The 115094-nt window shown below is 59.7% G+C and carries 102 protein-coding genes (1 of these 102 running past the window's edge); 51 read left to right on the forward strand and 51 right to left on the reverse strand.

Annotation, left to right across the window (positions count from 1 at the left end):
* Positions 1-381: hypothetical protein (locus D8U60_RS15220; protein WP_206663313.1), on the forward strand; the 381-nt coding region annotated here is incomplete at its 5' end.
* 91 nt (positions 382-472) lie between these two features.
* Here D8U60_RS15220 and D8U60_RS15225 read toward each other — a convergent pair.
* Positions 473-2101 (reverse strand): HAMP domain-containing sensor histidine kinase, encoded by a 1629-nt coding sequence (locus D8U60_RS15225; RefSeq protein ID WP_130900406.1) that lies wholly within the window; start codon positions 2099-2101, stop codon positions 473-475.
* A 114-nt stretch (positions 2102-2215) separates the two neighbouring features.
* On the opposite strand from D8U60_RS15225, the gene D8U60_RS15230 reads away from it, so the two are divergent.
* The gene (locus tag D8U60_RS15230) at positions 2216-2818 is read left to right on the forward strand and encodes a response regulator transcription factor (protein WP_130900407.1); all 603 of its coding nucleotides are present in this window, start codon (positions 2216-2218) and stop codon (positions 2816-2818) included.
* Positions 2819-2825: 7 nt separating this feature from the next.
* On the opposite strand, the gene D8U60_RS15235 is transcribed toward D8U60_RS15230, so the two are convergent.
* Positions 2826-3824, reverse strand: coding sequence for a bile acid:sodium symporter family protein (locus D8U60_RS15235; RefSeq protein ID WP_130900408.1), 999 nt, complete (start codon positions 3822-3824; stop codon positions 2826-2828).
* An 82-nt stretch (positions 3825-3906) separates the two neighbouring features.
* Here D8U60_RS15235 and D8U60_RS15240 point away from each other — a divergent pair, with 82 nt between their 5' ends.
* Together D8U60_RS15240 and D8U60_RS15245 are read left to right on the forward strand one after the other, a co-directional pair.
* Complete coding sequence (locus D8U60_RS15240) at positions 3907-4695, forward strand: helix-turn-helix transcriptional regulator (RefSeq protein ID WP_130900409.1); 789 nt, start codon at positions 3907-3909, stop codon at positions 4693-4695.
* 259 nt (positions 4696-4954) lie between these two features.
* A complete protein-coding gene (locus tag D8U60_RS15245) occupies positions 4955-5929 on the forward strand; it encodes a TerC family protein (protein WP_123442265.1) in 975 nt (324 codons plus the stop codon).
* A gap of 124 nt (positions 5930-6053) precedes the next feature.
* Here D8U60_RS15245 and D8U60_RS15250 read toward each other — a convergent pair whose 3' ends face one another.
* Together D8U60_RS15250 and D8U60_RS15255 are read right to left on the reverse strand one after the other, a co-directional pair.
* Positions 6054-7154, reverse strand: a complete 1101-nt coding sequence (locus D8U60_RS15250) for a polyamine ABC transporter substrate-binding protein (RefSeq protein WP_016775035.1) — start codon at positions 7152-7154, stop codon at positions 6054-6056.
* A gap of 249 nt (positions 7155-7403) precedes the next feature.
* On the reverse strand, positions 7404-8810 hold the full coding sequence (locus D8U60_RS15255; protein WP_123442264.1) for a cytosine permease: 1407 nt from the start codon (positions 8808-8810) through the stop codon (positions 7404-7406).
* Between the two features lie 323 nt (positions 8811-9133).
* Between D8U60_RS15255 and D8U60_RS15260 the strand changes: the two genes are divergently transcribed.
* A complete protein-coding gene (locus D8U60_RS15260; RefSeq protein WP_123442263.1) occupies positions 9134-9619 on the forward strand; it encodes a flavin reductase family protein in 486 nt (161 codons plus the stop codon).
* 140 nt (positions 9620-9759) lie between these two features.
* Here D8U60_RS15260 and D8U60_RS15265 read toward each other — a convergent pair whose 3' ends face one another.
* Positions 9760-11706, reverse strand: a complete 1947-nt coding sequence (locus D8U60_RS15265) for a methyl-accepting chemotaxis protein (RefSeq protein ID WP_130900410.1) — start codon at positions 11704-11706, stop codon at positions 9760-9762.
* Positions 11707-11909: 203 nt separating this feature from the next.
* Between D8U60_RS15265 and D8U60_RS15270 the strand changes: the two genes are divergently transcribed.
* Positions 11910-12953, forward strand: coding sequence for an LLM class flavin-dependent oxidoreductase (locus D8U60_RS15270; RefSeq protein WP_122602394.1), 1044 nt, complete (start codon positions 11910-11912; stop codon positions 12951-12953).
* 92 nt (positions 12954-13045) lie between these two features.
* Here the strand turns inward: D8U60_RS15270 and D8U60_RS15275 are convergent, their stop codons facing one another.
* The 4 genes from D8U60_RS15275 to D8U60_RS15295 form a co-directional block, all read right to left on the reverse strand.
* Positions 13046-13393, reverse strand: coding sequence for a hypothetical protein (locus D8U60_RS15275; protein ID WP_130900411.1), 348 nt, complete (start codon positions 13391-13393; stop codon positions 13046-13048).
* A 226-nt stretch (positions 13394-13619) separates the two neighbouring features.
* Positions 13620-13874, reverse strand: a complete 255-nt coding sequence (locus D8U60_RS15280; protein WP_130900412.1) for a MafI family immunity protein — start codon at positions 13872-13874, stop codon at positions 13620-13622.
* A 5-nt stretch (positions 13875-13879) separates the two neighbouring features.
* Positions 13880-25654 (reverse strand): filamentous hemagglutinin N-terminal domain-containing protein, encoded by an 11775-nt coding sequence (locus D8U60_RS15290; protein WP_277751556.1) that lies wholly within the window; start codon positions 25652-25654, stop codon positions 13880-13882.
* A 24-nt stretch (positions 25655-25678) separates the two neighbouring features.
* The gene (locus D8U60_RS15295; RefSeq protein WP_130900413.1) at positions 25679-27385 is read right to left on the reverse strand and encodes a ShlB/FhaC/HecB family hemolysin secretion/activation protein; all 1707 of its coding nucleotides are present in this window, start codon (positions 27383-27385) and stop codon (positions 25679-25681) included.
* A gap of 223 nt (positions 27386-27608) precedes the next feature.
* Here D8U60_RS15295 and D8U60_RS15300 point away from each other — a divergent pair, with 223 nt between their 5' ends.
* Together D8U60_RS15300 and D8U60_RS15305 are read left to right on the forward strand one after the other, a co-directional pair.
* The gene (locus D8U60_RS15300) at positions 27609-28427 is read left to right on the forward strand and encodes an alpha/beta hydrolase (protein WP_024013222.1); all 819 of its coding nucleotides are present in this window, start codon (positions 27609-27611) and stop codon (positions 28425-28427) included.
* Positions 28428-28541: 114 nt separating this feature from the next.
* On the forward strand, positions 28542-29165 hold the full coding sequence (locus D8U60_RS15305; protein WP_130900414.1) for a glutathione S-transferase: 624 nt from the start codon (positions 28542-28544) through the stop codon (positions 29163-29165).
* A gap of 12 nt (positions 29166-29177) precedes the next feature.
* Here D8U60_RS15305 and D8U60_RS15310 read toward each other — a convergent pair whose 3' ends face one another.
* Positions 29178-30056: a LysR family transcriptional regulator gene (locus tag D8U60_RS15310; RefSeq protein ID WP_038862196.1), complete on the reverse strand. Its 879-nt coding sequence runs from the start codon at positions 30054-30056 to the stop codon at positions 29178-29180.
* A gap of 103 nt (positions 30057-30159) precedes the next feature.
* Between D8U60_RS15310 and D8U60_RS15315 the strand changes: the two genes are divergently transcribed.
* Positions 30160-31551 (forward strand): aldehyde dehydrogenase family protein, encoded by a 1392-nt coding sequence (locus tag D8U60_RS15315; protein ID WP_130900415.1) that lies wholly within the window; start codon positions 30160-30162, stop codon positions 31549-31551.
* A gap of 252 nt (positions 31552-31803) precedes the next feature.
* Here D8U60_RS15315 and D8U60_RS15320 read toward each other — a convergent pair whose 3' ends face one another.
* Positions 31804-32973: a DUF1624 domain-containing protein gene (locus D8U60_RS15320; RefSeq protein WP_130900416.1), complete on the reverse strand. Its 1170-nt coding sequence runs from the start codon at positions 32971-32973 to the stop codon at positions 31804-31806.
* A gap of 170 nt (positions 32974-33143) precedes the next feature.
* On the opposite strand from D8U60_RS15320, the gene D8U60_RS15325 reads away from it, so the two are divergent.
* A complete protein-coding gene (locus D8U60_RS15325) occupies positions 33144-33740 on the forward strand; it encodes a paraquat-inducible protein A (protein ID WP_122612500.1) in 597 nt (198 codons plus the stop codon).
* A complete protein-coding gene (locus tag D8U60_RS15330) occupies positions 33737-34423 on the forward strand; it encodes a paraquat-inducible protein A (RefSeq protein WP_110645621.1) in 687 nt (228 codons plus the stop codon). Before D8U60_RS15325 ends, D8U60_RS15330 begins: the two co-directional genes overlap by 4 nt.
* Here D8U60_RS15330 and D8U60_RS15335 read toward each other — a convergent pair.
* Positions 34356-37382 (reverse strand): FAD-binding and (Fe-S)-binding domain-containing protein, encoded by a 3027-nt coding sequence (locus tag D8U60_RS15335; RefSeq protein ID WP_130900417.1) that lies wholly within the window; start codon positions 37380-37382, stop codon positions 34356-34358. The genes D8U60_RS15330 and D8U60_RS15335 overlap by 68 nt on opposite strands.
* A gap of 157 nt (positions 37383-37539) precedes the next feature.
* On the opposite strand from D8U60_RS15335, the gene D8U60_RS15340 reads away from it, so the two are divergent.
* Positions 37540-38424, forward strand: a complete 885-nt coding sequence (locus D8U60_RS15340; protein WP_130900418.1) for a LysR substrate-binding domain-containing protein — start codon at positions 37540-37542, stop codon at positions 38422-38424.
* Positions 38425-38544: 120 nt separating this feature from the next.
* On the opposite strand, the gene D8U60_RS15345 is transcribed toward D8U60_RS15340, so the two are convergent.
* Positions 38545-39819 carry a glucarate dehydratase family protein gene (locus tag D8U60_RS15345; protein WP_130900419.1) on the reverse strand — a complete coding sequence of 425 codons (1275 nt, stop codon included), beginning with the start codon at positions 39817-39819 and terminating at the stop codon, positions 38545-38547.
* Positions 39820-39849: 30 nt separating this feature from the next.
* Complete coding sequence (locus D8U60_RS15350) at positions 39850-41217, reverse strand: MFS transporter (RefSeq protein WP_130900420.1); 1368 nt, start codon at positions 41215-41217, stop codon at positions 39850-39852.
* A 119-nt stretch (positions 41218-41336) separates the two neighbouring features.
* Between D8U60_RS15350 and D8U60_RS15355 the strand changes: the two genes are divergently transcribed.
* A complete protein-coding gene (locus D8U60_RS15355) occupies positions 41337-42236 on the forward strand; it encodes a LysR family transcriptional regulator (protein ID WP_016775066.1) in 900 nt (299 codons plus the stop codon).
* Positions 42237-42376: 140 nt separating this feature from the next.
* On the opposite strand, the gene D8U60_RS15360 is transcribed toward D8U60_RS15355, so the two are convergent.
* Both D8U60_RS15360 and D8U60_RS15365 read right to left on the reverse strand, forming a co-directional pair.
* Positions 42377-42982: a DUF6338 family protein gene (locus D8U60_RS15360; RefSeq protein WP_130900421.1), complete on the reverse strand. Its 606-nt coding sequence runs from the start codon at positions 42980-42982 to the stop codon at positions 42377-42379.
* 189 nt (positions 42983-43171) lie between these two features.
* Positions 43172-43507 carry a hypothetical protein gene (locus D8U60_RS15365; protein WP_024013232.1) on the reverse strand — a complete coding sequence of 112 codons (336 nt, stop codon included), beginning with the start codon at positions 43505-43507 and terminating at the stop codon, positions 43172-43174.
* 184 nt (positions 43508-43691) lie between these two features.
* On the opposite strand from D8U60_RS15365, the gene D8U60_RS15370 reads away from it, so the two are divergent.
* The gene (locus D8U60_RS15370) at positions 43692-43931 is read left to right on the forward strand and encodes a hypothetical protein (protein WP_051600740.1); all 240 of its coding nucleotides are present in this window, start codon (positions 43692-43694) and stop codon (positions 43929-43931) included.
* A 56-nt stretch (positions 43932-43987) separates the two neighbouring features.
* Here the strand turns inward: D8U60_RS15370 and D8U60_RS15375 are convergent, their stop codons facing one another.
* Positions 43988-44185: a hypothetical protein gene (locus D8U60_RS15375; RefSeq protein ID WP_024013234.1), complete on the reverse strand. Its 198-nt coding sequence runs from the start codon at positions 44183-44185 to the stop codon at positions 43988-43990.
* Between the two features lie 218 nt (positions 44186-44403).
* Here D8U60_RS15375 and D8U60_RS15380 point away from each other — a divergent pair, with 218 nt between their 5' ends.
* Positions 44404-44766, forward strand: coding sequence for an NUDIX hydrolase (locus tag D8U60_RS15380; RefSeq protein WP_051600742.1), 363 nt, complete (start codon positions 44404-44406; stop codon positions 44764-44766).
* A gap of 3 nt (positions 44767-44769) precedes the next feature.
* Here the strand turns inward: D8U60_RS15380 and D8U60_RS15385 are convergent, their stop codons facing one another.
* The gene (locus D8U60_RS15385) at positions 44770-45012 is read right to left on the reverse strand and encodes a DUF1652 domain-containing protein (protein WP_016775073.1); all 243 of its coding nucleotides are present in this window, start codon (positions 45010-45012) and stop codon (positions 44770-44772) included.
* A 104-nt stretch (positions 45013-45116) separates the two neighbouring features.
* On the reverse strand, positions 45117-46016 hold the full coding sequence (locus D8U60_RS15390) for a polysaccharide deacetylase family protein (protein ID WP_130900422.1): 900 nt from the start codon (positions 46014-46016) through the stop codon (positions 45117-45119).
* Between the two features lie 197 nt (positions 46017-46213).
* On the opposite strand from D8U60_RS15390, the gene D8U60_RS15395 reads away from it, so the two are divergent.
* Positions 46214-46894, forward strand: coding sequence for an SOS response-associated peptidase family protein (locus D8U60_RS15395; RefSeq protein WP_130900423.1), 681 nt, complete (start codon positions 46214-46216; stop codon positions 46892-46894).
* 263 nt (positions 46895-47157) lie between these two features.
* A complete protein-coding gene (locus D8U60_RS15400) occupies positions 47158-47430 on the forward strand; it encodes a hypothetical protein (protein ID WP_016775076.1) in 273 nt (90 codons plus the stop codon).
* Positions 47431-47474: 44 nt separating this feature from the next.
* On the opposite strand, the gene D8U60_RS27660 is transcribed toward D8U60_RS15400, so the two are convergent.
* Positions 47475-47618: a hypothetical protein gene (locus D8U60_RS27660; RefSeq protein ID WP_024013238.1), complete on the reverse strand. Its 144-nt coding sequence runs from the start codon at positions 47616-47618 to the stop codon at positions 47475-47477.
* Positions 47619-47746: 128 nt separating this feature from the next.
* On the opposite strand from D8U60_RS27660, the gene D8U60_RS15405 reads away from it, so the two are divergent.
* A complete protein-coding gene (locus D8U60_RS15405; RefSeq protein WP_024013239.1) occupies positions 47747-48133 on the forward strand; it encodes a DUF2784 domain-containing protein in 387 nt (128 codons plus the stop codon).
* Here the strand turns inward: D8U60_RS15405 and D8U60_RS15410 are convergent.
* Positions 48130-48657, reverse strand: coding sequence for a DUF3087 domain-containing protein (locus D8U60_RS15410; RefSeq protein ID WP_130900424.1), 528 nt, complete (start codon positions 48655-48657; stop codon positions 48130-48132). The two genes, D8U60_RS15405 and D8U60_RS15410, sit on opposite strands and share 4 nt — an antisense overlap.
* 222 nt (positions 48658-48879) lie before the next feature.
* On the opposite strand from D8U60_RS15410, the gene ppnN reads away from it, so the two are divergent.
* Positions 48880-50253: a nucleotide 5'-monophosphate nucleosidase PpnN gene (ppnN, locus tag D8U60_RS15415; RefSeq protein WP_073471165.1), complete on the forward strand. Its 1374-nt coding sequence runs from the start codon at positions 48880-48882 to the stop codon at positions 50251-50253.
* 201 nt (positions 50254-50454) lie between these two features.
* Here ppnN and D8U60_RS15425 read toward each other — a convergent pair whose 3' ends face one another.
* Both D8U60_RS15425 and D8U60_RS15430 read right to left on the reverse strand, forming a co-directional pair.
* Positions 50455-51858 carry an FAD/NAD(P)-binding protein gene (locus D8U60_RS15425; RefSeq protein WP_130900425.1) on the reverse strand — a complete coding sequence of 468 codons (1404 nt, stop codon included), beginning with the start codon at positions 51856-51858 and terminating at the stop codon, positions 50455-50457.
* Positions 51859-52422, reverse strand: coding sequence for an XRE family transcriptional regulator (locus D8U60_RS15430; RefSeq protein WP_024013243.1), 564 nt, complete (start codon positions 52420-52422; stop codon positions 51859-51861). It abuts the gene before it with no gap.
* 85 nt (positions 52423-52507) lie between these two features.
* Between D8U60_RS15430 and D8U60_RS15435 the strand changes: the two genes are divergently transcribed.
* The 7 genes from D8U60_RS15435 (at position 52508) to D8U60_RS15465 (ending at position 59671) form a co-directional block, all read left to right on the forward strand.
* Complete coding sequence (locus D8U60_RS15435; protein WP_130900426.1) at positions 52508-53443, forward strand: DMT family transporter; 936 nt, start codon at positions 52508-52510, stop codon at positions 53441-53443.
* Positions 53444-53613: 170 nt separating this feature from the next.
* On the forward strand, positions 53614-56532 hold the full coding sequence (locus tag D8U60_RS15440) for a monovalent cation/H+ antiporter subunit A (RefSeq protein ID WP_130900427.1): 2919 nt from the start codon (positions 53614-53616) through the stop codon (positions 56530-56532).
* Positions 56532-56876, forward strand: a complete 345-nt coding sequence (locus D8U60_RS15445; RefSeq protein ID WP_016775082.1) for a Na+/H+ antiporter subunit C — start codon at positions 56532-56534, stop codon at positions 56874-56876. The genes D8U60_RS15440 and D8U60_RS15445 overlap by 1 nt, the downstream gene beginning before the upstream one ends.
* The gene (locus tag D8U60_RS15450) at positions 56873-58552 is read left to right on the forward strand and encodes a monovalent cation/H+ antiporter subunit D (RefSeq protein ID WP_122612510.1); all 1680 of its coding nucleotides are present in this window, start codon (positions 56873-56875) and stop codon (positions 58550-58552) included. Before D8U60_RS15445 ends, D8U60_RS15450 begins: the two co-directional genes overlap by 4 nt.
* On the forward strand, positions 58549-59037 hold the full coding sequence (locus D8U60_RS15455) for a Na+/H+ antiporter subunit E (protein ID WP_123442242.1): 489 nt from the start codon (positions 58549-58551) through the stop codon (positions 59035-59037). Before D8U60_RS15450 ends, D8U60_RS15455 begins: the two co-directional genes overlap by 4 nt.
* On the forward strand, positions 59034-59312 hold the full coding sequence (locus D8U60_RS15460; protein ID WP_016775085.1) for a K+/H+ antiporter subunit F: 279 nt from the start codon (positions 59034-59036) through the stop codon (positions 59310-59312). The genes D8U60_RS15455 and D8U60_RS15460 overlap by 4 nt, the downstream gene beginning before the upstream one ends.
* Positions 59309-59671: a Na+/H+ antiporter subunit G gene (locus D8U60_RS15465; RefSeq protein ID WP_024013248.1), complete on the forward strand. Its 363-nt coding sequence runs from the start codon at positions 59309-59311 to the stop codon at positions 59669-59671. The genes D8U60_RS15460 and D8U60_RS15465 overlap by 4 nt, the downstream gene beginning before the upstream one ends.
* Before the next feature lie 115 nt (positions 59672-59786).
* On the opposite strand, the gene D8U60_RS15470 is transcribed toward D8U60_RS15465, so the two are convergent.
* The 4 genes from D8U60_RS15470 to D8U60_RS15485 all read right to left on the reverse strand — a co-directional run bounded on the left by D8U60_RS15470 (position 59787) and on the right by D8U60_RS15485 (position 62105).
* Positions 59787-60227 (reverse strand): DUF3995 domain-containing protein, encoded by a 441-nt coding sequence (locus D8U60_RS15470; protein WP_130900428.1) that lies wholly within the window; start codon positions 60225-60227, stop codon positions 59787-59789.
* 92 nt (positions 60228-60319) lie between these two features.
* Positions 60320-61336: an ABC transporter substrate-binding protein gene (locus D8U60_RS15475; protein WP_024013250.1), complete on the reverse strand. Its 1017-nt coding sequence runs from the start codon at positions 61334-61336 to the stop codon at positions 60320-60322.
* 125 nt (positions 61337-61461) lie between these two features.
* Positions 61462-61659 carry a hypothetical protein gene (locus D8U60_RS15480; protein WP_130900429.1) on the reverse strand — a complete coding sequence of 66 codons (198 nt, stop codon included), beginning with the start codon at positions 61657-61659 and terminating at the stop codon, positions 61462-61464.
* A complete protein-coding gene (locus tag D8U60_RS15485) occupies positions 61656-62105 on the reverse strand; it encodes a hypothetical protein (protein WP_177435477.1) in 450 nt (149 codons plus the stop codon). The genes D8U60_RS15480 and D8U60_RS15485 overlap by 4 nt, the downstream gene beginning before the upstream one ends.
* A 419-nt stretch (positions 62106-62524) precedes the next feature.
* Between D8U60_RS15485 and D8U60_RS15490 the strand changes: the two genes are divergently transcribed.
* Positions 62525-62797, forward strand: coding sequence for a hypothetical protein (locus D8U60_RS15490; RefSeq protein ID WP_024013253.1), 273 nt, complete (start codon positions 62525-62527; stop codon positions 62795-62797).
* Positions 62798-62847: 50 nt separating this feature from the next.
* A complete protein-coding gene (locus tag D8U60_RS15495; protein WP_016775092.1) occupies positions 62848-63087 on the forward strand; it encodes a DUF2789 family protein in 240 nt (79 codons plus the stop codon).
* Positions 63088-63093: 6 nt separating this feature from the next.
* On the opposite strand, the gene D8U60_RS15500 is transcribed toward D8U60_RS15495, so the two are convergent.
* The 3 genes from D8U60_RS15500 to D8U60_RS15510 all read right to left on the reverse strand — a co-directional run bounded on the left by D8U60_RS15500 (position 63094) and on the right by D8U60_RS15510 (position 65645).
* Complete coding sequence (locus D8U60_RS15500; protein WP_016775093.1) at positions 63094-63297, reverse strand: hypothetical protein; 204 nt, start codon at positions 63295-63297, stop codon at positions 63094-63096.
* A 109-nt stretch (positions 63298-63406) separates the two neighbouring features.
* Positions 63407-65011, reverse strand: coding sequence for a methyl-accepting chemotaxis protein (locus tag D8U60_RS15505; RefSeq protein WP_130900431.1), 1605 nt, complete (start codon positions 65009-65011; stop codon positions 63407-63409).
* A 229-nt stretch (positions 65012-65240) separates the two neighbouring features.
* Positions 65241-65645: a TraR/DksA family transcriptional regulator gene (locus D8U60_RS15510; RefSeq protein ID WP_016775095.1), complete on the reverse strand. Its 405-nt coding sequence runs from the start codon at positions 65643-65645 to the stop codon at positions 65241-65243.
* Positions 65646-66050: 405 nt separating this feature from the next.
* Here D8U60_RS15510 and D8U60_RS15515 point away from each other — a divergent pair, with 405 nt between their 5' ends.
* The 3 genes from D8U60_RS15515 (at position 66051) to D8U60_RS15525 (ending at position 68732) form a co-directional block, all read left to right on the forward strand.
* A complete protein-coding gene (locus D8U60_RS15515; RefSeq protein WP_130900432.1) occupies positions 66051-66959 on the forward strand; it encodes a MurR/RpiR family transcriptional regulator in 909 nt (302 codons plus the stop codon).
* 61 nt (positions 66960-67020) lie between these two features.
* On the forward strand, positions 67021-67626 hold the full coding sequence (locus D8U60_RS15520) for a glutathione S-transferase (protein WP_130900433.1): 606 nt from the start codon (positions 67021-67023) through the stop codon (positions 67624-67626).
* 2 nt (positions 67627-67628) lie between these two features.
* Entirely contained in the window at positions 67629-68732 is a 1104-nt protein-coding gene (locus D8U60_RS15525; RefSeq protein WP_122700345.1) for a DNA alkylation repair protein, read from the forward strand.
* Positions 68733-68838: 106 nt separating this feature from the next.
* Here the strand turns inward: D8U60_RS15525 and D8U60_RS15530 are convergent, their stop codons facing one another.
* The 3 genes from D8U60_RS15530 to D8U60_RS15540 form a co-directional block, all read right to left on the reverse strand.
* A complete protein-coding gene (locus D8U60_RS15530) occupies positions 68839-69495 on the reverse strand; it encodes a DUF2931 family protein (protein ID WP_122700346.1) in 657 nt (218 codons plus the stop codon).
* Positions 69495-71036, reverse strand: a complete 1542-nt coding sequence (locus D8U60_RS15535) for a DUF2235 domain-containing protein (RefSeq protein WP_130900434.1) — start codon at positions 71034-71036, stop codon at positions 69495-69497. Before D8U60_RS15535 ends, D8U60_RS15530 begins: the two co-directional genes overlap by 1 nt.
* 141 nt (positions 71037-71177) lie before the next feature.
* Positions 71178-72062, reverse strand: coding sequence for a LysR family transcriptional regulator (locus D8U60_RS15540; RefSeq protein WP_016775104.1), 885 nt, complete (start codon positions 72060-72062; stop codon positions 71178-71180).
* A gap of 133 nt (positions 72063-72195) precedes the next feature.
* Here D8U60_RS15540 and D8U60_RS15545 point away from each other — a divergent pair, with 133 nt between their 5' ends.
* Positions 72196-73842: a GMC family oxidoreductase N-terminal domain-containing protein gene (locus D8U60_RS15545; RefSeq protein ID WP_130900435.1), complete on the forward strand. Its 1647-nt coding sequence runs from the start codon at positions 72196-72198 to the stop codon at positions 73840-73842.
* A gap of 176 nt (positions 73843-74018) precedes the next feature.
* Complete coding sequence (locus D8U60_RS15550; RefSeq protein WP_122881399.1) at positions 74019-75641, forward strand: MFS transporter; 1623 nt, start codon at positions 74019-74021, stop codon at positions 75639-75641.
* 52 nt (positions 75642-75693) lie between these two features.
* Here D8U60_RS15550 and D8U60_RS15555 read toward each other — a convergent pair whose 3' ends face one another.
* Entirely contained in the window at positions 75694-76056 is a 363-nt protein-coding gene (locus D8U60_RS15555) for a DUF427 domain-containing protein (protein ID WP_110601039.1), read from the reverse strand.
* A 192-nt stretch (positions 76057-76248) separates the two neighbouring features.
* On the opposite strand from D8U60_RS15555, the gene D8U60_RS15560 reads away from it, so the two are divergent.
* Both D8U60_RS15560 and D8U60_RS15565 read left to right on the forward strand, forming a co-directional pair.
* Positions 76249-78192 carry a DNA topoisomerase III gene (locus D8U60_RS15560; RefSeq protein WP_130900436.1) on the forward strand — a complete coding sequence of 648 codons (1944 nt, stop codon included), beginning with the start codon at positions 76249-76251 and terminating at the stop codon, positions 78190-78192.
* A gap of 542 nt (positions 78193-78734) precedes the next feature.
* Positions 78735-79064 (forward strand): hypothetical protein, encoded by a 330-nt coding sequence (locus tag D8U60_RS15565; RefSeq protein ID WP_130900437.1) that lies wholly within the window; start codon positions 78735-78737, stop codon positions 79062-79064.
* A 172-nt stretch (positions 79065-79236) separates the two neighbouring features.
* Here the strand turns inward: D8U60_RS15565 and cynR are convergent, their stop codons facing one another.
* Positions 79237-80118, reverse strand: a complete 882-nt coding sequence (cynR, locus tag D8U60_RS15570; RefSeq protein WP_130900438.1) for a transcriptional regulator CynR — start codon at positions 80116-80118, stop codon at positions 79237-79239.
* Positions 80119-80240: 122 nt separating this feature from the next.
* On the opposite strand from cynR, the gene cynS reads away from it, so the two are divergent.
* Both cynS and D8U60_RS15580 read left to right on the forward strand, forming a co-directional pair.
* A complete protein-coding gene (gene cynS / locus D8U60_RS15575) occupies positions 80241-80708 on the forward strand; it encodes a cyanase (RefSeq protein ID WP_130900439.1) in 468 nt (155 codons plus the stop codon).
* A gap of 57 nt (positions 80709-80765) precedes the next feature.
* Positions 80766-81425: a carbonic anhydrase gene (locus tag D8U60_RS15580; protein WP_130900440.1), complete on the forward strand. Its 660-nt coding sequence runs from the start codon at positions 80766-80768 to the stop codon at positions 81423-81425.
* Between the two features lie 121 nt (positions 81426-81546).
* On the opposite strand, the gene D8U60_RS15585 is transcribed toward D8U60_RS15580, so the two are convergent.
* A complete protein-coding gene (locus D8U60_RS15585) occupies positions 81547-83049 on the reverse strand; it encodes an aldehyde dehydrogenase family protein (RefSeq protein ID WP_130900441.1) in 1503 nt (500 codons plus the stop codon).
* Between the two features lie 196 nt (positions 83050-83245).
* On the reverse strand, positions 83246-84154 hold the full coding sequence (glsB, locus tag D8U60_RS15590; protein WP_073471184.1) for a glutaminase B: 909 nt from the start codon (positions 84152-84154) through the stop codon (positions 83246-83248).
* A gap of 139 nt (positions 84155-84293) precedes the next feature.
* Here glsB and D8U60_RS15595 point away from each other — a divergent pair, with 139 nt between their 5' ends.
* Entirely contained in the window at positions 84294-84782 is a 489-nt protein-coding gene (locus D8U60_RS15595) for a GFA family protein (protein WP_130900442.1), read from the forward strand.
* A gap of 99 nt (positions 84783-84881) precedes the next feature.
* On the opposite strand, the gene D8U60_RS15600 is transcribed toward D8U60_RS15595, so the two are convergent.
* The 3 genes from D8U60_RS15600 to miaE form a co-directional block, all read right to left on the reverse strand.
* Complete coding sequence (locus D8U60_RS15600) at positions 84882-86168, reverse strand: ATP-binding protein (protein WP_125926942.1); 1287 nt, start codon at positions 86166-86168, stop codon at positions 84882-84884.
* Complete coding sequence (locus D8U60_RS15605) at positions 86169-86876, reverse strand: winged helix-turn-helix domain-containing protein (protein ID WP_016775114.1); 708 nt, start codon at positions 86874-86876, stop codon at positions 86169-86171. It abuts the gene before it with no gap.
* A 141-nt stretch (positions 86877-87017) separates the two neighbouring features.
* Positions 87018-87620 (reverse strand): tRNA isopentenyl-2-thiomethyl-A-37 hydroxylase MiaE, encoded by a 603-nt coding sequence (miaE, locus tag D8U60_RS15610; protein ID WP_016775115.1) that lies wholly within the window; start codon positions 87618-87620, stop codon positions 87018-87020.
* 159 nt (positions 87621-87779) lie between these two features.
* Between miaE and D8U60_RS15615 the strand changes: the two genes are divergently transcribed.
* On the forward strand, positions 87780-88643 hold the full coding sequence (locus D8U60_RS15615; RefSeq protein WP_041480840.1) for a universal stress protein: 864 nt from the start codon (positions 87780-87782) through the stop codon (positions 88641-88643).
* An 86-nt stretch (positions 88644-88729) separates the two neighbouring features.
* Here D8U60_RS15615 and D8U60_RS15620 read toward each other — a convergent pair whose 3' ends face one another.
* On the reverse strand, positions 88730-89200 hold the full coding sequence (locus D8U60_RS15620; RefSeq protein ID WP_024013275.1) for a DUF1289 domain-containing protein: 471 nt from the start codon (positions 89198-89200) through the stop codon (positions 88730-88732).
* 467 nt (positions 89201-89667) lie between these two features.
* Here D8U60_RS15620 and acnB point away from each other — a divergent pair, with 467 nt between their 5' ends.
* On the forward strand, positions 89668-92277 hold the full coding sequence (gene acnB, locus D8U60_RS15625; RefSeq protein ID WP_024013276.1) for a bifunctional aconitate hydratase 2/2-methylisocitrate dehydratase: 2610 nt from the start codon (positions 89668-89670) through the stop codon (positions 92275-92277).
* Between the two features lie 187 nt (positions 92278-92464).
* Here acnB and D8U60_RS15630 read toward each other — a convergent pair whose 3' ends face one another.
* The 3 genes from D8U60_RS15630 to D8U60_RS15635 all read right to left on the reverse strand — a co-directional run bounded on the left by D8U60_RS15630 (position 92465) and on the right by D8U60_RS15635 (position 94414).
* Positions 92465-93745 (reverse strand): HAAAP family serine/threonine permease, encoded by a 1281-nt coding sequence (locus D8U60_RS15630; protein WP_024013278.1) that lies wholly within the window; start codon positions 93743-93745, stop codon positions 92465-92467.
* A 251-nt stretch (positions 93746-93996) separates the two neighbouring features.
* A complete protein-coding gene (locus D8U60_RS27665) occupies positions 93997-94167 on the reverse strand; it encodes a hypothetical protein (RefSeq protein WP_016775119.1) in 171 nt (56 codons plus the stop codon).
* Positions 94168-94219: 52 nt separating this feature from the next.
* Positions 94220-94414: a hypothetical protein gene (locus tag D8U60_RS15635; RefSeq protein WP_016775120.1), complete on the reverse strand. Its 195-nt coding sequence runs from the start codon at positions 94412-94414 to the stop codon at positions 94220-94222.
* Positions 94415-94641: 227 nt separating this feature from the next.
* On the opposite strand from D8U60_RS15635, the gene D8U60_RS15640 reads away from it, so the two are divergent.
* The 4 genes from D8U60_RS15640 to D8U60_RS15655 all read left to right on the forward strand — a co-directional run bounded on the left by D8U60_RS15640 (position 94642) and on the right by D8U60_RS15655 (position 98186).
* On the forward strand, positions 94642-95025 hold the full coding sequence (locus tag D8U60_RS15640; RefSeq protein WP_130900443.1) for a tautomerase family protein: 384 nt from the start codon (positions 94642-94644) through the stop codon (positions 95023-95025).
* A 156-nt stretch (positions 95026-95181) separates the two neighbouring features.
* The gene (locus tag D8U60_RS15645) at positions 95182-96150 is read left to right on the forward strand and encodes a 2-hydroxyacid dehydrogenase (RefSeq protein WP_024013281.1); all 969 of its coding nucleotides are present in this window, start codon (positions 95182-95184) and stop codon (positions 96148-96150) included.
* A 163-nt stretch (positions 96151-96313) separates the two neighbouring features.
* Complete coding sequence (locus D8U60_RS15650) at positions 96314-97381, forward strand: phosphotransferase family protein (RefSeq protein ID WP_130900444.1); 1068 nt, start codon at positions 96314-96316, stop codon at positions 97379-97381.
* A gap of 37 nt (positions 97382-97418) precedes the next feature.
* Positions 97419-98186 (forward strand): SDR family oxidoreductase, encoded by a 768-nt coding sequence (locus tag D8U60_RS15655; protein ID WP_130900445.1) that lies wholly within the window; start codon positions 97419-97421, stop codon positions 98184-98186.
* A gap of 882 nt (positions 98187-99068) precedes the next feature.
* On the opposite strand, the gene D8U60_RS15665 is transcribed toward D8U60_RS15655, so the two are convergent.
* From D8U60_RS15665 to D8U60_RS15680, 4 genes are all read right to left on the reverse strand, one after another.
* Positions 99069-99326 carry a DUF1652 domain-containing protein gene (locus D8U60_RS15665; protein WP_024013284.1) on the reverse strand — a complete coding sequence of 86 codons (258 nt, stop codon included), beginning with the start codon at positions 99324-99326 and terminating at the stop codon, positions 99069-99071.
* Positions 99327-99466: 140 nt separating this feature from the next.
* Positions 99467-100963, reverse strand: a complete 1497-nt coding sequence (locus D8U60_RS15670; RefSeq protein ID WP_130900446.1) for a helix-turn-helix transcriptional regulator — start codon at positions 100961-100963, stop codon at positions 99467-99469.
* Between the two features lie 106 nt (positions 100964-101069).
* The gene (locus D8U60_RS15675) at positions 101070-102353 is read right to left on the reverse strand and encodes a Zn-dependent hydrolase (RefSeq protein ID WP_130900447.1); all 1284 of its coding nucleotides are present in this window, start codon (positions 102351-102353) and stop codon (positions 101070-101072) included.
* 136 nt (positions 102354-102489) lie between these two features.
* A complete protein-coding gene (locus D8U60_RS15680; RefSeq protein ID WP_130900448.1) occupies positions 102490-103974 on the reverse strand; it encodes an NCS1 family nucleobase:cation symporter-1 in 1485 nt (494 codons plus the stop codon).
* A 624-nt stretch (positions 103975-104598) separates the two neighbouring features.
* On the opposite strand from D8U60_RS15680, the gene hydA reads away from it, so the two are divergent.
* The 3 genes from hydA (at position 104599) to preA (ending at position 108845) form a co-directional block, all read left to right on the forward strand.
* On the forward strand, positions 104599-106038 hold the full coding sequence (gene hydA, locus D8U60_RS15685) for a dihydropyrimidinase (RefSeq protein ID WP_130900449.1): 1440 nt from the start codon (positions 104599-104601) through the stop codon (positions 106036-106038).
* A gap of 164 nt (positions 106039-106202) precedes the next feature.
* On the forward strand, positions 106203-107570 hold the full coding sequence (locus D8U60_RS15690; protein ID WP_122698662.1) for an NAD(P)-dependent oxidoreductase: 1368 nt from the start codon (positions 106203-106205) through the stop codon (positions 107568-107570).
* Entirely contained in the window at positions 107571-108845 is a 1275-nt protein-coding gene (preA, locus tag D8U60_RS15695; protein ID WP_122612558.1) for an NAD-dependent dihydropyrimidine dehydrogenase subunit PreA, read from the forward strand.
* A gap of 164 nt (positions 108846-109009) precedes the next feature.
* On the opposite strand, the gene D8U60_RS15700 is transcribed toward preA, so the two are convergent.
* Both D8U60_RS15700 and D8U60_RS15705 read right to left on the reverse strand, forming a co-directional pair.
* On the reverse strand, positions 109010-109630 hold the full coding sequence (locus tag D8U60_RS15700; RefSeq protein ID WP_024013291.1) for a TetR/AcrR family transcriptional regulator: 621 nt from the start codon (positions 109628-109630) through the stop codon (positions 109010-109012).
* 90 nt (positions 109631-109720) lie between these two features.
* The gene (locus D8U60_RS15705) at positions 109721-110743 is read right to left on the reverse strand and encodes a hypothetical protein (RefSeq protein WP_130900450.1); all 1023 of its coding nucleotides are present in this window, start codon (positions 110741-110743) and stop codon (positions 109721-109723) included.
* Positions 110744-111023: 280 nt separating this feature from the next.
* Between D8U60_RS15705 and D8U60_RS15710 the strand changes: the two genes are divergently transcribed.
* Positions 111024-111305, forward strand: a complete 282-nt coding sequence (locus D8U60_RS15710) for a hypothetical protein (RefSeq protein WP_110601006.1) — start codon at positions 111024-111026, stop codon at positions 111303-111305.
* A gap of 51 nt (positions 111306-111356) precedes the next feature.
* On the opposite strand, the gene D8U60_RS15715 is transcribed toward D8U60_RS15710, so the two are convergent.
* On the reverse strand, positions 111357-111563 hold the full coding sequence (locus tag D8U60_RS15715) for a hypothetical protein (RefSeq protein WP_016775135.1): 207 nt from the start codon (positions 111561-111563) through the stop codon (positions 111357-111359).
* Between the two features lie 244 nt (positions 111564-111807).
* Between D8U60_RS15715 and D8U60_RS15720 the strand changes: the two genes are divergently transcribed.
* The 3 genes from D8U60_RS15720 to D8U60_RS15730 all read left to right on the forward strand — a co-directional run.
* Positions 111808-113562 carry an L-lactate permease gene (locus tag D8U60_RS15720; protein ID WP_122703903.1) on the forward strand — a complete coding sequence of 585 codons (1755 nt, stop codon included), beginning with the start codon at positions 111808-111810 and terminating at the stop codon, positions 113560-113562.
* Positions 113563-113832: 270 nt separating this feature from the next.
* A complete protein-coding gene (gene paoA / locus D8U60_RS15725; RefSeq protein WP_016775137.1) occupies positions 113833-114456 on the forward strand; it encodes an aldehyde dehydrogenase iron-sulfur subunit PaoA in 624 nt (207 codons plus the stop codon).
* Positions 114453-115094, forward strand: the 5' portion of a protein-coding gene (locus tag D8U60_RS15730) for a xanthine dehydrogenase family protein subunit M (protein ID WP_130900451.1). It continues 315 nt past the right edge of the window; the window shows 642 of its 957 coding nt (coding positions 1-642); the start codon lies at positions 114453-114455; the stop codon falls past the right edge of the window. Before paoA ends, D8U60_RS15730 begins: the two co-directional genes overlap by 4 nt.

The raw sequence follows: 115094 nt of genomic DNA on the forward strand, positions 1-115094 counted from the left end.
GTGTCGGCGCGGGCGCAGTGGCTGCCGATGGCGCTGATCGTGTCGGCGCGGGCGCAGTGGCTGCCGATGGTGCTGATCGTGTCGGTGCCGGCGCGGTGGCTGCCGATGGCGCTGATCGCGTCGGCGCGGGCGCGGTGGCTGCCGATGGCGCTGATCGCGTCGGTGCCGGCGCAGTGGCTGCCGATGGCGCTGATCGTGTCGGCGCAGGTGCAGTCGCTGCCGATGGTGCTGATCGTGTCGGCGCCGGCGCGGTGGCTGCCGATGGCGCTGATCGTGTCGGTGCCGGAGCATTGGCAGCGGATGGGGCCGACCGCACCGGCGTCAACCGAGTGGCCTACTCCCGGGTCGGAGTCGGTTCTGATCGCGTGGCATCGGCGCTGATGACCGGCAGCTATTCCGACCAGTTCAACAGCCCACAATAATCGCCGCGAAATAACGGGCGAGCTCCTGAGCCGCCCGTTTACATTGGCCTTTACAGCATCTGTTCAACCGCTGCGCCTTGTCGATCACGCAGGGCGCGCAACGTCGCGCGTAACTCGGCCGGGCGCACAGGTTTCGACAGAATCGCAATCTGGCGGTCGTGCAAGGCTGCCTGAATCTTCTCGACGTCGTGCCCGGTGATGATCATCGCCGGCACGGCCCAGCCGCGCTGCCTGCGCACTTCATCAATGCATTCGATGCCAGTGGCGTGAGTGCCCAGGTCATAGTCGGCGACGATGATGTCGCAGTCGGTGACCAGATCTTCAGCCGACCACTCGCCCTGCACCACGCAGCCCCAACGTTCAAGCAAAGCTGAAGTCGCCAGCAGCACGTTGCGGTCATCCTCGACCAGACACACCTTCAGCCCGGTCAACAAACCCACCTGCCGCGCTTCACTGCGAACCACCGGTGACTGCGGCGCCGCCACGATCGGCAACCCCGCAAGCGTCACAGCTGTGCCGCGCCCCAACTGTGAACGCAGAGCAACGTGCACATCGATCAGTTCACCAAGACGCTTGATGATCGACAGGCCCAGCCCCACGCCTTCGACGTCTTTGTCGCGCACTTGCCGCACGCGATAAAACTCCTCGAAAACCTTGTGCAAATGCTCTTCGGCAATGCCGTTGCCACGGTCATGGATGACGATGGCCAGCCCTGCCCCACGTTTACGCACGCCGATCAGCACGGGTCGTTGCGCGCCGTATTTGAAGCAGTTGGAGAGCACGTTCTGCACCATGGTCGCCAGCAGTGCCGGATCGGTTCTGACCCAGTAGTTGCAAGGTCGCAGCCGCAGTTCGACGCCCGCCCAACGGGCCGCTTCCTGGTGTTGGCGTATCAGATCCGCAAGCCATTCACCAAGATTCAGCGTTTGCATTTTCGCTTCGATCCGACCGTTATCGAGGGTGTAGAGGTCGAGAATCGAGCGGAACAATTGCGAGACGTTGAGCAGTGAGCGGTCGATGTTATCGACCAGCCGCCGCTCGTCGTCGCCCAGGCGCGACTCCCGCAGACACGCGGTAAACAGTCCGATGGAATGAATCGGCTGACGCAAGTCATGACTGGCCTGCGCCAGAAACCGCGACTTTTCCAGATTAGCCGCCAGCGCTTCTTCCGACGCCTTGCGCGTGCGCTCAAGCAGCAAGTGCGCATAAAACGGAATCACCGTGCTGGTGATCAGCAGCATCAGCACCATGAACGGCTGCGCCTGCCAATACGGCGTCAGGCGATAGACCACCAGCAGCGCCACCAATGCAAGGCCGGTGGCAATCGCCAGATAGCGCGAGCCGTAGCGCATGCCGTTGCCGAGATTGACCCAGACCATCACCGCATACAACGGCAGCGCCGCTTCACCGCCGATCAGCAGTCCAAAACAGGTGCCGGTGTAATCGTGGACCATGGCAAAAATCCGCCGCGCCGGATAATGCCCGGGCCAACGCGCGATGGCTTGGCGGAACGCGATCGAAGCCAGCAGAAACAAGACAATGTAAGTGATGACCGGCAGGTAGGTATCGAAGCGATGGCCCGGCAGAAAACCCAGCACGACCATGTAAACCACCGCAATGGCAGCGATGATAATGCGCAGGTTGGCCTGGTCGAGTTCGGTATTTTTTTCGAACTTCATGGTAAACGTCCTTGTGCAGCAATCGTCAGTTTCGGAAGCAGCCTACAGGCAACCTTCGCGTCCGATGCTAAGGTGCAGGCCTTGAATCACGCCTGACCCAGGGAGGGTCGCATCATGACGTGCCGGATCATCATAGCCGACGATCACCCACTGTTTCGCGAGGCAATGCTGCGCACCGTGCAGCGCTTGCTGCCCGATGCCGATACCTGCGAGGCCGGCGACTTCGACGCGGTGCTCAAGCTGCTGCCACAGGGCGACGAGCCGGACACGCTGATGCTCGATCTGCGCTTTCCAGGGCTGACCTGCATCACCCAGCTCGCCGACTTGCGCCGACAGTTGCCGCGCACCACGTTGATCGTGGTGTCGATGGTTGACGATCAGGCGCTGATCAGTGAAGTCATGGCGGCGGGCATTGACGGTTTTATCGGCAAAAACATTGCGCCGGATGAAATCGGCCAGGCGATTCTGGCCATTCGTGAAGGCGAGGTGTTGGTGAAGTCGGCGCCCTCCGGCCTCTTGCCGCTGGAAACCGCGACGACGCTGACGCCGCGTCAGCAGGACGTGCTGCGTTTGATCGCGCAAGGCAAGACCAACAAGGAAATTGCCCGTGAACTGGATATCTCCCCGTTCACGGTACGCATCCATGTGTCTTCGTTGCTGCGCACGCTGGATGTGCCGACGCGGGCGGCAGCGGCGGTCAAGTATTCGGGGCTGTGAAGCGCTTTTACGGATCAACCTGCGCCATCAGATCCGGCACCGACTCCGGTCGTTTCGCATAGCGCTGGGCCAATATCGCGCAGACCATCAGTTGGATCTGGTGGAACAGCATCAGCGGCAGAATCAGCACGCCGATGGTGCTGCCGGCAAACAGTACCTGCGCCATCGGCACGCCGGTCGCCAGGCTCTTTTTCGAACCGCAGAACAGAATGGTGATGCGGTCTTCCTGATTGAAGCCGAACGCTTTGCTCAACAGAATTGATGCCACCAGAACCAACGTCAGCAGGATGCAGCAGACCACCACCAGGCCAAGCAACTCGAACAACGGAATCTGCTGCCAGATGCCTTCGTTGACGGCTTCGCTGAATGCGCCGTACACCACCAGCAGAATCGAGCCCTGATCAACGAATTTCAGCCAGTTCTTGTTGCGCCCTACCCACGCGCCGATCCAGCGGCGGGCGATCTGCCCGGCAATGAATGGCAGGAGCAATTGCACACTGATTTTGACGATCGCATCGAGCGTCGAGCCGCCGTCGCCGTGGACGTTGAGCAGCAACGTCACCAGCAGCGGTGTAAGGAAAATCCCGAACAGACTGGACGCCGCCGCACTGCAGATCGCCGCCGGAATATTGCCTCGCGCCAGCGAAGTGAACGCGATGGCCGACTGCACGGTCGCCGGTAATGCGCAGAGGTAGAGCATGCCCATGTACAGCTGATCACCGATCAGCGGTGACAACAGCGGTTTCAGCGCCAGGCCCAGGATCGGGAACAGTACGAAGGTCAGGCCGAACACCAGCAGATGCAGACGCCAGTGGCCGGCGCCGGCGATGATCGATTCGCGCGACAGCTTGGCGCCGTGCAGGAAAAACAGCAGGGCGATGGCGATGTTGGTCAGCCAGCCGAAGCCGACCGCGACCTGGCCGCTGGCCGGCAGGAAGCTCGCCAGCAGCACAACGCCGATCAAGGTCAGCGTGAAGTTATCGGGCAGAAAACGTGGGCGCGTCATGAGATTCATCCGGGGGTTGCCAGTGCGTGCCGACGACTCTAACGTGACTGGTAATTACCGACTAACGCCGAAGAGCCGCAAGATGCCGCTTAAAGGACATAGCAAAAGCGTGCGCCGCAGTGTTCCCGGGTTGCCCAGCCTGCCGCGCCCCGTGTACGGACGCACCGAATCGCTGCCCAATCGCGCACTCACCCGCCGCCACAGTCATCCGTGGGTGCAGTTGTCCTACGCGATCCAGGGCGTGCTCGAAGTGCAGACCAGCGCCGGCCGATTCGTCGCGCCGCCGGAGCGTGCGGTGTGGATTCCGGCCGGCGTACCGCACCGGGTGTTCAGCGCACCGCATACGGAAATGCGCAGCCTGTACATCGACAGCAGCGTCACCGGTTGGGCGGCTGAACATTGCCATGTGCTCGGCGTCAGCGATTTGCTCAGGGAGTTGATTCGCGCCTTCAGTCAGGTGCCAGTGGAATACGACGAAAGCGGCCCTGACGGACGCTTGGCCCAGGTGATCCTTGATCAATTGGCCGACGCGCCGACCATCGACTTGATGCTGCCGCTGCCGCAAGACCAGCGCCTGAAGCAGATCTATCAGAGCCTGGAGCAACACCCGGAACAGCAGACCACGCTGAGCCACTGGAGCGAAAAATTCGGCATCACCGAAAAGACTCTGACGCGCCTGTTTTTGCGCGACACCGGCCTGACCTTCCGCGCCTGGCGCCAGCGCCTGCGCCTGCTCGGCGCCCTGACCCCGCTGGAAAAAGGCGAGCGTGTGACCGATGTTGCGCTGGCTTGTGGATACGACTCGACCTCGGCGTTTATCGCCGCGTTTCGTCAGCAGTTTGGCGAAACGCCGGGAGAGTTTTTCCGCTGACACTTCGTTTTTGCCGAACTGTCAGTCAGAAATAAACGATTTTTCTTTGCTCCAGATCCGTCGCTAGCATGGCCCCGTCTGACTTTGATCGAGAAGAGAAGATGATCCCTGTGGGAGCGAGCCTGCTCGCGAAGGCGGTGGGTCAGCAACCTCAACTTCAATGTTCCATCGCATTCGCGAGCAGGCTCGCTCCCACAGGTGATGCGCTTGCCGTTGAATCAGCGATAACACTGCAAGTAACAAGACAGCGGAGCGTGCCATGCCTGCCACGAACATCAATATCGGCGAACCCTGGATGTGGGGTGCCTTCATCGTCTTCGTTCTGGCCATGCTGGCCCTGGACTTGTTTGTCTTCGGCGGGCGCAAGGCGCACCGGGTGTCGGTGCGGGAAGCGTCGGCCTGGGTGATTGCCTGGTGCCTGTTGGCGCTGAGCTTCGCCGGATTGCTCTGGTGGTATCTGCACGGTGAATTCGGCGGTGAAATCGCCCGACAGAAAACCCTGGAATTTCTCACCGGCTATCTGATCGAGCAGTCGCTGTCGATCGACAACATGTTCGTCTTCGTGATGATCTTCAGCTACTTCGCCGTGCCACCGGAATTGCAGCGGCGGGTGCTGCTGTACGGCGTGCTCGGCGCGATCGTCATGCGCGCGATCATGATTTTTGCCGGTGTGTGGCTGGTGTCGCAGTTCGAATGGCTGCTGTATGCCTTCGGTGTGTTCCTGATCATCACCGGGATCAAGATGCTGGTGTTCGCTGATCATCAACCGGATCTGGAAAAGAATCCGTTATTGCGTTGGGTGCGCGGGCATATGCGCATCACCAGTGGCTTTCATGGCGAGAAGTTTTTCATCCTGCAGAACGGCGTGCGCTGGGCAACACCGATGTTCCTCGTGCTGGTGCTGATCGAGGCCAGCGACCTGATGTTCGCCGTCGACAGCATTCCGGCGATCTTCGCCGTGACCACCGACCCGTTCATTGTTTTCACCTCGAACATCTTCGCAATCATGGGCCTGCGCGCGCTGTACTTCCTGCTGGCGGACATGGCTGACCGTTTTCACCTGCTCAAATACGGGCTGGCGATCGTGCTGGTGTTCATCGGCGGCAAGATGGTGCTGATGCCGTGGTTCCACATGCCGGTGGAGTGGTCGCTGGCAATCGTCGGGACGGTGATTCTCGGGTCGGTGCTGTTGAGCCTGGTGACCAGCCGCGAGGCAGAACGCCGCACCGAATGACACAACCCACCCCCACCTGTGGGAGCGAGCCTGCTCGCGAATACGCCGGATCATTCAACATAGGAGTTGAATGACACCCTGCTTTCGCGAGCAGGCTCGCTCCCACATTTGAAGTGCGGTGCTCTTATTTATCGGATTTGATACTGGTCCACACCCGCGTCCGCACCCGTTCCATTTTCTGCGGCAACGGTTGCACCACATACAGGGTTTTCAGCGCCTCGCTGGTCGGGGTCAGGTTGGGATTGTCGGTGATGTCCTTGTTGACCAGCGGCATCGAGTCCTTGTTGGCATTCGGGTAACCGAGGAAATCGCTGATCGGGGCGATCACTTTCGGGTCGAGCAAGTGGTTGAGGAATTCGTGGGCCTCGGCGACGTTCTTCGCGCTCTTCGGAATGGCGAAGGTGTCGAACCAGATCGGCGCGCCCTCCTTCGGCAAACGCCAATCGACCACCACACCGTTGCCCGCCTCTTTGGCGCGATTGCCGAACTGGTAGAAGCTGCCGGAATAACCGATCGCCACGCAGATGTCGCCGTTGGCGATGTCGGTCATGTACTTGGCCGAGTTGAAATAGGTCACGTACGGGCGAATCTTCATCATCAAGGCCTTGGCCTTTTCATAGTCCGCCGGGTTCTGGCTGTTCGGGTCGAGGCCGAGGTAATGCAGGGCCAGCGGCAGGATCTCCGACGGCGAATCGAGCATCGCCACGCCACAGGCCTTGAGCTTTTCCATGTTCTCGGGCTTGAACACCAGATCCCAACTGTCCACCGGCGCGTTGTCGCCCAGGGCAGCCTTGACCTTGGCCGGGTTGAAGCCGATCAGCACGGTGCCGTACATGTACGGCACGCCGTACTGGTTGCCGGGGTCGTTGGCGTCGAGCAACTTGAGCAACGCCGGATCCTGGTGCTGCCAGTTCGGCAATTTCGACTTGTCGAGTTTCTGGAACACGCCGGCCTTGATCTGGGTTTCGATGAACTGGTTGGACGGCACCACCAGGTCGTAACCGGAGTTGCCGGTGAGCAGTTTGGCTTCCAGGGATTCGTTGGTGTCAAAGGTGTCCCAGGTCACTTTGATCTTGCTTTGCTCGGCGAAGTCCTTGGGCACTGACGGCAGAATGTAATCCGCCCAGTTGTACACCCGCAGTTCGCGCTGCTCGGCCTGGACGGCGCTGGCCAGCAGCGTCAGGCCACACACGGTGGCGCCCAGAATGCGTTTGATCGTGACCATGGTTGTTTCCCCGAATGCGACGTGAGATCGATGGTTTTTATGTTCTGTACACGGCAGTGGCTGTAACGATAGCCAAGGGCAAAAAAGGTCGAGCCTGTTGTTATGGTTTCGATTCTTGCTGACAGCGTAGCGCGATGACAGTAGGCGGCAGGCCAAAAGGGGATCGATATGGCCATTTTCCGTGACCGCTGAAATACGCAAACAAAAATGCCCGGCGCTGGGCCGGGCATTGCTGTGTTGCCGTTGGGATCATTCGGTATAGCCGAGTCTGGCCGCCCTGCTCTGCTGCGCCTGACCGCGAGTTGCCAGGCAGTAATACAACGGCACGGTGACCACCAGGCCAACCAGCCACGACAGGTCGGCACCTTCCACCAGATTGGCGTACGGCCCGACATACAGCGAGGTGTTGGCAAACGGCAGCTGCACGATGATGCCGATGAAGTAGGCAATGATCGCGTGCAGGTTGAAGCGCCCGTAAATGCCGCCGTCAGCGCGGAAGATCGAGGCAATGTCGTAGTTGCCGCGCTTGATCAGATAGAAGTCGATCAGGTTGATCGACGCCCACGGCACCAGCACCAGCAACAGCGCCAGAATCAGTCCAATGAACTCGGAAATGAAATCCGCCGAAGCACCGAGGGCGACCACGCAGCATCCGGCCAGGATCACGCTCGACAACACCACGCGCACCTTGATACTCGGCGTCCACTGGCTGGCGAAAGTCTGGATCGAGGTGATGATCGACAACACCGCGCCGTACAGATTGAGCGCGTTGTGGCTGATGATGTTGAGCAGAAACAGCACCATCAGAATCGGCCCCAGCCAGCCGGTGGACTGCTTGACCGCCGCCATCGCTTCAGTGCCTTCCGGCGTCGCCAGCACTGCCACCGCGCCAAAACTGAACGACAGAATCGTGCCCAGCGTTGCGCCCAGATACGTCGCCCAGAAGGGTTTGGCGATGCCGATGTCTGCTGGAAGATAACGCGAATAGTCGGAGACGTATGGCGAGAAGCTGATCTGCCAGATGATCCCCAGCGACACCGTCGCCAGCCAGCCGGAGAGATTGAAACTGCCGCGCGTCATAAAGTCCGCCGGCAAGTCATGGGCGAAGATGTAGATGAAGCCTGCAAGCAACGCGCCGCCCATCACCCAGGTGCCGATGCGGTTGAGCGTATGGATGAAGTTGTAGCCGATCACACCGATCGCGGTAGCGGCCAGCGCGCCGATCAGAATGCTCAGCGGCGCTGGCACTGACGGCGCAATGCCGACGATGGATTTGCCGGCCAGCACGATGTTGGAAATGAAGAAACCGATGTAGATGAGCGCCGCGAAGAACACGATCAGCAGTGCGCCATAACGACCGAACTGACCGCGACTCTGGACCATTTGCGGAATGCCCATGCGCGGACCCTGCGCCGAGGCCAGCGCAATCACCACGCCGCCGATCATATGCCCCAGCGCAATCGCCAGCAGCCCCCAGAACAGATTGAGGTGGAACACCTGAACCACCATGGCGCCGGTGACAATGGGCAGTGGCGCAATGTTGGTGCTGAACCAAAGAGTGAACAGATCGCGGGCCTTCCCGTGGCGTTCCGCGAGTGGGACGTAATCGACCGTATGATTCTCGATCAACGGATCTTGCCGGGACATCTGGGACATATGCATGAACTCGAGTTTGTCTGTTTTTATCTTTGTATGAAGCCAAACCGGGAGGACTCTTGGGTCGCCCCTCAGATGCAGACCATATTATGGTATTCCAAACATTGCACAAGCCTGATCCGCTGATTCTGTCGCTGTCTGATCCGCTATCCTCGCTGATCCCACCCCTGACCGGCTAGCTGAAAGCCCCGTAAACACTGAGTTTCCGACGAAAGTGGCACGTTTATCGGTTCACCAGAAAAGCTCTTGCAAGATATGTATTACGGTATACCATCAGACCTACAAACCATAAAAACCGCGTCACACCACCCGAGGACCACCCAATGATCGATGCTGCCATTTACAAACAAGTCATGGGCTCGTTCCCGTCCGGCGTCACCGTTATCACCACGCTGGACGACGACGGTCAGATCGTCGGCCTGACCGCCAGCGCGTTCAGCTCGCTGTCGATGGACCCGGCGCTGGTTCTGTTCTGCCCCAACTACAGCTCCGACTCCTATCCCGTGCTGATCAAGAACAAACACTTTGCGATTCACCTGTTGTCCAGCGTGCAGCAAAGCGAGGCCTATGCCTTCGCGCGCAAAGGCAAGGACAAGGCGCAGGGCATCGAGTGGACGTTGAGCGAACTGGGCAACCCGATCCTCGCCAATGCGACGGCGGTGATCGAGTGCGAGTTGTGGCGTGAATACGAAGGTGGCGACCACGCGATCATGGTCGGCGCGGTGAAGAACCTGATCGTCCCCGAGCAAGTCGCCGGACCGCTGGTGTATTGCCACGGCAAGATGGGTGCGTTGCCGGTTGTGGCGTGATTTCACCAGATCTCGGATATCCCATGTTGGAGCGAGCCTGCTCGCGAATGCGATGGGTCAGTTGCTACATTTTTGACTGACCCGACGCCTTCGCGAGCAAGCGCGCTCCCACAGGTTTTGGTGTTGCCTGGGCGACCGTCTCAGGTCCTAAACCGGCTCACCAACTGATTCAATGTCTGCGACAACGCCGTCAGGTTCTGCGCATCCTGCCGAGTTGAATCCGCCAGGCTCGCCACCAACTGCGCATCACCATGAATCTGGCTGATGTGCCGATTGATGTCTTCCGCCACTTGATGCTGTTCCTCCGCCGCCGTGGCGATCTGCGTGTTCATGTCGCGGATCACGTCAACCGATTCACGGATCAATTCAAAACTCGCCCGCGCCTCGTTGATCGACACCACGGTTTCCTGCGACACCTCAAGGCTGGCGTGCATCTGCTTGCCCATCTGGTGGGTGCGCCGCGCCAGATTGCCCAGCAGTGCGTCAATCTCACCGGTGGAATCCGAGGTGCGTTTGGCCAGCGCGCGAACTTCATCGGCGACCACGGCAAAGCCCCTGCCCTGTTCACCGGCGCGCGCGGCCTCGATGGCGGCGTTGAGCGCGAGCAGATTGGTCTGCTCGGCAATCGAGCGAATCGTGCCGAGGATCGACTGGATGTCGTTGCTGTCCTGCTCCAGTTGCTGCATCGACTCGGCGCTATGGCCGATCTCCTGACTCAAGCGCCCGACGTTACTCACCGCCGCGTCGATCTGCTGCTGCCCGGTGTGAGCCTGACGCTGACCGTTGTCTGCCGAGTCGGCCGCCTGACTGCACGAGCGCGCAACCTCGTTGGAAGTGGCGACCATTTCGTGAAACGCCGTAGACACCATGTCCACCGCCTCACGCTGACGCGAAGCGACGTCGGCCATTTCCGCCGAGACTTCGGTGGCGCTGCCAGAGCTGCTGTGAATCTGCCCCGCTGCCTGGCCGATGCGCTGAATCAACGTACGAATCGCTTCAAGAAACTGGTTGAACCAGCCCGCCAGTTGCGCGGTTTCATCCTGCCCGCGTACTTCCAGTCGCGCAGTCAGATCGCCCTCGCCCTGGGCAATGCCTTCGAGTCCGCTGGCGACACCACGAATCGGCTTGACCATCAACCCGGCAAACCACGCGCCGGCCATTGCAAACAACAGTGCGCAAACCACAGCGATCGCGCCGATCAGCCAGGTCAAACGCGTCGCCCCCGCCATCACTTCGCTCGCCTTGACCAAGCCGACGAACCGCCAGCCCAACGCCTGCGAAGGCCAGACTAGCGCCATGTAATCCTCGCCAGCCAATTGCACCTCGACCAGGCCTTTGCCCGCCTCGGCCAGTTGCTGATAACCGTCGCCGAGATCGCTGAGTTTCTTGAAGTTGTGCGCCGGATCGCTCGGGTCCACCAGCACGGTGTTGTTGGCTTCCATCAACATCAGATAACCGCTCTCGCCGAGGCGGATCTGCTTGACCAGGTCGGTCAATTGCTTGAGCGATACATCGATGTTGACCACGCCAGCATTGCTGCCCAACTGGTTGTTGAAGCTGCGCACAGTGCTCACCAGCACCACGTCATCCGCCGCCCAGTAATAGGCCTCGGTGCGCAGGGTTTTGCCGGGGTTGGCCATCGCGGTTTTGTACCAGGGCCGGGTGCGCGGATCGTAGTTCGCCAACTTCGCATCGCCCGGCCAGAACAGATAACCGCCCTGCTCGGTGCCGACAGATAGATAGGTGTAAGCCGGGTGCGCCTTGGCCAGACCGTCGAACAGCTTGAACAGCTGTTGATCCTGCGGCCCCATCGGCACTTGCGCGGCGTCACTGCTCAGGTAGCGTTTAAGGCTGGTGTCGATGCTCTGCAGTTGCGGATGCTCGGCCAGATAGGCAACGTTTTGGCTGATGCCCTCGAAAAACAGCTGCATCGCGTTTTCCACCTGACGCACCTCGCGCTCGGTGCTGTCGGTAAAGGTGTCGCGCGCGCCCTCGCGGACATTGAGGATGATCAGCGCTGCCACCAGTAACACCGGCAGGCTGGCGATTACCGCAAACGCCAGAGTCAGTTTTTGTTTTATGTTCATTGCTTGCGCCTTCCTTGTTCGAAGTGTCGGTCAGAAATATTTTGCGGATATTCCGTATTATGGTATACCAATATTCAATCAACCGAACAGCCGTCCTCGAAGGCGTGCTTGAATGGTGAGAAGACTCGCGAGCGCACAGCGCTCACGTCAGTTCGACAGGCCCGCATACGACCGGCCAATTACAAAAGACTCGAGGTAGCGTCATGAAATTTTCCCTGTTCGTACACATGGAACGCTGGGACGAAAGCGTCAGCCACCGCCAACTGTTCGAAGACCTGACCGAACTGACCCTGATGGCCGAGGCTGGCGGTTTCAGCACCGTGTGGATCGGCGAACACCACGCCATGGAATACACCATCTCCCCAAGCCCGATGCCGCTGCTGGCCTACCTCGCAGCGAAAACCACCACCATCCACCTCGGCGCCGGCACCATCATCGCGCCGTTCTGGCACCCGCTACGCGTGGCCGGCGAATGCGCCCTGCTCGACGTCATCAGCAACGGCCGCATGGAAGTCGGCCTCGCGCGCGGCGCCTATCAGGTTGAATTTGACCGCATGGCCGGCGGCATGCCCGCCTCCAGCGGCGGCCAGGCCCTGCGCGAAATGGTCCCGGTGGTCCGCGCCCTGTGGCAAGGCGACTACGCCCACGACGGCGACATCTGGAAATTCCCCACCTCGACCAGCGTGCCGAAGCCGATCCAGAAGCCCAACCCACCCATGTGGATCGCCGCCCGCGACCCCGACTCGCACAACTTCGCCGTCGCCAACGGCTGCAACGTCATGGTCACGCCATTGATGAAAGGCGACGAAGAAGTCCTCGACCTGAAGAACAAATTCCAGACCGCGCTGGACAACAACCCAGACGTACCGCGCCCGCAATTGATGGTGCTGCGCCACACCCACGTGCACACCGCTGATAACCCGGATGGCTGGCAAGTTGGCGCGAAAGCCATCTCACGTTTTTATCGCACCTTCGATGCCTGGTTCGGCAACAAGCAAACCCCGGTCAACGGCTTCCTTGCGCCGAGTCCTGAAGAGAAATTCGCCGGGCGTCCGGAGTTTGAGCTGGAAAGCCTGCACAAGACGGCGATGATTGGTACGCCGGAAGAGATCATTCCGCGCATCAAGTACTACCAAGAACTGGGGGTGGATGAGTTCAGTTTCTGGTGTGATAACAGCTTGCCGCATGAGGAGAAGAAGAAGTCGTTGGAGCTGTTTATCAAGCATGTGGTGCCGGCGTTTCGCTAAAGGTTTCGCAGGTTAAACCAAAAAAACGCCCCGCTTCAGACGGGGCGTTTCTTTGGAAACAGCATCGACTTGTGCAACCTGGCTTTCGCAGCCTATTCGCCGCTGCCACGGTCCTCGCTGAGCACTTTGAAGGAGTGGAAGTTGAAGGCTATTTTTTCTTCTTCCTCATCAACCAGCTCATACCGGATACGATCCAGTCCGCCTTCAACCCGCGACACGCAAAGGTCCATGAACTGTGTCAAGCCACCACCAAATCCCCGCACGTTCAAACCGCCCACGTTAAAAAATATGACCGCGATAGTCGCTGCTCCAGGATCCGCAGACTTCGCCAGCGTCATCAACAGGTTGTAACCGCTAAGTCCATCTTCGGAATCCAGATGAAGACTTTCCACATAAACGTATTCATGTAGAACGTCATTCAGTGCTGCGAGATTGCTCAATGGTTGATCCTCGTATGCTGTCCATTGTCACCATTGCCCGGCCCGTACTGGTAGGTATGAGTATGAGGATCCGTATGAAAGGTTTTCGGATCCGAGGGACAATTACGCCATTGATCAATGTAAATGAGAGGGTACAGTCCCCATGTGCCCCCTACCCCTTTCGGCTAGCAACAAACTTCTTTGAGTTGCCAGGCAATAGCATTCTCACGGTAAAACAAGCCTTAGATTATCGCTTCAGTCCGATCAAATGCTTAAACGGCCCGACATTCACATCAAACCCTAGAGCCGATATCAACCGTAACGCCTCTAAATACTCTTCTTCCGATATCAAAACATCATACTCCGCAATATGGTCGCACAATATTTCAAAGGCCAAACCCTCTTCATTATAGGCGACATAATTCAAAGCCCCCTGAAGCAAGTCGCTATCCAACCGCCCTTGGAATTTCTCTCCAAACTTTAAAATATGAGCTGCAAACATAAATTCTACTTTATAGGTTTATAAGGTGGCATGAGTTGATCATCAGGAAAACCTGTAATGACCCTTCCTGTCGCTGGCTGATACACGACTCGAATTCGCACTCCATCACGAACCTCGTAGGATACCCATTTAGCAGGATCGCCTTTTGCAGTATAAATCCCGCCGGTTCCGGTTTGCGCAAACCACTTGGTGTCGGGGGATGTCGCGATGTCACCGATGGCGTCGATTATCTTATCTGCAGACCAGGTTTTAGGAAAAACTGTTTTTCCTTCCTGCCCTGGCCACAGATGCCCGCCACTACCAGGACCATTGCCGTAGAGGATATGTAGCCGGTCTTCAGGTGACAAAATGTCTATGTAATCCTTTCCTGTTCCCTTTACTCCGCCGACCAATCCACCATCCAATAGCAACCCAAGCCCCACACCAGTCGCCGTGGCCACCGCTGCATTCGCCTTGACCACATCGATCCCGTTACCCTGCATCGTGTGCAAGACATCCAAGTAGCCCTTGAGTCGAACTTCCTCCGGCCAATTCATAACGGAGTCGAACGCGGCCTCAAGATCGGTGGCAGCGCAGCTAGGGCAGTTGACAGCGCCCATAACCCATAGCGCCGATTTCGAACTGGAGCTGACGATCCCTTCCATTACAGCCGCGAAACCTTCAGCGCTACCCACTCCTTTAGCGTTGAGGACTTCGGCTTGGTACTTTGGATCATGTCGATACTTATATGGATCGACCAGCGCAATGTGATCGAGCAGTGCCTTCACCGAATCTCGGTCTTTTAGAAGCTCTTGCAAGCCGAGTTTTTCGTTGTTGTAGTCTGCCAAGGTAACTCGGAACAGTCCGGTGTTCTGAGATTGGGAAACCTCCGTACGAAGAAAATACGCTGCGGCGTTAGTTTTACCATCGCTTTCGCTGAAGACCTCGCTCCACCCTCTGTCAACCATCGCAGCGGCAGTGCGCAGCAACTCAGTTCGAGCTTGATCTACACTAATGCCTCTGGCAGTGGCGTATCGATTAACCCGTTCATCATCAGAAGCAAATTTGATCTCATCCGGATGCAATTGCCGGTTGAATGAGGTTGCGTTCTTGGCAATGTCGATACCTGTTTGCAGGTCTCCACCTACCAACCCCGCAGCCGTCAAGCCCACCAACTGAGATGCCGTGAGCTGAAACTTCGGATTGTTTTTGACAATTGCGGCCAAGCTATTGCTCAACGCTTCGTTGGCGCCTGCTGCCGCTGCACCCGTGGCGAACCCTTTGCCTGCCGCTTCACTCAGGAGCCCGCCGACGACGGCATGCAAAATTGTTTTCTGGAGACTGCCATCAGGCCATTTCTGTTTCTTCGCATAATCGCCAACTGCGTTGAAGGCCACGGCCTGTAAAACGGCTTGCGCCTGAGCAGTCATTGACGAACCAAGATTGTCTGTGAAACTTCCACCATTTATCGCCGTACTGACACCCGCCTGGAACAATCCTTGCGCCCCAGAATAAGCACTGAATTTACCAATACCTTCAAGGCTGCTCAGATCAAAACCGTGAGTAACCTTGTTGACGTTATCGCTGGTCACACCAAACGCATCATCCAGGTAACCGCTGGTAAATCCGGCGGTAGCAGCCCCGACAGCATAGTTTTTTAAGTTGTCTTCGGAAGTGATGTCTTTGAGTACTGCACCAACATTCCCCCGGTTGTTGATCGTGCTCACAGCGGCCGAACCGGCCATCGAAGTGAGTACGCTGGAAACCATCACGTTGCCCCAACCGGCTGCTGCGGTCCCCACCGCGGTCCCTGCCTCAACCATAGCGGTGCTACCAGCCGCTGCCATTGCCGACCCGCTTCCGACGCCAGCACCCGCAACGCTACCCACAGCAGCGCTTGCAGCGCCTGCCGTGAGCACCGTTACAACTATGATGATTGCGAGCATTGCGCCTTGACCCAGGCTCGAGCTGCTGTATTTGAAAGACTCGTGAGTCTCCTTAATCAAGTTCCAGTCGACATCGCCACGCTTCTCGGCCTCTTTCAGCCAAGCCAGCTGAGGATCAGCCTTAACCATTGCATCAATACTTTCGCTGACTGTTTTTTTGTTGATGTCTTTGACGTCGATATGCAGACCATCAACGGCTTTGATCACCAGATTCCCTTGTGCAACCAGTTCGCTCTGGCGCAGGGTTTCGTTGGTGTGCCCCTTACCCTTCATGGAGTTCCAGGCCATGCTGGTACTACTTTTCTGATGACTTTCCTGATCGAGGTCTTTAACTCCCTCAAAGGTGATTGAACCGCCGCTTTGAAGAACCAGATCTTTACCGCTGTTCAGCTTCGCAACCTGATAACGCTGATCACCACCACTGGCCAATACCAGATCGCCACCAGTGCTAATCTCGCTGCCGACATGAGTAACTTTGGTAACTTCGTCGCGTCGAGTTTGTTTTTTACCGAAACTGCCTTTCTTCTTTTTGTCGTACAACGAATAGTCGCTGTCTTGGGCCGCGAGTACGTCGAGATTATTTCCAGCGACTAAATAGGCTTCATCACCTGCAGTGATCCGACTTGAAATCAATGCAAGGTCATTACCCGCTCGCATCGCCACATTACCGCCTGCAGTTATACTGCTGGCTATCTGCTTGACATGATCCTCTTGGGTAGTGAGCTTCTTGCTTTTGGAGTATGAGTGACTTTCATCGGTAGCGGAGGTAACCGTTAAATCACCTTCAGCCAGAATCACAGCATTTCGCTTGGCATCGATTCCGCTCGCGATGGCGCTGAAGTCACGCCCCGCACTGATGGCTACATCGCGCCCGGCGTTTAAGCTGGAACTGAATTGAGTAATGGAACTTTGATTTCGTCCCCCGGACTCAACTTGCACCTGCTGTGTAGAAACAATACTTACGTCGCGACCTGCCTCGATCTTGGTATCCCGACCGCTAGAGATAACGCTACCACTGCTGGTTACATCCCGTGCTGCACTAATGGTCAGATCATTGGCCGCTTCAATACGTGCAGCATTGTCCAGATACTCGTGATATCGGGTTTGACCGTTTTTACTAAAGTCAGCACTGGTCACTGTACGCTCGTTGATGATGTCACCTGTAAGCGCCACCATACTGACGTCACGTCCGGAGATAATTCCTCCAGATGTATTGACGATATTGTCGCCGGCCAACAAATCCAGACGATTTCCAGCCTGAATCGAGCCGCTGTTGACCAGATCCTTGCCTGCGGTGGCCGACAGGTTATTGGTCGCCTTCAACGTACCAACGTTATCGAGATTCTCCCCAGCAATCAGCGTCACATCGTTACCGGCAATCAACGCCCCGGTCGGGCCGAGGCGGCCGTTGGCCTGGGCCAGATACACCACTGGCACCAGCACTTTCTCGCCGTTCACTTCATGCTCTTCGAGCCAGACGATGTCGTGGGTAAGCGCGGCGACTTGCTGTGACGTGAGGCCGACGCCAACGGACAGGTTGAGCGCGTCCTTGCTGGCGATGGCGTTGTTCATCAGGTACTTGAACATGCCTTCGTTAGAGGTCTGGCCGTCGAGGAAAGCCTGGCCAGTGCGTGCGGTGACGGCTTGCTGGATCAGGCGTTGTTCGTAGAGGCCATCACCGAGGCGCTTGGCGCTTTGGTCTGGGTCGAAGCCGAGTTTTTCCAACAGGTAATCGGAGCTCATGAACGACTTGAGCTCGGTCAGCACCGGGTTGGTTTCGATCAAGTATTTGTGCGGATTGGACGGTGCCGTGGTGTCCGGCAGGCCGGTGACACGAGTGACCGGACGGGTGTCGATCGACTCCTTCATGTCGTTGCCGCGACTCGGCATGCCCGCCCCGGCGCTGCCCTCGGGCACCTTGACGTCGACCGTACTTGCGACAGCCTGAACCATGCCTGGGGTGCGGTGGAAGATATCAACGGCGCGCGTGCTGTCGGACACTGCTGCCGGGGCATCGATGAACAGGTTGCGCGGTCCGCCGGTGCTGCCGGCGACCAGATGGTCCTGAGCATTTACCGCAACATTACCGACCGTCCACGTTGGTGCTGGTCCAGTATTGCTGGCTGCGGTACTGCTGGAGCCCTGCCCGCTCAGGCGGAACAGACCGTTTTCGCCCGTTGGCAGGGAAAAGCCCGGCAAGCTCAGCGGATTTACTTGCTGTTGCGCAAGGTCCGGCGGCAGCTGACTGTTGATGCGCACAACGACAGAGCCGCTGTTTCCGACCTTGGTATCGGCGACTTTATTGGTGCCGCCGGTCGAACCGTAATCCTCGTGGATCACGCTGTTTTGCAGATCTTTGGCGGCGGTAATTAAAACATTACCTCCCGCCTGAATGACCGCGTTACGACTAGTGGCCGTATCAACGGCACCGGTGCTGCCAACAGCAACCTCAATGGCATCGCCTTTTTGATACGCCGCCAATTGTTCAGGAAGTGCGAGCAGATTGTTAGGGTCATACTGCGATAGCGTTGTTGATTCAAAGCCCCAACTCAATCCGGAAAGCGCCCGACCATATTTGAGATCACCGACACCCTGGCCAGTTTCACTATCAACGAGAGAAATGACTTTATACCACTCACCCTCTCGACCCGGTTCTTTCTCTTGAGCCGATTTAGCGATGGCCTTGCGAATCGTCCCTTCAGTATCGGCCACGTAGTACACGAATGGGAAATCGGGATTGTTGCGCTGGTTGTAAGGCAACACGACACTGGACATCAAATTTGCAGTGCTGCCGGCCCCCATCTCGAAAACGTATTGCCGTGTAACCTCGATGGTTCCGCTTTTACTCCCGATATTCTTCAAACTATCAGCGGTTATGTTGATGTTGCCGCCCGCTGCCACCGTACTTTTACTGTTGAGGAAGGTCCCTCCCTGGAAAACAAAATCCTTACCAACGTTCAGTACGGCAGAAGCGCTGGTATCAGTATCGACTGATTGATAAATCTCGCGACTAGCAAAGTAATTACTAAAGGTGCCCCCGACACAGTCACCGCAGCTGGCCGCGATCAATCCCGAAATCAACTTGCGCTCAGCCGACGCCGCAGGCCCTTCCGTACGGTTCTCAAACACATCCGCATTTATCGTAAAACCGCGCCCGCTCTCCATCGAGCCGGAGATGTTGTATATCCCCGCCGCCCGAGCCGCGCCGCCATAGCCGCCCATTACCACATCGCCCAAGCCGTAGAAATCACCGTGCTGGTTGGTCAACGTAGCGACGCCAAGCGTCATGTTGTTGCCACTGAAAATCAGCCCGCGATCATTGAGCAGCGAAGGCGTGTTGATGATGAGGTTCTGCGCTGCGCCGAGGGTGCCGTAGTTGGCAACACCGCCCGCATTGATGGTCAGGTCTTCGCTGGAGGTCATGCGTCCGGCATTGGTGAGCTGTCCGCCGATATTGACGGTCGACGTCGCGCCCACCGCAAAACTGCCGCCCGCCGCGACACTCATCTGCGCGGCAGAAACATAAGCGCCACGCTGACTGGTCAAGCGGCCAGTGCCGGAATAGGTACCGCCGATTTGCAGATCAAGGAGGCCATCACTGGCGATCAGCCCATCGTTGCTCCAATTCCCGCCACGGATCTGCAGCGAATCCGAAGCCAGCAGCTTGCCGCTCGCGGTCTGGCTGAGCTGCCCGACATTGACGTTCAGGCGACCGGCCTGAATGACGTTGGAGTTACTCCAGCTGTCAGCGTTGAGTTCCAGCAGTCCGCCGGTGACGATGCTACCGCCCGCGCCAATGACATTGGCGGTTGAGATGTCGAACTTGCCGCGTCCGACGTGGTTGAGTTGCCCGCCGGCATTGAGCAGGCCGCCGACAGCCAGGGTGATGTCGGTGTTGGCCGTTTCCAGTACGCCGTTGCGGTTGTCGAGCAGACCGCCGATCTGGAACAGGGTCTTGCCAGTGTTGCCCAGCGAACGAAGACGACCGCTCTGATTGTCGACGCTGGCGGCTTTTACGCTCAGTTGGGTTTCGCTTTCGATGACGCCCGCGCCGTTGCGCAACGCACCGGTCAGGCCGAAGTCAATGCGATTCGCGGCGATCTGGCCGCTGGCATTTTCCAGATTCGAGCCGGTGACGCCGAGCGATCCCTTCGCATACAGCACACCGCTGCTGTTATCCAGCGCGGTGGTGGTAATGCTGCTGTCAGCGGACTGTGCGGAAATGCGCCCGCCGTTGTTGTTCAGCCCGGCCAGTGCGGTCAGGGTCAGAGCCTGCGCCTGGATGATGCCGCCCTGACGATTGTTGTTCAGGTCAAAACCGTTGCGCAGCACGCCGACGGTGCGTGCTTCCAGTGCGCCTTTGATGCTGGAAAGAATGCCGCCACGGTTGTCGATGTTGGCCGCTTTGACGAAGACCTTGCCGTTCTGCGCGATGACCTTGCCGCTCTGGTTGTCGAAGTCAGCGCCGATGTCCAGGGTCAACGCGCCTTCGCTCTGGATCGAGCCTTTGCCGTTGCCCAGGCTGGCGGCGCTCAGTTCTACGCCGGCCTTCTGGCTGTAGATCAGACCGTCGGCGCTGTTATTGACGGCGCCCGTTGCGCTGATCTGCAACTGATCGTTGGCCGCGACGGTGCCCTTGTTGCTGTTGTCCAGCGAAGCGCTACGCACCTCAAGGGTTTTCTGGCTGGCGATTTGGCCGTTCTGGTTGCGCAGGTCGGTGACGCCCTTGAGCAACATCGCGCCGCTGCTCGCCAGCTTGCCGGCGTTGTTGTTCAGCTCGCCGCTCAGGCCGAGAGTGATTGCGTCGTTGCTGGCGATCTGTCCGCCACTGTTGTCCAGGCGAGCGGCGGTGGCGGTGAAAGCCTGTTCGGCATTGACTGAGCCGCCGGCATTGGTGAACGCCGTGCTGACCACATCCAGTGCCGCGCCACTGAAGATCAGGCCCTGATTGTTGTTCAGCGCACCGCCCAGTGTCAGGGTCTGCGCTGCGCCACTGCTGAGATTGCCCTTGTTGCTGTTGTCGAGGCTGCCCGCTTTGACGGTCAGGGCTCCCTGAGCAACCAGCGCACCGCTGTTACTGTTGAGCAGCGCGTCCTTGAGGTCGACCGAAACATCGGCGAACTTGCTGGAGAGCGTTCCGCTGTTGCGGTTGTCGAGGCTGTCGGCGTTGACGGTGAGTCCCTGCCAGCCGGAGATCAGACCTTTCTGGTTGATCAGTGCGGTGCCACTCAACAGCAGTTTTTCGCCGCTGATGATCTTGCCGGAAGTGTTGTTGAGCGCTTGGGCAATGAGGTCGAAACCGAGGTTGCTGGAGATCTCGCCGCTCTGGTTATTCACGTCACGCAGGCGTTTGAGCGTCAGTGGCCCTTGGGCAGTGAGCAAGCCGCGCTGGTTGTCGAGATCGCCATTGGCAAGGTCGAGGGTCACGGCTTTGTCGCCCAGCAGGCGTCCGCCGTTCTGGGTCAGGGACGTCAGTTTCAAGTCCATGTCACCGCTGGCAGAAACCTCGCCGTCTTCGCTGGAGTCCAGCCCGGTGGCGGTCAGGGTCAGGTTGCCTTGGCTGTTGATCAAACCACTGTCGCGGTTGTTCAACTCGGCACTGTTGATCTCGAGCGACTGCGCCGCACTGATCAAGCCTTTGCCGTCGTTGCGCAGCAAACCGTCCACGGTCAGGTCGAGGTCGCCCCGGCTGACCAGGTTGCCGCCGCTGTTGTTCAGGCTTGCCGCGTGCGCGTCGATGGCGGCGGCGCCGATCATGCCTTTGACGTTGTCCAATGCCGCCGCGATGCGCAGGGTCAGGCCCTGATTGCTCAAGAGCTTGCCGTTGCTGTTGTCCAGGCGTTGCGCAGTCAGGGTGAACGCCTCGGCGCTGGAAATAGTGCCGCCCTGGTTGTCGACGCCCTTGAGCTGCTTGAGCAGCAGCGCGCCCGGGGCGTTGATCAAACCACCGATGTTGTTCAACTGACCGTGGTTCAAATCCAGGCTCAGTTGCGTGTTGCTGAACAGCTTGCCGCCTTGCTGATCGAGGCCGCTGACCGAAGCCGTCAGCGCGTTTTGACTACCGATACTGCCGTCGCCGCCGTTGGTGACCTGACCCGCCGTGAGGTTCAGGGTGTCGGCACTGCTGAGTCGACCGTTGCTGTTATCGAAGGCGCCGGTGGTCACGGTGACCGCGCCTTTACCGCTGAGCGTGCCCTTCTGGCGATTATCGAGGCTGGCGCCAGTCAGCAGCAGCATGCCATCGGTGACGATCTGGCCAGCCTGGTTATCGATCCTGCCGTCACTGTCCAGCTTCAGATCCGCCGCGCTGGACAGGCTACCGCCAACGTTGGTCAAATTCGCGGTGTCGACCGTCAGCGTGCCTTCGCTGCTGACCTTGCCCGAGCTGTTGTCAACGGCGCCGGTGAGGTTGAGCGACATGCCTTGCTGGCTGAGCAATTCGCCGCCGTCGTTGGCCAGCGAGCGCCCCTGCAGGGTGAACCGTGCGCCCGCATTGATCAGCCCTTTGCTGCGGTTGAGCACTTCGTCGACAGTCAGGATCAGGCCTTTGCCGGTGAAGATCTTGCCGCCGTCGCTGTTGTCGAGTTTTCTGCCGGTGACCAGCAAATCGCCGTTGCTGCTGATTTCGCCGCCACGGTTGTCCAGATCAGCAACGGTCAGGGTCATGTCCTTGCTCGATCCGAGCAAACCGTTCTGCTGATTATCGAGTTGACCGGCCTGCAGTTTGAGCACGCCGGTGGCGATCAGTTGCCCCTTCTGATTGTTGACGGTTTTTGCCTGCACGCCGGCATCGGCCTTGCCAGCGATGTTGCCTTCACGGTTGACCAGTTCATCAGCGTTGACGGTCAGTTGGCCGTCAGCGATGACCGTACCGAGCTGGTTATCCAGGGTCTTGTCGACAGTCAGCAACAACTCACCGCGACTGCTGATCAAGCCTTCATGGTTGTCCAGATTGGCGCTGTGGCTGTCGAGCGCGGCGCCGGAGATCACGCCTTTGAGGTTGTTCAATGCCCCAGCGATTCGCAACGTCAGGCTTTGCTGGCTGAGCAGTTTGCCGTTGCTGTTGTCCAGCTCACGCGCGGCGAGTGTGAAAGCCCGTTGGCTGGAAATTTCCCCGCCCTGGTTGTTCACACCATTGAGGTTTTTCAGCAACAGCGTGCCGGGTGCATTGATCAAACCGCTCTGGTTGTTCAACTGGCCGTGGTTCAGATCAAGCGTCAGGTCGGTCTTGCTGAACAGTTCACCGCCCTGCTGATCGAGCCCGCTGAGCGAAACATCCAGCGCCTGCTGACTGGCGATGCGGCCAGCAGCGTTATTGACTTGGCCGGCCTTGAGCGTCAGTGCCGCACCGCTGGTGAGTTTGCCGCCATCGTTGTTATTGAAAACGCCGGTCTCGACCCGGCTACTGCCTTGGGCGTAAATCACACCTTTGCGACTGTTATCCAGACTGCCGCTGTTGACGGTCAGCGCGCGGTCGGTATTGATCGAACCGGCCTGATTGAGCAGCGCGCCAGTGCTGGTCAGCTTCAGATCGCCGCCACTGCCGAGACTGCCGTTGCTGTTGTCGATGCGTGCGGCATTGATGGCCAGCGTGCCGCCGCTGTTGATCACGCCAAGAGAATTGCTCAGCGCATCATCGAGGGTAATCACCAGACCGTTGAGGCTGTCGAGCGTGCCCCCGCCGTTGTCGAGCGTGTTGCCAGTGACTGTCGCCGCGCCTTTGGTCGCGGCGATCAAACCCTTGCTCTGGTTGATCAGTTTGCCAACGCTTAAACCCAGATCGCTACCGGAAAGAATCTTGCCGTTGCTGTTGTCCAGACGCAGTCCTTTGACGTTCATCAACAGGCTGCTGGAGATTTCGCCGCTGCGATTGTCGACGTCATCCACCGATAGGGTCAGTGCTTGGGTGGTGCCGACCAGTCCGCCGTTACGGTTATCGAGGGACTTGCCGCTCAGGCTCAGATTGCCTTGCGCGACCAGTTCGCCGCCCTGTTGCTGCAGCAGGCCGATGGTTGCCAGCAAGTCGCCCTGGCTGGCGATGCGCCCGGCAGCGTTTTGAATCTCTGCGGCGGTCAGGTTGACCGCGCCGGCCGCGCTGAGCAGACCACCGCTGTTGTCCAGTCGAGTGCCCACATAAGTCAGGCCTTGCTTGCCGCTGATCACACCCTTTTCGCGGTTATCCAGTTGTGCGACGTTAAGGTTCAGTTGCTGGTCAGCCTGGATCACACCGCCCCTGTTATCGACCACATCACCGCGCAGGGCCAGCGTGTTTTTACCGATGACTTTGCCGTCGCTGTTGAGCAGCGTGCCGGCCTGCAGATCAAGGGCGCCTTTGGCCGAGATGTCACCTTTGTTGCGGTTGTCGAGGGTGCCACTGATGCGCGCCGTCAGGCTGCCATCGCTGACCACCGCACCGGCCTCGCGGTTATCCAGACTCGCGGCTTTGAGATTGACCAAACGCCCCGAACCAAGAACGCCATCACGGTTGTCCAGCGCCCCGCTCAGGTCGATGTTCAGGCCCAGATCACCGAGCATCTGCCCGCTACGGTTGTTGAGCATGCCGCCGCTGATGTTGATGTTTTGCGCGCTGAGCGTGCCGCTTTGATTGTTCAGAATCTGCGTTGCGTTGACCCTCAGGTTGCGGCTGGCGGTGAGGTCTTTGCCGCTGTTGTTGATGGCCTGTGCGCTCAGGCTCAGATCACCGCTGTTGTTACGGCTACCGTCTGCGTTGACGCCAGCTTCAATGGCGCCGGCGTTGGTCAGTTGCCCACCGGCGCTGAGCATCACGCTGTCGCGGGCGGCCAAGGTCTGGCGGTTGGTCAGGTTGCCTTGGGTCTGTACGTTGAGCGATGTGCCGGCGTAAATCGGAGCTTGCGCGTCGAGGCTGGCAGCTTTGACGTTGACCGCGCCGGTGGCCGAAGTGTCGGCCAGGCTCAATTGACCATTGGCATCCAGCTGAATATCACCGCCGCTGGCGATCAGTTTGCCGTCGAGTTTCACCCCGACGCCGGCCTCGGTGCCGACCAGTTTGATCGCCCCGGCGTACATGCCGCCGAGTGCCGAGGAGTCGATGGCCAGTTGCGGTTTGGCGCTACCGTCGTCGGCGCGGGCCGTGGCGTTGAGGCTGTCGGCGTTGACGTCGTTGCGACCGGCGACGATGGTCAGGTTCTGTGCCTGGATCTGCGCATTGATCTTGGCGCTGCGGGTGATGATTTCGAAGCGGTCGATATTGGTTGCGTTGATGCCCGCGCCTTCGATAGCCACGCTGCCTTGATCGACTTGAAAGCGATCCAGCCGACCGTTTTCCAGCACTGGTTTACCGGTAGTCAACGTCACCCGTGGTGCGTTGATGAAACCGCAGCCATTGCAGGTGATGCCGTAGGGGTTGGCGACGATGACCCGCGCCGACTGCCCGGCTACTTCGGTGTAACCGCGCAACTGACTCGGGTTGCCGCTGATGACTTCGTTGAGAATCGCCTGCGCCGAACCGCTGTTTTTCAGGTTCGGGTTGCCGATGACGTGCCCGCCCAGTTGCGTGTTCGAGGTCTGGGTTGATCCGTTGTTGAGGATGACACCCTGCGCGCCGACGTTGTAATCGTGGAACTGGTTGTGCGACAGGCCACTGGCATTGGGCGTGGCGATGTTGACGATCGGCACGCCGTTGCCGGCACGGTCCAGCGTGGTATTCGGGTTGGCAACGACGATGCCGTCGGCCTGCGCCCACAGCGGTTGCCAGAACATGACGTTCGCCAGCAGGAACGCGAGTCCGCGCTTGGGCATGCCGAGAAATACTTCCCGTTTTTTTGCGACCGCACTCGGTTGATCTGCGAGGAAGGCAAACTGGCGAACGTCCATGTCAATGACCCCGATTACTAGCGTTTAGATGAAAAAGTCCAGGCGGAAATAAATCGGCGCTTCACGCTCGGTCAGCGCGTCCGGTCGTTCCAGGGAATGCGCGAAAGTCACGCTGGCGGCCACATGCTGACCACGTGCGAACAACTCCAGCGAGTTGCTCGACATGCGTCCGTGCTGATCGCCGTTGTAGCGATCGCCGCGAATTACGCCCTGGTCGTAACCGAGGCTGGTGCCGTATTCGGCGAACACCGGTTGCAGCCATTCGGCCGTCACCGGGCGGCTCCAGCGCAGGTCGTTGCGCCAGTAGCCACCACTGTCGCCGGACAGCGATTGATCCTTGTAGCCGCGGATCGACGCCGAGCCGCCGAGGCTGGTGCGTTGTGGGCTGAACAGCACATCTTCGCTGCGCTGGCCGGTCATCAGGCTGCTGAAGCTGAAGGATTCACCGAGCAATTTGAACGGCTGCAAATAGCTCAGGGTTGCGGTGTATTTGCGATAGCGTGCATCCGGTTCGCCGGGGCCGGGATCGTGACTGCCCTGCGCATCGAAAGCACCGATGCCCTCCTGCATGCCAGCGTCGAAGTTGACGAAAGCGCTGCCGACACGACGGCCGTGGTTGAAGCCGAATTGCGCTTCGCTGATGCGATTGCTGCTCAGTTTGAGTTTGCTGTCTTCGATGAAGTTGTTGCTGCGCAGGTACGAAAGTCCCGCGCTGAGGGAGGTCTTGCTGACCGCGTCGCGATGGATCACGCGCTCGGCGCGCAGTTGATGGTTTTCGCTGTCGCCGGTCTGCTTGAAGTTGTAGCCGTTGGCGGCGATCTGCGAGCGGTACTCGCTCTGGCTGTAGGTGTAACTGAACGTCCACCAGCCCCACGGCAGGCTGTAATTGAGCATGGCGTTGTTGGAAGTGTGCTGGTGATCGGTCATCGCATCGTGGCCGCCGCGCAGGCTCAATTGGTCAGCCAGACCCAGCGGGCTGTCCCAGTCGAACGAGGTGCCCCACTGCTGCTCGCCGGTGCTGCGCTGACCGTCGTTGCTGCGCGACAGGCCGGCGCGCCATGGCTTCTGCGGCGTGTTGGTCACGCGCACCTCGCTGCCGCCGACATTCTGCCCCGGCGCCAGCTCCATTTTGGCCTGATTGGATGGCAGGCGATTGAGCTGATCGACCATCTGCTCGATCTCGCGCAGGTTGACCAGTTCACCGCTTTTGCCGGGAAAGGCCATGGCCAGTTCGCGATCCGAGAGCCGGCTGTTTTCCGCGCCCTTCATGCCTTCGAGCTTGCCTTCGACCACGAGCACTTTCAGGTGCCCGGCGGACAGATCCTGTTGCGGCAGATAAGCGCGGCTGGTGACCAGACCTTTTTCGATGTAATGGTCGGTGATGACTTTGAGCAGCTCGTTGAGCTGCGGCACGCCGAGGCATTCGCCGATATAAGGCTTGAGCAGACGCGCCTTTTCACGCTCCGAGAGGCTGTCGGCGCCCTTGAGCTCGATGTCCTTGATGGTGAAGCAGCGAGTGTCGACGGGGGTTGTCGGCTGTACGGGTTTAGCGTCTTTGCCGGGTAGATCCTTGAGTTCTTCGAGGCGCCGCTGCTGCTCTTCGAGCAAACGGTTCTGACGTTCGCGGATCAGGTCGGTTTCACCGGGAGTGGGCGCGGCCCAGGCAGACTCAAGCGGAGAAAGGCAGAGCAGCGCCAGGCACAACCGCGCCGTGAAGGCGGGTGAAAACATGTTCGATCCCTCGACATAAAAAGTGACATCAAAATAGTGGCGCGATATTAGAGGGCCATCATTTTGACGTCAAACTTAAGTTTGTACCGCTCATCGGTGTTTACCGCGCTTTCATACGGGTGAAACCAGCACCTGCGTACAAGTGGCGGGCGCGTTTTGCGCGGATAGTGGCCGTTGCCCAATCGGCATCTATTCTTGCCACACACGATCACAAGGAGTTTGCATGAGCACCTTCAAGACCCAAGACGGCACCGAGATCTATTACAAGGACTGGGGCAGCGGCAAGCCCGTGCTGTTCAGCCACGGCTGGCCGCTGGATGCCGACATGTGGGAATACCAGATGGAATACCTGAGCAGTCGCGGCTATCGCACCATCGCCTTCGACCGCCGTGGTTTCGGTCGCTCCGATCAACCATGGACCGGCTACGACTACGACACTTTCGCCGATGACATCGCCGGCCTGATCAACCATCTGGACCTGCGCGACGTGACCCTGGTCGGCTTCTCCATGGGTGGCGGCGACGTCAGCCGCTACATCGCCCGCCACGGCAGCGAGCGCGTTGCCGGCCTGGTATTGCTCGGTGCGGTCACGCCGCTGTTCGGCAAGAAAGCCGACTTCGCCGACGGCGTCGACAAATCGGTGTTCGACGGCATCAAGGCCGGCCTGCTGAAGGATCGTGCGCAATTCATCGCTGATTTCAACGCGCCGTTCTACGGCACCAATCAGGGCCAGAAAGTCTCTGACGGCGTGCTCACGCAAACCCTGAACATCGCGCTGCTGGCATCGCTCAAGGGCACCGTCGATTGCGTGACCGCGTTCTCGGAAACCGACTTCCGCCCGGACATGGCCAAGATCGACGTGCCGACCCTGGTGATCCATGGCGACGGCGACCAGATCGTGCCGTTCGAAACCACCGGCAAGCAGGCCGCCGCGCAAATCAAAGGCGCCGAGTTGAAGGTCTACGCCGGCGCGCCGCACGGTTTTGCCGTGACGCATGCGCAGGCGTTGAACGAGGATCTGCTGGCGTTCCTCAATCGGTAAACCCGCCCGGCAACAGCCGTAGTCAGATGCCGATGAACCAAGGCCCGCGCGATGCGGGCCTTGTGTTTTGCGCTATGGTATTTTTCTGCGTCCACTACCGGAGAAGGAAATCCCATGCTGCGAATACTCGGCAAAGCCTCATCGATCAATGTGCGCAAAGTGCTGTGGACCTGTGCCGAACTGGACATCCCTTTCGAGCGCGAAGACTGGGGTTCGGGTTTCAAGTCGCCAAGCACGCCGGAGTTTCTCGCGCTCAATCCCTGCGCCATGGTGCCGGTGATTCAGGACGGCGATTTCACTCTCTGGGAATCCAACACCATCATTCGTTATCTGGCGACGCGTTACGGCGGCGCGCATTTGTATCCCGCCGAGCCTGTTGCCCGGGCGCGGGTCGATCAGTGGATCGACTGGCAGGCCTCGGAGCTGAATCGTTCGTGGTCGTACCCGCTGATGGCGCTGGTGCGCAAGTCGCCGGATTATCATGACGGCGATGCCCTGGCCGCCGGCTGCCGGGACTGGACGCGCAACATGGAAATCCTCGATCGCCAACTGGAGAAGACCGGCGCATACGTCAGTGGCGAGCAGTTTTCCCTGGCGGACATTCCGATCGGGCTGTCAGTGAATCGCTGGTTCGAAACGCCGCTCGATCACGGGAATCTGGCTGCGGTGCGCGCCTATTACGATCGCTTGAATCAGCGCGACGGTTATCGTTTGTACGGGCGCAATGGCACGCCGTAAAGATGCGCTCGATCAGGCTTGCTCACGCACCACGCCACGCTCTTCAAGCAAGCGCACGAACATGCTCAGACTGCGCGACACCGTGCCCCGCCGCCACACCAGCCAAGTGGTCAGATAGCGGAAGTCCGCCGTCAGCGGCCAGACGCTGACCGTCGCGCTGCCGGGCATGCTTTGCAGCATTTTGCGCGGCATCAGTGCCAGGCCGGCACCGGCGCTGACGCAGGCGAGCATGCCGTGGTAGGACTCCATTTCGAAGATCTTGCCGGGTACGGCGGCGTCGGTGCTGAACCATTTTTCGAAATGATGACGGTACGAACAGTTGGAACGGAAGGCGTAGATATTCTCGCCATTCACGTCCGCCGCACGTTCGACCGGTGAATGATTGAGCGGCGCGATGATGACCATTTCCTCCTCGAACGCCGGCACACCTTCCAGGGCCGGATGCAGCACCGGGCCGTCCACGAATGCCGCAGCCAGACGCCCGGACAGCACGCCGTCGATCATCGTCCCCGATGGCCCGGTGGACAAGTCGAGGTCGACCTTCGGGTGCTGCTGGTTGTACGCCGCCAGCAGTTCGGGAATGCGCACTGCTGCGGTACTTTCCAGCGAGCCCAGAGGGAACGCGCCTTGAGGTTCTTCCCCTGCCACCGTAGCGCGGGCTTCCTGCACCAGATCGAGAATGCGCCGCGTGTACTCGAGAAAACTCCACCCGGCCGGCGACAGGCGCAGACGGCTTTTCTCGCGAATAAACAAATCGACGCCGAGATCCTGCTCAAGCTGTTTGATCCGCGTAGTCAGGTTCGACGGCACGCGATGAATCTGCGTGGCCGCAGCGCTGATGCTGCCGTGCTCGGCCACGGCCTTGAAGATTTCCAGTTGCACCAGATCCACAGTCATTCTCCGATCGTGAAAGAAACGCTCTGTATTATTCAGTTTCCAGAAAACTAACGCCACCCTACTCTAGACCCATCCGACGAACCTACAGGACAACGTCATGAGCCAGATTTCCAGCCAGACCCACGCCATCTCGATCAACCCCGCCACCGGCGAGCAGATCGGGCATTACGCGTTTGAATCCGCCGCTGCCCTTGATGCGGCACTGACTCGCGCTGCCTTCGCTTTCGGCAAGTGGAAGCGCAAGCCGCTGCAGGATCGTTCGCGTCTTTTGACCGCCCTCGCCGGCGCGCTGCGTGAAACCTCAGAAGCGATGGCAACCATGATCACCCGGGAAATGGGCAAGCCGATCGCCCAGGCCCGTGGCGAAATCGAGAAATGCGCCAAGCTCTGCGAGTGGTACGCCGAGCACGGCCCGGCCATGCTCGACGCCGAAGCCACCCAGGTTGAAGGCGGAAAAGCGCGTATCGAGTACCGTCCGCTGGGGCCGATTCTGGCGGTGATGCCGTGGAATTTCCCGATCTGGCAAGTGCTGCGCGGCGCGGTGCCGACGCTGATCGCTGGCAACACTTACGTGCTCAAGCATGCGCCGAACGTGATGGGCAGCGCTTATCTGCTGCGCGATGCGTTCGTCCGCGCCGGTTTTCCCGATGGCGTGTTTGAAGTGATCAACGTCACCCCGGAAGGCGTTTCCAGCGCCATCGCCGATTCGCGCATCGCCGCTGTGACCCTGACTGGCAGCGTCCGCGCCGGCATGGCCATCGGCGCTCAGGCCGGTGCGGCATTGAAGAAATGCGTGCTGGAACTCGGCGGCTCCGATCCGTTCATCGTGCTCAACGATGCTGATCTGGATGAGGCGGTGCACGCGGCGGTGGTCGGTCGTTATCAGAACTCCGGCCAGGTTTGCGCGGCTGCCAAACGTCTGATCATCGAACAAGGCGTGGTCGAGGAATTCACCCGCAAGTTCGTTGAAGCGACACGCCAGTTGAAGATGGGCGATCCGCTCAACGCTGACACTTACATCGGGCCGATGGCGCGCTTCGATCTGCGTGATGAACTCGATCAGCAAGTGCGTGACACGTTGGAGGAAGGCGCGACGCTGCTGCTCGGCGGCCGAAAAGCCGAGGGCGCCGGCAACTTCTACGAACCGACCGTACTGGCCGATGTCACCGACCGCATGACTTCGTTCAAGCAAGAGCTGTTTGGCCCGGTCGCTTCGATTATCACCGCCCGCGATTGCGCACACGCCGTGGCCTTGGCCAACGACAGCGATTTCGGCCTGACCGCCACGATCTACACCGCCAACGTCGCGCTGGCCGAGCAACTGACCAGCGAACTGGAAACCGGCGGCGTGTTCATCAACGGCTACTCGGCGAGCGATCCTCGTGTGACCTTCGGCGGCGTGAAGAAGAGCGGCTTCGGTCGCGAGTTGTCGCACTTTGGCGTACGGGAATTCTGCAACGCGCAGACCGTGTGGCTGGATCGTAAATAAGGCAAAAACAGTAGCGATTGTGGGAGCGAGCCTGCTCGCGAAAGCGGTGTATCAAGCGATGAAGATGCCGAATCCACCGGAGCCATCGCTGGCAAGCCAGCTCCCACAAATACTGCGGTGGACACTGATACAGCAAACACCATAAAACCCTGTGGGAGCTGGCTTGCCAGCGATGGCGGTGCATCAGCCAGCATTTATACCGACTGATTCACCGCTTTCGTGAGCAAGCTCACTCCCACAAGTCCACGCAATTTACAGATATTTCAGCCACCTGATGTCGCGGCGCCGCGCTTTCAATGCAGAGAACCAGCGCACTGCCGGGAACAGCACCACGGCAAGAACCACCGCCGCCAGCCACACCGCCGTCACCGTCGAAAAGCCGAAATAGCTGCCCTGATTCAGGCCGAACAGCGCCACAGCGATCAGGTACAACACCTTCAACACATACAAGTGCAGCAGATAGAAAAACATCGGTGCCGAGCCGAACACCGTCAGCCAGCCAATCCAGCGGCGACTCTGCACGCGCTCAAAGGCGAGCAACAGCAACAGCCCCACGCTCACAGTCAGCGCGATGAACAGCAGCGATGGCGGGTATTTGGTGATGTTGAAAAAGCTCATCAGTGTCTGCACCAGCGAATCGCTGATCGCCCACGGTTTTTCGCCGTAGCCGTTAATCAAGCGCAGCACCACAAATCCCAACAAACCAGCGACCCCGGCAATCAGCAAACGACGCTGACGCACCGCCGCGTCCATGCCGCGAGCAAACCACGGCCCGAGCGCATAGCCCAGGCCGATTACACCAATCCACGGCAGCAGCGGGTAAGAGGTGCGCAGGCGCAGGGTTTCGCTGATCTCGATCCAGCCTCGATCATGCAGAACCGCCCAAGGCACATGCATCGCCGACTCAACCGGGAAATGCACCGCGTCGAGCAGGTTGTGCCCGGCGATGATCGCCACGCTCAGCGTCAGCAGCAGCGCACGTGGCAACCAGACCAGCAGCGCCAGCGCGATCATGCTCAGGCCGATCGCCCAGATCACTTGCAGGTAGATCACGCTCGGCGGCAACTGGAACGTCCAGGCGAAGTTGACCAAAGTGAATTCCAGCGCCACCAGGAACAATCCGCGCTTGAACAGAAACGCGCTGACATCGGCTTTGCCGGCGTATTTTTCGCCGTAGAGCCATGCCGACAAACCGGTCAGCAAGACAAATACCGGCGCACACAAATGCGCCAATGTGCGGCTGAAAAACAGCGCCGGCTCGGTGCTGGCAATGTCCATCGGATCGGAGACCTGTCGGTGCAACAGGAAGGTTTCACGTACGTGATCGAGCAGCATGAACAGGATCACCAGGCCTCGGAGCGCATCAATGGACAGCAGCCGGCCAGTCGTCAATGGGGCAGAACGGGGAAGTACAGGGGGCATGGGTCTTTCGCAATCGAGAGGAATAACACCGGACAGCCACAACGCCGCCCGCAAATTTCGCGTTACCTTATAACACCAGAAAAACAAAACCCAAACATGCACCATCGAAGTTGCCCATCAGCGCCAGCCTTCTATAGTGAACAGATCCGCCCTGCCCTTGAGCGCTGTCCATGGTCAACACCGAACACCTGATCATCTGCGAGCACTGTGATTGCGTGTACGAGAAAGTCGTGCTCGGCAAACACCAGAAAACCCTGTGCGTACGCTGCGGTGGCGTGCTGCAGCGCTTCAACGGCCTGACCATCGAGCAGCGTCTGGCGCTGACGTTCACGGCCGCGATGCTGTGGCTGTTCGCCAATTTCTATCCGGTGATGAGCATCAGCCTCAAAGGCATGAAAAACAGCGCAACCCTGTGGGATTCGGTGCTCGCGCTGAGCCAGGGACCGATCACCTTTATCGCCATGGTCGCAGCGATCGCAATCATCATCGCCCCGGCATTTCAGCTAGTGTTGCTGGTCTGGGTGTTGAGTTTCGCCCTCGGCATGAGGCGGGCACCGGGGTTCAATCTGTGCATGCGCTGGCTGGAAACCCTGCGCCCGTGGAGCATGCTCGAGGTGTGTCTGCTGGGGGCGATGGTCGCGGTGTTCAAACTCGCCGGCCTGCTCGATGTGCTGCCGGGAATCGGCCTGTTCGCCCTGGCGGTGCTGAGCCTGATGATGATCCGCATTGCCGGCCGTGACATCCGCGAACTGTGGGACATTTTATGAAGCGTCCACCGACCGCCAGCGAACTCAACCTGTGCCTGTGCCACAGCTGTGGTTTGGCCTGTGACATGACCGACGAGCCACACGAGTGCCCACGCTGTGATGCGCCGTTGCATCGGCGCAAGACCAATTCGCTGACGCGCACCTGGGCGTACATGCTCGCCGCCCTGGCGTTTTATATCCCGGCCAATCTGCTGCCGGTGATGAATACGGTGATGCTCGGCAACGGCGCCGACAGCACGATCATGAGTGGTGTGCTGGAGTTCTGGGAGGCAGGAGCGTGGGACATTGCCCTGATCATTTTCATCGCCAGTATCGCGGTGCCGGGGGTCAAGTTCGTCGCCCTGACTTTGCTGCTGGTCACCGTACAGCGCAACAGCGATTGGGCGCGCAGGGAGCGTTCGAAGCTGTACCGCTTCGTCGAACTGATCGGTTACTGGTCGATGCTCGACGTACTGGTGGTCGCGCTGGTCGCGGCGCTGGTGAAATTCCAGGCGCTGGGCGATATCGAGCCACGACCGGGCATCCTGTTCTTCGGCCTGGTCGTGGTGTTCACCATGCTCGCGGCGATGAGTTTCGACCCGCGCCTGATCTGGGACAAGGACACCAGCGACACGGTCAGCGACGCAGCGTCTGGAGCAGCACCTGCAACGGATGGCGCAGCGCCTGATCCGACTGGCGCTTGACCTGGCTGCGGCAGGAGTAGCCGGTCGCCAACGCCTCGCCCTGCTCCGCCGGAGCCTGCACCTGACGCGCCCACGACTGCTCGTAAATGACGGCTGAGGTCTGGCGATTGCGTGCTTCGTGGCCGTAGGTGCCGGACATGCCGCAGCAACCGGTGGCTTGTGTGGCGAGCTTCAGACCAGCACGTTCGAAGACCTGTTCCCACTGGCGGGTCGCGGCGGGCGCGTTGGTTTTCTCCGTGCAATGGGCGAGCAGACGGAATGCTTTGGGCTGAGCCTCAGGCGTCTGCTCCGGCATGACCTTGAGTAACCATTCCTGCACCAGCGCTACTTCTGGGCACTCATTCAGGCCCGGTACTTTCAGGTATTCCTGGCGATAGACCAGAGTCATCGCCGGATCCAGCCCCAGCAGCGGCACGCCGGTCTGCGCCAGCGCCTGCAACTGCTCAGCGTTACGCAACGCCGCGCGATTGAACGCCGAGAGAAAGCCCTGCACGTGCAGCGGTTTGCCGTTGGCGCTGAACGGCGCGAGATAGACCTGATAACCCAGGCGCGAAATCAGCTCGACCAGATCAGCCAGCAGCGGCGCTTCGAAGTAGCGGGTGAAGGCATCCTGCACGATGACCACGCTGCGTTCGCGTTGCTTCGGGGTCAGCGCCGACAACGTTGCGATGGTTGCCGGCTGCACCTGCCAACGGCGCATCGCCGCGTGGAAATCGAAACGGCTGAGCAACGGCACATCGACCATGCCACCGATCCGCGCCAGTGCGCCACTCACCCAGCCCGCGCCCATCAAACCGTTGTACAGCGCCGGAATACGCGCCATGTACGGAATGGTGTATTCCAGCGAGGCAATCAGATAGTCCCGCGCCGGACGCAGATAACGACTGTGATACAGCTCGAGAAAACGCGAGCGAAATTCCGGCACGTTGACCTTCACCGGGCACTGCCCCGCGCAGGATTTACAGGCCAGACAACCGGCCATGGCGTCGTACACCTCATGGGAAAAATCCGCCGAAGGATCGCGACTGTTGCGCCAGCGCTGCCACAGCGTGCTGAAAAACGCCGGTTTACGGATTGCGTCCGAGAGCACATCGACGCCCGCCTCGCCCTGCAACCGCAGCCATTCCCGAATCAGCGAAGCGCGGCCCTTGGGCGATTGCGCGCGTTCGCGGGTGGCTTTCCACGACGGGCACATGGCGTCATCAGGATCGAAGTTGTAGCAGGCGCCGTTGCCATTGCAATGCATGGCCGCGCCGTAGCTTTGCCAGACTTTTTCGTCGATCTGCCGATCCAGCTCGCCGCGCAGGGTCACTTCGTCGATCTTCAGCAGTGCCGATCCGCTGTTGGCCGGCGTGGCGATTTTGCCCGGATTGAACTGGTTGAATGGGTCGAACGCCGCTTTCAAGGCTTGCAGTGCCGGGTACAGCTCGCCGAAGAATGCCGGCGCGTACTCCGAACGCAGGCCCTTGCCATGCTCGCCCCAGAGCAGGCCGCCGTAGCGCTGAGTCAACGCCGCTACGCCATCGGACACCGGACGAACCAGCGCCGCTTGCTGCGGGTCTTTCATGTCGAGGATCGGCCGCACGTGCAGTACGCCGGCGTCGACATGGCCGAACATGCCGTACTGCAAGCCGTGGCTGTCGAGGAGGTCGCGCAGTTCGGCGATGTATTCGGCCAAATGCTGCGGCGGCACGGCGGTGTCTTCAACGAACGGCTGCGGGCGGGCTTCGCCGGCGACATTGCCGAGCAGGCCCACCGCCCGTTTGCGCATGCCATAGACCTTGTTCACCGCTGCCTGACCAACCGCCAGCGTATGGCCCAGGCGCTCCACGGTGCGGTCGTTTTGCAGATGTTCGAGGAACGCTTCGACGCGGCGTTGCAGATCTTCGGGATCGTCACCGCAGAACTCGACCAGATTGATGCCCAGAGTCGGCCGCTCAGCGTTTTCCGGAAAATATTCGGCAACGCCGTGCCAAACGATGTCCTGCATCGCCAGCAGCAAGACCTTGGAGTCGACGGTTTCAATCGACAACGGCTTGAGCGCCATCAACGCCCGCGCATCACGCAAGGCATCCATGAACCCGGCGTAGCGGATGTTGACCAGCATCGTGTGCTTGGGAATCGGCAATACGTTCAACCGCGCTTCGACGACGAAGCCCAGCGAGCCCTCAGCGCCACACAGCACGCTGTTGAGGTTGAAGCGTTGATCGGCCTCGCGCAGATGCGCCAGGTCATAACCGGTCAGGCAGCGGTTGAGATCGGGAAAGCGTGCCTTGATCAGCTCGCCCTGTTCATCAATGATCTGCCGCGCACAACGATAGACTTCGCCGACGCGATCATCGCGGGCGCACTGCGCTGCAAGCTCATCCTCGGCCAGCGGCAGGCCGTGCAGACGCTCGCCGCCGCGCAGGATCATTTCAAGTTCCAGCACATGGTCGCGGGTCTTGCCGTAGGTGCAACTGCCCTGGCCGCTGGCGTCGGTGTTGATCATGCCGCCGACCGTGGCGCGGTTCGAGGTCGACAGTTCCGGAGCAAAAAACAGCCCGGCGGACTTCAGCGCGGCGTTGAGCTGGTCCTTGACCACCCCGGCCTGCACGCGCACCCAGCGTTGTTCAACATTGATTTCCAGAATGCGATTCATGTGCCGTGACAGGTCGACGACGATGCCGTCTGTCAGCGATTGACCGTTGGTGCCGGTGCCACCGCCGCGCGGGGTGATCACCACTTTTTTGTACGCCGGTTCGGCAATCAGCCGCGCCACACGTGCAACGTCTTCGGCGTCCAGCGGAAATACCGCCGCTTGCGGCAGGCGCTGATAGATCGAGTTGTCGGTCGCGAGCACCACGCGACTGGCGTAATCAGCGCTGATTTCACCGCGAAAGCCGCTGTCTTTCAGGGCGGCGAGGAATTGTTGGTAATCGCCGGTCAGGGCTTTGGCAGGCGACAGCTGGGCAATCATCGGTCAGGTCATCTCGGTCAAATCGGGCTGTGTGGCGGTGAACAGTTGTGCGCAACGAATGATTGCGTCAGGCTCCGCCAGCTGATTGCGCCCATGTTCATTGCTGGCCAGCCATGGAACAAGCGTAATTTCGACCCGCTATCGATGAGTTTTACGAATGAATCCGCGCACCCTCACACCGTCCATGTCGCTGCTGCTGGCTTTCGAGGCCGCCGCTCGACACGAGAGCTACACCCGCGCCGCCCATGAACTGTCACTGACGCAGAGCGCGGTCAGTCGCCAGGTACAGATTCTCGAGAAGATGCTCGGCATGCGTCTGTTCAGCCGTGAAGGCCGGCAGGTGGTGCTGACGGATGTCGGGCGCATGTATCAGCGCGAGCTCAGCGAAGCCCTCGGGCAGATTCGCAGCGCAACCTTGCAGGCGATGGCGTCTGGTTCGGGCATCCATAGCCTGCGCCTGGCGACGCTGCCAACCTTCGGTTCGAAATGGCTGCTGCCACGGTTGAAGGATTTCTACACGGCGCACCCGGGCATGACCGTGCACTTGCATTCGCGAATCGAAACCATCGATTTCGACACCAGCGAAATCGACGCCGCCATCTGTGTCGGCGGCGGTGAGTGGCCAGGCCTGACCGCCCTGCCCCTGCACACCGAAGAACTGGTGGCGATTGCCAGCGCGCAGCTGTCGGCGACTGAACGCGACGAGGCCGAGCGGCACATGGCCGGGCAGTTGCTGCTCAACGTCAGCAGCAATGCCCAGGCATGGGCGGAATGGTTCAGCCATCACCAGCTGCCGCATCGCAGCATGCGGATCGGGCCGAGCTTCGAAATGACCTCGCACTTGATCCAGGCGGTACGCGCCAATATCGGTGTTGGCCTGGTGCCGCGGATTCTGGTCGAAGACGAATTGCTCAAGGGCGAATTGCTGCAACTGGGCGAGCCGATCACCAGCCGCCGCAGCTATTACCTGGTGTACCCGCCGCGCAATGAGAATTTGCCTTCGTTGAGAGCGTTTCGGGATTGGCTGCTCGAGACGCTTTGACTCGTGGGCCCCATCGCGGGCAAGCCCGCTCCCACAGGTATTGTGTCGCTCACAAATTTTGCATCCGACAAAGACCCTGTGGGAGCGGGCTTGCCCGCGATGGGGCCCGTCCCGACCACCTTAAAACCTCGGCTTGACCGCCCGCCAATCCGCCTTGTACCGCTGCATCTGCCGCACATCATCGCGCTGGCGAATGCCGCACGTCAGGTACTGGTCATGCAGCTTGGCCAGTTGCTCGTGATCCAGCTCCAGCCCCAACCCCGGCGCACGGGTGATCTTTACGCAACCATCGACAATCGGCAGCTTGCCGCCCTTGATCACTTCCTCGTCCGGCTCCTGCCACGGGTAGTGGGTGTCGCAGGCGTAATCCAGATTCGGCACCGCCGCCGCGACGTGCGCCATGGCCATCAGGCTGATGCCCAGGTGCGAGTTGGAATGCATCGACACGCCGAGGCCGAACACGTCGCACATTTTCGCCAGCGTCTGCGTATCCCGCAGGCCACCCCAGTAATGGTGGTCAGCGAGGACAATCTGCACGCTGTTCTGCGCAACGCTGCGGCGGAACTCGTCGAAATCAGTGACCACCATATTGGTCGCCAGGGGCAGACCGGTGCGCTTGTGCAGTTCGGCCATGCCATCAAGGCCCGGGGTCGGATCTTCGTAATACTGCAGGTCATCGCCGAGCAGTTCGGCCATGCGAATCGCCGTCTCCAGCGACCAGTTGCCGTTCGGGTCGATGCGCAGCGGCAATCCCGGAAAGGCTTTTTTCAATGCCTTGATGCAAGCCACTTCATGCTCCGGCGGCAAGGTGCCGGCCTTGAGCTTGATGCTCTTGAATCCGTACGCTTCGATCATTCGTCCTGCCTGCGCGACGATCTGCTGCTCGCTCAGCGCCTCGCCCCAGTTGTCCGGCCTGTAGGGCGAGTCGATATGTTCGGCGTATTTGAAAAACAGGTAAGCGCTGAACGGCACTTCATCGCGGATCGCGCCGCCGAGCAGGTCCACCAGCGGCACGTTCAGGTAGCGCGCCTGCAAATCAAGAAACGCTACTTCGAATGCCGAGTAGGCATTGCTCACCGCTTTGCTGGCGTGGGAACCGGGGGCCAGTTCAGCGCCAGCAATGCTCGCCGGTTTATTTGCCGCCACGGTGGCCTGCACGATCGCGCGCAATTGATTGAGGTTGAACGGATCAAGGCCGATCAATTGGCTCTGCAATTGTTGCTGGATCGCCAGCGCCGGGGCATCGCCGTAGCTTTCGCCGAGGCCGATGTAGCCGTTGTCACTTTCAATCTCGATGATCGAGCGCAGGGCAAAAGGTTCGTGGATGCCACTGGCGTTGAGCAGTGGCGGATCGCGAAAGGCAATCGGGGTGACGCTGACACGGGTGATTTTCAAGATAACGCTCCTGACAGATCAACAATCGATTCAGTGGCTCGCAGCCGGACGAGCCCGCGCCACAGCGGCGGCTTCGTCACTTGGCTTTGCCGGGGTTTTACCTTTGGCGCCAGGCGCCGTGCGGGCGAAGAAGATCACCACGGCGGCGATCAGCGATGTCGCCGCCAGGCCATACAGGCCGCCCTCGATGGAGCCGGTGGTTTGTTCGAGAATGCCGAACGCGGTCGGCGCGACGAAGCCGCCAAGGTTGCCGATGGAGTTGATCAGCGCGATCACCGCCGCAGCGATGCGCGCGTCCAGATAGCTTTGCGGAATCGGCCAGAACAGCGCCGATGCCGCTTTGAAACCGATAGCGGCGAAGCAGATGGCGACGAAGGCAAACACCGGCCCGCCAGTGGTCGACATGAACATGCCGACCGCCGCGATCACCAGGGTCAGCGCGACCCAGGCCTGCTGGAATTTCCATTTGCCGGCCATCGCTGCGAAGCCATACATGGCGACAATCGAAATGATCCACGGAATCGAATTGAGCAGCCCGACCTGGAAATCTCCGAGGTTACCCATCTTCTTGATCATGCTCGGCAACCAGAACGTCGCGCCGTAAATGGTCAGGGCAATGGAAAAATAGATGAAGCAGAACAGCGCGATCTGTCGGTCAGCCAACAGCTTGAACATCGACGGCTTGGCGACTTGTACCGCTTCGCGAGCGCGCTGCTCCTCGGCAATCGCCGCGACCAGTGCGTCTCGCTCTTCCTCGCTCAGCCACTTGGCTTGGCGCGGGTGCGATTGCAGCCAGAACCAGACGAATGCGCACAACACCACCGACGCTGCGCCTTCGATGAGAAACATCCACTGCCAGCCGTGCATGCCCAATCCGCTGATATGCAACAGCGCACCGGACACCGGGCCGGAAACCACCGAGGCAATCGCTGAGCCGCTGAGAAACACCGCCATGGTTTTGCCGCGCTCGGACGCTGGCAGCCATTGGGTGAAGTAATAAATGATCCCCGGGAAAAACCCGGCCTCGGCCGCACCGAGAATAAAGCGCAGCACGTAGAAACTGGTTTCGCCCTGAACAAACGCCATGGCCATGGCCGCAGCGCCCCAGGTGAACATGATCCGAGTCAGCCAGACCCGCGCGCCGTAGCGCTGCAACAGCATGTTCGACGGCACTTCGAACAGTGCGTAACCGATGAAAAACAGCCCGGCGCCAAGTCCGTACGCCGCTGCGCCGATACCCAGATCGGTTTCCAGATGGCTGCGCACGAAACCAATGTTGACCCGGTCGATGTAATTGACGATGAACATCACCACGAATAGCGGCAGCACGTGGCGTTTGACCTTGGCGGCGGCGCGGGCGAGCACCGTGATGTCCGGCGGACTCTGGAGGGTTTTCAAGGGGCGACTCCCGATCTTGTTTTTTTAGGGATGACTTGAAGCGATGAGCCGATCATGGACGTCGCGCATTGATCCCGTCTAATCTAAACAGGCATTCGATTGATACCCGGATTAGATCAATGTTTGAACTTACCCAGCTGCGCTGCTTCACTACGGTCGCCACCGAACTCAACTTCCGCCGCGCCGCCGAGCGCCTGAACATGACGCAGCCGCCGCTGAGCCGGCAGATTCAGCTGCTGGAGCATCACCTTGGCGTCGAATTGTTTACCCGCAGCACCCGCAGCGTTGCGCTGACGGCGGCGGGCCGGGCGTTTTTCGTTGAAGCGCAGAATCTGCTGGAGCGCGCCCAGCAAGCAGCGATCACCGCACGCCGGTTTGCCGAGGGCGATATTGGTTCGGTAAACATCGCGTTTGTCGGCAGCGCGGTGTATGAGTTTCTGCCCAAGGTGATCGCCGAAGCGCGACTTAAGCAGCCCCAGGTGAAAATCGATCTGGCAGAAATGAACACCTATCAACAGCACGAGGCCTTGCGCGCTCGCCGTATCGACCTGGGCATTGCCCGAGCGCCATTGCAGGAACCGGGCTATGCCACCGAATGCCTGGTGCGCGAACCGTTTGTGCTGGCGGTGCCGAGCGGGCATCGGTTGGCCAATGCAGCTGAGGTGTCAGTGGCTGATCTGGATAAACAACCGTTCCTGATGTACTCCCATGAAGCCTATCCGCCGTTCAACGAACTGTTGACCGGCACTCTGCGTTCAGCGCGGGTGGCGCCGGATTACGTGCAGTGGCTGGGTTCATCGCTGACGATTCTGGCGTTGGTCAACGCTGGCATGGGTCTGGCGCTGGTACCGCGTTGCGCGACCAGCGTGGTGTTCAGGAATGTGGTGTTTCGCGAGATCGATCTGGGCGAAGGGGTGCAGAGCGAACTGCATCTGATCTGGAGGGAGAACAATGACAACCCGGCGTTCGCGATGTTGCTGGAGGCGATTCGCCGGGCGGTGGTGCAGGGTTGGGGCTGAAAATTATTGTGGCAACCTGTATTTGAGCGGAGGCGGAGCGCTCGGGGCTTTGATCAACGGCTCCTCCAGCGGCTTGCCATCAGGCCCTGTGAACAGGCGTTCGTATTGCTTTGGCATTGGTCGCGGTGCTCTTGCAGTCGTCATGATGAACCCTCTGATGCCGGGCTGAATTCAACCCACTTAACTTGCGCGGAATCTATCAGCAAAATTTCGGCACCAAAAGGCGTCGACTTGCCATCGTCATTAACCCAACGTGGATTCTGCATCACGAACTGGCCGCAACTGGATTCAGACGGCCACTCGACAGGCCAGCCAAACACGCGCCTTTCGTCATGTAAATGCAGGGTTATGAACCGGTCGAACTGGGCGAAAGCGCAGAACCATTCACTGGGGAAAGAAGATTGTTTCGTGACGTTTCGCTTACGTAACCAGCCGTGCAATTTGTCACTCGTAGCCAGGTAACAGGCAAACAAACCCAGCATCAGCGAAAACACAAATGCCCAGAGCGTTTGCGCCCGATCATCCCAGTTTCCTAATGAAAAACCCTTCGAGCCAATCCACAAACATAGGTTGCCCACCGCCAACACCGCGCCCTGAATCACAAATGTGAATATCAGCGCCTGCACGATCTGGCCGAACGTATCCGGTCGCTTGAATGCCGTAAGTGAATAGAAGATCCAGGTCGATAGAAAACCCGGGATGAGATACTGCAACAGCGGAATGATGTCCTTGACCAGATCATCCATGATCCGAGACTCCTTTCAGTCATGCCGATCCCGTCACGGGCCGACATTCAAAGCCTAGTCAAGGATCCTGCTGCGCCTCGCGGGCAACTGTCACAGCGCATTGCGAGCGTTTGGCTGGAGTCTTCATCCAATGAAAAAAGGCAGACATCGAACTTCGGTGTCTGCCTTTTTTGAGATCCGGGCGCCCGGTTACAGGCAGTCACGCACCGATTGGCGCAGCGATCCGGACTTGGCCCAAGGCGGCCCCTGATAGAGGGACACTTTGCTGCCGTCCTTGTATTTGACGATATCGAGAATCTCATCCGCCGTGATAATGCTCGGCGCGGTAATCCGGTAGCCGTTGGAAATCGACGTCTGCGAAGTCTTGGCCACGTCCTTCTGCCACAGCGGTAACAAACACGCGGCATATTCCTTGGGAGGCTTGTCACTGGTCTTGCTCAGGTTTGGCTCGCCCGGCACCAACGATGCTGGTAACGAGCAACCCGTCAACAGGGCCAGTGCCAAAGTGCCGATCCATACGCGCATGCTGTTTACCTGTTCCGAAAAAACGTGAATGTACCGTTTAACGGCGTGCACATCCATCGTGGCACCCCGCCGTTACCGGGGTTTGGACAATTTTTTACATCGGTTCAGCCGGGCGTCAGATGGCCTGGCCCCAGGTGGAAAAATGCGACTACTCTTTTCTACCGAGAATGTTCTGGAGGTGATCATGCGGCTCAATGAATACGAACACGAACTTCAACGGGATTTGCAAAGCGTGGCGTCGGACCTGAGATGGTCGGCGGTCGACCTCAAGCGCATTGCCGAACAATTGCGCAAATCAGGTAACGAGGCAGACGCCCAGACTGTGTTGCGGTCTTGCGAAATCCTGCAAAACGACGAAGAGAGATTGCAGATCTATGCCAAGGAGGTAAAAGCCCGGACCATCAGCCGAATCAAGGTGCACTGACTCCTGATCCAAACAACAAGCCCCGGTCGAAACCGGGGCTCTTTCGTTATAACGCGTCAACTCACGTTCTGGCTTTGCACCCGCTTGGCGCGTTGCTTGTAACCAGGAAGCGCCGCCGCATAGGCCATCGCTTCCTCCCTGCTGGTGAATGACGCCAACCGGTCGCCCTGAGTGCAAACCCGCCATGGGCCGTTGTTCACGCTGAGCACGTCATAACCGTTCATGTGCAGCTTGTTCAGCATTGGAATGCTCATGAGCACCTCCATTTCGTCAACGGTGTTTTCGGTGTACGGGCTTACCTTACACCCGCTCCCCGCTGCGGTGTAAACCGGATTCGCCCTGGCACATGTCAATTCACTGGCACTTTTTGCTACGCAAATGGCTCCGAATCAAGAGGGAACCTTTAAATCCGCTTGCGGCTCGAATATTGCAGATTGATTACAGTTTTATGACACGCATCAACAGGGCAATCATGAAAGTACGCGCCACCGTCATTTGCGAACAGGATCGCCATATCCTCCTGGTACGCAAACCCCGCCATCATTGGTCATTGCCCGGCGGCAAGGTCGAACCCGGGGAAACCCGTGCGGCGGCAGCCGTGCGCGAGTTGCAGGAGGAAACCGGGCTCAATGCGGAGGACGTCCTGTACCTGATGGATTTTCAGGCGGGCAGTACGCGGCATCATGTGTACGAGGCTTCGGTGGTCAACCTCGACGATGTGCGCCCGCAGAACGAGATCGTCGATTGCATCTGGTACCCGCTTGATGCCGTGCACAATCTTGAAACCAACGACGCGACACGGCGCATCGTGCAGGCTTTTCAACGGCGTTTATAACGATTAGCCGGCGAACGCCCGGCGACCCGCGCTGATTTCCGTTCGCAACTCACCAATGAAATTGGAAATATCGCGAATCGTCACCAGATGCTCGGGAGAAACGCCGTCAAGCAACAACTCGACACGCCCACTGCCCGGCTCATACACCTTGATCCGCAACAGACCTTGTCCGGTCGGTGTGCAATCACACTTGAACGTGGGGAAGCCTGACTCGACGATCCGGCAAATATCGGCAATGGCAAGCATGGACGGGCGCCTCGCAGGCGGAGAATCGATCCATCGAGCATAGACCCACGGTGTGTTTATTGCCCGCCGGGAATGCCAAGCCGATCACAACTCACTCATGCCATTCAATGCGCGTCGTGATCCCAGATCCAGTTCCACATTCCGGGCAGATTCACCGGCTCAGCGCTTTGCTGAACCGTACGCGCCAACGCAGCTTTTTCCAGTGCGGCCTGATTGTCGTAGAACGGCTTGTCCGCCAGTCTGACCCCGGTCGCCGCCGCGCTATCGAGCAGAATCTGCAGATATTCGCGAGTGTGCCGCGCAGTGTAGCGATTAAGGTCATGGAACGTCACCACGACCGGAATTACGCCATCCACCATCGGCAATTGACCCACGGCGATACGCTCGCGCACTTCCGATAACTGCCGCAGCATGTTCGCCCGACGCCGAGGGCTGGCGTTGAAGCCCCAGATCTTGCCGTCGTTGGCACTCATGTCCGTGAGCAAGACATGCAAGCCGTGTTTTTGATAGGCCGCAAATGTGCGCTTGTCGTAGTTCCAGAACGGTGGGCGCAACAGCTTGGGCGGCGCTCCGGTAATAGCGGCGATGTCAGCACTGCCATCGGTCAGCGACTGCTCCAGTTCTTGCGGGTCGAGCGAGCGATGGTTGGTGTGCCAGTGAGTCGCAGTGTGGAAAGCGAGAATATGCCCCTCGGCGTGTTCACGACGCATCAGGCTGCGACCGATCTCGCTGTTGCCTGCCCTGGGTGCTCGGGTCTGCACGAAAAACACGGCTTTGATATTTGCCTGCAACGGATTGGTTTGGAGGCTGTCGAGCACCGTCGCCGTGGGATTCCACAACCCTGAAGCGCTGGGGCCATCGTCGAACGTCAGGAGAAAACGTACGGGGGCCTGGGCCATCAGGCGCGTTTCGGTTTGCGTGGTCATTTCAATCGGCGCGGCGATGCAACCGGCCAGACCGAGCGCGATGAGCGCAACACAAAGAAGTTTGCATCCGGATGTCATGTCTTGCCCTGAGGCCGAGGCCGTCGTGTTGTCGAATGGCTAAACACCCTCGCCTTTGTCCATCCCTGCGCGGCTATCCGCGAGCGCAGGTTGGATAAGGTACACAGGGTTTGGTTCCGGTGCTGCTTTCAGTGCGTCATCGGCCGGCACATTGGCAGGTCCGACTAGACTCAAATTTCCTCAAGGAGATTTCATCCATGTGCGGAAGACTCACGCAGTACCGTGGGATTCACGATTTCGTCGCGGTCTTGAGCATCCCGGATGCGTTGATCAATCACGTCGGCGATGCGCCACTGGATCGCTACAACGCGGCGCCCAGCACTGCCCTGGCGGTTCTGCATCAGCACGAGCAGGCCATTCATGCCGACAATCTGCGCTGGGGCTGGCGGCCGCATTGGGCCAGGGATCGTGCCCCACCAATCAACGCTCGGGTGGAGAAAGTCGCCCACGGCGCGTTCTTCCGGACGATCTGGCGGCAGCGGCTGATTGTGCCGGTCGACAACTGGTTTGAATGGGTCGATACCGGGGAAAAATCCCGCCAGCCCTGGTTGATTCGTCGGGCGGATCAGGCTCCGGTTTTCTGCGCTGGTATCGGCCAGTTTCCGGCACCGGGGGTTGCGCCGAGGGAGGACGACGGGTTCGTCATCATCACCGCTGACAGCCTGGGCGGCCTGCTCGATATTCACGATCGGCGCCCAGTGGTCTTCGATTCGGCGCGAGCTCGGGAATGGCTTGATCCGGCTACGCCACTGGAACGCGCCGAGCAGATGCTGCTGTTTGAAGGCGAGCCCAGTGAGGCCTTCGAATGGTACAAAGTCGGCAAAGCGGTCGGCAATACGCGTAATCAAAGTGCGCAATTGATAGAACGAGTCGACTAAATAATCCGTCCATCCTTGCGTTAATCAACCAACGTCGCCACTGAGTCCCCTGCGTTACAAAAAGTGTTTCAACCGCGATACAACGCCCGTAAAACAGCCGTTTGAGCGAATCAACCGCCTGTCAGACATTTCGACAGTCATACATACATTTTCCCGCGCTGCGGATAGCATGCGCGCCGCCTTTCCGATTGGTATACCAGTTGACCAAAGAGTCAAAGAAATCAGGAATCCATCAACAACTTTCAAGCCTTGCAGAGAAATAAGTGAGCGACGATTTTGCAATCAAACAGGTCAGCGGCCTGAAGTGTGTCCATCTGTCCAAGACAGAACGCCTGGAACTCGACTGTTTTATCGGCCATTACATCAAGACCCGAAACCTGCACAGCGTGCCCGATATCGAACGCACCCTGCGCAGCACCCTCGAGGGTTATCCCGGCCATCCGCCGGTGATGGTCAATGAGCTCAATGCGTGGATTGATCGAACATTGGGGTATCGCGCGACCTACCCGGATTTCACGCAGCTGGCAGACCTCTGAAACGCGAAGAGCCCCGCTGATGCGGGGCTCTTCATATGGGTTGTTCAAGGTTTCAGCGGACGCTCCTGATCGCGGTCCGACAACTCGCGGCTGTCATCGTGCTTCCAGGTTTTTTCCTGCCTCTTTTGCCGCTCGATTTCTTCTTCTGTTGGCTCATCATCTTCCGCACGCGTTTGCTCAGTTGCCATGTGCACCTCACCTCAGAACAGTTGATGATCGTTAAAGGGTAGAACACTTTTGCGCGCCCGAATTCACCAAGGAATTTTGTCCCGCGCGGCGTACCATAGCGCTATCCCCCTTATGTCAGGAAGACGCCATGCTGTACCGAATCGCCGCCGACGGGCTGGTGCTGTTTCACTTGTGTTTCATCTTGTTCGTGCTGTTCGGCGGGCTGCTGGTGCTGCGCTGGCCACGATTGATGTGGTTGCACTTGCCGGCGGCCGCATGGGGCGTGGCGGTCGAGGTGCTGCACCTGGCCTGTCCGTTGACCTACTGGGAAAACCTCATGCGCCACGCGGCCGGACAGACCGAATACGCCGGCGGCTTCATTGAGCATTACATCTGGCCGATCATCTACCCGGCCGGTCTGACGCCGCAGATTCAACTGGCCCTCGGCAGCGTGGTGCTGGCGGTCAACCTGTTGGTGTACGCACGACTGCTGCGCTCATGGAAATTGCGCCGCGCCCGGCGCATTCCGTTTTAACGCGAGGCCGGTTTCAACGTTTCCAGCCACTGCGGATCGAAGCGTGGCTGGTCAAAATCAAGTCCCTGCGCCTGCATCCGCGCCTTGTGCTGTTCCACTTCATCACGCAGTTGTCCATGATCGCTGGAGTTGCCGTCCAGCTCATGCATTTGCAGCAATCCGAGGTGATAGAAACGCAACACCTTCATCGCCGTCGGATCGTTGTTCTGCACCGCCGCTGTCACCTGATGCATGACATTGGTGATGCTCATCAGATTGCGCTTGAGGCGCCAGCTGTACACCGCCGGGGCCATCCAGGTCTGATGCCAGAAACGCCCGCGCAACAGCGCCGCCGTCAGCAGAAACGCCACGAATACGCCGCCGACATTGAAACGCAGGTTATCCCCGTCGGGTTCACCGAACACTGCCACCGCAACCGACGAAAACAGCATGGCCAGCAGCAGAAACAGCACGGCGATGATGATCGTGCTGCGGCGGGTCTGCTGACGAAAGGTAGCGGGGTCCATCGGCTGAATCTCGAACATCGAAAATGACTTCCTTGAGTGGCATAACGCGCAACGGAAAAAACTCGCCAGCGCATTATCGCATCGCACCGGGTTTTAGCTATGCTGGGGCTCCTTTTCATCTTTTCAAAGTCCAACGGGACATGGCGGTATAGCGCAGATCGTGCCATCTTCATTCATGGATACACACTATTCGGATGCCATCCGCTGCGTTGTGGATGACATCGTTTTAAGGATCACTGCATGACCCAACGACACGTAATCAATGCCTCGGTCAGTCCGAAAGGCAGTCTGGAAACCCTTTCTCAACGTGAAGTCCAGCAACTGAGCGAAGCCGGATCCGGCAGCACCTATACCCTCTTCCGCCAGTGCGCCCTGGCTATCCTCAACACCGGCGCGCATGTCGACAATGCCAAGACCATCCTCGAAGCCTACAAGGACTTCGAAATCCGTATTCACCAGCAGGATCGCGGCGTACGCCTGGAGCTGCTGAACGCTCCGGCCGACGCGTTCGTCGACGGCGAGATGATCGCCAGCACCCGCGAAATGCTCTTCAGCGCCCTGCGCGACATCGTCTACACCGAGAACGAACTCGACAGCCAGCGCATCGACCTGAGCAATTCCCAAGGCATCAGCGACTACGTGTTCCATCTGCTGCGCAACGCGCGCACCCTGCGCCCGGGCGTCGAGCCGAAAATCGTGGTGTGCTGGGGCGGCCACTCGATCAACACCGAAGAGTACAAATACACCAAGAAAGTCGGCCACGAACTGGGCCTGCGCAGCCTCGACATCTGCACCGGTTGCGGCCCTGGCGTGATGAAAGGCCCGATGAAAGGCGCGACCATTGCCCATGCCAAACAGCGCATTCACGGCGGTCGCTACCTCGGCCTGACCGAGCCAGGCATCATCGCCGCCGAAGCGCCGAACCCGATCGTCAATGAGCTGGTGATCCTGCCGGACATCGAAAAGCGTCTGGAAGCCTTCGTCCGTGTCGGCCACGGCATCATCATTTTCCCGGGCGGCGCCGGTACGGCCGAAGAGTTCCTCTACCTGCTCGGCATCCTGATGCACCCGGACAACGCAGGCCTGCCCTTCCCGGTCATCCTCACCGGGCCGAAGCATGCCGCGCCGTATCTGGAACAGCTGGATGCGTTCGTCATCGCGACCCTCGGCGAAGCGGCGAAGCAGCATTACGAGATCATCATCGACGACCCGGCCGAAGTGGCGCGGCAGATGACTCAAGGCCTGAAAGCGGTGAAGCAATTCCGCCGCGAGCGTAACGATGCGTTCCATTTCAACTGGCTGTTGAAAATCGATGAAGGCTTCCAGCGCCCGTTCGATCCAACCCACGAAAACATGGCCAACCTGAAACTGCATCGCGACCAGCCACCGCATGAACTGGCGGCCAATCTGCGTCGGGCGTTTTCCGGGATCGTCGCCGGTAACGTCAAGGACAAAGGCATTCGCCTGATCGAAGAGCACGGGCCGTATCAGATCCGTGGTGATGCGGCGATCATGCAGCCGCTTGATGCGCTGCTAAAGGCATTCGTCGCCCAGCACCGGATGAAGTTGCCGGGTGGCGCGGCGTATGTGCCGTGCTATCGCGTCGTCGCGTAATTTCAAGTCGTAACGCACACCCATTGTGGGAGCTGGCTTGCCAGCGATAGCGGTCTTTCATTCAACAGAGACGTTGAATCAGATGACGCTTTCGCGAGCAAGCTCGCTCCCACAGGATTTATGGTGTGGCGCAAATTGTAGTCACAACCTCAATCCCCCTGTGGGAGCAAGCCTGCTCGCGAAGAAGCCCGAAAGAACACATCAATCTTTCGGGCTATCCACCAACCGCCGAGCCAACGCTTTAGCCTGTGCAGCGACGTCCGTCACCGCCGTACTTTCCCACCACATCCCGCGCAACGGCGGGCCCATGGCGAACAACCGAGCGCTCACCTGCCCTTCGGCATCCACCACTGCGCCGTCCTTTGCTGTGATCCCCAGCGCCAGCGGCCCCGGTTGCACCAGTCCCCGCGCGAGCAATTGCTGCGGCAACGGTCGTGCGACTCGCCGCCAGTCGTATTCGATACCGCTGGAGTTGATCAGCGCCGCACCGCTGACCACGCCTGTTTCAGTCTCACCCCGCGGACGGATGCGAATGGTCACAGCATCGCCCGCGCCGGGCTCAATCCCCTTGAACGACGCGGCGTGAATGCGCAAGCGCCCTTGCTTGTGCAGCCGTTCGATCAACTCGGCGCTCAGTGGCGGCGAACGATGGTGATGACTCTCCCACCATGGCCGTACATGCCGTACGAATTGTCGACGCTGCACGTCAGTCGCCTGACTCCACAACCGCGCGATGTGCGCGCGAACCGTATCCAGCGGCGCCTGCCAGTCGATGCCTTGGGCGACTGCGTCGCGACAATGTCGACGCAACTCGCGCAGCAACTGGCGGGGCGTACGAATGTTGTGATCTGCTGCCAGAAAATCCACCCACGCCGGCGGTTGACGGCGCACGTGCGGCAGCAGGCCATGCCGGGAGAACACCTCAATCGGCCCGCGATGCCCGGCCTGCTCCAGCGACACCACGGCATCGACCATGGTCAGACCGGAGCCGATGATCAGCACGGTGGACTGCGGGTCGATTTCGCGCATGGCCGCCACATCCCAGGGATCGAGCGCTGCGGCGTTAAGGCCACTGGATTGCGTCTGCGGCGTGCGGGCGGCGGGAAACATGCCGGTGGCCAGCACGGCCAGCGATCCACGCAGAGTCTGGCCATCGCTCAAGGTGAGCTGCACTGAACCAGCATTAACTTGAAGGTCGACGGCTTCAGCACAAATATGTTCAACGGTCGAACCTTGCAGAGCCCCCACTGCCCTGGCTTCGGCCAGACGCTGTTGCACATAGACCCCGAACAGGCCACGCGGCGGAAACAGCTCACTGACCGGCACGTCCTGCTCGGCAGATTCCGGCCAGCCGCCGCCGGCAATATGCGCCGTCAGCCACTGCGTCAGATCATCAGGATTATCCGGGTCGACGCTCATCCGCGCCGCGTTGCCGTTCAGCGTATGTCCCAACTCGACTGCGCTGTAAGCCTCGCCACGTCCCAGTTCAGCACGCGGCTCGATAATCGCAATTCGTCGTTGCCCAGGCAGGCGTAACAATTGCACCGCCAGCATGGTGCCACTGAGGCCGCCGCCGATGATCAGGATGTCCGCAGGCTGTTCCATTCAGATCACCACATTACGCACGAACCGCGCAGCCACATCGCCATCGTTGCGGTAGGCATGCGGTTGATTGCTGGCGAACATGAAAAACTCTCCTTTATTGATGTGCTGCGCCTGATCGCCGAGCATCAGTGTCAGGCATCCTTCAAATACGTAGATCTGCTCGCTCCAGCCATCGGCGTCCGGTTGCGACGGATAAACTTCGCCCGGTTGCAGACACCATTCCCATTGCTCGACTTCGCGGCTCGCGGTGGCTTTGGACAGTAGCACGGCTCTGCTGCCGGGAATCGTGCCCGCCCAGGCAACCTCATTGATCCGGCTCGGATCGCGCGCATCGTGCGCTTGGATCAGATCGCTGAAGGCAACGTCAAGCGCTTCGGCAACGCGATCAAGCGTGGTCAGGCTGACATTCTTTTCGCCTGCCTCGATTGCTACCAGCATCCGTCGGCTCACCCCGGATTTTTCCGCCAGTGCGGTCTGGCTCATATCCGCAGCATGGCGCAAGCGTCGAACGTTCTGGCTGACGTGTTGCAGAACGGAGGCTCGCTGAGTCAAATCTTTGTGCACTATATTGCTCACTCGGTGGGGTTGGGCAGTATACTGCGCAACATTGGCGGCATTGTGCGGCCTCCCTTTTAATGTGCGCAAGGTCATGATGTCGCCAAACAATTCTGCGTCCCCAATCCGCTTCTCCCGCTTCAGCAAAGCCGAGTGCGTGCTGGTGCTGATTACCATGATCTGGGGCGGCACGTTTCTGATTGTGCAACATGCCATGACGGTCAGTGGCCCGATGTTTTTCGTCGGGCTGCGCTTCGCCGCAGCGGCGGCGATCGTGGCGATGTTTTCCTGGCGGCACTTGCGCGAGTTGACCTTGTTCGAAGTCAAGGCAGGGTCGTTCATCGGTGTAGCGATCATGCTTGGTTATGGCTTGCAGACGGTCGGGCTGCAAAGCATTCCGAGCAGTCAGTCGGCGTTCATTACCGCGCTCTATGTACCGTTTGTGCCGCTGCTGCAATGGCTGGTGCTGGGACGGCGTCCGGGGTTGATGCCAAGTATCGGCATCATGCTGGCGTTTACCGGATTGATGTTGTTGTCAGGCCCCTCTGGGGCGGCGCTGAATTTCAGTCCCGGAGAAATTGCGACATTGATCAGCGCCGTTGCGATTGCAGCTGAAATCATTTTGATCAGCACTTTCGCCGGGCAGGTGGATGTGCGGCGAGTGACGGTGGTGCAACTGGCGGTGACGGCGGTGTTGTCGTTCTTGCTGGTGGTGCCGACCGGTGAAGTGATTCCGGATTTTTCCTGGTTGTTGCTGGCGACGGCTTTGGGCCTGGGCGCGGCGAGTGCGGCGATTCAGGTAGCGATGAACTGGGCACAGAAGAGTGTTTCGCCGACTCGGGCGACGTTGATCTATGCGGGTGAACCGGTGTGGGCCGGGATTGTCGGACGGATTGCCGGGGAGCGCTTGCCGGCAATTGCGCTGGTTGGGGCCGGGTTGATTGTTGCGGCGGTGATTATCAGTGAGCTGAAGACCAAGGGAAGGTCTACCGAGGCAGGAGCTGAGCTGGAGCGGGAAACGCAGGGGTGACCCGCAATCTCTTCTGGCTGCTCGCGAAAGCGCTGCTCCATCGTTACCTCTGAAACAACGCCAAACACACAATTCCCAACTACTTTGTAGGATTCTGAGACATCCTCGCGTTTGGTGATCAGGGAGCTGGCACGTATGATGCTTCACAAACTTCCGCAGATTAGAAGCCTATGTCCCTGATAGTTCTACTGCTTCTGCCGTTCGTTGGCAGCTGTCTGGCAGCGGTGCTGCCGCACAATGCGCGTAATGCCGAATCCCTGCTGGCGGGCCTGGTCGCTTTGATCGGTACCGTTCAAGTCGCGTTGCTGTACCCGCAAATCACCTACGGCGGCGTGATCCGCGAAGAATTCATGTGGTTGCCGAGTCTGGGGCTGAACTTCGTTCTGCGCATGGACGGCTTCGCCTGGCTGTTCTCGATGCTGGTGCTCGGCATCGGCACACTTGTCTCTTTATATGCCCGTTACTACATGTCGCCGGACGACCCGGTGCCACGCTTCTTCGCGTTTTTTCTGGCATTCATGGGCGCCATGCTTGGCCTGGTGATCTCCGGCAATCTGATTCAGATCGTGTTTTTCTGGGAGCTGACCAGCCTCTTCTCGTTCCTGCTGATCGGCTACTGGCACCACCGCGCCGATGCGCGGCGCGGTGCTTATATGGCGCTGATGGTCACCGGTGCTGGCGGGTTATGTCTGCTGGCGGGGGTCATGATTCTCGGCCATGTCGTCGGCAGCTATGACCTGGACAAGGTCCTGGCCGCCGGCGATCTGATTCGCGCACATGCCCTCTACCCCGTTCTCCTGCCACTCATCCTGATCGGCGCGCTGAGCAAAAGCGCGCAGTTCCCGTTTCACTTCTGGCTGCCCCACGCGATGGCGGCACCGACGCCCGTCTCGGCCTATCTGCACTCGGCGACCATGGTCAAGGCCGGGGTTTTCCTTTTGGCACGTCTGTGGCCGTCGCTGTCCGGCAGTGAGGAATGGTTCTACATCGTCAGCGGAGCGGGCGCCTGTACGCTGTTGCTCGGCGCGTACTGCGCCATGTTCCAGAACGATCTCAAAGGTTTGCTGGCCTACTCGACCATCAGCCATCTCGGTCTGATCACTTTGCTCCTGGGCCTGAACAGTTCACTGGCCGCGGTGGCGGCGGTGTTTCACATTCTCAATCACGCGACGTTCAAAGCTTCGCTGTTCATGGCCGCCGGCATCATTGACCACGAAAGCGGTACCCGTGACATTCGCAAACTCAGCGGCCTGATCAAGCTGATCCCCTATACGGCAACACTGGCCATGGTCGCCAGTGCCTCGATGGCCGGCGTGCCGCTGCTCAACGGTTTCCTGTCGAAAGAAATGTTCTTCGCCGAAACCGTGTTCATCAACGCCACGGCGTGGGTCGAAACCACTCTGCCGATCGTCGCGACCATCGCCGGCATGTTCAGCGTGGCCTACTCCCTGCGTTTCACCGTCGACGTGTTCTTCGGCCCCACCGCCACTGACCTGCCGCACACGCCGCACGAGCCGCCACGCTGGATGCGCGCACCCGTCGAGTTGCTGGTCTTCACCTGCCTGCTGGTGGGGATTTTCCCGGCGCAGATCGTCGGGCCACTGCTCGCCGCTGCAGCGCTGCCCGTAGTTGGCGGGGAGTTGCCGGAATACAGCCTGGCCATCTGGCACGGCTTGAACGCGCCGATGATCATGAGCCTGATCGCCATGTCCGGCGGCATCCTCCTCTATCTGCTGCTGCGCAAGCAGTTCAAGCTGGGCCGTTTCAAGTACCCGCCGCTGGTGGGCCGCTTCAACGGCAAGCGTTTGTTCGAACGCAGTCTGGTCGTAATGATGCGCATCGCCCGGCGCGTCGAGCGGCGCCTGGGCACCAAGCGTTTGCAGATGCAGCTGTTCCTGATGGTTTCGGCCGCGGTGCTCGCCGGTCTGATCCCGATGCTGCACAGCACGCTGACCTGGGGCGACCGGCCGAAAATCCCCGGATCCATTGTCTTCGTGACCCTGTGGCTGCTGGCGATCGCCTGTGCGCTTGGCGCCGCTTGGCAGGCGAAATATCACCGTCTCGCCGCCCTGACCATGGTCAGCGTCTGCGGCTTGATGACCTGCGTGACCTTTGTCTGGTTCTCGGCGCCTGATCTGGCGCTGACGCAACTGGCAGTCGAAGTGGTGACCACGGTGTTGATCCTGCTTGGCCTGCGCTGGTTGCCGCGACGTATCGAAGAAGTCTCACCACTGCCAAGTAGCCTGCGCAAGGCGCGTATTCGTCGTCTGCGCGATTTGCTGCTGTCGATTGCCGTCGGCGCCGGCATGGCCCTGCTGTCCTACGCCATGCTCACCCGGCAGACGCCGAACCATATTTCCTCGTTCTACCTCAGTCGCGCCCTGCCCGAGGGCGGCGGCAGCAATGTGGTCAACGTGATGCTGGTGGACTTCCGTGGTTTCGATACCCTCGGCGAAATCACCGTGCTGGCCGCCGTGGCGCTCACCGTGTTCGCCCTGCTGCGGCGCTTCCGTCCGCCGAAGGAAAGCTTGCAGTTGCCGGCCCAGCAACGTCTGCTCGCGCCGGACGTGGTCACCGATCTGGTCAACCCGCGTTCGGCCAGCGACACCGCGCTCGGCTTCATGATGGTGCCGGCGGTACTGGTGCGCCTGCTGCTGCCTGTCGCCCTGGTGGTCTCGTTTTATCTGTTCATGCGCGGGCACAATCAGCCGGGCGGCGGCTTTGTCGCCGGGCTGGTGATGTCGGTGGCCTTTATCCTGCAATACATGGTTGCCGGCACGCAGTGGGTCGAAGCACAAATGAGCCTGCGGCCATTGCGCTGGATGGGCACCGGGCTGCTGTTCGCCACTGCCACCGGTCTCGGTGCGCTACTTGCCGGTTATCCGTTCCTGACCACTCACACCTGGCACATCAGCGTGCCGTTGCTCGGTGATATCCATATCGCCAGTGCGCTGTTCTTCGACGTCGGCGTGTACGCCGTGGTGGTCGGATCGACGTTGTTGATCCTCACCGCCCTCGCCCACCAATCGGTGCGCGGCCACAAGACGGCCTCGCTGCCCAAGTCCGTCGCCAGCAAAGGAGCCGTCTGATGGAAGAAGTCATCGCAATCGCCATCGGCATTCTTGCCGCGTCCGGGGTCTGGCTGATCCTGCGCCCGCGAACCTTTCAGGTGGTCATGGGCCTGTGCCTGCTGTCATATGCAGTCAACCTGTTCATTTTCAGCATGGGTAGCCTGTTCATCGGCAAGGAACCGGTGATCAAGGACGGCGTGACCCAGGACTTGCTGCATTACACCGACCCGCTGCCCCAGGCGCTGGTACTGACGGCGATCGTCATCAGCTTCGCCATGACCGCACTGTTCCTCGTCGTATTGCTCGCCTCGCGCGGCCTGACCGGCACCGACCACGTCGACGGCCGGGAGCCTAAAGAATGATGGCGATGACTCACCTGATCGCCGCACCGATCCTGCTGCCGCTGCTGACCGCGGCGATCATGCTGATGCTGGGCGAGAAGCACCGGCCGCTGAAGGCGAAAATCAACTTGTTCTCCAGCCTCCTCGGCCTGTTCATTTCAGTGATGCTGCTGCAATGGACGCAGACCACCGGCGTACCCGGCTCCATCGGTGTGTACCTGCCGGGCAACTGGCAGGCACCGTTCGGCATCGTTCTGGTGGTTGATCGCCTGTCGGCATTGATGCTGGTGCTGACCGGCGTCATCGGCGTCAGCGCGTTGCTGTTTGCCATGGCCCGCTGGGACGGCGCCGGCTCAAGCTTTCACGCTCTGTTCCAGATCCAGCTGATGGGCCTGTACGGCGCGTTCCTGACCGCGGATCTGTTCAACCTGTTCGTGTTCTTCGAAGTGTTGCTCGCCGCGTCCTACGGCTTATTGCTGCACGGCTCTGGCCGGGCGCGGGTATCGTCGGGGTTGCATTACATTTCGATCAACCTGCTGGCATCGTCACTGTTTTTGATCGGCGCTGCGTTGATCTACGGGGTGACCGGCACGCTGAACATGGCCGATCTGGCGATGAAGATCCCGCTGGTGCCGGAAGCCGACCGTGGCTTGCTGCACGCTGGGGCAGGGATTCTAGCGGTAGCGTTTCTGGCCAAGGCTGGCATGTGGCCGCTGAATTTCTGGCTGGTGCCGGCTTATTCATCCGCCAGCGCGCCGGTGGCGGCGATGTTTGCGATCATGACCAAGGTCGGCGTCTACACCCTGCTGCGCTTGTGGACCCTGTTGTTTTCCGGCCAGGCCGGCGCCTCGGCATTCTTCGGCGGCGACTGGCTGATTTACGGCGGCATGGCGACCATGGCTTGCGCAGGGCTGGCGATTATCGCCGCGCAACGCCTGGAGCGCATGGCCAGCCTGAGCATTCTGGTGTCGGCGGGGATCCTGCTCTCGGCGATCGGTTTCGCCCAGCCGAACCTGATCGGCGCTGCGCTGTTCTATCTGGTCAGCTCGACCCTGGCGCTGAGCGCATTGTTCATGCTTGCCGAACTGATCGAGCGCTCGCGCTCGGCCAACGAGATTCCCCTCGAGGACGAAAGCGAACTTCTGCCGCGTCCACAGGAATCCCTGCAACCGCCCAAGGGCATCAACCTCGACGACGAGCAGAAAGCCGTGGTCGGCCAAGTCATCCCTTGGACCATGGCCTTTCTCGGTTTGAGCTTCATTGCCTGCGCGCTGTTGATCATCGGCATGCCACCGCTGTCCGGGTTCATCGGCAAGCTCAGCCTGATCGGGGCATTGCTCAACCCGTTGGGACTTGGCACTGCGGCGCCGCTGTCTCCCGGCGCATGGGGATTGCTGGCGCTGTTGATCCTGACCGGTCTGGCCTCGCTGATGGCCTTCTCGCGCCTCGGCATTCAGCGCTTCTGGACGCCGGAAGAGCGCCCGTCACCATTGCTGCGCAAACTCGAATGCGCGCCGATTTTCCTGCTGCTCGGGCTGAGCATTGCCCTTACGTTCAAGGCTGAACCGCTGCTGCGCTACACCCAGGCCACGGCCGATGCGCTGAACAATCCGCAGCAATATGTGTTCGCAGTTCTAGGCACTCGGGCGGTGCCGAGCCCGCAAGCCAGAGCCGACATGCTCGAGGTGCAGCCATGAATCGACTGTTCCCGGCTCCGTGGTTATCGCTGGCCCTGTGGATTCTGTGGCTGACCCTGAACCTGTCCGTCAGCCCGGGCAATCTGCTGCTCGGTGCCGCGCTGGGTCTCGCTGCGCCGCTGATGATGCGCAAATTGCGGCCGAAACGTGCGCGCATCCGCAACCCCATCGCCATCCTGCGTCTGTTCTTCCTGGTCGGCCGCGACGTCATCATGTCCAACCTGATCGTCGCCTGGGGCGTAGTCAACGCCGGACGCCGTCCGCCCAACTCATGCTTTATCAAGGTGCCGCTGGATCTGCGCGATGCTCATGGTCTGGCGGCACTGGCAATGATCTGCACTGTGGTGCCCGGTACCGTATGGTCAGAACTGGCGCTGGACCGCAGCGTTCTATTGCTGCACGTCTGGGATCTGCACGACGAAGCGCAGTTCATCGAGCACTTCAAAAGCACTTACGAGCGACCGTTGATGGAGATTTTCGAATGAGCCCATTGCTGTCGAATGCGATTCTGCTGACGCTGTTTCTGTACTGCGTGGCGATGGCGCTGACCCTGGTGCGCCTGTTCAAAGGCCCGTCAGCTCAGGATCGGGTACTGGCGCTGGATTACCTGTATATCGTCGCGATGCTGATGATGCTGACCCTGGGCATTCGTTACGCCAGTGATACCTACTTCGAAGCGGCGCTGCTGATCGCGCTGTTCGGCTTCGTCGGCTCCTTTGCCCTGGCGAAATTCCTGCTGCGTGGCGAGGTGATCGAATGAATACCGAATTGTCTTTGTGGGTCGAGATTCCGGTGGCGGTGCTGCTGGTGCTCAGCGGCGTGTTTACCCTGCTGGGCGCAACAGGATTGCTGCGCATGAAGGATTACTTCCAGCGTATGCACCCGCCAGCGCTGGCCTCGACACTCGGTGCCTGGTGTGTGGCACTGGCGTCGATCATCTGCTTTTCGGCATTGAAATCCGCACCAGTGGTGCATGCCTGGTTGATTCCGGTCCTGTTGGCGATCACCGTGCCGGTGACCACCCTGCTGCTGGCGCGGGCGGCGTTGTTCCGCAAGCGGATGGCCGGGGATGATGTGCCGGCTGAGGTGAGCAGTCGTCAGACTGAAAGTGGTAACTGATGATCATGTGGCGCCGGTGATGGCGCCATCGCTACAGTAGGAATGCGCTCTCCCATGTGGGGAGCGAGCCTGCTCGCGAAGAGGCCAGTCGGGGCATCGCCAATTCCGGATCGGCTCAAACCCACGCTACTGCCAACAACCCCGCGCCCAGCAGCGCACACAACGGCGAATACACCCAGGTATCCAGCCGCGCAAATCGCGAATCCTTCACTTCCTTGAAGAACCCGACCAGATTCGAATCACCGATCGCCCGAGCAAACATCAGCAACGCGATCGCGCTGATCACCCATTGCAGTGCCTTGTGCTTCACCGCCGGCACGCCCCAACCGACCCGCATACAAACCAGCGCCGCAATCATCAGCAGCACAGCCGCCACTGCCAGCGTCAGCCAGCCTGAGGGCTTGAAGGCCGGGCGTACCGTGGCCACGAAGCCCGAAACCGGCACCTGCGGCACCACCACCGCAGCCGCCCATTGCCCACCCAACGCCCAATACACATGCATCAGGCCGATTGCCGCGAACACAGTCACCAGCCATTGAGCCAACACAAAGGTCATGGTTGAAATCCTTCAAAGGGATTTGAACAAACCATCGTAGTCGGATTTTTTGGCCGTGCACGACCGGTCGGCGGTGCACTGCGTTGACCGCGTTATTTCAGATCAGCCGTCACCTTGTCGGCCACATCCTTGGGCAGCCACGCCTGCCACACATCCGGATGCGTCTTCATGAACGCGACCGCCGCCTCACGAGGCGCGGTGTGCTTGTCGCTCATATCCGCCAATGCCTTGTTCAGCGGCTCGATGGGAAAATCGACCTTGCTGAAGAACTCGGCAATTTGCGGGTTCTGCTTTTGAAATGGCGTAGACACGCCAATCGACAATTTCGATGCCAGCGAGCGGGTTGGTTTCGGATTGGGATTATCGGCGTCTGTCAGCGTCTTCCACGCCTCGGCATCGAACGGCGGCTCTTCCAGTTGCACCAGTTTGAATTTGCCAAGCAGTGGCGTCGGCGACCAGTAATAGAACAACACCGGTTTGCCGCGACGGATCGAAGAGCTGATCTCGGCATCCAGCGCAGCGCCGGAACCGCTGCGGAAGTTGGTGTAGTCGTCCTGCAAGCCATACGCCGTGAGCTTCTGCTTGTTGACCACTTCCGAGGTCCAGCCGATCGGGCTGTTGAGGAAACGCCCTTTGCCCGGGCTTTCCGGGTCCTTGAACACGTCCTTGTATTTCTTCAGATCAGTGACACTGCGCAGATCCGGCGCCAACGGTTTGATGCCTTTGGCCGGGTCGCCCTTGATCACGTATTCCGGCACCCACCAGCCTTCAGTGGCGCCCTTTACCGTATCGCCCAGACCGACGACCTTGCCCTCGGCTTCGGCCTTGACCCAGACCGGACTGCGCCCGGCCCACTCCTCGCCAATCACCTGGATGTCATTGTTGGCCAGCGCGGTCTCAAGGGTAATAGTGGTACCCGGCAAGGTATCGGTCGGCAAGCCGTAGCCTTTCTCGACGATCACCCGCAGCACCTCGGTGATCAGGCTGCCGCTTTCCCAGTTCAGGTCGGCAAAGTGGATCGGCGCCTGTGCCGCCTGCAGCGATTGCGCTGACGTCAGCAAACCAAAGGTGGCCACGCTGGCGGCCAATAACCGTCGAAATCCGTTCATGCATCACACCTCGTGCTGTTCACAGCAATGGCAGTTGGCCTGACAGAAACGCAAGCCTCTGAATGACTCAGTCAACTGACTTTAGCCGAGGTTCCTGCTTTTTCCGGGGTCTACCGTGCGCGAGGTTACGTTTCAGAGTTTTCCTGCAGGCTTTGCAGCTCACGTCTGACCATGCTGGCGTAAGCTGCCGGTTGCAATGCATAGAGCTGCGACGCTACCCAACTCAGCCAGGCACCTTGCAGTTCGGCCTTGCGGGCGAACAGGCGCTGCGCGTCTTCGCGTGCGCTGTCGAGATTTTGCGAATGGAAGTGCGCGCGGCTCACTCGCTGGCCTTGAAGGAAATCAGTTCACCTTTGCGCCATTTGGCAGCCTTGGCGGTGACAGCTTTCAAGGTTTTGGTCAGGCCTTCCGGCAATTGTTCATTGGCGGCGAACACCGTGACGACGCTATGACCTTCCTTGAACAGAATCGCGTGACCGTCGGCCGTACTGACAAATGCGTAGTCGCCCAAGCCGTAAACCGTGAGTTTGATGTCGCGAAAACGAATGTCCATCTTGCCGCCTTCACGGCTGGGCAACACTGACGCGATGAAATGGTCGCCGACCTTGAGCTTGAGCCCCGGTTTGTCATCGACTACCAATGCACTTTCGGTATCGATTTCGGCGATGTAAATGCCTTCGGCGTTTTGCTCGGTGATGTAAACAAAACGTGATTGAAATTGCTTGACCAGCTTTGCACGCAAATCACCCAGCACGAACAAAGCATGCATATCGAGGTTACTGACTGCCAAAGAAACATCCCCACATTTGAAAAACCGTGCAGCGGAAAACACGCACGGCAAAAAACGGCAATGCCGATGAAAACTGCAAAATCACTCAAAAACCTGAAGCGAGCGAAGCGCTCTTGATCGCGAGGTTCGTAGACTACTGGATTGTCATTAGCGGAACCCGCCCCGAAATCGGCAAAGCTTGAAGGAAAAAGCCTCAAGTGCGACTGGAGCAAGATCTGACTACGAACTTCAGGGAAATTTCTCACGAAAAAAAGCACTTTTCCGACATATCGCTGGCGAAAAATTGCTTTAGATAAGCCCGGTCGTCAACAGGTACTGGCGATTCTAGAGCAGCGATGCTCCTTACGACTACCCGCAACGGCCGTTAAATCCCGGCCGACTGATGAAAAGGACTTCATATGTGCACTTTGACTCATTTTGCCACGTCGGCCGACGCGCGAATCAACACACCTCTGACGATGAAGGTTGCCGACCTCGACAACCTTCCGACATCTTCTAACAATCATCGAACCCCACACTTTCAAGTGGTGCCAGCGGGTATTGCGTTCTTTCACATCAAGGAGATATCCACGGGACGTGTCAGAGGTTTCCGCGGCAATCACAACGAAGCCTGCGCCCTCGCCCGCTCGCTTGAATCAAAAATCGAACTCCGCGCCAGCGCCTGCCTCTGATAAGGGGAGTGAACGAACAAGCCGCACCGGCACCGACCCAGGAGTAGATGATGGAACTGCCAACCGAGCTTAACCTGACCACCCTTTTCGAACAGCTGGGCCTGCCCTCGGATGAGGCGTCGATCAATGATTTTGTCGAAGCACATCCGCTGGATCCGGACACTAAACTCATTGATGCCGACTTCTGGTCACCCCAGCAGGCGCAATTACTCAAGGAGTGGCTGCGGGCCGATGGCGAAGAAGCGCCGATCGTCGATGAGCTGAACGTGCGCCTGCATCGCGGCAAGTAAGTACGATCAGTGCAGGCTGTCGCCGGGCTCGATGTTCAATTGTTCGAGCCAGGCAGCCTTGCACTCCTCCGCTTCATCGCGACTGGCGAAGGCTGTGCCGCGTCGCTCACCGTTGAGCAAAACTACCCAGCAAACACTGCGCCCCATCGCGCGTAAGCCGGCCGGAACACCGCTGCCGATCATCACTGCCACGTCTACCCTGCACTGCATGTGCCCTCCGAAATAATTAGCTACCTAACTAAGTCGTCAGATTAATGCTTTCCGTCGAGAGGAAACAGCAACCGCCGTGCACAGATTCATTGCGTCAACGGTAATAATCTCAGCGCGGATTCTCAGGTTTATAGCCCAGACGCAACCCGCCCCAGTGTCGGCCCTTGATCATGATCGGCACCGATAAATCATGCATCAGCTCACCCGTATCGCGCGTGTAAGTCTGCAACAGCACCGGTTGCTGATGGCTGCCGCAGCGGATACCGGTGCGGTCAGCGAATTTGCGTTTGGTGCGATTATTTACCGTGTCGACCTGCACATCGCCGGTCAATGGCTGGCTGAATGCCTGGTTGTGCGTCGGTACATAACCCTGCTGCGTGCAGGCAATCGCAAAAACCAGCCCTTCATGACGCGCCAATAAAGGTTCTTGAATCGCCGGCAAGACCTGATCGGTGTATCGATCAAAGCGGGTTTGAAATTTGGCTGGTTCGGTGCCCGAAATCAGCTGGTAGCTGCGATCGAACAGGTCATCCAGGCTGATCCGCCCCTGCTCGACATCCGCCTCGAAGCGCGCCGCGATCTGGCTCGCACCTTCGCGCGCCAAGTCATAAATGCGCTGGTGATAGTCATCCAGGCCGACCTCGGCCAGGCGCTCGCTGATGGTTTCCGCCTGTCCTTCCATCTGCACAGCGGCCTCGGCGAGGCGGCGGGTCTGCTGATCGCTGATCGCCAGATCGCTACGCATTTGCTCAATCGCGCTGAACAGCGCGTCAAGCTGCTCGCGATTGGTTTGCGCGCCACGGGCGATTTCGCTGACCTGGGTTTCCACTCCGGCGGCAAGTCGCGCGATATTTTCCAGATGCTGACCGGTGTGCTCGACCTGTTCGACGCCGGTGTGCAGATCGCTCGACAACTCGCGAATCTGCGCCACCACTTGCGCGGTGCGTTGCTGAATGTCAGCAACCATCTCACCGACTTCGCCCGTGGCCGCCGCCGTCCGCGCCGCCAATCCGCGCACCTCGTCGGCGACCACAGCGAAACCGCGACCATGCTCACCGGCCCGGGCTGCTTCAATCGCAGCGTTCAACGCCAACAGGTTGGTCTGGCTGGCAATCGACTGGATCACCAGCGTCACCCGCTGAATGTCGTCGCTGCGCACACTCAGGGCCTCGATCAATTCGCGGCTGGCGTTGGCGCGCTGACTGAGTTGCTGCATGCGCGAAATCGAGTCGAGCAGTTCGCTGCGCCCCGCCGCGCTGCTGTGATGCGCTTGGCTGGCGGCGTCCAGCGCGTCGCGACTGAGCTGTGAAGTCGCCTGTTCGGTGGCGATCATCACTTCGGCATTGCTGACGATCTGCGCTGCCGCGTCGAGTTGCGATTCAAGTTTGCTGGCGAGCGCTTTGACCGAAAACGCCACGCCGGCGGCAGACAGTGCGTTGTGACTGGTGGTGTAGGAGAGATCGCGAGTCAGTGCGGACAATGCGCTCGCACTATCGACCGGGACAGCAGCTGGAACGTTGCGCGAACGCAGGCGCGGCAGCCAGACAATCAGCACCGCCAGCGGCATGCCGAGGTAGAGCGACCACTCGGCCATAGCCATGCCGGCCAGCAACAGCATCAGGGCGATGCTTTGCAGGGTCGGCGCGATCCAGCGGTTTTTCGGCAAAAGCACTGGTGCAGGCAGCGCCGCAACCAGAGATCCATCTCTCGTCATCTTGATCACCCCACGTTTGTTCTCATTGTTGTGACTGCATTAAACGCCACTACAACGCCATTATCCATGGTCCGTTAGTCGTGGGGTCTGTGGCAGGTCAATGGAACAACGGGGGAAATAGCGCAGACGAGCAAAAACAAAGATCGCAGCCTCCCGCAACTCCATGTAGAAGCTGCCGAAGGCTGCGATCTCTTGCAGGCGCCCCCCCTATTCAGGGGCCGCCATGGAATCAGGCCTGACGCTGGTGCTTGTCGATCTGCTCGTGACGCTCTTGAGCTTCGATGCAGTACTTGGTGGTCGGGCTGATCAGCAGGCGCTTCAGGCCGATGGCCTCGCCGCTGTCGTCGCACCAGCCAAAGCTGTCGTCCTTGATGCGCTCAAGGGCTTGTTCCAGTTGCGGCAGCATGCGCTGGTCGCGATCGATCGCGTTGACCAGCCAAGTGCGCTCTTCTTCAACCGAAGCCGCGTCCGCCGGGTCAGCCGGGGTATCCAGGCTTTCGATGGCGATACGATTTTGCTCAATGCGCTCGTGGGTTTCGACTTTCATGTTCTGCAACAGCTCAGTGAAGAAAGCGTGTTGCTCTGCATTCATGTAGTCATCTGCCGGCATAGCCAGCAACTTGTCCTTTGTCATTGATATCTCTATAAAAAAACGTGCATTAAGGCGAATAAGGGAGCGTTTCGGCGAACCGTGTCGGCCGTCGAAAAGGCATCGTTTTATTGCAAACGCCACCCGGCACTCAATTTACGAGGGGCGGCAGTCTAAGGCCCGATCAAGACCTCAGCAACTGTAAATACAGGGAATTTGTCCGACAGGACCTGGAAACTGCTCTGACACAGTCTTCACACGGCCATCGGAGTGCGTTTATAGCAAGAAATTCAGTCCAGCGGCTGTATATAGAAGACAAACGGCTAACCATCCCGCCAGCGACAGCCGGGATTATTCTCGCAAGGTGCATCGTTTCAGCCCGGCAGAGCTTACGCAGCCCTTCTATTATCAGGCCCACCGCGTGCTCAACTCGCCTGAAGGATGCTGCCCATGCCCCGCCCCGCTCTGCCGGCCACAGACGAAATTTCCTTCGCCAGCCCGCCGGCCAACGCCGAGCGCCTGCTGCAAATGATCAGCGAAGAGTACGACGCCCTGCCGCGCCAGCTCAAACGCGTCGCCAGCTACATCAGCCAGCAGAGCGAGCGAATCATGGTCGAGCGCATCAGCGATATCGCCCGCGAGTGCGAAGTGCACCCGTCAGCCATTGTGCGTTTCTCGCAACGTTTCGGGTTCAGCGGCTTCAGCGAGATGCAGGCGCTGTTCCGCCAGGCCTGGACGCACAAAACCACGCCAGCGCAAAACTATCAGCAACGCATCCGCAGCCTGATCGCCAACAACTCGCAGACCGCCAACAGCGGCGACCTGGCCCGCGAATGCATCGACGCAACGCTCTCGGGCATCGAACGCTTGGGCCGCGAACTGGACGAGGTGGCGTTCGATATGGCCGTCGATCTCATCGTCAATGCCGACGACATTTATGTTGTCGGGGTACGACGTTCGTTCGCCGTCGCCGATTATCTGGTTTACAACTTGCAACATACGCAGAAACGCATTCATCTGGTTTCCGGCATCGGCGGCAGCTATCGCGAGCAAATGCGCAGCGTGCGCGCCAACGACCTGGTCATCGCCATCAGTTTTGTACCCTACGCCAAGGAAACCCAGCACTGCCTGCGATTCGCACAACAGCAGAACGCCAATGCCCTGATCATTACCGACAGCCCTCTGTCGCCACTGGCAAAACTTGCCAACAGCGTGTTGCTGGTCAATGAAGGCAGTGCGCTGGCGTTTCGTTCGCTGAGTGCGACGCTATGTTTGTGCCAGGCGCTGTTTGTGGCGGTGGCCTATCGGCTGGAACTGAATGTCGATGAGATTCACGAACAACCCGGATTCGACGACTGACAATTGTCTCAGGCTCGGCTAGGTTATGCGTTCCCACCGGTTCGACTTGAAGGAACGCGTCATGAAACTGATCGGCATGCTCGACTCCCCTTACGTGCGCCGCGTAGCAATCTCCGCCAAATGCCTGGGGATTGACCTCGAACACGAGTCGGTCTCGGTGTTCCGCCACTTCGAGCAATTCCAGCAGATCAACCCGGTGGTCAAAGCGCCCACGCTGATCCTCGACGACGGCGTGGTCCTGATGGACTCGACCCTCATCCTCGACTACCTCGAAGCCAGTTCCGGCAAGAGCCTGCTGCCCAGCGATCTCAAACAACGCGCCCACGCCCTGCGTCTGATCGGCCTCAGCCTCGCCGCCTGCGAAAAAGCCGTGCAGCTCTACTACGAACGCAACCTGCGCCCGGCCGACATTCAATATCAGCCGTGGGTCGAACGCGTCGAAGGCCAGCTCGCCGCCGCGTTTACCGCACTGGAAAAAGAACTTGAACACAGTGACTTGCCTGTCGACGGCTCCCTCGCCCAGACCGGCATAAGCCTGGCGGTTGCCTGGAGCTTCACCGAACTCGTCGTACCCGATCAGATCGACGCAACACGCTTTGCGCGTATCGCCGAGTACACCGCCTACGCAGAAGGCACCGATGCGTTCATCAGCACACCGATGAACTGATCATGAGCTCCAACGACACCGCCGCCCCGGCGTTAAAGGAAATCTTCAACGCCGAGCGCTTGCAGCACATCGCTGACGAAATGAGCGCGGTGTACCCGGCGTTCAAGGCCAAGGCGTTTCTCAAACACGCCCAGGACGGACTCGCTGAACTGTCAGTAATGCAACGCATGGCGCGTGTCAGCGAAAGCCTGCATGCCGTGCTGCCGCTGGACTACGAAGATTCCCTCGAAGTGCTGTTCGAACTCGCGCCACGGCTGAACAGCGGCTTCGTCAGCATGTGCCTGCCGCATTACGTCGCGAGCTACGGCGCCCATGCGTTCGACACCTCAATGGACGCGCTGAAGTACTTCACCACCTTCGGCTCCTCCGAATTCGCCATCCGCTACTTTTTGCGCAGCGACCTCGAGCGCTCGCTGGAACGAATGCACGACTGGACCCGAGACGAAAACCACCACGTCCGCCGCCTAGCCAGCGAAGGCAGCCGCCCTCGCCTGCCGTGGTCGTTCCGCCTGGAAGCGGTGCAGGCTGATCCGCAGCTGGCCGCCGGGATACTGGATCGGTTGAAGGCGGATGAGAGCTTGTACGTGCGCAAGTCCGTGGCAAATCATTTGAATGATGTGACGAAGGTGCATCCGGAGTGGGTGTTGGACACGATTGAAGGTTGGTCGCTGGAGAACAAGCACACGGCCTGGATTGCCAAGCATGCGCTGCGCAGTTTGATCAAACAGGGCGACGTGCGCGCGCTGACGGTGATTGGCGCAGGGGCGAAGGCTGAGGTTGAGTTGTTGGATGTGCAGGTCGAGCCGGCGGTGGTGAGGTTGGGGGAAGCGATTACTTTGTCGTTTACGGTGAAGTCCATGGTGGCGCACGAGCAAAGGCTGGTGATTGATTATGCGATTGAGTATGTGAAGGCAAATGGCGGGGTTTCGAGGAAGGTTTTCAAGTTGAAGACTCTGGCATTAGCGGGTTTCGGGACTGAGGTAGTGCGACGGAATCAAGTCATCAAGGATTTTACGACGCGCAAGCATTTTGCCGGGCGACATGGGGTGCAGGTGATGGTTAATGGAGAGGTGCTGGGGAGTGCGGCGTTTGAGGTTTTGATTTGAGGTGAGTTGTTTATTCACCAAAAGAGCCGGTAGCGGATCAGTGCACTGGCAGCCGTGAATCGACATTGCGCGCGGCGGCACAGTGGACGACTCACGGCGTCAGCGCTTACCAACTTCCGTATGGAATGCCGAATTTCTCGATATAGCGCTTGGACTTTTCGCTGACGGGATAGGCGTAGCGTCCACCGTTTTTCCCAAGCTCCGGCCCTAGCGGCTCAATCTCGCCTTGCGCTCGAGCAACCTTTATCGGTCGATGACATGAGTCTCTCACCCACACCTGAACAACCCCGCCCGGAGCAAGTCCCAAGTAAACAGAGGCCATGAAGCGTGCTGTCCTGTCAGGTCTCTCGGGGCACCGTTGACTGGTAGAAGTCACCATTATCTGTCTGGCATTCTCTGGAATATCCACCCACGCTTGCCACGTTTTCTGTTCAACGATTGATTGCCAGCGAACATAGATACGAATGGGTAGATCGGCCCCCACCACTCTTTTACCGCTGCCCCCCACCCCTTTCCAGCCGCGAGCAGAGTCAGTACCGTCTTCAGGCTCTCCGCCCGCAGCAGTCCCTCCACCGGTTCTAAAGAAAACTCTGCCGGTCATGTCCTGCACCGAACTGTCCTCCACCCATACCTTCATGTAATCGGGCTCAGTGAAAGCCAGCTCCCACCATTTCGACTTTGGATCGCTCTTGGCTGAGAGCAGATCAGAAGACTGGCAACCCGTTATGCATACGCCAAGTAACAGGGCGACAAATAATTTCATTACCAAAGAGTCCAGTCAGGTACGTGAGGATGCTGCACGCGAATCGCGTCTGCGGTGGGCGCATTGATATAGACGGCGCGGACTCCGCTGCCGTCTCTTCTTCCAAGAGGGTGATTCCAATTTGCGGACATGTGAATGTATTTCAACCTCAGCAGGTTCTCCTCTTGCTGAGTTGTGGTGTAGTCACCTGCGACAAATCGGTCGCACAACGCCTGAAGCTCTGACGGAACCGCCAAAGCAGCCGTGGCTGGAATATCATCGAAGCGAACCCCCTTCTCTTTTGCCAAGCTATGCATCACCCGAAGATATACCCTCGACAACAACCCGCTTACGGGACGTTTGAGTTGCAGAGCCGCATAAACGCGCTTTCTACGGGGACTGAGCCGGTCCTGTTGATCCACGGGCAGGAGAAGCGCGTCCGGCGTAACAATTTCCAGCAGATCTTCGGGCCACCCCCTTGAGATCCACTCATTTTTAATGACCATGGCATCGCGGTAGATCGACGTAGTAGATACATCGGTAAACTTCGATACCTCAAGCGTTTGCATTGGACTGACGAGTACACACTCTTCAATGTCATCGCGGTAACCGCCGCCGATGTCGGAATGCACCCCAGGAAGAATGACTTCCAAGTGGTCGGCTTTAACGCGACTCAATGCAAAATTAGCGCGATATTCGTCCCGCGCCGACAGCTGAACGACGTCAGTAAAAAACCGCCGGTCGAGGTAGAGCTTGATACCCGTGGCCACAGGACTTTTAACGTTGCCAAAATTCGACCAGCCAGCAACCGACGGCACAGTGTCGAACAGCCCGATGAATCCCATGTTGATGCTGCCTTGGTACTGATCGATGAAGGTGCGACTAAAGTCGCTCGCATTGTTGCGCAATACATCTCCGAGTGGCCCTTGTTTTCCGCGGACTACTGCATTGGCAAAATGCCTCGCGGCAGCTGCGCCGCGACTAAATCCGAACGTATCGAAAGTCAGCGAGGTAATTTCACTGTTTGGATTTTCGTTAATTACATCTTCAATACGCGATTTGATCTCGCTAAATGATTGTTGGACACGACCCGCTATACCCGTGTCTCCGCGGCCCGTGCCCGCTCCGAATGTACTGTCCTCTTCTCCCGATTGAGTGCCAATCCCCTCTATGTACACCCTGCGAAACGCCCGCTTGTGCGAGCCGTCTCCTTCGGCTTTCTGAGGTGCGAAGTACAGTTCGCTCAGTTTGTACACGTTGGTTGTTTCATTGGCATAGCTACTATCTGGATTGCGCATATAGGGCTTGCAACTGGCATCGATATCCTCAGGGGCAATCGGATACTGAGCACCACACAACAACCCCGCAGCAGAGTTGTTCGCATTGTTGCCCGTGCCATCAAAGAACACCCCGATCCTCAACGCAATCCCGATTTTCTCAGGCTCGCGCGCAGCCTCTTTCCCATGCTTCTCATACTCGGCCCAATGCTGGGCGTGTATGTCGACGGGTTTGGCTTCTTCGTAGCGATAGTTTTTCGGCGGGTTTGGAACGTAGCCACTCAATCCTTGATTCCTTCTGATCCTTGAAGAACGGCCAGAAGGGTGACAGCCGGGAGGGGGCGGTGCAAGCCGTGGCGGTGTGCCAGCGATGGAGCATTAGTGCGAGCAGGCTCGCTCCCACAGGGGGATTTGGATGCGCCAGGTTTAACCGCGTAAAAGCCCCTGCTCGGCCTCACACAACCCCACCACATAATCCCAGACCACCCGCAGCCGCACCGATTTATGCAGCTCCCGGCGGGTGCTGATCCAGTAGCTGCGCTCGATGCTTTCATCCGGCAACAGTGCCACCAGATCCGGGTCGGACGCGGCCATGTAGCATGGCAGCACGGCGATGCCCAATCCCGAGCGCGCCGCTTCCTGTTGGGCAATGACGCTGGTGCTGTGAAACACCACGCGCGGGCTACGGCAGAAGCTGTTGAGGAACATCAGTTCCTGACTGAACAGCAGGTCGTCAACGTAACCGATCCACGCATGCCGGCCCAGGTCTTCACGGCTGTGCAGCGGCGGTGCGTTGTCGAGGTAGGTTTGGCTGGCATACAACGCGAGTCGATAGTCGGTGAGTTTGCGCGTGACCAGCATGTCGGCGGATGGCCGTTCAAGGTGGATACTGATTTCCGCTTCGCGGTTGAGGATGCTGACAAAGCGCGGCACGGCGACCAGTTCCACTTCCAGCCCGGGATAGCGCTCGAACAAGCCGATCATGCGACTGGCGAGGAATTTGATGCCAAGTCCTTCGGTGACGCCGACACGGATCTTGCCCAGCGGCGCGGTGGACTGGGTGATTTCTTCCTGCGCCAGCAGCGCGACGTTTTCCATCGCCTCGGCGTGCTTGAGCAAGGCCTCTCCCGCCGGGGTCATTTCATAGCCTTGGGCGTGCTGGACGAACAGCGCCGTGCCGAGGCTTTTCTCGATCGATTCAATATGCCGCGCCACTGTCGCATGGGTGGTGTTGAGCCGGCGCGCGGCGGTGAGCAGGCGGCCGCTGCGTTGCAGCTCGAGAAAAAAGCGCAGGTCGTTCCAGTCGAACATGGCAGGTCCTTGTCAGCTGTCGTCACTTCGGGCTGTTTGAAAACGCACAGCGGCTGCGCAAAAACTAACATTCTTTTAACGAAAGCTAACAACTAGAGTGTCCGACAATAAAAACAAAAAGCGAGGTCAGGGCATGCAGACGTCCCTGGATGAATACGACTACATCGTGGTCGGCGCCGGCCCCGCCGGTTGCTTGCTGGCCAACCGGCTCTCAGCGGATCCACGGCAACGGGTGTTGCTGCTCGAAGCCGGCGGACGCGACAACTACGCCTGGATTCATATTCCTGTGGGTTACCTGTTCTGCATCGGTAACCCGCGCACCGACTGGTGCTTCAAAACCGAACAACAACCGGGCCTCAATGGCCGCGCGCTGAGTTATCCGCGCGGCAAGGTGCTGGGCGGCTGTTCGTCGATCAACGGCATGATCTACATGCGCGGCCAGGCCGGCGACTATGACGGCTGGGCGGCAGCGGGCAATCCGGGCTGGGCCTGGAAAGACGTGCTGCCGCTGTTCAAACAGAGCGAAAACCACTTTGCCGGCGGCGCTGAATTTCATGGCGATCAGGGTGAATGGCGGGTCGAGCAGCAGCGCCTGTCGTGGCCGATTCTGGATGCCTTTCGCAGCGCTGCCGAGCAGAGCGGCATCGCCAGCATCAATGACTTCAACCAGGGCGACAACGAGGGCTGCGGTTACTTTCAGGTCAACCAGAAAGCCGGGGTGCGCTGGAACGCGGCCAAGGCCTTTTTGAAACCGCTGCGCAGCCGGGCGAACCTGACTGTGCTGACCGGCGTCGAGGTTGATCGTGTCTTGCTGGAGAATGGCCGCGCGGCGAAAGTCAGCGCGCAGCATGAAGGCCAGACCAGACATTTCAAGGCGCGCAAGGAGATTGTTTTGTGCGCCGGCTCGGTCGGCTCGCCGAGCATTCTGCAGCGCTCCGGCATCGGTCCGCGGCCGCTGCTCGAACGCTTAGGGATAGGCGTGATTCATGAGCTGCCGGGGGTCGGCGGCAACCTGCAGGATCACCTGCAACTGCGCCTGATCTACAAGCTGGAAAACGCCCGTACCCTGAACCAGATCGCCGGCAGCGTGTGGGGCAAGATGGGCATGGGCCTGCGTTATCTGTACGATCGCAGCGGGCCGTTGTCGATGGCGCCGAGCCAGTTGGGCGCGTTTGCCCGCTCCGGTCCTGAGCAAACCTCGGCGAACCTGCAATATCACGTGCAGCCGCTGTCGCTGGAGCGCTTTGGCGAGCCGTTGCACAGCTTCCCGGCGTTCACCGCCTCGGTGTGCGACTTGCGCCCGCAGAGCCGTGGGCGCATCGAGATCCGCTCCGCCGATCCGCAAGCGGCGCCGCTGATTCAGCCCAATTACCTCAGCCATCCAGAAGACCTGCGCGTCGCCGCCGATGCGATTCGCCTGACCCGGCGCATCGTCAGCGCCCCTGCCCTGCAAGCGTTCAAACCGGTCGAATACCTGCCCGGCGACAGCTTGCAAAGCGAAGAACAATTGCATGAAGCGGCGGCGAAAATCGGCACGACGATTTTCCATCCGGTCGGCACCTGTCGCATGGGCAACGACGGTGACGCGGTGGTCGATGCGCAATTGCGCGTGCATGGCGTGCCGGGTCTGCGCGTTGCCGATGCGTCGATCATGCCGAGAATTACCTCGGGCAATACCTGTTCGCCTACGCTGATGATTGCCGAGAAGGCGGCACAACTCATGCTCAAACCCAACACCAGGAGCAACACCCCAAAACTGGAATTGGCTCAGACCCGGTAGGAGCTGCCGAAGGCTGCGATCTTTTGACTTTGGTTTTTTCAGATCTAAAACAAAATCAAAAGATCGCAGCCTTCGGCAGCTCCTACAGAACACCGCGTTAAATTCAAGGCATCGCGCATTACCGGACACGCAACACCAGTGGAACAACAAAAACAATCACTGTGAGGGATACCGATATGTCAGAACACGTTCAGCCGCTGGACGCTGCGGGCAGCGCCGAGACCAGCAACGCCACGCAGAAAGTCATCTTCGCCTCGTCACTCGGGACGGTGTTCGAGTGGTATGACTTCTTCCTCTACGGCGCCCTCGCGGCGGTGATCAGCAAGCAGTTCTTCGCCGGGGTCAACGACACCACGGCATTCATTTTCGCGCTGATGGCATTCGCCGCCGGCTTCATCGTTCGGCCGTTCGGTGCGCTGGTATTCGGCCGCCTGGGCGACATGATCGGGCGCAAATACACCTTTCTGGCGACGATCGTTCTGATGGGCGTGGCGACGTTCTGCGTCGGCCTGCTGCCGACCTACGCCAGCATCGGCATTGCCGCGCCGATCATTCTGGTGGTGCTGCGCATGCTTCAGGGCCTGGCGCTCGGTGGCGAATACGGCGGTGCGGCGACCTACGTGGCCGAACACGCGCCTATCGGCAAACGTGGCTTCCACACCAGCTGGATTCAATCCACCGCGACCCTCGGCCTGTTGCTCTCGCTGCTGGTAGTGCTCGGTTGCCGCTACTTCACCGGCGACCAGTTTGAGGTGTGGGGCTGGCGCATTCCGTTCCTGCTGTCGATCGTGCTGCTGGGTATTTCCACCTGGATTCGCCTGAGCCTGCACGAGTCGCCGGCCTATCTGAAGATGAAGGAAGAAGGCAAAACCTCGAAGGCACCGATCCGCGAATCCTTCGGCAAATGGGAAAACCTCAAAGTCGTGCTGATCGCGCTGTTCAGCATCAACGCCGGGCAAGCGGTGACCTTTTACGCTGCGCAGTTCTATGTGCTGTTCTTCCTCACCCAGTTCCTGAAAATGGACCCGGCGGTGGCCAACAGTCTGCTGATCATCAGCGTGGTGATCGGCGCGCCGTTCTTCATCTTTTTCGGCTGGCTGTCGGACAAGGTCGGGCGCAAACCGGTGCTGATGCTCGGCCTGCTGCTGGCCACCGCGCTGTACTTCCCGATCTTCAAATCCCTGGCCCACTACGCCAACCCGGCAATCGATCAGGCCAGCCGTCAGGCGCCGATCACCGTCCTCGCCGACCCCGCCACTTGCACCTTCCAGTTCGATCCGGTGGGCAAGGCCAAATTCGACAGTCCGTGCGACAAGGTCAAGACCTTCCTGGTCAAGCAAGGCCTGCCCTACTCCAGTGTCGCTGCACCTGCGGGCAGCGCCGTGCAAGTGAGTGTCGGTGACGTGAAGCTGGATGGTTTCGATGAGGCGGCACTGCGCGGCGCGATCACCCTCGCCGGCTACCCGCAACAAGCCGATATGCAGCAGATCAACAAACCGATGATCGTCGCCCTGATCGTCGCCCTGATCATCATCTCGGCCATGTGCTACGGCCCGCTGGCCGCGTTGATGGTCGAACTGTTCCCGACGCGCATTCGCTACACCTCGATGTCGCTGCCCTACCACATCGGCAACGGCTGGTTTGGCGGCTTCCTGCCCACCGTGTCATTTGCGCTGGTGGTGTACACCGGGGATATTTTCTACGGGCTGTGGTATCCGGTGCTGATCACCGGGGTGAGCCTGGTGGTGGGGATGATCTGTCTGCGTGAGACGAAGAATATCGATCTCGACAAGAACTGAAAAACCCGCTGACACAATGGCGAGGGAAGCGATTCTCTCGCCATTTTTTTGCTCAGGCGTCCGCCTTGATCACTTCGAATTTCACCTGGTCCGGATAAAAGGCCACGTAGTCGCGGATCGGTGCGACGGAGACCTTCGGGTTTTCGTAAGTCCACACCGCGTTGGCACCCTCATGTCCGGGCACTTGCAGGCTGAAATAGTTGGCGTCGCCCTTGTACGGGCAATAGCTGGTGTGGTCGGTGCGGGCGAAGTATTTTTCGTCGATGTCTTCGCGCGGGATGTAGTACACCGGCGGATAGTTGGCTTCGTTGAGGATCATCGCGTGAGAGGACGCGGCGACCTGGATGCCGTGGAACTTCACCAGCAGGCAGCCGGCAAGTTGTTCCAGGCTGATCACGGGACTGGGGCTTTTCATGAGGTTCTCCTGAGCACAGCGAAGAGACCGGTTCAGGTATAGCTGATGGGCTCGGGTCTGGTTGAGATTGCAGCCGAACGGCGAAAATCTTTGGCAATGGTTTTATCTGTATATCCATACAGATAAAAGTTGCTCGCGCCGCAGACTCCAGCCATCCTGTGCGCTCCCACAAACCAACCAGCGATGGTAGCTATGCGGCTGTACCTCTGTGAAAAACCTTCCCAGGCCAAAGACATTGCGGCCGTGCTCGGCGCCAAACGGCGCGGCGACGGCTGCTGGTTGGGGACGGGCGTCACAGTGACCTGGTGCATCGGCCATTTGCTCGAAACAGCCCCGCCGGATGCCTACGACGCGCGCTACAAGCGCTGGGTGCTGGCGGATCTGCCGATCATTCCCGACAAATGGAAAATGACCGTCAAGCCGCGCACCGCCAGCCAGTACAAAGCGGTGAAGCGTCTGCTTGGCGAGGCCAGCGAACTGATCATCGCCACCGACGCCGACCGTGAGGGCGAGATGATCGCCCGGGAACTGGTCGAGCACTGCCGCTATCGCGGGCCGATCCGCCGTTTGTGGCTGTCGGCACTCGACGAAGCGTCGATTCGCAAGGCACTGGGCGCGCTGAAGCCCGGAGCAGAAACGTTCAGCCTGTATCACTCGGCGCTGGGCCGTTCGCGGGCGGACTGGCTGATCGGCATGAACATGAGTCGGTTGTTCACCTTGCTGGGCCGTCAATCGGGTTATCAGGGCGTGTTGCCGGTAGGACGAGTACAAACGCCCACCCTGCGACTGGTGGTCGACCGCGACCGCAGCATCGCCGATTTCGTCCCCGTACCGTTCTGGGCAATCGATGTGGAACTGCTGCACAACGGCACAGCGTTTAGCGCGCAATGGCGCGCATCATCAGACGTTTGTGATGATCAGGATCGCTGCTTGAATCAGGCCTTGGCGCAGCAAGCGGCAGCGGCGATCAGCAGTGCAGACAGCGCACGGGTGATCAAGCTGAAAACCGAGCGCATGCGCGAAGTCGCGCCCCTGCCCTTCGATCTCGGCACCTTGCAGGAAGTCTGCTCGAAGAAGCTTGGCCTTGGCGCGCAGGAGACCCTCGACATCGCCCAGGCCCTTTACGAAACCTACAAAGTCATCACCTATCCGCGCAGTGATTGCGGCTTTCTGCCGTTGAGCCAACACAGTGAGGCGCCATCGATCCTCACCGCATTGCGTCAGGCCGATCCGAGCCTTGAAGTGTTGCAGGGTTTTCTCGAACCGCAGCGGCGCTCGCGAGCCTGGAATGACGACAAGGTCAGCGCTCACCACGGCATCATCCCCACCATCGCCGCGAAGAACCTCGAACGTCTGACCGGCAAGCATCGCGCGGTGTACACGCTGATTCGCGCCCGCTACCTGGCGCAGTTCCTGCCCAATCACGAATATGATCGCACTCAGGCCGATTTCGATTGCAACGGACATGCCCTGCGCGCGGTGGGCAAGCAGATCATCGAAGCGGGCTGGAAGCGCGCATTGCCCGAAGCACTGGCACCGGCCAGGGGCCGCGAAGCACCAGCACCGCAAACTTTGCCGACCCTCAGCCAAGGCGTCGAATGCGCTGTGGCGAAAGTGAATCTCAAGGATCTTTGGACGCAGCCACCAAAACCCTATACCGAAGGCGATCTGATCAAGGCGATGAAGAACGTCGCCAAACTGGTCGAGGATCCGCTGCTCAAACAGAAACTCAAGGACACCACCGGCATCGGCACGGAAGCTACCCGCGCATCGATCATCCAAGGGCTGCTGGATCGTGGTTATCTGGTGAAGAACGGCAAGGCACTGGCGGCGACAACTGCCGCGTTCAGCCTGATCGATGCGGTGCCGCGGGCAATCGCCGATCCCGGCACCACGGCGATCTGGGAACAGGCGCTGGACATGGTGCAGAGCGGCGAGATGAGTCTGGAAGAATTCGTCACCAAACAGGCTGCGTGGATGAGCAAGCAGGTCAGCCGCTGCTCAGCCCTCAGCCTGACCATCAGCGGCCCGCCGCCTGCCGGCAAAGCCGCAGCGCCGTGGAAAAAAAAGCGTAAGTCGACGGCCAGCAAAGCCGCCGGTACGCGCAAACGCACGGCGCGTCCGACGACTCGCTGAATCCCTCGCGGTTCCCTTCTCGACGTTGTCGAAACGGATCTTTTCTCATTCCAAAACAGCTTTGTCCGACAATATGTAGTGCTTGAAAATAATCACTACAAAACCGTTGACGGCGTCGTTTTGCTTTTGCATGATGAAGACGTTCCCCGATCGGGAACACTGGTAACACGCTTGAGCAAACTCGTCTGACCGCCGAGTTGTTTTTTCCGGATACACGCTGCCCACAAGGCAGATTGAAGAAGCTGACCTGGCCTGAACGTCCAGTACAAGGACGAGAAGCGCTGGCGAAAATTCTCAAGACGCTTGTGGCCGACACTGGATTGTCGTCAAGGAGCCTCCCGGTTTTCGCTGCTTCTCCTCGTTGTGACGCTATTGCGTAGCAGTTATTCAACACGACTACATGCAACAGATGCATGACCCCGTACTTCATACGGGCGAGCGCTGACGTCCTGGTTTCGGTGCCAGGGATCAACTAACCGATGGGCTACCTGTATTAGCGAATCAACTTTGAAAGATCACCAGACTGGTCAAGGGGCATAACAATGAATCTGAACAATCAACCCACCATCGAAGAACTGGCTCGTATGTTCGCGGCGCAGAAAGACAGCCACGACAGCCATATTCTCTGGATCAGCAAGTCGGGCCAGGTACACATTGACTGCCTGTCGCCTCACGCTGGCGAAGAGGAATTCGACCGCAACCACCAGAACCTGCTGGCCCGCCTGAAGATGTACCGCCGCGGCCACGGTTATGTCGGCAAGAAAGCTGCGGCCGACAAGGACTTCATTGGCAATGTGCTGCAGACGCTGAAACAGGCGTGGGATTCGATGCAGAATCAGAATGAAGTTCGGGTGATTGATCGGTTGTATTGAATAACGCTTCAGTAAAAAAGGGCCTGCTTCGATATGAAGCAGGCCTTTTTACATCCGGAACTCACCCTGCAACTTTGTGGGAGCGAGCCTGCTCGCGAATGCAGTCTTCAGGCGCAAACATCAGTGTCTGACACACCACATTCGCGAGCAGGCTCGCTCCCACAGGTCTTGTTCATGTCGTACGCGTTTGCAGAACAAGATCAACAAAGGCCAACGCCGCCGCACTGTGATAATTATTTCTGCGCCGCAACAACGCCGCGCCACGCTGTGGCGCCTCCCCTTCGACCCGCAAGCGGCGCAACGCGCGGTCTTCGCTGGCAATCGCCTCGGGCAGCATTGTCGCCAGCGGCGCATGCCGCACCACTTCCAGCAGCGTACTCACCGAATTCACTTCAATCCGCACCTGCGGCGTAATCCCGTGCTCACGGAAATACTCATCCACCAATAACCGCGTAATGAAGCCCGGCGCCAGCAAGGCGAAGTCCATTGAAGCCAATTCCGTCGACGTCAACACCGAAGGGCTGTCATAGAGCGGATGCCCAGGCCCGACCATGATCCCCAGCGTCTCGGTAAACGCCGGTATGCATTCGATATCGGCATTGCGCACCGGGGTAAACGCGATCGCGACATCCAGCGAGTCATCCGCCAGCCCGGCCTCGATGTCGTCCATCGACAATTCGAAGATTTCCAGATGAATCCCGGGAAACCGTGCCCCGTAGTCGCGCACCAACGGCCCGACCAGATACGCCATGAACGTCGGCGTCATCGCCAGGCGCAGGGTGCCGCGGGACAAGTCCTTCACGTCGTGCAAGGCGCGCTGCCCGGCCTCCAGCTCCACCAGCACGCGCCGCGCGCACTCGATGTAAGCCACGCCGGCATCCGTCGGCTTCACCGTGCGCGAGGTGCGATCGAACAGGCTCACGCCGAGGGTCTCCTCCAGTTGCCGGATCTGTTGCGACAGGGTCGGCTGCGACACGTGCAGCGCTTCGGCGGCGCGGGTGAAGCCACCGTGATCGGCAACGGCGAGCAAATAACGCAAATGTCGCAACAGCATGAGGACACCATCTATAGGCAGGGCTTATGCGAAGCATTGTATATCGGTCTTGGACGCTATGAATCGACCGGCGCAACATTGCTTCCACACACAGCAAGCCAACCCCTGAAAGGAGTGACACCATGCAACAGTCCCACGCCTACAACGACAACAGCCTGGCCCTGACCACCCGCGTTCTCGACGCCAAGGCGAAAAAAGATCTGTCGTGGCAGGATCTTGCTGACGGCGCCGGCCTCAGCCTGGCCTACGTCACCGCCGCCCTGCTCGGCCAGCATCCGCTGCCGGAAAACGCTGCTCGAGTGGTCGGCGACAAGCTTGACCTCAACGCCGATGACGTCGCCGCTCTGCAGATCATTCCTTTGCGTGGCAGCCTCAGCGGCGTGCCGACCGATCCGACCATCTACCGTTTTTACGAAATGATCCAGATCTACGGCACCACGCTGAAAGCACTGGTTCATGAACAGTTCGGTGACGGCATCATCAGCGCGATCAACTTCAAACTGGACATCAAAAAAGTCGAAGACCCGGAAGGCGGCTCCCGCGCGGTGGTGACGCTCGACGGCAAGTTCCTGCCGCTGCGTCCGTTCTGATGCGCCCGGCCCGCATCCTGCGTGCGGGCCATCTCATTTCTGCCACGAGGACATGCCATGAAAGCCCTGATCGACGGCTTCCTGAAATTCCAGAACGAAGCCTTCCCGCAACGCAGCGAACTGTTCAAACATCTGGCCACGACTCAGCAACCCGGCACGCTGTTCATCACCTGTTCCGACAGCCGTGTGGTGCCTGAGTTGCTGACCCAGCAAGAGCCCGGCGAACTGTTCGTGATCCGTAACGCCGGCAATATCGTGCCCTCCTACAGCCCGCATCCGGGCGGGGTCTCGGCGACGGTGGAGTATGCGGTGGCGGTACTGGGGGTGACCGATATCGTGATTTGCGGCCACTCCGATTGCGGCGCAATGACGGCGATTGCCCAGTGCAAATGCATGGATCACCTGCCCGCCGTCAGCGGCTGGCTACAGCATGCCGAGTCGGCGAAGGTGATGAACGAAGCGCGCGTGCATGGCAGCGACGCGGCGAAATTGAATTCGATGGTGCGCGAGAATGTGATCGCGCAACTGGCGAATATCCAGACCCACCCGAGTGTGCGCCTGGCCCAGGAGCAAGGGCGGCTGAATCTGCATGGTTGGGTGTACGACATCGAGACCGGTTCGATCGACGCGCTCTCTTCTGATCGTCGCACCTTTGTGCCGCTGGCCGAGCAACCTGAGACTTGCGCGATCAGCGCTAAGACTTCCAACGCAGCCTGACGCGCCGGCCGATGATCGTTCCCACGCTCCGCGTGGGAACGCAGCCCGTGACGCTCTGCGTCACTGGACGCGGAGCGTCCCTAGAGGCATTCCCACGCGGAGCGTGGGAACGATCAACAGATCAGCGTTTCACCGTGAGATCAACCTGAGTCATCCGGCTACGCACGGTAAACACGCCATCGCCGGAAAGAATCGCACTGCGCGCGAACAGGCGCCCGCTCTCCCAGTTCGAAAGGCCCAGTTCCGGCTTGTTCAACGCGTACTGGCCATCGACCCAACGGGTGATGCCGTTGCCTACGAACGGCGCATTCACTGCGTTGTAGAAACGTTCCTGAACCGCCGCCGCCTCGCTGATCAACGACACGGTGAATTGCGGGCTGTAACGGTTGAACAGCGCAATCGCCTGATCCAGATCATCGACAATCATCAGGCTGACTTCCGGGGTTTCTTCCCATTCCCACTCGCGGCCCAGCTCCGACTCGGGCAAAGACTCGGCCAGCGCTTCGGTCTGGTAACCCTCGGCGCGATAAACCTCGACTGTTGCGTTCTGCCATTCGCTTGGCAGGCAATTTTCACTGCCCGCGACGATGTGCAATTTGCAGCCTTGGCCGCGCGCAGTACCGGCGTCTTTCAAAGCTTCGAGGAACAGCGGCACCAGCTCATCGGCGCGTTCGCGCTGAATCAGGCAGACATTCAGGGTGTTGCAGACCTTGCGGTCCAGCGAGTTGCGCACCACTGCCGCGAAGCGAGTGGCGTCGGCGTCACGGTCGGCGATCAGCCACGCGCCGCCGGTGCCGTGCAGGCTGACGGCAGTGCCGGCCTGCTGGGCGATGCTGCCCAACTGACTGACCGCACGGCCCGAGCCGCGCGCCACCGCCAGCGACAGACGCCGATCGGCGAACATCGCCCAGCCGGCGGCGTGATTGACGCTTTCGACCAACGACACCGCACCCACCGGCAAACCGGCTTCGGCCAGCGCCGGGTTCAAAGCGTGAGTGACAATGGCTTGCGCAGTGCCCAACGCATCGCTGCCGATGCGCAGCACAGCCGTATTACCGGTGCGCAACACCCCGGCGGCGTCGGCAAATACGTTGGGTCGGCCTTCGAAGACAAAGGCTACGATGCCCAGCGGCGAGACCACTTGCTCAACCTTCCAGCCATCGTGCTCAACACTGCTGATCACTTTGCCCCGGGTCGGTGGCGCATCACGCCACGCGCGCAGCCCGGCGATCATGTCGCGGCGCATGCGTTCATCAGCGAGCAAGCGTGTGGTCGAGCGGCCGCGCGCCTTGGCCCGTTCGATGTCGGCGCGGTTGGCGGCTTCGATCTGCGTCCAGCATTCAGGACTTTCCAGGCGCTGAGCAAACAGATCGAAGAACCGGCTGATGGCTTCATCGGACACCGCCGACAACGCTGTGAATGCCGCAGCCGCACGCTCGATTGCCACCGAGGCGGCCTGTTGATCGGCCACGGGGATCAGCAACAACTCGCCACTGACCTGCTCGACCAGCAAATGGTCACCGGGCTGAAACCGCGCGGCCAGTTCGGGGCTGACCACGGTGACGCGGTTACCAGCGAAAGGGATCGGCGTGCCAGCGACTAGACGTTCGAGCGCAAGAGACATGAAGCGGATTCACCATGCAGAGGGCGGCCGGAAAATGTAGCGGATTACTGGCTGAAATACACCTCCTCAAACACTAAAGAAACCTGTGGGAGCTGGCTTGCCAGCGATAGCGGTGGTTCAGGCAAATTTATAGTGACTGACAGGGCCTCATCGCTGGCAAGCCAGCTCCCACAGGGTCATGTGGTGTTCCGGTGGGTCAGAACACCGACCAGCCAATCCTTGAGCTCAGCAGTTCCAGCGCCGCCATCCCCGCCAGCGAGTTGCCGGCGGTATTCAGCTCCGGCGACCACACGCACACGCTGAACTGCCCCGGCACCACCGCAACGATGCCGCCGCCGACCCCGCTTTTGCCCGGCAGGCCGACCCGATAGGCGAAATTGCCCGCCTCGTCGTACAAACCGCTGGTGGCCATGATCGAATTGACCTGCTGGGTCTGGCGGCGCGTCAGGATCTGCTCGCCGCTGTGCTTGCAGAACCCGTCATTGGCCAGAAAGCAGAACGCCCGGGCCAGATCGATGCAATTCATCCGCAGTGCGCAATGGCTGAAATAGCTGCGCAACACCGCTTCGACATCGTTGTGAAAGTTGCCGAAAGACTGCATCAGATAGGCCATCGCGGCATTTCGCGCACGATGCTGGTATTCGGAGTCGGCGACCTTGCCGTCGATCATGATCTGCGGATTGCCCGACAGACGCCGGACGAAGTCGCGCATCGACAGTGTCGGCGCGGCGAAGCGCGACTGGTTGATGTCGCAGATCACCAGCGCCCCGGCGTTGATGAACGGGTTACGCGGGCGGCCGCGCTCGAATTCCAGTTGCACCAGCGAGTTGAACGGCTGGCCGGACGGCTCGTGGCCAAGCCGTTCCCAGATCGCTTCGCCGGAGTGATCGATGGCCTGCACCAGGCTGAACACCTTGGAAATACTCTGCACCGAGAACGGCGTTTCAGCGTCGCCGGCGCAATACATTTCGCCGTCGTTACTGTACACGGCGATGCCCAACTGGTTGGCCGGCACCGTGCCGAGGGCGGGAATATAGTCAGCAACTTTGCCCTGCCCGATCAGGGGCCGGACGGCGTCAAGGATCTCGTTCAACAGCGCTTGCATGCCGGGTTCCGAAAGTCTCGCCCCATGGGATCGCGGGGACACTGGGGCTAGACGCTGCGCCCGCCGGTCGCATCACACCGGCAAGCGCCAGGCAGAATGTTCTAGGCTGAAGCGGACCATTCAGACACGGGAGAGCACCATGCACCTCGAAGGCTCCTGCCATTGCGGCGAAGTCAATTTCAGCCTCGACAGCGCCCATCCTTATCCCTATCAACGCTGCTATTGCTCGATCTGCCGCAAGACCCAGGGCGGCGGCGGTTATGCGATCAACCTTGGCGGCGACGCGACCACTCTCAAGGTTCGCGGACGCAAAAACATCAGCATCTATCACGCGAAGATGAAAGCTGACGGCGATAAGCGCGCCCATCGCAGCAGCGCCGAACGCCACTTCTGTTCGCTGTGCGGCAGCGGCCTATGGCTGTTCAGCCCGGAGTGGCCAGAGCTGATTCATCCATTCGCCTCCGCAATCGATACGCCGCTGCCGGTGCCGCCGGAACGCACACATCTGATGCTAGGTTCGAAAGCGCCGTGGGTTGAAGTCGAGGCGAAGCCGAAGGATCAGCAGTTTGATGTATATCCCGAAGAATCGATCGCCCAGTGGCATGAGCGACTCGGCGTGACTCGCTGAACACCGCGCCCTTCGCGAGCAGGCTCGCTCCCACCTTTGGATTGCGATCATCTGTGGGAGCGAGCCTGCTCGCGAAGGGGCCGGCTCAGGCAATATCAATCAGTCCAGATGCGCCCAAGTCATCCTGAACAGCGCCCCACCCCACACCGAATCGCCAACTTCAACCTGCCCGCCATGGGACTGCGACACCCGCCGCACCAGCGCCAGGCCCAGTCCGAAACCCCCGGTGCGCCGATCCCGGCTGGCGTCCAGTCGGGAAAACGGTTCGAAGATTTTCTCCCGTCCCTCCAGCGGCACGCCCGGGCCGTCATCGCTAACCCGTACTTCATAGTCATCGCCATTGCGCAGCAGCGACACCTCGACACGCTGTTCGGCATAGCGAATGGCATTGCGCAAAAGGTTGATCACCGCCCGCGCCATGAAGCGCGGTTCGATGCTTACCGTGTCGACCTGGCAACCGGCGATCGACAACTGCACCCCCACTGCTTCGGCCTCAAGCGCCACACTGCCGACAACGCTGTCTAGCCAGTCGGCCGCGTGAATATTCTCCCGTTTGATCACCGTCGCGCCATGCTCCAGGCTGGCGTAGGTCAGCAATTCCGAGACCATCTCCTCCAGCTCACCAAGGTCGGCATACATGTCGGCGATCAGCTCGCGATTCTGGCTCGCGTCGGGTTGCTGCTTGAGCTGATCGAGCTCAAACGAAAGCCGCGCAATCGGTGTGCGCAATTCGTGGGACACGGCGTTGGTCAGTTCGCGCTGGTTGGCGATCAAGCCCTCGATGCGCGCCGCCATCAGATTGAAGTGCTCGGCCAGATCGCGGATGTTCGAGCGCCGCGACAACTGGATGCGCACCGACAGATCGTTGTCGCCGAAACGCTCGGCGGCCAGCCGCAGCTTTTCCAGGTCGCGCCAGTGCGGGCGCACCCAGAAAAACAGAACGATGCCGATCAACACCGCGAGCATCATGTACGCCGCGGTGATGTAGAACGGCATCAGGCTCGGCTCTGGCGGCAGCTTGATGCTGAGCAACTGCGAGCCACCATCGATGTTGCTGATGAACTGCGTGTAATCGTCGCGGATCACCAACAGGTTCCGCGCGAGCTCGGCTTTTTCCTGCGGTGTCAGGGCCAGTTGATCGGCCTCGACCAGACCCAGCGACAGACCGTAGTGCGCACGCAATGAATCGAGTTTCTGTTCACGCTCGGCGCCCTGGCGGCCTTGCAGATGATCGACCAGCGACCACGCCTGACCACGCACGGCTTCACGGTTGTAATCCTGCGTCTGGCTGTCGAGCAACGCATTGAAGGTGTGCTCGACCGCCTGCAAGGCCAGCACCAGACCCACCGTCATCACCAGAAACAGGCCGAGGAACAAGCGCAGCATCTACAGCTCCCACGCGAACGGATTGAACAGATAGCCCTTGCCCCACACGGTCTTGATGCACACCGGCTCGCGAGGGTTGTCCTTGAGTTTGTTGCGCAATTTGCTGATGTAGACGTCGACGCTACGGTTGAGGCCGTCGAAGGCAATGCCGCGCATGCGATTGAGAATGTCATCGCGGGAAAGAATCTTGCCCGCCGCGCTGGCGAGCAACCAGAGCAATTCGAACTCCATGGTGGTCAGCTCGATCAGCTCACCGGTCAGGCGCACTTCCCGGCAACTGCGATCGATGCTCAATTGCCCGAACTCGAGGAAACTGACCACGCTGGTGTCCGGCGTCTGCCGCCGTTGCAACGCCCGCAGCCGCGCGAGCAATACCGGCGGTTTGATCGGTTTGATCACGTAATCGTCAGCGCCGGACTCCAGACCGAGAATGTGATCGAGATCGTCTTCCTTGGCCGTGAGGATCACGATCGGCGTGTCCGAGACACTGCGAATTTCCCGGCAGACCTGCAAACCGCTCTGCCCCGGCAACATCAGGTCGAGCACCAGCACTTTCGGCTTGAATTCCAGGAACGCAGCCATGGCCAGATCACCGCGATGTACCGTGCGCACCTCGTAGCCGTGTTGTTCTAGAAAGTGTGCGATCAGTGCGGCGAGACGCTCATCGTCTTCGACCAGCAGAACTTTGCCGAAACCCAGGTTATCCATAACAACCGTTGCCAAGCCAAACGTGGAAGGGCCAATATTATGCTGGCATTCATCGAACAGGCGATGACGGCAGACAGCAAAAACCGGCCACTCGGGCCGGTTTTCGGTGATGTTTCATACTCTTAAGAGTTTTTAACAAATTCAGGCGGGCACACCGCTGTGGAAGCGGAATTCCTCGTCCGGCGATTCGATCAGTTCCTGCTCGGCCGCACGGACGCGCTCGATCACCTGCGCGACATCCTTGGCATCACCATACTGATAGGCCAGTTTCAGATAACCCTGAAAGTGTCGCGCCTCGCTTTTCAGCAAACCGAAATAGAACTTGCCCAGTTCTTCATCCAGATGCGGCACCAATGCTTCAAAGCGTTCGCAACTGCGCGCTTCGATGAAAGCACCAACCACCAGCGTATCCACCAGTTTCACCGGTTCGTGGCTGCGCACCACCTTGCGCAGGCCCGAGGCGTAGCGGCCGGCGTGCAGCTGACGCAACTCGATCTTGCGCCGTTTCATGATGCGCATGACTTGCTCGTGGTGCACCAGTTCTTCCCGGGCAAGGCGCGACATCATGTTGATCAGGTCGACGTGGGCGTGGTACTTGGCAATCAGGCTCAGCGCCGTGCTGGCGGCCTTGAACTCGCAGTTCTTGTGATCGATCAGCAGGGTTTCCTGATCGGCCAGTGCCGCCTGGACCCAGGCGTCGGGCGTGCGGCAGCCAAGGAATTCGTGGATTTCGGGAAGGATCATGGGGCTCACGGTAAAAGGTGTTCGAGCGAAGGGCGCCGATTATACCGGCCTGCCCGCAGACCACCAGCGGCGGCTGTTGATATGCATCAAGTCGCAGACGTTCGGGTAGCAACTATAGTTGTGCAACGCCGTGCCATTTCTTTGCTGGAGACTCCGCTCATGCAAGCCATTCGCAGCATTCTGGTGGTCATCGAACCTGAACATGCAGAAAGCCTGGCGCTCAAGCGCGCCAAGCTGATCGCCGGTGTCACCCAGGCCCACCTGCATCTGCTGGTGTGTGACAAGAAGCATGACCACGCCGGCCTGCTCAGCGTGCTCAAGGCGGCATTGCTCGCCGAAGGATACAGCGTGACCACCGAACAGGCGTGGAACGAGAGCCTGCACGAAACCATCATCGATGTGCAGCAGGCCGAGGGATGCGGCCTGGTGATCAAACAGCATTTTCCCGACAGCTCGCTGAAAAAGGCCCTGCTGACCCCGGCCGACTGGAAGCTGCTGCGCCACTGCCCTACCCCGGTGCTGCTGGTAAAAACCGCCGGTTCGTGGAAGGACAAAGTGATCCTGGCTGCGGTCGATGTCGGCAATGCCGACGGTGAGCATCGGCATTTGCACAGCACCATCATCGATCACGGCTATGACATCGCCAGTCTCGCCAAAGCGCACCTGCATGTGATTACCGCGCATCCGTCGCCGATGCTCTCGGCGGCAGACCCGACGTTTCAGCTGAAATCGACCATAGAAGCCAAATACCGCGAGCAGTGCCGGGCGTTTCAGGCGGAGTTCGATGTCGATGACGAGCACCTGCACATCGAGGAAGGCCCGGCAGATGTGCTGATCCCGTTCATGGCGCACAAGCTCCAGGCGGCAGTAACGGTAATTGGCACGGTGGCGCGCAGTGGTCTGTCAGGCGCGTTGATCGGCAATACCGCTGAAGCGGTGCTGGATACGCTGGAAAGCGATGTGCTGGTGCTCAAGCCGCAGGAGGTTGAGGATCATCTGGTGGAACTGGCCGTGAAACATTAAGAGCAAAAGATCGCAGCCTTCGGCAGCTCCTGCAGGTAGAACGCATTCCCAAGTAGGAGCTGCCGAAGGCTGCGATCTTTTGCTGTTCAGGCGCCGAAGGCGTCTTTCAGAAAGCCCGGGGCGATGTAGCGCTGATAATGCGCTTCCGACAGCAGGAAGAATTCCCGATCAATGGCATCGCGCAGTTCCGGCAGGTTCCAGTCGCGGAACTCCGGCAGCAATACCATCCCGTACGCCTCAAGATTAATGATCACCCGCGCGCCCCGGGCAATCAGCTGATAGGCCCAGCAATATTCCGACTGATGCGGTACGAAGCGGATCTTGCGCTGTTCCAGCTGCTCGCGCAGGCGCGCCGGATCGAAGATCTCGACCTTGCTTGCCATCACTTGTGACAGCAATTGCTCCAGACGCAGCCACACCGCACGCTTTTCCTCCTCGTTGTACCCGTTCCAATGGATCACTTCGTGGTGGAAACGCTTGCAGCCACGGCACACCAGGTCACCGTAAACGGTGGAGCAGAGGCCGACGCAGGGGGTCTTGATGGTCTGATTGGGCATAAATGGGCAGAACACTGAAACGCGGAACAGGCCGGCATGTTAGCCCTTTGTCGGGCATTGATCACCCCTCAAACAGCAAGGTCTCGCCAGCGTCGCAGGTTTGCTCCGGCCGCGCTGATTGCCACGAAAGTCCAATAGAGCGCGACTTACCTTTAAATTTTTTTTGCCGTAGAATCAGCCAGCCTTTTAAGGCGCCAATGTCCGTTAGAAGCTGTTTTCAAAGCGTCACGAGCACAGTCGTTCCTTCAGAGCGGTGTTGGCGAAGGGTTTTTCCAGCGGGGAAAAGCCCAACGCCAACCCTCATCAGCTCCCCGTTCTGCAGGCGTAAAACTTTGAAAGCAGCTTCTGTAAGGAATTGCCGGTAATTCTGGCCGAACGACCCACAACGTCGTGAGGCGCATGAGTACGGCAATTTCGGGATGAGCGTCCCGGACACCCATTTGGGACCACTGATGAGGGTAATAACTGTGCTTGAAGCCTACCGCAAACATATCGAAGAGCGTGCAGCCCTGGGTATCGTTCCCCAGCCGCTTAACGCCGAACAAACAGCAGGCCTGATCGAGCTGCTGAAGAACCCTCCGGCTGGCGAAGAAGCTTTCCTCGTTGACCTGATCACCAATCGCGTACCACCTGGAGTGGACGAAGCCGCCTACGTCAAGGCCGGTTTCCTGTCTGCCCTGGCCAAGGGCGAAGCCACCTCCCCTCTGCTGGACAAGAAACGCGCTGTCGAACTGCTCGGCACCATGCAGGGCGGCTACAACATCGTCACCCTCGTTGAACTGCTGGACGACGCCGAACTGGCGCCAGTCGCCGCCGAAGAACTCAAGCACACCCTGCTGATGTTCGATGCCTTCCACGACGTCGCTGAAAAAGCCAAGAACGGCAACGTTCACGCCAAGGCCGTGCTGCAATCCTGGGCTGACGGCGAGTGGTTCAAGAAGCGCCCGGTCCTGGCCGACAAGATCAGCCTGCGCGTATTCAAGGTCACCGGCGAAACCAACACCGACGACCTCTCCCCTGCGCCAGACGCCTGGTCGCGTCCTGACATCCCGCTGCACGCCCTGGCCATGCTGAAAATGGCCCGTGACGGCATCGTTCCGGACGAGCAAGGCAAGACCGGCCCGATGAAGCAGATCGAAGAAATGCGCGGCCAGGGCTTCCCGATCGCCTACGTCGGTGACGTGGTCGGTACCGGTTCCTCGCGTAAATCGGCCACCAACTCGGTGCTGTGGTTCTTCGGCGACGACATCCCGTACGTGCCGAACAAGCGCGCTGGCGGTTTCTGCTTCGGCAGCAAGATCGCTCCGATCTTCTACAACACCATGGAAGATGCCGGCGCCCTGCCTATCGAGTTCGACGTGTCGAACATGAACATGGGCGACGTGATCGACCTGTACCCGCACGCTGGCAAAGTCTGCAAGCACGGTACCGACGAAGTCATCACCACTTTCGAAATGAAAACCCCGGTGCTGCTGGACGAAGTCCGTGCCGGCGGTCGTATCCCGCTGATCATCGGCCGTGGCCTGACCGAGAAGGCTCGCGCCGAGCTGGGTCTGCCAGCGTTCGACCTGTTCAAGAAGCCGGAAGCTCCGGCTGAAAGCACCAAGGGTTTCACCCTGGCGCAGAAAATGGTCGGCAAGGCTTGCGGTCTGGCAGAAGGCCAGGGCGTGCGTCCTGGCACCTACTGCGAACCGAAGATGACCACCGTGGGTTCTCAGGACACCACCGGTCCCATGACCCGTGACGAACTGAAAGACCTGGCGTGCCTGGGCTTCTCCGCTGATCTGGTGATGCAGTCGTTCTGCCACACCGCGGCTTATCCGAAGCCGATCGACGTGACCACCCACCACACCCTGCCTGACTTCATCATGACCCGCGGCGGCGTTTCCCTGCGTCCGGGCGACGGCATCATCCACTCGTGGCTGAACCGCATGCTGCTGCCGGACACCGTCGGTACCGGTGGTGACTCGCACACCCGTTTCCCGATGGGCATCTCGTTCCCGGCCGGTTCCGGTCTGGTCGCGTTCGCTGCGGCCACTGGTGTAATGCCACTGGACATGCCGGAATCGATCCTGGTGCGCTTCAAAGGCAAGATGAAACCTGGCATCACCCTGCGTGACCTGGTTCATGCCATTCCGTACTTCGCTATCCAGAACGGTCTGCTGACCGTCGAGAAGAAAGGCAAGAAAAACGCCTTCTCCGGCCGCATCCTGGAAATCGAAGGCCTGGAAGGTCTGACCCTGGAGCAGGCGTTCGAACTGTCCGACGCCTCGGCCGAACGTTCGGCTGCCGGTTGCACCATCAAGCTGTCGAAAGAGTCGATCACCGAGTACCTGCAGTCCAACATCACCCTGCTGCGCTGGATGATCGGCGAAGGCTACGGCGATGCGCGTACCCTGGAACGTCGTGCTCAAGCGATGGAAGCCTGGATCGCCAATCCTGAGCTGATGGAAGCCGATGCCGACGCCGAATACGCCGAAGTCATCGAAATCGATCTGGCCGAGATCAACGAGCCTGTGCTCTGCGCGCCGAACGATCCGGACGACGCCCGTCTGCTGTCCAGCGTTGCTGGCGAGAAGATCGACGAAGTGTTCATCGGTTCGTGCATGACCAACATCGGTCACTTCCGCGCTGCCGGTAAACTGCTGGATCAGGTCAAGGGTCAGCTGCCAACCCGTCTGTGGCTGTCGCCGCCGACCAAGATGGACGCTCACCAACTGACCGAAGAAGGCTATTACGGCATCTACGGCAAGGCTGGCGCTCGCATGGAAATGCCAGGCTGCTCGCTGTGCATGGGTAACCAGGCACGCGTTGAGCCGAACAGCACCGTGGTCTCCACGTCGACCCGTAACTTCCCGAACCGTCTGGGCGACGGCGCGAACGTCTACCTGGCCTCGGCCGAGCTGGCGTCCGTTGCTTCGATCCTGGGTCGCCTGCCGACCGTCGAGGAGTACATGGAATACGCTGGCAAGATCGACAGCATGGCGGCCGATGTCTACCGCTACCTGTCCTTCGACCAGATCGCCGAGTTCCGTGAAGCTGCTGCGAACGCCAAGATCCCGGTCGTTCAAGCCTAACGCTGCAAGGCAATAAAAAACGCCGCCCATCGTGAGATGAGCGGCGTTTTTTTATGCCTGCCGGGCAAGCATTCTGATCGTTCCCACGCTCCGCGTGGGAATGCAGCCCCGGACGCTCTGCGTCCCCAAGCGTGACGCAGAGCGTCACAAGAGGCATTCCCACGCAGAGCGTGGGAACGATCAGTGATTACACAGCCAGCTTGTAAACCAGCGCCGAAATCGCCACCAGCCCGACTGCCGTAACAAACACGTTCGACGCCTGACCGCGATAGCGCGCCATCGCTGGCACCTTGCGAATCGCGTACATCGGCATCAGGAACAGGATTGCCGCAATCACCGGCCCACCGACGGTTTCGATCATGCCCAGGATGCTCGGATCAAGCGTTGCGACGATCCAGCAGATCACCAGCATGAACGCCGCCACGATGCGATCCAGCGCCTTGGCGCCCGGACGTCTGCCGCTCTTGACGATCAGGCCCTTGAGGCCTTCGCTGGCCCCGATGTAATGACCGAGGAAAGACTTGGAGATCGCCACAAACGCAATCAACGGCGCCGCAAACTCGATGGTCGGGTTGCTGAAGTGGTTGGCCAGGTACGACAGGATCGACAGATTCTGCTCTTTCGCCTCAGCCAGTTGCTCCGGCGACAGGGTCAGCACGCAACTGAATACGAAGAACAGCACCAAAATGACCATTAATGCATGAGCGCGCGCGAGGATCTGTGAGCTGCGCTCATCGGCGTGCACACCGTAACGACGCTTCTGGTCCATCGCGAACGCCGAGATGATCGGCGAATGGTTGAACGAGAACACCATCACCGTAATCGCCAGCCACAGCGTATGCAGCAGCGCTGACGGCGCCGGCACTTGCGAGGCGGTGGCGAGGATGCCGCCGTTCCAGTGCGGAATCAGGTACACGGCGAGGAACAGCAGCGCAACGATGAACGGATAGACCATCAGGCTCATGGCTTTGACAATCGCCTGCTCACCGCAACGTACCACGGCCAGCAGCCCGAGAATCAGCACGAACGACAGCAACGCGCGCGGCGGCGGCGTGATGTGCAGTTGGTGTTCGAGGAAACTGGCGACCGTGTTGGTCAGGCCGACGCTGTAGATCAGCAAGATCGGGAAGATGGCAAAGAAGTACAGCAGCGTGATCAAGGCACCGGCCTTGATACCGAAATGCTGCTCGACCACTTCGGTGATATCGGCGCCTTCGCGACCGGACAGCACAAAACGGGTCAGGCCACGGTGCGCGTAAAACGTCATCGGGAAGGCCAGCAGCGCGAGGATCACCAGCGGCCAGAAGCCACCCAATCCTGCGTTGATCGGCAAAAACAGGGTGCCGGCGCCAATGGCCGTCCCAAACAGTCCCAGCATCCAGGTGGTGTCCTGGCGATTCCAGCTCGAAAGTTCAGCGGGTGCTGCTGCGTCGAAACGCTTTTCGAGGCTATTGGCCTGATCATTCATCCGGTCGGATCTCCGCATTCCGGTCACTTGCCACTCGGTCAGGACGCGCCGGAAAAAACCGACAGACATGCTCCGGCCGAAACAGGGGCGCGATTCTCCGTGATAAATCAATGCAAGCAAAGACTTAGCTGAGGAATGGTTGTGCGGAGCAGACCGATGGGGAGTCGTTTTCGGAATGCTTTTTGCCGTTTCCAGCTACGCTGCATGTCGTTTTCTGGCAGTTTTTCCGGCACCGTGCGCAGCCGGAACGATCAGATCAATCGAGCGACCAGAAAGCCAAACGACATGCAAAGCAAAGCAAGACTCAGCAATGCGAGGATCGGAACGATGTCGCCTCGCTGCTTGAGGCGTAACCTTTCTACGTACTCGTCGTGCTCTCGATCGGAACGGTCAATCATGGCTTGGCGGTCGAACGTACTCATGGTGATTTCCTTTTTCGCGGGTAACGGGTTGGATAGAGCGAAACGCGCACATTCATAACTTGAGCGAAAGGCCGATCAAGGCCGCTGTCGCGGTCAACATTCCGGCCACTACCGCAACCGGGTAGAAATAGGTTTCCCATTTCATCTTTTTTTCTTCCGCCACAAGTTTTTTCCTCTCGGCCACAAGCTTGCGTATTTCATTCATCAGCTTGTCCAGTTCGAGGTTTTCCCGGTCGTTTTGAAGCATTCGCCTTCCCTGGCTGGTGGCAGCTATCGCGCAAGCTGCTCTGAGGCGTGATGATTTCGCATCCATACGGGTGCTGACCAGCAGACGCATCTGCCATTCCCGTAGGCAAAATCCGCGAGTCACGTAAGCCGCCTCATACACGGAATTTGCGATATTCCAGACCAATTACCTGCCAGAACCCTGCCCTTGATCTAGCGTGTGAGAAGCCATAACCCAAGGAGCCTCCCATGCCACTGGTCCGCGTCGACATCCAGCAAAACCCCGACCCCACTTTCGCCAGGCGCATCGGCGAACAGATCTACGCCGCCCTGCGCAGCTGTATCGATGTGCCCGAGCACGACAACTTCCAGATTCTCAACGAACATGACGCCCAGCATTTCGTTTATGACCCGCAATACCTCGGCATCCAGCGCAGCGACGGCGTGGTGTTCATCCAGATCACCATCAGCGAAGGGCGCAGCGTGGAAAAGAAACAATTGCTGTTCAAAACCATTGCCGAGTGCCTGCATGCGCAACTGGGTATTCGCCTGGAGGATGTGTTCATCAATCTGCTGGAGGTAAAGAAAGAGAACTGGTCGTTCGGTAATGGTGTTGCGCAATACGTCAGCTGATGGGTCGTGCGCCATGCCTGCGTACTTGCTTGTTCCACGAACCCGTCCAGAATCAAAGCACCACTGCTTGAATGCAACGATTGCCAAGCCGCTGCGGATTCAGCACTCTGAGTCGACTTTCGCGACCCACCCGCCGCCAATCACAGGAGCCGCGCAATGCCCGCAACCGTTCTGGTACTGGTTGAAACGATCAATGACTATCTGCCGATTCTTGAGCATCAGGGATTCCACCTGATCCTTGCACCAACGCCAGCCGAACGCGCGCAAGCCATCGCCACCCATGGCAGTCGCATCGACGCCGTGCTCACTCGCGGCCCGCTGGGCCTGACTGCGCAAGAGATCAGCGCCCTGCCCGCCCTGAAAATCATCACGGTGATCGGCGCCGGTTATGAACAGGTAGACCTGCAAGCGGCCAGCGACCGCGGGATCACCGTCACCAATGGCGCCGGTGTCAACGCCTCGTCAGTGGCCGATCATGCGATGGCATTGCTGCTGGCATTGGTCCGCGACATCCCGCGCTGTGATGCCGCCGTGCGCCGCGGTGAATGGCCGAAAATCATGCGCCCGTCGCTGGCCGGCAAGCGTCTGGGCATCCTCGGGCTGGGCGCCGTGGGCATGGCGATTGCCAAGCGTGCGGAGCTGGGTTTCGACATGCAGATCAGCTACCACAACCGCCAGGTGCGCAGTGACGTCGCTTATGCGTTCTGCTCGACACCGACCGATCTGGCGCGAGCCTCGGACTTTCTGGTCGTTGCCACGCCGGGTGGCATTGCTACTCAACATCTGGTCACGCGAGCCGTGCTCGATGCCCTCGGCCCCAAGGGATTTATCGTCAACATCGCCCGCGCCAGCGTTATCGCAACGGCAGACCTGATCACTGCACTCGAACAACGTCGTATCGCCGGCGCTGCACTGGATGTATTCGATCACGAACCGGAAGTGCCTGATGCCCTGAAACACCTCAGCAACGTTGTGCTGACTCCCCACGTCGCCGGGCTCTCCCCCGAAGCCACCCAAGGCACCGTTGAACTGGTGGGGAAGAACCTGATGGCGTTTTTCTCCGGGCAACCGGTGCTGACGCCTGTCGCCCTGCCGCCAAAACTGAGTAACCAGCGCGTGCATTAAGGCGCGCAGGATCCTCGGTCTGCGCCGCTGCTCGCCCCATTCTCAAAGTTGATTATCCAGCAACACGCTAACCTATAAGACCGACCCGCGCTTGTGAGCACCCGAGCGCGCCATTAGATTAGCCAATGATGTCTGGCCTCCAAAATAAGCAGAAGGGATAAGCATGGCGCTTACTGACCAGTCCACCCGGATCCGCGCGGGCGAAGAACTCGATGCCAGCCTGATCGATCCGTACCTCAAGGCGCACATTCCCGGCCTGACCGGCACGCCGCAGATCAGCCAGTTTCCCGGCGGCGCGTCGAACCTGACCTACCTGCTGGAATACCCGGAGCAGGAATTGGTTCTGCGCCGCCCGCCGTTCGGCCACAAGGCCAAATCCGCCCATGACATGGGCCGTGAATTCCGCATTCTCAACCAACTGCGCGACGGCTTTCCGTATTGCCCGAAGGCCTACGTGCATTGCACTGACGAAGCCGTTATCGGCGCCGAGTTCTATGTGATGGAACGGGTCAAAGGCATCATCCTGCGCGCCGAACTGCCGCCGGAACTGGGCCTTGATTCGGCGAAAACCGAAGCGCTGTGCAAAAGCTTCATCGACCGGTTCGTCGAACTGCACCGGGTCGATTACAACGCCTGCGGCCTCGGCGACCTGGGCAAGCCCGAAGGCTACGTCGCGCGGCAGATCAAGGGCTGGAGCGAGCGCTACGAAAAAGCCCTGACCCCGGACGCGCCGCACTGGGAAGCGGTCAAAGCCTGGCTCAACGACAAGATGCCGGCCGACCACCCGACGTCGAGCATCGTCCACAACGACTACCGCTTCGACAACGTCATCCTCGACCCGGCCAATCCGATGCAGATCATCGGCGTGCTCGACTGGGAACTGACCACCCTCGGCGACCCGCTGATGGATCTGGGCAACACCCTCGCCTACTGGATCGAAGCCGGCGACCCGGCACCGGTGCAACTGATGCGCCGCCAGCCAAGCCACGCACCGGGAATGCTGACCCGCCGCGAATTCGTCGACTACTACGCCGAGCGCGCGGGCATCCGCATCGACAATTTCGACTTCTACTACACCTACGGCCTGTTCCGCCTGGCCGGCATCGTGCAGCAGATCTACTACCGCTTCTACCATGGCCAGACGCAGGACAAACGCTTCGCGCAGTTCATTCACATGAACAAACTGCTGGAGCAGATGAGCCTGCAGGTCATCCAGAAATCCAGCCTCTGATCCGGGCCAATAACAAGACTTTCAACAAGGGAAACCCATGTCCAAGACTCAGTTGTTCGACCTCGACGGCAAAATCGCTTTCGTCTCCGGCGCCAGCCGTGGCATCGGTGAAGCCATCGCCAAACTGCTGGCCCAGCAAGGCGCCCACGTGATCGTCTCGAGCCGCAAGCTCGAAGGCTGCCAACACGTCGCCGACGCCATCACCGCCGCCGGCGGCAAGGCAACAGCCGTGGCCTGCCATATCGGTGAGATGGAGCAGATCAGCCAGGTCTTCGCCGGGATCAAGGAACAATTCGGCCGCCTCGACATCCTCGTCAACAACGCCGCAACCAACCCGCAATTCTGCAACGTGCTCGACACCGATCTCGGTGCGTTCCAGAAGACCATCGATGTGAACATTCGCGGCTACTTCTTCATGTCGGTCGAAGCCGGCAAGCTGATGCGCGAAAACGGTGGCGGCAGCATCATCAACGTCGCCTCGATCAACGGCATCTCACCGGGTATCTTCCAGGGCATTTATTCGGTGACCAAAGCGGCTGTCATCAACATGACCAAAGTCTTCGCCAAGGAATGCGCGCAATTCGGCATCCGCTGCAACGCCCTGCTCCCCGGCCTGACCGACACCAAATTCGCCTCGGCGCTGGTCAAGAACGATGCGATTCTGAAACAGGCACTGACCCAGATCCCGCTTAAACGCGTAGCCGACCCAAGCGAAATGGCCGGCGCGGTGTTGTACCTGGCCAGCGATGCGTCGAGCTACACCACCGGCGTGGCGCTGAATGTGGATGGCGGGTTCCTGTCCTGATTTCCAGGGCAAATTGCTAACCCGTGTGGGAGCGAGCCTGCTCGCGAAGGCGTTGGGTCAGTCAGCTGTGTTTTGACTGATACCACGCCTTCGCGAGCAGGCTCGCTCCCACAGGGTCACTGCTGGGTTCCAGGCCTCGTGAAATCGAGGAATCGCGAGTGTTATTGGGTTATGCAACGGGTAGTGGTGATGTGGCGCGTTACCTGCCCATCGACATACATATCCCCGGCAACCTCAGTATTCTCCAGCACCTCACACCGACGTTCCGGCGGAGGCGGCGGCGCGACAGGCGCAGGGGGTGGAGGACTGGCACAACCGGCCAACAACACTGCAAGAAAAGCCAACGGCAATACGCGTTTCCCAGGATTATTCATAGGACGACCCGCGGTAAAGAGAGACAAACTCCCGCAACCCAACCGGCCGCGGAAGACCTGACCACTCATTCTTTATAGCTGAGCGCCTTGTTAGCGCCAGTGGATTGGGGAGATTGACTGGGATTGGCTGTCGGTTTTGCGGGGATTTTCCGGCAGAGGGCTGGATTGAGATCATCGTTGCCGGCGAGGGCCTCATCGCGAGCAGGCTCGCTCCCACAGAACATCGAAATCAAAAGATCGCAGCCTTCGGCAGCTCCTACACACGATGAGCGTTAGCTCGAGTGAAGCTTTTGATCCCGGAGCGTAGGAACCCCGAGCCTCAGCGAGCGGGCCGAACGTCAGGACGAAGATCTTTTGGTTCCTTTGGGCTGGGCCGGCATTCCGGCGTTTGCCAAAAGGTGACTCGCCGTAAGGGCGAAACCGCCAGCCGCAACACCCGCAGAAACGGATATACACCCAACCCCCCCAGAGCATGGCCGGCCCAAAGGCCGCCAAGACCAAAGCGCGCTTAAGCCAAATCCGGATCCCGCGAAGAACGCAAGGAATTGCTCTCAAGCTCATACCGCAACTCATCCACCAACGCCTCGACCGCCCCAGGCGTACGCAGCGAAGCCAGATCCAGCCCGCTGATCACCAGATCCACCTGCCCCGAATCCCGGTGATACAACTTGACCGTCAGCGAATGATCACCATCCACCGAACACTCACAAGCCAGCGGCGCAAAACTGTGCTCAAGCCGAGCGCGCAACTGCGCAAGATTCATCATTGACGTTGTTCCTATGACTGTTTCAAAAGGGGCACGATCGCAAACCCGAAATGGTCTACACCGCACCCCACCAGCCTAAGAACACAACGCCTTGGCCAATACATGAATTTGCACCCTTGTAACTAGTGCATTTGCACCTCTCAGCGCTGGCCCTTGGTGCCCCACTCTCCCGAAAACAAACCACGCTCCCGAGCCCAGACGATCGCCTCGCTGCGGCTATGCACATCGATTTTCGAGTACACAGTGGCAACATGATTGCGCACGGTATTGGGCGCCAGTTTCAACCGCGCGGCGATCTCCTTGTCCGCCAGTCCTTCACAGATCAAGCCCAGCACATCGCGCTCACGGGCCGTCAGGTCAGTGAACGAGGCACTTGGCAGCTGCGGCGAGTTGATCTTCTTCACGTTGGCCAGCTTTTCGATCAGCGTCCGGCTGAACCACGACGCATCCTTCATCACCTCTTCAATCGCCGCGACCAGCTCAAGCTCAGTGCGCTTGCGCTCGGTCATGTCCATCAGCACCAGCAAATAGCAGGACGTGTCGTGAATGTTCACGGTGTCGGCCGAGACCGCACATTCCAGCAACTCCTCGTCCTTCTTGCGCACCGGCACGTCGACCCGATCGACCCGACCGTTCTTCGCCAAGGCCGACAGCAGTCGCGTGCGCGCGCTGTCATCGTGGATGAAGCTCAGCTGCGTCACGGTTTTGCCGAGTACGTCATCGCTGTCATAGGCCAGGGTATCTAGGAACGCCTGGTTGACGTCGATGACCTCCTGCTTTTCAGCGGTGCAGATCAGAATCGGCACCGGAGTCAGACGAAAAGCCTTGGCAAAGCGCTCCTCGCTCTGACGCAAGGCCACTTCGACCCGGCGCCGAGGCTCCATGTCGACGAAGGAGAACAGCATGCAATTTTCGTCATTGAGCAGCAGCGGCTGACCGGCAACGATCACCTGTTTACTGCCACCGTCGGGGAGGCGCAGTTCCGCCTGCATTTGCGGAATGGTCGCGACATCGCGCAAGCGCTGAACGGCCAGATCGCGCTGATCGGCTTGTTCGAAAATATCGATTTCATACGCCGAGGTGCCGATCACCTGATCGCGGGAATAGCCGGTCATTTCCAGAAAGCCCGGGTTGACCTTGATGTAACGCAAATCGCTGAGACGACAGATCACTGCCGGCGCGGGGTTGGCGTTGAAGGTTTTTTCGAAACGCTGCTCGGCGTTGGCCCAGTCGGTAACGTCGCTCATGATCAGCACCAGCGACTCGGGCTGGCCGACGCGGTCGGTCAGCACCATGCTGCGCACGCTATGCACCCAGACCCGCTCCGGGTCGTCCACGGACGAGACTTCGATCAGCACATCATTGAACGCCTCGCAGCGGGCGACGCGGCTGATCGGGTAGTTGTCCGGCGGCAAGACATGATTGTTGCGATAGCGCAGCGTGAAGCGTTTGGCGTACTCGTCGGCGTTGCTGCCCAGATCACCGATGGTGCTGACACCGTGCATGGTCAGCGCCGCTTCGTTGGCCCAGAGAATGCTTTTGTCGAGTTCCAGCAGAATCACCCCGTCCGACAGCCCGGCGATGATCTGCTGCAACTGGCGACGGTTGGTTTCGGTGGTCAGGACTTCCTGGCTCATTGGATCTCCACACTGTGATGCGGCTAGGTGAAGAGTACGACCGCAGCGGTTCGGGATCGTGCCGCGGCCTCAAAATCGCCAGAAATCCCCTGTGGGTGTGTTTACCTTAGGCGGCACGCTCGCTGGCCGCCACCATCGCCGAAGCCGCGAGCATCGCCCTTAGCAACACCGCGCACCCCGCCGCCAGATCATCCGGCGCTGCATTTTCGATTTCGTTGTGGCTGATCCCACCCTCGCATGGCACAAAGATCATCCCGGCCGGGCCTAGCTCGGCGAGAAAGATCGCGTCATGCCCGGCGCCACTGACAATGTCCATGTGCGACAGACCCAGCCCTTTCGCGGCGCCGCGCACCGCCTCTACACAGCCCTTTTCGAAGTACAGCGGCGGGAAGTCGGCGGTCGGGGTCAGTTCATAGGTGAGGCCGTGCTCTTCGCAGGTCGCATCGATGACTTGTTTCACTTCGGCAATCATCGAATCCAGCCGCGCTGGCTCCAGATGCCGGAAGTCGAGGGTCATGCGCACTTCGCCGGGGATCACGTTGCGCGAGCCGGGATAGGCTTGCAGGCAGCCGACCGTGCCGCAGGCGTGGGGCTGATGACCGAGGGCGGCGCGGTTGACGGCGCCGACGATCACCGAAGCCCCGACCAAGGCGTCCTTGCGCAGGTGCATCGGCGTCGGGCCGGCGTGGGCTTCGACGCCGCGCAATTTCAGGTCGAACCACTTCTGCCCGAGCGCGCCGAGTACCACGCCGATGGTTTTCTCTTCGTCCTCGAGGATCGGGCCTTGCTCGATGTGCGCTTCGAAATAGGCGCCGACTGCGTGCCCGCTGACCTGGCGCGGGCCGGCGTAGCCGATGGCATTCAGCGCCTCGCCAACGGTGACGCCGTCGGCATCGACCTTGGCGAGGGTTTCTTCGAGGGTGAATTTCTCGGCGAAGACTCCGGAGCCCATCATGCACGGGGCGAAGCGAGAGCCCTCTTCGTTGGTCCAGACCACCACTTCCAGCGGCGCTTCGGTTTCCACGCCAAGGTCGTTGAGGGTGCGCAGCACTTCGACGCCGGCGAGCACGCCGAAGCAACCGTCGAACTTGCCGCCGGTGGGCTGGGTGTCGATGTGGCTGCCGGTCATCACCGGCGGCAGGTTCGGGTTGCGCCCGGCGCGCCGGGCGAAAATGTTGCCGACGGCATCGACCGTGACGTTGCAACCGGCGTCCTTGCACCACTGCACGAACAGGTCGCGGGCCTGGCGGTCGAGGTCGGTCAGGGCCAGGCGACAGACGCCGCCCTTGATCGTGGCGCCGAGTTTCGCCAGTTCCATGAGCGAGACCCAGAGGCGATCGCGGTTGATGTGCTGATGGGCGGATTGCAGAACGTCTACGGCTGCGTTCATGGGGATCTCCTCAATGCTGATGCCGATAGTGCCCATGCTCTGCGTGGGCATTCATCCATGGACGCTCTGCGTCCGCTGTTGGGACGCGGAGCGTCCCGGGCTGCATTCCCACGCAGAGCGTGGGAACGATCATGTGTTACACCGCTGTTTTCACGACCGTAGGCTGCGCCCGCATCACGCACAACCCGTAATAAATAATCCCGCCCAACGCCGAGCCGGTGAACCAGCCATAGCTGTAGAACCAGCTGAACGCGTCGCTGCCCAGCGACAGCAAGGTCAGCGCCACCGGCACGCCAAAGGCGAGAAAACCGGCCCAGTTCCACGCCGGATACACGTCATCGCGGTACAGCCCGGCGAGGTCCAGGCGCTGTTTCTTGATCAGGAAATAATCCACCACCATGATCCCGGCGATCGGCCCGAGCAGGCTTGAGTAGCCCAGCAGCCAGTTCGAATACACGGTTTCCAGGCTGATGTCGGAAACGATCAGGCCAAGCTTTTTCAGCAGTTCATGGCCCATCAGCACCAGCCCGACCAGACCGGTGAGCAACACCGCTTTGGTGCGGTTGATCACCTTCGGCGCGATGTTCTGGAAGTCATTGGTTGGCGAGACGATATTGGCGGCGGTGTTGGTCGACAGTGTGGCAACGATGATCAGCGCCATGGCCACAGCGACCCACACTGGGCTCTGGATATGGCCGATCAGCGTGACCGGGTCGGACACGGTGACGCCGACCAGTTTCACCGATGCGGCGGTCATCACTACGCCCAGCGCAGCGAAGAGGAACATGGTCAGCGGCAGGCCGAAAATCTGCCCGAGGATCTGATCCTTCTGACTCTTGGCGTAGCGACTGAAGTCGGGAATGTTCAGCGACAGCGTGGCCCAGAACCCGACCATTGCCGTCAGCCCTGCCGCGAAGTAACTCACCACGCTGGCGCCTTCCGGACGCTTGGGCGGGATCGCCAGCAACTCAGTCATCGACACATTGGGCATCGCCCACACCAGCAAGCCGACGCCCACTGCCACCAGCAACGGCGCCGACAAGGTTTCCAGCCATTTGATCGACTCGGCACCGCGAATCACCACCCACAGATTCAGCGCCCAGAACACCATGAAACCGATCACCTCGCCCGTGCCGCCGAGGGATTTCCAGCCCTCGAACACCGAGCCGAGAAACAGGTGAATCGCCAGGCCGCCGAACATGGTCTGGATGCCGAACCAGCCACACGCCACCAACGCGCGGATCAGGCACGGCACGTTGGAACCGAGAATGCCGAACGACGAGCGCAACAGCACCGGAAACGGAATGCCGTACTTGGTGCCAGGGAAAGCATTGAGGGTCAGTGGAATCAACACGATGACGTTGGCAAACAGAATCGCCAACAGCGCTTCGCCGACGCTCAAGCCGAAATAGGCGGTGAGCACGCCGCCGAGGGTGTAGGTCGGCACGCAAATCGACATCCCGACCCACAGCGCGGTGATGTGCCATTTGTTCCAGGTGCGTTCGCGCACCTTGGTCGGTGCCATGTCGTGGTTGTAGCGGGGACTGTCGAGGACATCACTGCCCGCTTCGAGCTCGTACAAGCCGTCGCGCTCGGTCACTTGTGATCTGGTCTGTTGCATGGCCGCTCCACTGTTCTTCTGATTATTTTTTGCTCATCAGGCGGCTGGCGCATACGACGCCAGCCGGACGATGGCCGGAGGAACTGACAACTTTCATGCACCGGCCATGGTGTCAGCGGCGGCATCAATAAACGTGCCGGGTCTGGCGCTTAACGCTTGGGCGGTGCACTGAACGCTTTGCAACTTTCTGATATTCATCAGTTTTAATTGAATATTCGATGAGTCCGGGAAAACTTGTCTGAACGCTCAGGCTAAACGTCGGGCAAGTTGTCCGAAGTGTCAGGACTCAAACTGGTGCACTGCATTTATTTTTGTCGGTGAACCCGCAACCGCAGTACAACTTCAAGCGGCTGATTTCACATAGGAAATCTTGCTCATATTTCCATCCTGTCAAGTGCGTCAAAATGGTTAGCAGCCTCACCATTTTGGTGATTTCCAGTTTTTATCGTTATTTTTCAGCAGCTTAAACAAGCTATAAGCTTATAAAAAATATTCTTGATCATTCTTGAAATCGCGACTAGTTTCTATTCCTGACAGCGATGACAGGAATACGAACTGCGCCGCTGTAATTCAATAAAACATCTAGAACCGGCACAAGTCGGTCATGCCTGCGAGGAATCCGGAATGTCTCTGTTGATCCGTGGCGCCACCGTTGTTACCCATGATGAAAGTTACCGCGCCGACGTCTATTGCGCTGACGGCGTGATCAAAGCCATTGGTGAAAATCTCGACATTCCCGCCGGCACAGAAATGCTCGACGGCAGTGGCCAATACCTGATGCCCGGCGGCATCGACCCGCATACGCATATGCAACTGCCGTTCATGGGCACCGTTGCCAGCGAAGATTTCTACAGCGGCACCGCTGCCGGCCTGGCCGGCGGCACTACCTCGATCATCGACTTCGTTATTCCCAATCCGCAGCAATCGCTGATGGAGGCGTTTCATCAGTGGCGCGGCTGGGCGCAAAAGTCTGCGTCGGACTATGGCTTCCACGTCGCGATCACCTGGTGGAGCGAGCAGGTGCGCGAGGAAATGGCCGAGTTGGTCAGCCACCACGGCATCAACAGCTTCAAGCATTTCATGGCCTACAAGAACGCGATCATGGCCGCCGACGACACTCTGGTGGCGAGTTTCGAGCGCTGCCTGGAACTCGGTGCGGTGCCGACCGTGCACGCGGAAAATGGCGAGCTGGTCTATCACCTGCAACGCAAGCTGATGGCCCAGGGCATTACCGGGCCGGAGGCGCATCCGCTGTCGCGACCTTCGCAGGTCGAAGGTGAAGCCGCGAGCCGGGCGATCCGTATCGCCGAAACCATCGGCACGCCGTTGTACCTGGTGCACGTTTCCACCAAGGAAGCTCTGGACGAAATCACCTATGCCCGCAGCAAGGGCCAGCCGGTTTACGGCGAGGTGCTGGCCGGGCACTTGCTGCTTGACGACAGCGTCTATCAACACCCGGACTGGCAGACCGCCGCCGGCTACGTGATGAGCCCGCCGTTCCGTCCGCGCGGCCATCAGGAGGCGCTGTGGCACGGGCTGCAGAACGGCAATCTGCACACCACCGCCACCGACCACTGCTGCTTCTGCGCCGAGCAGAAAGCCGCCGGCCGCGACGACTTCAGCAAGATTCCCAACGGCACCGCCGGTATCGAAGACCGCATGGCGGTGCTGTGGGATGAAGGCGTCAACTCCGGACGATTGTCGATGCAGGATTTCGTCGCGCTGACCTCCACCAACACAGCGAAGATTTTCAATCTGTATCCACGCAAAGGTGCGATCCGCGTGGGCGCCGATGCCGATCTGGTGCTGTGGGATCCGCAAGGCACGCGGACCATTTCCGCCAAGACCCACCATCAGCAGGTGGACTTCAACATTTTCGAAGGCAAGACCGTGCGGGGTGTGCCGAGCCACACCGTCAGCCAGGGCCGCGTGGTCTGGGCCGACGGCGACCTGCGCGCCGAACGCGGCGCCGGACGCTACATCGAACGGCCGGCCTACCCGGCGGTGTTTGATTTGTTGAGCAAGCGGGCGGAGTTGCATAAACCGACTGCCGTTAAACGCTGACCCCTAGTGATCGTTCCCATGCTCTGCGTGGGAATGCAGCCCGGGACGCTCTGCGTCCCATTGGAACGCAGAGCGTCCCTTGAGGCATTCCCACGCAGAGCGTGGGAACGATCAACCACTGCCCATCAGAGGCAGCACCTCAATTAGCCATGAGGCCATAAACCGTGATCGAAACCCTGAACCACCTCCCCCACCCGCACGAAAGCGCGGCCGCCCTCGCCGGCCATTTCACTGATCTGGCGCCACCGCTCAATTCCCGGCAGGCGCATCTGGAAGCCTCGCGCTGTCTGTATTGCTACGACGCGCCTTGCGTCAATGCGTGCCCCAGCGAAATCGATATCCCGTCGTTCATCCGCAACATCCATCAGGACAACGTCCAGGGCGCGGCGCAGAAAATCCTTTCGGCAAACATCCTCGGCGGCAGTTGCGCGCGGGTCTGTCCGACGGAAATCCTCTGCCAGCAAGCCTGCGTGCGCAACAACGCGCAGGAATGCGCGCCCGTGCTGATTGGTCTGCTGCAACGTTACGCCGTGGACAACGCGCATTTCGCCGAGCATCCGTTCCAGCGCGCCCCGGCCACGGGCAAACGTATCGCCGTGGTCGGCGCCGGGCCGGCCGGGTTGTCTTGCGCTCATCGCAGCGCGATGCACGGGCATGACGTGGTGATTTTCGAAGCACGGGAAAAGGCCGGCGGGCTCAACGAGTACGGCATCGCCAAGTACAAACTGGTCGATGACTACGCGCAGAAGGAACTGGACTTTCTCCTGCAGATTGGCGGCATTGAAATCCGCCACGGCCAGAAACTCGGTGCAAACCTCACCCTCAGCGAACTGCATCAGCAGTTTGACGCGGTATTCCTCGGCCTCGGCCTGAATGCCAGCAAGCAACTCGGTCTGGCCCACGAAGACGCGCCGGGCCTGCTCGCCGCCACCGATTACATCCGCGAACTGCGCCAGGCCGATGACCTCACGCAACTGCCCTTGGCTGAACGCTGCATCGTTCTCGGCGCCGGCAACACCGCGATCGACATGGCCGTGCAGATGGCCCGCCTCGGCGCGCGCGACGTCAATCTGGTGTATCGCCGTGGTGCCGCAGACATGGGCGCCACCCACCATGAGCAGGACATCGCCAAAGCCAATCAGGTGCGATTGCTGACCTGGGCGCAACCGGAGCAAGTGTTGCTTGATGATCAGGGCCGCGTGCGCGGCATGCGTTTCGCCCGCACCGATCTGGTTGAAGGCCGTCTGCAAACCACCGGAGAAACCTTCGAGCTGGCTGCCGATGCGATCTTCAAAGCGATCGGCCAGAGCTTCGATGACAGCGCTCTCAGCGATCCGTTGGCGCGCGAGCTCAAACGTCAGGGCGAACGCATCGAGGTCGACGAACACCTGCGCACCAGCGTCCCCGGCGTGTATGCCGGCGGCGACTGCACCAGCCTCGATCAGGACCTCACCGTGCAAGCAGTGCAGCACGGCAAACGCGCCGCCGAGGCGATCAACGCTCAACTGATGCTCAACGTGGAGGCTGCGTAAATGGCCGATCTCTCGATAGTCTTCGCCGGCATCAAAGCGCCCAACCCGTTCTGGCTGGCCTCCGCGCCACCCACCGACAAGGCCTACAACGTGGTCCGCGCCTTCGAAGCGGGCTGGGGTGGCGTGGTCTGGAAAACCCTGGGTGAGGATCCGGCGGCGGTCAACGTTTCCTCGCGTTATTCGGCGCATTACGGCGCCAATCGCGAAGTGCTGGGCATCAACAACATCGAACTGATCACCGACCGTTCGCTGGAAATCAACCTGCGCGAAATCACTCAGGTGAAAAAGGATTGGCCGGATCGCGCGCTGATCGTGTCGCTGATGGTGCCGTGTGTCGAGGAGTCGTGGAAACACATCCTGCCGCTGGTCGAGGCCACTGGCGCCGACGGCATCGAACTGAACTTCGGCTGCCCCCACGGCATGCCCGAACGCGGCATGGGCGCGGCCGTCGGTCAGGTGCCGGAGTATGTCGAACAGGTGACGCGCTGGTGCAAGACGTACTGCTCGCTGCCGGTGATCGTCAAACTCACCCCGAACATCACCGACATCCGCGTCGCTGCCCGGGCGGCGCATCGTGGTGGCGCCGATGCGGTGTCGCTGATCAACACGATCAACTCGATCACCAGCGTCGACCTGGACCACATGGTCGCCCTGCCCACCGTCGGCAGCAAAAGCACCCACGGCGGTTATTGCGGTTCGGCGGTCAAGCCGATTGCTCTGAACATGGTCGCGGAAATTGCCCGTGATCCGCAGACCCAGGGTTTGCCGATCTGCGGCATTGGCGGCATCGGCAGCTGGCGCGACGCCGCTGAGTTCATGGCGCTGGGCAGCGGCGCGGTGCAGGTGTGCACGGCGGCGATGCTGCATGGTTTCCGCATTGTCGACGAGATGAAGGACGGCTTGTCGCGGTGGATGGACAGCCAGGGTTACGCCAATATCGCCGAGTTTTCCGGGCGTGCGGTGGGCAACACCACGGATTGGAAGTACCTCGATATCAACTACCAGGTGATCGCAAAGATTGACCAGGAGGCGTGCATTGGTTGCGGGCGTTGCCACATCGCTTGTGAGGACACCTCACACCAGGCGATCGGCAGTCTGAAACAGGCCGACGGTACGCATAAATATGAAGTGATCGATGAGGAATGTGTGGGCTGCAACCTGTGCCAGATCACCTGCCCCGTGGCCGACTGCATCGAGATGGTGCAGATGGACACGGGCAAGCCGTTTCTGGACTGGAATCATGATCCGCGCAACCCCTACCACGTCGCGGTTTAATTGATCGTTCCCACGCTCCTGCGTAGGAATGCAGCCCGGGACGCTCTGCGTCCCATTGGAACGCGGAGCGTCCCTGGAAGCATTCCCACGCGGAGCGTGGGAACGATCAATTTTGCGAGGGAGCGAGCCTGCTCGCGAAGAGGCCAATCCGGCCACTACAGGGTTCAAGGCTCCAGCCCGATCCCGCGCAAAATCACACCTGTCACGGTCTGCACCGCCCGCTCGAACTGCATATCCGACAACGGCTGATGATCATTGAGAATGTTCACCTGATGATCAAAGTCGGCGTAATGCTGCGTCGACGCCCAGATCATGTACAGCAATCCCGACGGCTCCACCGGCAGAATCCGCTTGTCCTCGACCCACTGGCGAATCTTCGCTTCCTTCATCTTCGCCCAGTCATACAGGCTCGCATCCAGCGCCTCGCCCAGGGTCGGCGCGCCGTGGATGATCTCGTTGGCCCAGACTTTCGAGCCATAGGGCCGGCTGCGTGAGTGGTTCATCTTGGCGCGGATGTAACTGCTCAGCACCACGCGCGGGTCGTCGAACATCTCGAAGCACAGGGCGTCCTGCTTCCACACTTCCAGCAGATCGAACAGCACCGCACTGTAAAGCTCGCTCTTGGTGCTGAAGTAGTAATGCAGATTGGAGCGCGGCAACTGCACTTCGGCAGCGATGTCCGCCATGGCGGTGCTGCCGAAGCCTTTTTCGGCGAAAACCTTTTCCGCCGCCAGCAGGATTTTCTCGACGTTACTGCGGCGAATTTCGATCTTGTGATTGCCCATGTGGGCTCCCTGACAACAGCGTTGCGCAAGACTAGCATCCGCTCTGATCCGGGCGCGACCGCCGCCAACAAAACTTCGCAGGTACAAGCGCTATGGCACAGCGCTCACACCGATAGGCGATGGTTCACTCACGCCCAGATTACCTTCGACCTGCCCGGCCATGTGCAGCGTGCCGGCCATCACCCCCGTGGTCGGGTTCTGCAGCAGCTTCTGCCAGGCCTTGTCGAAGGTGTTGCCGAGGCTGCTGCGAATCAGCGCTTCACTGTCAGGGCGGTCGTTGGCCTGGATGATTGCGCGTATGCCGGCCACGCCGACCGAAATCATCGCCCCGGCCAGTTTCCCGGCTGCTGCCGCCACTGCACTGGCGGCGCCGCGTGGGGCCATTTCCGCTTCGATGCGCTGGCTGGCGCGCTTGGCCACCGGGGCCATGGCTGCTTCGGTGGAAGAGATGCCCTTGGCGCCCCCGTCGGTGTGGATCTTGTCGATCAGTGCGGCGTACGCCGGGAGGGTGTTGAGCGGCTCGGTGCTGATGACTTTGAACAGCGACGCATCCCGCGCCGGCGGCGGGCCGAGGGCGATGGCCGGGATCTTCTGCAAGCGCCCGTTGAGCTGCGCAATCGGCACACCGTGACGCTGGGCGATGAGCGGCATCTGCTGCGCCATCAATTGCGCGTAGAACGCCGTGGCCTGCGCCAGGATCGCATCCGGATCGATCTCCACGGCGACCGGCGCGAGGACTTTTTCCTGATATTGCTCAAGCAGATACGCCGCCAGCCGTTTCGCCGAAGCGTCCTGCTCACCGCCGGCGCTGATCGTGTACCAACTGACCTTCATCGACAGCCATTCCTGGGTCCAGTAGCTGCTGAACCAAGGGATGAAATTTTCTTCAGTTTGCTGATAGACCCGAGTGCGCCAATGTTCCATCGAGCCACGGGCGAACAGCTTGACCTGCTCGGTGGCCTGCTGCGAAGCGCTGAGGATCTCGCGGTCGATCTGCTGCCAGGTTTGCGCCGACACCACCACCGCCTGCGGCGCACTCACCGGCGCCCGGGCCGAGGAGGCGCAGCCGGCCAGCAAAAGCAGTGCGGCGACGACCAGCGCTCGTGGGTTCACGGTGGTGGTGTCCTTTGGCTTGGGGAGGGGCAGGTTTGAGTATAGGCAGGTCAGTCGATTTCGATGCTGAAGGTTCCGGCCTCTTCGCGAGCAGGCTCGCTCCCACATTTGAAATGTGTTGCACCTGTGGGAGCGAGCTTGCTCGCGAAGAGGCCATCAGTTGCAGCGGTCACCTCAACCATCACCACCATCGATATCCACCATCGCCACGATTGCCTTCCGCCCTCCCATGATGAAAGGCACGATTGACTCATCCGAAACACAACGAGGCGTTCACACCATGATCCACACCCAAGTCACCCTCTCCGTGAGTTTCCCGGTGTTCGGCAGCAACTACTACCAACAGCACGTCGTGCCGCGCAAGGCGCAGACGCTGGTGTTCAACAAGGATTTCGACGATCTGCTGATGCCCGCCGCCAGCAACCATTTCAGCAATGAAGTGGTCGGCCTCAACGATCAGTTCCGTTTTCTGAGCGACATACTCGCCACCCATTTGCTCGATCACGAGGCCTCGGTGCCTGCGCGATCCCGCGTCCAGGCGAACGCTCGTTTTTTCAACTGAAGGCTGATGCACAGAGGGCGTTCCTTTAACGGGAACGCCCTCTTCATTCAATCAGTCATCATCGCGATCACGGTGATAACGACGGCCATCGCGGCGGTCGTCATCGCGGTCGTCCCAGCGCCGGTCATGGTCGTAATAGCGGCCATGGTCGCGGTCGTAGTGCCGGCCATGGCGATGGTCATCATCAAAATCCGCAATACAGCCGCTGAGCAATACGGCGGCGGTCACAGTGAGCAGCATGGTTGTCGCTTGCTTCATTCAACACTTCCCTAAAACCCAAGGTCTTGACGACGGAAATCGCCACGCTGCCCGCGTCTTCGGGACGCAGTGCGCGCAGCCGCAGATACGACCGGGCAAAAGCGCGTTGATTCAGTGGCCACTATCGACCGTTTGTCGGCTTGTTCGTCGCAGCCGAACAGCGGCGTAACGCCACCTATACTGCTTGCAACCTACCCCCATGCAATGGATCTGCGCCCTCAATAACAATAAGCAGAGGTGGATCATGGTCTGGCAGCAAATCTACGACCCGTTCGGCAACCCGGTGCTCTCCACGCTGATGGCAGCGGTGCCGGTGGTGGTGATGCTCGCAGCGCTGGCGTTCTTTCACGTCAAGGCGCATCTGGCGGCGCTGTTGGCGCTGGCGTCGGCCCTGCTGATCTCGATCTTCGCCTTCGACATGCCAGCGGGCATGGCCGGTTCGGCCGCGCTGTTCGGCGCGGCGAACGGCTTGCTGCCGATCGGCTGGATCGTCCTCAACATCATCTTCCTGCATCGCCTGACCACGGAGAACGGTTCGTTCAAAGTGCTGCAGGATTCCCTCGCGCGCATCACCGATGATCGACGTTTGCAATTGCTGCTGATCGCCTTCTGTTTCGGTGCGTTCTTCGAAGGCGCGGCAGGCTTTGGCACGCCGGTAGCGGTGACCGGTGCGATTCTGATCGGCCTGGGTTTTTCGCCATTGGCCGCATCGGGTCTGGCGCTCATCGCCAATACCGCGCCCGTCGCTTTCGGTGCGCTGGGCACACCGATCATCACCTTGGCCAAAGTCACCGGGCTGGATGAGATGGAGCTGTCGATGATGGTCGGCCGGCAGTTGCCGTTCTTCTCGGTGCTGGTGCCGTTCTGGTTGATCTGGGCCTTTGCCGGGTGGCGCAAGATGCTCGAGGTGTGGCCGGCGATTCTGGTGGCCGGGGTAAGTTTCGCCATCCCGCAATTTCTCGTCTCGAACTACCACGGGCCGATGCTGGTGGACGTCATCGCTGCGCTGATTTCCATGGCCTGCCTGACGCTGTTCCTCAAGGTGTGGAAACCAGCGACCATCCACACCTCGGCAGCGTTGTCCGGTCGCGTCGACAACTCCAAGGTCGACGAAGAAACAGTCACCGCCAGCGCCGCGTTCAGCGATCAGGCGCGTCCGGCAGTGATGCGTGCGTGGATGCCGTGGATCATCCTCACGGTGTTCGTGTTTGCCTGGGGCACGCAGGGTTTCAAGAACATGTTCGATACGCGCCCGGTGATCGACCCGGTCACGCAATCGGCCAAGCTCGACCCGCAAGGCAAACCGGTACGCGAGGCCAATCCGATCTTCGCCCCGGCGCTGACCTTCACCGGTCTGCATCTGCAAATAGAAAAAGTGCCGCCGGTTGTCGCGGCGCCGAAAGCCGAGGAAGCGATTTACAAGTTCACCTGGCTGACCGCGACCGGCAGCGGGATTTTGCTGGCGGCGATTGTCGGCGGTCTGCTGATGGGGTATTCGATCCCGCAATTGATCAAGCAATACCTGCGCACGCTGTGGGTGGTGCGTTTTTCGCTGATCACGATTGCGGCGATGCTCGCGCTGGGCTTCCTCACGCGCTATTCGGGGCTGGATGCGACCATGGGCCTGGCGTTTGCGGCGACGGGGATTTTCTACCCGATGTTCGGCACGCTGCTCGGCTGGCTGGGGGTGGCGCTGACCGGCTCGGACACTGCTTCGAACGTGCTGTTTGGCGGCTTGCAACGGGTGACCTCGGAACAGCTGGGTATCAGTCCGGTGCTGATGGCGGCAGCGAACAGTTCCGGTGGGGTGATGGGCAAGATGGTCGACGCGCAGTCGATCGTCGTCGCCTCCACCGCGACCCGTTGGTATGGGCATGAGGGCGAGATTCTGCGTTATGTGTTCTTCCACTCGATCGTGCTGGCGATCCTGGTCGGCGGGCTGGTGACGTTGCAGGCGTATGTCGCACCGTTTACCTCGATGGTGGTGGGTGGGCCATAACTGCAAAACACAACTCCACTGTGGGAGCGAGCCTGCTCGCGAAGAGGTCGGCAGATCCAGCAGCGGCTGAGTCTGACCCAACGCTTTCGCGAGCAGGCTCGCTCCCACAGGTCAATTGATGAGCTCAGCACATAACTCTTTAGCGCAAATCCGACAAAACCTTTTCCCTCCCGCTGCGGTCACTCCTTTTACGAGACTGGCATGCATGCCGGCGCGCCCGTTTGGGCCTTTTGCAATCCTGCCGCCCGATGAGAGAAAAGGAATCGAACCATGCCGATTTCCCGACGCAATTTCATGATCCTCGGCGCCGTAACCGCGACGGCGTTCGCCATGCCCCCCTTTATCAGCCTCAAGGCCTACGCGGCCAGTCTGGAGCAACCGGCCATGAGTAAAGTTACCCTGCAAGTCAACGGTAAACCGCAAACCCTCGAAGTAGACACCCGCACTACCCTGCTCGACGCCCTGCGCGAACACCTGCACCTGACCGGCACCAAGAAAGGCTGCGACCACGGCCAGTGCGGCGCCTGCACGGTGATCGCCGACGGTCGGCGGATCAACTCCTGCCTGACCCTGGCGGTGATGCACGACGGCAGTGAGGTGACCACCATCGAAGGCCTCGGCATGCCGGACAAGCTGCACCCGATGCAGGCCGCCTTCATCAAGCACGACGGTTACCAGTGCGGCTATTGCACCCCTGGGCAGATCTGCTCGGCGGTCGCGGTGCTCAAGGAAATCCGCGACGGCATTCCCAGCCACGTCAGCCCAAGCCTGACCGAGCCGCCGAAGCTGATCGCCGCCGAACTGCAGGAGCGCATGAGCGGCAATATCTGCCGCTGCGGCGCTTACTCGAACATCATCGAAGCCATCACTGAAGTCGCGGAGGTGCCGGCATGAGAGCCTTCTACTACAGCCGCGCCGACTCACCTGCCGCAGCCGCTTCCCAGGCTGCACAAGTCGAAGGCGCCAAGTTCATCGCCGGCGGCACCAACCTGCTCGACCTGATGAAACTCGACATCGAAACCCCGGTGCACCTGATCGATATCAACCACCTCGGCCTGGACCAGATCGAAGCAACACCCGAGGGCGGACTGCGCATCGGCGCGCTGGTGCGCAACACCGATCTGGCCGCCGACGCGCGCGTGCGCAAGGACTACGCCCTGCTCTCCCGCGCCCTGCTCGCCGGGGCTTCCGGGCAGTTGCGCAACATGGCGACCACCGCCGGCAACCTGCTGCAACGCACCCGCTGCCCGTACTTCTATGACACCCACCAGGCCTGCAACAAACGCAACCCCGGCAGCGGTTGCGCGGCGATCGGCGGCGTGACCCGGCAACTCGGAATCATCGGCGTCAGCGACGCTTGCATCGCCACCCACCCGAGCGACATGGCCATCGCCATGCGCGCGCTGGATGCGCAGATCGAAACGGTCAAGCCTGACGGCAGCACGCGCAGCATTCCCATGGCGGATTTCCATCAATTGCCGGGCAACACGCCGCACATCGAAACCAGCCTCACGCCCGGCGAGTTCATCACC

The organism is Pseudomonas sp. Sample_11 (assembly GCF_004307505.1).
GTDB lineage: Bacteria > Pseudomonadota > Gammaproteobacteria > Pseudomonadales > Pseudomonadaceae > Aquipseudomonas > Aquipseudomonas atacamensis.

What these genes read in the sequence shown, in the direction of transcription:
- D8U60_RS15225 (WP_130900406.1), bottom strand. Translation starts at nt 2,101, where the DNA reads ATGAAGTTCGAAAAAAATACCGAACTCGACCAGGCCAACCTGCGCATT.
- D8U60_RS15230 (WP_130900407.1), top strand. Translation starts at nt 2,216, where the DNA reads ATGACGTGCCGGATCATCATAGCCGACGATCACCCACTGTTTCGCGAG.
- D8U60_RS15235 (WP_130900408.1), bottom strand. Translation starts at nt 3,824, where the DNA reads ATGACGCGCCCACGTTTTCTGCCCGATAACTTCACGCTGACCTTGATC.
- D8U60_RS15240 (WP_130900409.1), top strand. Translation starts at nt 3,907, where the DNA reads ATGCCGCTTAAAGGACATAGCAAAAGCGTGCGCCGCAGTGTTCCCGGG.
- D8U60_RS15245 (WP_123442265.1), top strand. Translation starts at nt 4,955, where the DNA reads ATGCCTGCCACGAACATCAATATCGGCGAACCCTGGATGTGGGGTGCC.
- D8U60_RS15250 (WP_016775035.1), bottom strand. Translation starts at nt 7,154, where the DNA reads ATGGTCACGATCAAACGCATTCTGGGCGCCACCGTGTGTGGCCTGACG.
- D8U60_RS15255 (WP_123442264.1), bottom strand. Translation starts at nt 8,810, where the DNA reads ATGTCCCAGATGTCCCGGCAAGATCCGTTGATCGAGAATCATACGGTC.
- D8U60_RS15260 (WP_123442263.1), top strand. Translation starts at nt 9,134, where the DNA reads ATGATCGATGCTGCCATTTACAAACAAGTCATGGGCTCGTTCCCGTCC.
- D8U60_RS15265 (WP_130900410.1), bottom strand. Translation starts at nt 11,706, where the DNA reads ATGAACATAAAACAAAAACTGACTCTGGCGTTTGCGGTAATCGCCAGC.
- D8U60_RS15270 (WP_122602394.1), top strand. Translation starts at nt 11,910, where the DNA reads ATGAAATTTTCCCTGTTCGTACACATGGAACGCTGGGACGAAAGCGTC.
- D8U60_RS15280 (WP_130900412.1), bottom strand. Translation starts at nt 13,874, where the DNA reads ATGTTTGCAGCTCATATTTTAAAGTTTGGAGAGAAATTCCAAGGGCGG.
- D8U60_RS15290 (WP_277751556.1), bottom strand. Translation starts at nt 25,654, where the DNA reads ATGGACGTTCGCCAGTTTGCCTTCCTCGCAGATCAACCGAGTGCGGTC.
- D8U60_RS15295 (WP_130900413.1), bottom strand. Translation starts at nt 27,385, where the DNA reads ATGTTTTCACCCGCCTTCACGGCGCGGTTGTGCCTGGCGCTGCTCTGC.
- D8U60_RS15300 (WP_024013222.1), top strand. Translation starts at nt 27,609, where the DNA reads ATGAGCACCTTCAAGACCCAAGACGGCACCGAGATCTATTACAAGGAC.
- D8U60_RS15305 (WP_130900414.1), top strand. Translation starts at nt 28,542, where the DNA reads ATGCTGCGAATACTCGGCAAAGCCTCATCGATCAATGTGCGCAAAGTG.
- D8U60_RS15315 (WP_130900415.1), top strand. Translation starts at nt 30,160, where the DNA reads ATGAGCCAGATTTCCAGCCAGACCCACGCCATCTCGATCAACCCCGCC.
- D8U60_RS15320 (WP_130900416.1), bottom strand. Translation starts at nt 32,973, where the DNA reads ATGCCCCCTGTACTTCCCCGTTCTGCCCCATTGACGACTGGCCGGCTG.
- D8U60_RS15325 (WP_122612500.1), top strand. Translation starts at nt 33,144, where the DNA reads ATGGTCAACACCGAACACCTGATCATCTGCGAGCACTGTGATTGCGTG.
- D8U60_RS15330 (WP_110645621.1), top strand. Translation starts at nt 33,737, where the DNA reads ATGAAGCGTCCACCGACCGCCAGCGAACTCAACCTGTGCCTGTGCCAC.
- D8U60_RS15335 (WP_130900417.1), bottom strand. Translation starts at nt 37,382, where the DNA reads ATGATTGCCCAGCTGTCGCCTGCCAAAGCCCTGACCGGCGATTACCAA.
- D8U60_RS15340 (WP_130900418.1), top strand. Translation starts at nt 37,540, where the DNA reads ATGAATCCGCGCACCCTCACACCGTCCATGTCGCTGCTGCTGGCTTTC.
- D8U60_RS15355 (WP_016775066.1), top strand. Translation starts at nt 41,337, where the DNA reads ATGTTTGAACTTACCCAGCTGCGCTGCTTCACTACGGTCGCCACCGAA.
- D8U60_RS15360 (WP_130900421.1), bottom strand. Translation starts at nt 42,982, where the DNA reads ATGGATGATCTGGTCAAGGACATCATTCCGCTGTTGCAGTATCTCATC.
- D8U60_RS15365 (WP_024013232.1), bottom strand. Translation starts at nt 43,507, where the DNA reads ATGCGCGTATGGATCGGCACTTTGGCACTGGCCCTGTTGACGGGTTGC.
- D8U60_RS15370 (WP_051600740.1), top strand. Translation starts at nt 43,692, where the DNA reads ATGCGGCTCAATGAATACGAACACGAACTTCAACGGGATTTGCAAAGC.
- D8U60_RS15375 (WP_024013234.1), bottom strand. Translation starts at nt 44,185, where the DNA reads ATGAGCATTCCAATGCTGAACAAGCTGCACATGAACGGTTATGACGTG.
- D8U60_RS15380 (WP_051600742.1), top strand. Translation starts at nt 44,404, where the DNA reads ATGAAAGTACGCGCCACCGTCATTTGCGAACAGGATCGCCATATCCTC.
- D8U60_RS15385 (WP_016775073.1), bottom strand. Translation starts at nt 45,012, where the DNA reads ATGCTTGCCATTGCCGATATTTGCCGGATCGTCGAGTCAGGCTTCCCC.
- D8U60_RS15390 (WP_130900422.1), bottom strand. Translation starts at nt 46,016, where the DNA reads ATGACATCCGGATGCAAACTTCTTTGTGTTGCGCTCATCGCGCTCGGT.
- D8U60_RS15395 (WP_130900423.1), top strand. Translation starts at nt 46,214, where the DNA reads ATGTGCGGAAGACTCACGCAGTACCGTGGGATTCACGATTTCGTCGCG.
- D8U60_RS27660 (WP_024013238.1), bottom strand. Translation starts at nt 47,618, where the DNA reads ATGGCAACTGAGCAAACGCGTGCGGAAGATGATGAGCCAACAGAAGAA.
- D8U60_RS15405 (WP_024013239.1), top strand. Translation starts at nt 47,747, where the DNA reads ATGCTGTACCGAATCGCCGCCGACGGGCTGGTGCTGTTTCACTTGTGT.
- D8U60_RS15410 (WP_130900424.1), bottom strand. Translation starts at nt 48,657, where the DNA reads ATGTTCGAGATTCAGCCGATGGACCCCGCTACCTTTCGTCAGCAGACC.
- ppnN (WP_073471165.1), top strand. Translation starts at nt 48,880, where the DNA reads ATGACCCAACGACACGTAATCAATGCCTCGGTCAGTCCGAAAGGCAGT.
- D8U60_RS15425 (WP_130900425.1), bottom strand. Translation starts at nt 51,858, where the DNA reads ATGGAACAGCCTGCGGACATCCTGATCATCGGCGGCGGCCTCAGTGGC.
- D8U60_RS15435 (WP_130900426.1), top strand. Translation starts at nt 52,508, where the DNA reads ATGATGTCGCCAAACAATTCTGCGTCCCCAATCCGCTTCTCCCGCTTC.
- D8U60_RS15440 (WP_130900427.1), top strand. Translation starts at nt 53,614, where the DNA reads ATGTCCCTGATAGTTCTACTGCTTCTGCCGTTCGTTGGCAGCTGTCTG.
- D8U60_RS15445 (WP_016775082.1), top strand. Translation starts at nt 56,532, where the DNA reads ATGGAAGAAGTCATCGCAATCGCCATCGGCATTCTTGCCGCGTCCGGG.
- D8U60_RS15450 (WP_122612510.1), top strand. Translation starts at nt 56,873, where the DNA reads ATGATGGCGATGACTCACCTGATCGCCGCACCGATCCTGCTGCCGCTG.
- D8U60_RS15455 (WP_123442242.1), top strand. Translation starts at nt 58,549, where the DNA reads ATGAATCGACTGTTCCCGGCTCCGTGGTTATCGCTGGCCCTGTGGATT.
- D8U60_RS15460 (WP_016775085.1), top strand. Translation starts at nt 59,034, where the DNA reads ATGAGCCCATTGCTGTCGAATGCGATTCTGCTGACGCTGTTTCTGTAC.
- D8U60_RS15465 (WP_024013248.1), top strand. Translation starts at nt 59,309, where the DNA reads ATGAATACCGAATTGTCTTTGTGGGTCGAGATTCCGGTGGCGGTGCTG.
- D8U60_RS15470 (WP_130900428.1), bottom strand. Translation starts at nt 60,227, where the DNA reads ATGACCTTTGTGTTGGCTCAATGGCTGGTGACTGTGTTCGCGGCAATC.
- D8U60_RS15475 (WP_024013250.1), bottom strand. Translation starts at nt 61,336, where the DNA reads ATGAACGGATTTCGACGGTTATTGGCCGCCAGCGTGGCCACCTTTGGT.
- D8U60_RS15485 (WP_177435477.1), bottom strand. Translation starts at nt 62,105, where the DNA reads ATGCATGCTTTGTTCGTGCTGGGTGATTTGCGTGCAAAGCTGGTCAAG.
- D8U60_RS15490 (WP_024013253.1), top strand. Translation starts at nt 62,525, where the DNA reads ATGTGCACTTTGACTCATTTTGCCACGTCGGCCGACGCGCGAATCAAC.
- D8U60_RS15495 (WP_016775092.1), top strand. Translation starts at nt 62,848, where the DNA reads ATGGAACTGCCAACCGAGCTTAACCTGACCACCCTTTTCGAACAGCTG.
- D8U60_RS15500 (WP_016775093.1), bottom strand. Translation starts at nt 63,297, where the DNA reads ATGCAGTGCAGGGTAGACGTGGCAGTGATGATCGGCAGCGGTGTTCCG.
- D8U60_RS15505 (WP_130900431.1), bottom strand. Translation starts at nt 65,011, where the DNA reads ATGACGAGAGATGGATCTCTGGTTGCGGCGCTGCCTGCACCAGTGCTT.
- D8U60_RS15510 (WP_016775095.1), bottom strand. Translation starts at nt 65,645, where the DNA reads ATGACAAAGGACAAGTTGCTGGCTATGCCGGCAGATGACTACATGAAT.
- D8U60_RS15515 (WP_130900432.1), top strand. Translation starts at nt 66,051, where the DNA reads ATGCCCCGCCCCGCTCTGCCGGCCACAGACGAAATTTCCTTCGCCAGC.
- D8U60_RS15520 (WP_130900433.1), top strand. Translation starts at nt 67,021, where the DNA reads ATGAAACTGATCGGCATGCTCGACTCCCCTTACGTGCGCCGCGTAGCA.
- D8U60_RS15525 (WP_122700345.1), top strand. Translation starts at nt 67,629, where the DNA reads ATGAGCTCCAACGACACCGCCGCCCCGGCGTTAAAGGAAATCTTCAAC.
- D8U60_RS15530 (WP_122700346.1), bottom strand. Translation starts at nt 69,495, where the DNA reads ATGAAATTATTTGTCGCCCTGTTACTTGGCGTATGCATAACGGGTTGC.
- D8U60_RS15540 (WP_016775104.1), bottom strand. Translation starts at nt 72,062, where the DNA reads ATGTTCGACTGGAACGACCTGCGCTTTTTTCTCGAGCTGCAACGCAGC.
- D8U60_RS15545 (WP_130900435.1), top strand. Translation starts at nt 72,196, where the DNA reads ATGCAGACGTCCCTGGATGAATACGACTACATCGTGGTCGGCGCCGGC.
- D8U60_RS15550 (WP_122881399.1), top strand. Translation starts at nt 74,019, where the DNA reads ATGTCAGAACACGTTCAGCCGCTGGACGCTGCGGGCAGCGCCGAGACC.
- D8U60_RS15555 (WP_110601039.1), bottom strand. Translation starts at nt 76,056, where the DNA reads ATGAAAAGCCCCAGTCCCGTGATCAGCCTGGAACAACTTGCCGGCTGC.
- D8U60_RS15560 (WP_130900436.1), top strand. Translation starts at nt 76,249, where the DNA reads ATGCGGCTGTACCTCTGTGAAAAACCTTCCCAGGCCAAAGACATTGCG.
- D8U60_RS15565 (WP_130900437.1), top strand. Translation starts at nt 78,735, where the DNA reads ATGAATCTGAACAATCAACCCACCATCGAAGAACTGGCTCGTATGTTC.
- cynR (WP_130900438.1), bottom strand. Translation starts at nt 80,118, where the DNA reads ATGCTGTTGCGACATTTGCGTTATTTGCTCGCCGTTGCCGATCACGGT.
- cynS (WP_130900439.1), top strand. Translation starts at nt 80,241, where the DNA reads ATGCAACAGTCCCACGCCTACAACGACAACAGCCTGGCCCTGACCACC.
- D8U60_RS15580 (WP_130900440.1), top strand. Translation starts at nt 80,766, where the DNA reads ATGAAAGCCCTGATCGACGGCTTCCTGAAATTCCAGAACGAAGCCTTC.
- D8U60_RS15585 (WP_130900441.1), bottom strand. Translation starts at nt 83,049, where the DNA reads ATGTCTCTTGCGCTCGAACGTCTAGTCGCTGGCACGCCGATCCCTTTC.
- glsB (WP_073471184.1), bottom strand. Translation starts at nt 84,154, where the DNA reads ATGCAAGCGCTGTTGAACGAGATCCTTGACGCCGTCCGGCCCCTGATC.
- D8U60_RS15595 (WP_130900442.1), top strand. Translation starts at nt 84,294, where the DNA reads ATGCACCTCGAAGGCTCCTGCCATTGCGGCGAAGTCAATTTCAGCCTC.
- D8U60_RS15600 (WP_125926942.1), bottom strand. Translation starts at nt 86,168, where the DNA reads ATGCTGCGCTTGTTCCTCGGCCTGTTTCTGGTGATGACGGTGGGTCTG.
- D8U60_RS15605 (WP_016775114.1), bottom strand. Translation starts at nt 86,876, where the DNA reads ATGGATAACCTGGGTTTCGGCAAAGTTCTGCTGGTCGAAGACGATGAG.
- miaE (WP_016775115.1), bottom strand. Translation starts at nt 87,620, where the DNA reads ATGATCCTTCCCGAAATCCACGAATTCCTTGGCTGCCGCACGCCCGAC.
- D8U60_RS15615 (WP_041480840.1), top strand. Translation starts at nt 87,780, where the DNA reads ATGCAAGCCATTCGCAGCATTCTGGTGGTCATCGAACCTGAACATGCA.
- D8U60_RS15620 (WP_024013275.1), bottom strand. Translation starts at nt 89,200, where the DNA reads ATGCCCAATCAGACCATCAAGACCCCCTGCGTCGGCCTCTGCTCCACC.
- D8U60_RS15630 (WP_024013278.1), bottom strand. Translation starts at nt 93,745, where the DNA reads ATGAATGATCAGGCCAATAGCCTCGAAAAGCGTTTCGACGCAGCAGCA.
- D8U60_RS27665 (WP_016775119.1), bottom strand. Translation starts at nt 94,167, where the DNA reads ATGAGTACGTTCGACCGCCAAGCCATGATTGACCGTTCCGATCGAGAG.
- D8U60_RS15635 (WP_016775120.1), bottom strand. Translation starts at nt 94,414, where the DNA reads ATGCTTCAAAACGACCGGGAAAACCTCGAACTGGACAAGCTGATGAAT.
- D8U60_RS15640 (WP_130900443.1), top strand. Translation starts at nt 94,642, where the DNA reads ATGCCACTGGTCCGCGTCGACATCCAGCAAAACCCCGACCCCACTTTC.
- D8U60_RS15645 (WP_024013281.1), top strand. Translation starts at nt 95,182, where the DNA reads ATGCCCGCAACCGTTCTGGTACTGGTTGAAACGATCAATGACTATCTG.
- D8U60_RS15650 (WP_130900444.1), top strand. Translation starts at nt 96,314, where the DNA reads ATGGCGCTTACTGACCAGTCCACCCGGATCCGCGCGGGCGAAGAACTC.
- D8U60_RS15655 (WP_130900445.1), top strand. Translation starts at nt 97,419, where the DNA reads ATGTCCAAGACTCAGTTGTTCGACCTCGACGGCAAAATCGCTTTCGTC.
- D8U60_RS15665 (WP_024013284.1), bottom strand. Translation starts at nt 99,326, where the DNA reads ATGATGAATCTTGCGCAGTTGCGCGCTCGGCTTGAGCACAGTTTTGCG.
- D8U60_RS15670 (WP_130900446.1), bottom strand. Translation starts at nt 100,963, where the DNA reads ATGAGCCAGGAAGTCCTGACCACCGAAACCAACCGTCGCCAGTTGCAG.
- D8U60_RS15675 (WP_130900447.1), bottom strand. Translation starts at nt 102,353, where the DNA reads ATGAACGCAGCCGTAGACGTTCTGCAATCCGCCCATCAGCACATCAAC.
- D8U60_RS15680 (WP_130900448.1), bottom strand. Translation starts at nt 103,974, where the DNA reads ATGCAACAGACCAGATCACAAGTGACCGAGCGCGACGGCTTGTACGAG.
- hydA (WP_130900449.1), top strand. Translation starts at nt 104,599, where the DNA reads ATGTCTCTGTTGATCCGTGGCGCCACCGTTGTTACCCATGATGAAAGT.
- preA (WP_122612558.1), top strand. Translation starts at nt 107,571, where the DNA reads ATGGCCGATCTCTCGATAGTCTTCGCCGGCATCAAAGCGCCCAACCCG.
- D8U60_RS15700 (WP_024013291.1), bottom strand. Translation starts at nt 109,630, where the DNA reads ATGGGCAATCACAAGATCGAAATTCGCCGCAGTAACGTCGAGAAAATC.
- D8U60_RS15710 (WP_110601006.1), top strand. Translation starts at nt 111,024, where the DNA reads ATGATCCACACCCAAGTCACCCTCTCCGTGAGTTTCCCGGTGTTCGGC.
- D8U60_RS15715 (WP_016775135.1), bottom strand. Translation starts at nt 111,563, where the DNA reads ATGAAGCAAGCGACAACCATGCTGCTCACTGTGACCGCCGCCGTATTG.
- D8U60_RS15720 (WP_122703903.1), top strand. Translation starts at nt 111,808, where the DNA reads ATGGTCTGGCAGCAAATCTACGACCCGTTCGGCAACCCGGTGCTCTCC.
- paoA (WP_016775137.1), top strand. Translation starts at nt 113,833, where the DNA reads ATGCCGATTTCCCGACGCAATTTCATGATCCTCGGCGCCGTAACCGCG.